Raw genomic sequence first — 115,343 nt, forward strand, 5'->3', positions numbered from 1 at the left:
ACGGCATCATGCACGTCTCCGCGAAGGACCTCGCGACCGGACGGGAACAGAAGATGACCGTCACCGGCGGATCCGCCCTGCCCAAGGACGACATCGACCGCATGATGCGGGAGGCCGAGCAGTACGCGGAGGAGGACCGGCAGCGCAAGGAGGCCGCCGAGACCCGCAACCAGGCCGAGCAACTCGTCTACCAGACCGAGAAGTTCATCCGCGACAACGAGGACCGCGTGCCCGCCGACACCCGCACCGAGGTCGAGGCGGCGGCCACCGAGCTGAAGACCCTGCTGGAGCAGAACGCCGACACCGCCGCCCTGCGCGCGGGAGTCGAGAAGCTCGCCACGGTCAGCCAGAAGATGGGGCAGGCCATGTACAGCCAGGCCCAGCCCTCGGCCTCCGGCGCCCCGGCCGGGGAACAGAGCGCGCCGCCGGAAGAGGAGGGAGTGGTGGACGCGGAGATCGTCGACGAGGACCGGGACCAGAAGGGCGGCGCAGCTTGACCGCCCGGCCTAACCGCCCAGCCGCTCCCAGCCCCGCCGCTCCGGCCGCGGCCCGAGCTGCCTCGGATCCCGTGTCCGGTAGACGACGTACGGCCGGAACAGGTGCTGCACCGGCACGCCCTCCATCAGGCGGGTCTTCGGCTGGAGCGTGAACAGGCTGCGCGCCCAGGGGGCGATCGTCTCGCGGTAGTCGTAGCCGTCGCCGGAGGTGTGCGAGCTTGGCGACCATGCCCAGGACGATCGTCCCGAGGCCGGCGACCAGCAGGGCGAAGGCGGTGTAGGGCAGGGCGCCCCACAGGAGCGTGGTCAGGAGCGCACTCCGGTGTGTGCGGTCGGCAGCGCGGCGCACACGGCGTCCAGGACGGCCGCGTACGGTGTGCCGTGGTCGGTCAGCCGGGACCGCAGCTGTTCCAGGGCGTCACGGTGTCCGGTCAGCAGATCGGTGTCGCCGGTGCGGGCGGTGAACTCCAGCACCGCCGGCAGGAAGTCCGGCAGCTCTTCGCCGCTGAACTCCAGTCCGTGCTGCCGGTAGACGTCCTTGAAGCGGACCAGGGACATGCCCCGCCGCCGGGTGTCGCCGTCCCGCCACCAGCTCAGGTACAGGCTGTGCCGGTTTTCGAAGTCGAAGACCTGCACATAGTGCGCGGCCAGCTCTTGCGGCTCGCTGACGGCCGCGTGGTCGGTGAACGCGCGCAGCTGCGGGGCGGCTTCGCGCAGCAGTGGCAGCCGGGCGAAGAAGTCGTCGTCCGGGTAGGTCAGGCAGAGCGCCGCAGCCTGGTACAGCACCGCGTCCGAGGGCATCAGGGCCTCCTAGGCGTCGTCCGCGTGGTCGGAGGTCTGCCGCCCCCGCAGCGGATGGAAGGTCTCGACGGACACCAGCGGCAGCCGTCTGCGGCCGGAGTCCTGACCGAAGGGGCCGTCGCCGCCCATGGCCGCGGTAGCGGGCCTCCGCCATCCAGTGCGCGTCCGCGGTCCGCGTCACCGGCACGTTCGAGCCCCACATCATCAGATAGGCGGCGTCCCACCAGTCGCCCGACTCCGGCACGTCCGTCTGGTCGCCGAAGACCTGCGGGGACGCCACCGGAAGGTCCGCGTACCAGTCGTAGAACGACAGCATCGACGCGCCGATCAGCGAGTGGTAGCGGGCGCCGGCCGCGTGCGACACCATCGACATCGCCGGGATCGGCGAGAACCCGGCGATGCGGTCGGGGCCGTACGTCTTGATGGTGTGCACCTGGGCGGCCGCGACGATCTCCACGGCCTCGTCCCAACTCGCCCGCACCAGACCGCCCTTGCCGCGCGCCCGCTGGTAGCGGCCGCGCCGCTCGGGGTCGCTCTGCAGGTCCGCCCACGCCAGCACCGGGTCGCCGAGCCGCTGCTTCGCCTCCCGGTACAGCTCCAGCAGCACGCCCCGGACGTACGGGTAGCGCACCCGGGTGGGGGAGTAGGTGTACCAGGAGAACGCGGCACCGCGCGGGCAGCCGCGCGGCTCGTACTCGGGGCGGTCCGGGCCCACCGACGGGTAGTCCGTCTCCTGGGTCTCCCAGGTGATGATCCCGTCCTTGACGTACACCTTCCACCGGCAGGAACCGGTGCAGTTCACCCCCTGCGTGGAGTGCACCACCCTGTCGTGGCTCCACCGGTCCCGGTAGCAGGCGTCCGCCTCCCGGCCGCCGGTGAGCGTCACGCTGTGCAGGTCGGGCGCGGGCGTGCCCGGCCGGAAGAACCGCCCGGCGCTCAGCAGTGCCGCGCCGGGCTCCCCCGGTGGTGTCCGCGTGTCCGTCACGTACGCTCCCTAGCTCACCCCATGGTTCAGAACCTAGGGGCGGGCAGGGACACCCACCTGTTCAGACCGCCGTACGGGTCACCCGGCACGGGCGGTCACCCGTCCGGTTCAGGGCTTGCGCGCCACCCCCGCGTACACCGGCACCACGCCCTCCGCCTGCGCCGCCACGTCCTCCGGCTCCGGGCGCCACCCGTGCACGGGGATCACCCCCGGACCGAGGAGTTCCAGGCCGTCGAAGAACCGCCGGAACTCGGGCAGCGTACGCGGGTGGAAGGGCGTGCCGCTCCTGCGGAACAGCTCGGCGGCCCGGGCCACCCCGTCCGGGCTGAGGTCCTGCGTGACCTGGGACAGGATCAGGAAGCTGCCCGGCGCGAGCCGCGCGACATAACGCTCGACCAGGCCGTACACGTCGTCGTCGGCATCATCGAGATAGTGGGTCAGCGCGACCAGGGACAGCGCCACCGGCCGGTCGAGGTCGAGGCTCTCCCCGGCCCGCCGCAGGATCGTCTCGGGGTCCCGGACGTCGGCGTGGACGTACTCCGTGCCGCCCTCGGCGGAGCCGTGCAACAGCGCCTCGGCGTGCCGCAGCACGATCGGGTCGTTGTCCGCGTACACCACCCGGGACTCCGGGGCCGCGCCCTGCGCCACCTGGTGCAGGTTGGGCTCGGTGGGGATGCCGGTGCCGATGTCCAGGAACTGCCGGATCCCGGCCTCGGCCGCCGCCCGCACGGCACGGTGCATGAACCGGCGGTTGGCGCGCGCCCCGCGCACCGCCGTGCCGTCCGCGGCCAGGATCTTCCGGGCCAGCTCCTCGTCCACCGGGTAGTTGTCCTTGCCGCCCAGCCACCAGTCGTACACCCGCGCCGGGTGCGGCCTGCTGGTGTCGATCACGGTGGGTGGCGCGGCGTCCGGTCCGGTCATGCGGTGTGTGCTCCTTGGCTGGTCGCAGGGGTGTCGGAGGTTTGTTTCGCAGGGGAGTCAGAAGGTCTCGCGGTACTCCCGGAGCAGCTTCATCGTGCGCTGCGCGGAGGCGGCCCGAGCCGTCATGTGGTCCAGCACCTCCAGATGCGCCGAGACCTCCCGGCGCGAGTCCAAATACAGGGCTCCGGTCAGGTACTCGGTGAACACCATGTCCGGCAGCTCCGGCTCGGCGAACCGGAACAGCGTGAACGGGGCGTACGTCCCCGGGTGCGGGCCGGCCGCGAACTCGGCGATCTGCAGGGTGACCCGGTCCCGCTCGGCGTACTCCAGCAGCCGGTCCAGCTGGTCGCGCATCACCTCGGGCCGGGTGCTCACCGGACGCCGCAGCACCGTCTCGTCCATGATCACCCACAGGTGGGGCGGATCGTCCCGCTCCAGCAGCCGCTGCCGCTCCATGCGCAGCGACACATGCCGCTCGACCGTGTCCGGGCCGGTCTGCCCTATCGTCCCGGCCTCCATCACCTCGCGCGCGTACTCCTCGGTCTGCAGCAGGCCGGGCACGAAGTGCGGCTCGTAGGAGCGGATGATCCGGGCGGCGCCCTCCAGGCTCACATACAGGCTGAACCAGTCGGGCAGCACGTCGTGGAACCGCTGCCACCAGCCGGGCTGGTTCGCCTCCTCGGCCAGCCGCACGAACGTGGCCGACTCCTCCTCGGGCACCCCGTAGGTGGTCAGCAGCACCTGCACGTACGGGATCTTCAGCGCGACGTCGGCCATCTCCATCCGCCGTACGGTCGCCGACGCCACCCGGAGCACCCTGGCGGCCTCCTCGCGGCTGAGGCCGGCCGCCTCCCGCAGCTCCTGCAACCGCTTGCCGAGCACCACCTGGCCCACGGTGGGCGCAGCCCGCCGCTCACTCACGCCACGCCCTCCCCTACGCGCCGAAGTACGCGGGCAGTCTGTCATGCGCCGCCGTTTCGCACACGCGGTCGAGGGGAGTCGGCTCGGGAGAGATCGTCAACCGGCCAGGGTGTGCAGGTACTTGGTGGTCGCCGGGTCCGCGGGCAGGAACGTCTCGATGGCGAGTTCGGCGACCGTGACGTCCATGGGCGTGTTGAAGGTGGAGATCGACGACACGAATGACAGGATCCGGCCGTCGTGCTCGATCTGCATCGGCAGCGCGAAGTACGGCACAGGCTCGGCCGGTTCGTCGCCGGGCGCTTCCTCGGGCACCGGGTAGGCGGCCACCTCCTCGTACAGGGCGCGCAGTTGGTCCGAGCGGTGCAGGGCGATCTCCCGCTCCATCTGCGCCAGCAGATGCCCGCGCCACTCGCGCAGGTTGCGGATGCGCGGCGCGAGCCCCTCCGGGTGCAGGGTCAGCCGCATCGCGTTCGGGGCGGGCATCAGCAGCTTCTCGGGGACGCCCTCCAGCAGCATCGTGATGCCCCGGTTGGCGGCCACCACGGTGTACCCGGCGTCGACCACCAGCGCCGGATACGGCTCGTACCCCTGGATGAGGCGCTCCATGCCGTCGCGCAGCGCGTCCAGCGCCGGGTCGTCCAGCGGGGTCTCCGGGTAGTGCGGGGCGTAACCGGCCGCCAGGAGCAGGGCGTTGCGCTCACGCACCGGCACGTCCAGGTGCTCGGCCAGCCGCAGCACCATCTCCTCGCTGGGCCGGGAGCGGCCGGTCTCGATGAAACTGATGTGCCGGGCGGAGGAGTCGGCGCGCAGCGCCAGCTCCAGTTGCGAGACCCTGCGCCGCTCCCGCCAGGCGCGCAGCAGCGGGCCGATGCCCTTGTCGGCCTTCTCGGCCTTGTCTGTCTTGTCGGCGGGGGTGGCGGCGGATGCGTTCGGGCCGGTCGCGACAATGGTCATACGGACGACCGTAGTCGAGGAGCCCGCCCGGCGACCGCAACCGGGCACCGGAGTTGAGGAGCACCCGCATGAACCAGCCGTGGAAGCCGTCCTGGGAGGCCGCGGCGGTGTACCGGTCCAGGGTCCGCGGCTGTCTGCTCGGCGGAGCCGTCGGTGACGCCCTCGGCTACCCCGTCGAGTTCGCCTCCCTCGACCGGATCCGCGTCTCCCACGGCGAGCACGGGGTGACCGGCCTCGTCCCCGGTGCGTACGGGGTGGTCGGCCGGATCAGCGACGACACGCAGATGACCCTGTTCACCGTCGAGGCCCTTGTCCAGGCCCATGTTCGGGAGCGGGAGAAGGGGATCGGCGGCGGCTGGGCCCTGCTGCTGCGCCAGGCGTACGAGCGGTGGCTGCAGACCCAGTCGAAGCCGGGCCCCGAGGAGGCCGAACCGCAGCCCGCCGGCGGCCTGCTCGCCGAGCCCTGGCTGTACGCCCGCCGCGCCCCCGGCAACGCCTGCCTGTCCGGGGTCGCCCAGATGTACGCGCCCGACCCCCAGCTCCCGCTCGACGGCAGGCCCGGGCAGGTCAACCCGGACTCCAAGGGCTGCGGCGCGGTGATGCGCTCGGCCCCCTTCGGCCTCGTCAACCCCGCCGACGCGGCCTTCGCCATGGCCGCCCGCGGCGCCCAGATCACCCACGGCCACCCCACCGGCTACTACGCGGCGGGTGCCCTGGCCGCGATCGTGGCCCACCTCGTCGCCGGGGACTCCCTGGAGGGCGCGGTGCTGCGCACCCTGCGGCTGCTGGAGCGCCACCCCGGCCACGAGGAGACCTCGGCCGCCCTGCGCGAGGCCCTCGACCTGGCCGCGGACGGGTCGCCGACCGCGGAGAAGGTCGAGTCCCTCGGGGCGGGCTGGGTCGCCGAGGAGGCCCTCGCCCTCGGCGTGTACTCCGCCCTGGCGAAGCCCCGCGTCAAGGACGCCCTGCTGCTGTCCGTCAACCACTCGGGTGACAGCGACTCCACCGGTTCGATCTGCGGCAACCTGCTCGGCGCGCGGCACGGCGACGTCGGCCTGCCCCACGCCTGGGTCGAGCGGATCGAGGGCCGCGCCCGCATCGCCGCACTGGCGGACGACCTCGCGGCGGAGCGCGTACGGGGCTGAGCGTGGCAGGCTGAACGCGTACCAGCCCGCCCTGAAGGGAGACCGCTCGTGGCCGTCGAACCGCTGTCGCAGAAGGAGATCGAGGACCGGCTGGCCGAGCTGCCCGGCTGGTCGGTCGAGGGCGACCGGCTCACCCGCACCTACCGGCTCGGCTCGCACTTCGCCGCCACGGCGCTGGTCGTGCACATCGCCCGGATCCAGGACGAGCTGGACCACCACTCCGACCTGACCCTCGGCTACAACACCGTCTCCCTCAGCGTGAACACCCACAGCGCGGGCGGCGTCGTCACCGGGAAGGACTTCGAACTCGCCCACAGAGTGGAGGACATCGCCCCAGGCCACGGGTCACACTGAGCGGTGTGCTGGACTACGACAAGGAAGCCGACGCCTACGACGAGTCCCGCGGCGGCGAGCCGCGCGCCGAGGCCGCCGCACACGCCGTCCTCGGCCTGATCCCCGACCGGCCGGGCCGTCTCCTCGACGTCGCCTGCGGCACTGGCATCGTCACCCGGCGCCTGGCCGCCTCCCGCCCAGGCCTGCGGGTGACCGGCGCGGACCTCGCCCCCGCCATGGCCCGCATGGCAGCGGCCCGCCTGCCTGGCGCGGTCCTGCTGACCGACTCCCGCCGGCTGCCCTTCGCCGACGCCACCTTCGACGCGGTCACCAGCATCTGGCTGCTGCACCTGCTGTCCGACCCCGCCGACGTCCGCGCCGTCGTCGCCGAGTGCGCCCGTGTGCTGCGGCCCGGCGGGGTCTACGTCACCACCGTCGACAAGGCCGCCGCGCACGACGTCGGCAGCGACATCGACACCGTCCTCGCCCCGCGCCCCCGCCGCCCCGCCCAGGACGCCGCCGAAGTCCTCACCGCCCACGCGGCCGAGCACGGGCTGCAGCCGGCCGGACAGGCCACCTTCCCCGGCCTCGGGCAGGGCCGCAGCCCCCGCTCCACCATCGCCGACCTGCGCCGCGGCTGGTTCACCGTGCTGCCGCCCGGCGACCCCCGCGCCGACGGGTTCGCCGAGCGACTGGCGGCCCTGCCCGACCAGGACCGCCGCCGGGCCGACCCACGGTTCAGCGTGCGCTCGTACCGGAAGCAGGCGGCAACTCCCGGGCAGGCGGCGGCAACTGACACGTGACCCCGTCCGTCCTCCCGGGAGGTACGGCACGTGAAGCACCCGCACCCCCACCGCAGAAGCCGCAGGGCCGCCCTCGCGGCGGCCGCCACGGCGGCGCTGATCGGCGCCGGCCTGGCGACCCTGTCGACCGGCTCCGCCGAAGCCGCCACCGCCCGGCAGGTCGAGAAGCTCGACCGGGGCCTGGTCAGCGTCCACACCGACAGCGGCAACCTGGTCGGCCGGCGCCGGCTCGGCACCGACCCCGACGACGTCTCCTTCAACGTCTACCGCGCCGGCACGAAGGTCAACCCGGCCCCGATCACCGGCTCCACGACCTTCTTCCACGCCGGCGCCCCCGCCCAGGCCGACTACACGGTCCGCGCGATCGTCGGCGGGGTCGAACAGCCCGACTCCGAGCACGCGATCCAGTTCCGCAGCGGCTACAAGGACGTACCGATCAGCCCACCCACGAGCGGCCCGGGCCCGACGGGGTGTCGTACACCTACGAGGCCAACGACGCCTCCGTCGGCGACCTCGACGGCGACGGGCAGCTGGACTTCGTCCTCAAGTGGCAGCCGACCAACGCCAAGGACAACTCCCACCGAGAGGTGATCGACGCTCGTTTCTGGGAATCGCGCTGTGTCGGGGGTTCAGCGCGCCGAGGCCGGCGCCCGGGTGCGGAGTTCCCTGATGCCCCCCAGTTGGCGCTGTCGAATCGTCAGGGTCGGACTGGGAGGTTGGCCTCCCATCCGTCGAGAAGTCGTTCGAGTCCCAGTTCGAAACCGCGCTCGGCGCGGTCGGCCGCGTGGGGAAGTTCGGCATCACGAATGACGCGGGCGAGGAGTGGATGGCGCCCGGCCTTGACGACTTTGTCGAGGTAGGGCGCGTGGGCGTCCATCCATTCCTGGTTGCTGACTCCGGAGCGTCGGACGGCTTCCTGTTGGGCGAGTTCGCCTATGGCGTAGCCGCGAACGAAGGCATGCAGCGTATTGACGACGGTGATCATGACGTCGATGTCGAAGCCAAGGGGATCGAGGGCGGCGAGTGCGTGTTCGGTGGCATCGAGGGAGTTCGGTCCAAGTGATGGGCGCCCTGCCGCGAGGGAGGTCATCCAGGGATGCCGGTGGATGGTGGCCCGGGAGCGATAGGCCAGTGTCCGCAAGTCGCCGCGCCAGTCGCCGGTGGGGGCAGGCGGGCCGCCGTCTTCGGCCGCTACGGCGTCGAGCATGAGATCGAGCAGGTCGTCTTTGGACGCCAGGTAGCGGTAGAGCGAGGCTGTGCCCGTTCCCAGTTCCTTGGCGACGCGCCGCATGGACAGTGCGTCGATGCCCTCGGCGTCGGCGATCGCGATGGCGGCTGCGGTGATCTCCGCCCGGGTGCGTGAGGGTGCGGGGCCTTTCGCGGCCCGCTCAGGCCGGTTCCAGACCACCGTGTGAGCGTCGTCCATTGGGTTTCCCTTCACGCTACTGCGCTCACCGTTCGCAGTAGTGCTATCGTGGCGCCATTACTGCGAACACTGTACCCGAGTAGAGCGTGTCCAGCCGAAAGGGAAACCGCCATGAACACTCACGTCACCATCATCGGCGCCGGGCTCGGCGGCCTGACCCTCGCCCGGGTCCTGCACCTGCACGGCATCCCCGCGACCATCTACGAAGCCGAGACATCGGCGGACACCCGCACGCAGGGCGGCCAGCTCGACATCCACGAGTACAACGGGCAGCTCGCCCTCGAAGCGGCCGGCCTCACCGACGAGTTCCGCGCGATCATCCACGAAGGCGGCGAGGCCGTGCGCGTGCTCGACCAGCATGGCGCGGTCCTGCTTGACCAGCCCGACGACGGCACGGGCGGGCGCCCCGAGGTGCTCCGCGGAGACCTGCGTCGGATCCTGATCAACTCGCTGCCCGGCGAGATGATCCAGTGGGGACACAAGGTCACCGGTGTCCGCCCCCTCGGAGACGGAAGGCACGAGCTGACGTTCGCCGACGGGCCGACCGTGACGACCAGCCTCCTCGTGGGCGCGGACGGCGCCTGGTCGAGGGTCCGGCCGCTGCTGTCCGACGCGAAGCCCGAGTACGTCGGCACGTCGTTCATCGAGACCTACCTGTACGACGCCGACCAACGCCACCCCGCAGCGGCCAAGGCCACCGGCGACGGTTCCCTGTTCGCCGTCACGGCCGGCAAGGGGATCCTCGGCCATCGAGAGGCCCACGCCGTTCTTCACACCTACGTCGCGCTCAACAAGCCGCAGGACTGGATCGCCGCCATCCTCGCCAGTCCCGAAACGGCGGCGGCCCAGCTCGCGGCCGAATTCACCGGATGGGCGCCTGAACTCACCGCACTCATCACTGACGGGGAAACCGTCCTCGCCCCGCGCCCGATCAGCGCCCTGCCGATCGGCCACCGGTGGGACCGCGTTCCTGGAGTGACGCTGCTGGGCGACGCCGCCCACCTCATGTCACCGTTCGCCGGGGAGGGCGCCAACCTCGCCATGTTCGACGGCGCCGAACTCGGCAAAGCCATCGCCGCACACCCCGACGACATCGAAGCCGCCCTTGCGGAGTACGAGCAGGCCCTTTTCCCCCGCAGTGCCCGGTTCGCCGCCGAATCCGACAAGAACCACCAGCTCATCTTCGGCGACAACGCCCCCGCCGGCTTGCTCAACCTGCTCACCGGCCAGGAGCCGACCGAGTGAGCAGGGCCCACAGATCCGCGATCGTGAGCCGCAGGCGTCGGTCTGGCCGCCCCCATGGCCGGCATCCGCACGGACAAGCCGCTGCTGACGTTGAAGCAGATCGCCGCCGCGTTCGGCGACGTGCCGAGCGACCGCGCCGACGTTGGGGCGTACCGCTCCAGGGAGCGGACGGAGGCGTGGTGGGAGCGGGCCAGCAGCATTGGGGGTGGAGGCAGCCAGGAGACCGTCAAGACGTTGGTCGCGTGGGCGTATGGGTGAAGCGGCCGGACGGCGCCGACTACGACGCTCCGCACATGGCCAGCGCGGTTCGCGCCAGCCCGCGCAGCCAGGTGTGGGCGTGGTCGGTGTCGTAGCGCTGATGCCACGACAGGTATATCGGTGCCGACGGCAGTTCGAGCGGGAGGGGGAGCACGACCAGGCCGAGGTCGGCGACCGCTGACCGTGTGGTGGCTTCGGGGACGCTGATCAGGAGATCGGAGCCGCGCGCGAACTCCAGCGCGGCCGCTTCCGTGGGCGCGGTCGCCACCACGCGGCGGGTGAGGCCGAGCCGCGTGAGGGCGTCGTCGAGGGCATTGTTGAGGTTGCCACGTCGAGAGACGGTGACGTGCTCAGCGGCGGCGTACCGCTTTGCGGTGACGGTCCTGACGCGGGTGAGGGGGTGCCCCTGCCTCACGACGATGACGAGGCGGGTCTCGCCCACCTTCTCGGCTCGGATGTCCGGTGCGCTCGGGCGGTTGGCGTTCGCCTCCAGGTCGACCTCGCCGCGCCGCAACTCGGGGGTGTCGATGCTCGATTCCGCGACGAAGCGCAGTCGCACGCCCGGCGCCTGTCCGCGCACGGCCGCGAGCAGTGCGGGGCCGCTCAGGGCGACCAGTGAATCGTGCCAGCGCAGTGTGAACGTGCGCTCCAACGTTGCCAGATCGAGTTCACGGCTCGGTGCCAGCACCCCTTGGACCTGGTGCAGCAGCTCGTGCACCTGCTCCCGGACGGCGATCGCGTACGGCGTCGGGGTCATCGTGCGGCCGGTGCGCACCAGGATCTGATCCCCGGTCGTGCGCCGAATCCGGCCCAGACTCCGGCTCATCGCGGGGGCGGTGACGTGCAGGCGCGCCGCCGCCCCGGCCACACTGCCCTCCTCCAGCAGCGCGTCGAGCGCGGCGAGCAGATTCAAATCCAATTGCATGTGAGTAATCCTAACCGTGCTTGACATGCATTTGAAGTTAATCAAAGGGCTGCATACCGTTGAGACGAAAGCGCAAGAAGTAACGCGCAGTTCGGCCCTCGACCGGCCTCATCACCCCCTCCTCACACGGGAGTACCACCATGTCCGAAACGCTTCAGACCACCGATGTCGCCGCCTCCGACGCCGACCTGCTCGCCCAGACCGCGATCGCCGTGCGCGCGGCCGGTTCGGCGCTGCGCGAGCGATTCGGCGAGGTGGTCCGCTACCAGAGCCGCGAAGAGCTGATGAGCGCGCTCGCCGCCAACGACGAGATGGCCCTCGACATCCTGCGCCCCCGCCTCACGCGGCTGCGTCCGGACGCCGGCTGGGTGGAGGACGAGCTGGACGGCGGGGCGCTGCCGCCCGGCGAATGGTGGGTCGTGGATCCGGCCGAAGGCAACGTCAACCACCTGCACGCCCTGCCGGAGTGGGCGGTGACCGCGACCCTCGTGCGTGAGAACCAGCCGGTGCTCACCGCGGTCCACCTGCCATTGACCGGCGAGACCTACACCGCGCTTACCGGCGAGGGCGCCTACCTCGACGGCCGGCCGCTGCACGTCTCCCGGACCGCGGACCTCGGCCTGAGCATCGTGGCCACCAGCCAGGCCCGGCCGGACGAGGACGAGAAGGTCGTGCGGCGCGTCGGCTCCTCGATCACCGCCATGCTCTTCGACGCGCTCGTCGTCCGCACCGCCGTGCCCGCGACCCTGCACCTGCTGAACGTGGCCGCCGGCCGGATCGACGCCTTCTGGCAGTTCGCCGGCGCCCGCGCGGACCTGCTGCCCGGGGCGCTGCTCGTCACCGAGGCCGGCGGACAGATCTCCGACGCCGAGGGCCGCCCCTGGACCCCGCAGAGCGAGAGCTTCCTGGCCGCCGCGCCCGGCGTCCATGCCGAGGCCGTCGCCACGCTCTCACGCTGACCGCGCACCACAACCTGCACGCACGGAAGGACCAGATCATCATGACCACGATCGCAGTTCTCGGAAACGGCCGTGTCGGCGGCAACCTGGCCACAGCCCTCACCCGGGCCGGGCATGAGGTGACCGTGGCGGACCGCGCGCCGGGCGCCGCCGCCGACGCTGCCCGGACAGCCCAGATCGTCATCAACGCCACCCCGGGCGCCGGCTCGCTGGACCGGCTCGTCGCTCTGCGCGAGGAACTGCGCGACAAGATCCTCGTCGACGTCTCCAACGCCACCGTCGACGGACCGGACGGACTGCCCGCCGACCTGATCTACCCCGGTTCAAGCCTCGCTGAGCAACTCCAAGACGCGCTCCCCGAAACGCGCGTCGTCAAGACGCTCAACACGATGCTCTACACGGTGATGACCGCGCCCGCCGCGCTTACCCAGCCGCCGACCGCCTTCCTCTCCGGCCAGGACCCGCAGGCCAAGCAGGTCGCCCGCGGACTGCTCGCGGACCTCGGCTGGCACCAGGAGTGGATCACGGACCTGGGTGGGATCGAGACCGCGCGGGCTGCTGAGGCCGCGATCCTGTTCGTGCCGCACGTGATCCGATCCAGCGGATTCGCGCCCTTCGCAATCTCGATCGCTCGCTGACAGCCGGACCCGCCTCTTCATGACACATGACCGTAAGACGTGGCGAGTTGGTGGGTCCGGCCAACTACGTCACACGGCCCTCTTCTCGTCCTCGCAGGCCGGGTCAGTCGCTCGGATGGGAGGCCGCCCAGCCGTGTTCGAGCAGTGCGAAGGCCTCGTCGGCGGCTCGGCGCGGTTCGGCATGTCGCAGGATGAGGCTGCGGGCCTCGAGGGAAAAACGGGCCAGGGCGGCGCAGCTGACGTCGTCCTCGGGGGCGCCGACGGCCTCGGCGATGGCCCTCGTCAGGGCCGCTTCGTGGCGCGTCCACATGCGCTGGGCGTAGTCGCGCAGCGCAGGAGTTTCCTGTACCAGGCGTGTGAAGTCGGCGAAGCGCGGGTCCGTGGCGTGGACGGCGAATTGGGTCTGTTTCAGTAGGAGATGCTCGCGCAGCGCCTGCGGGATCGACTGGTCCGGGGGGCGCTCACACACGGCGGCGACGAGTGCTGCTTCCAGGTCGTCGTCTTGGTCGAAGACCAGGGCTTCCTTGCAGGAGAAGTGTTTGAAGAGGGTGGTCACCGAGACGTCGGCGTAGTCGGCGACGTCTTTGACGCCGACCTGGTCGTACCCGCGTTCGAGGAAGAGCTCAAGTGCGGCGTCGGCCAGGGACTGGCGGGTCTGGGCCTTCTTGCGCTCGCGGCGCCCGGTTGGTTCGGTCACTCGCACACCGTATCTCGACGTGCATCCGCTATGAAAGTGTAGTGATTGCACTTATTGAGTGAGTGTGCTTTCTTGGTGATGCCTGGCCTCCCGGCGGCTCATCCACCTCCCGAGGGACACTCCCATGAACTCTGCTCGTGATCCCCGCATCGCGATTGTCGGCGCCGGCCTCGGCGGCCTCACCTGCGCCCGAGTCCTGCAGCAACTCGGCCGCTCTGTCACCGTCTTCGAACGCGAGGCCTCCGCCGACGCCCGCCCGCAGGGCGGCACCCTCGACATGCATCCCGACACCGGCCAGGCCGCCTTGAGTGCGGCGGGGCTCCTCGACCGATTCCACGCCCTCGCTCGCCCAGAAGGAGATGAGTGGCGCGTGCTCGACTTCGCCACCGCCGCCCTCCTGGCGCAGCAGGGGCCGTCCGCCGACGGCGGAAGGCCGGAGATCGACCGAGGCCAGCTGCGCGGTCTGCTCCTGGACTCGCTCGCTGACGGCACGGTGAGGTGGGACCGCGCCGTCAGCGGGGTCACCCCGCTGGCGGACGGCACCTGCCGGCTGCTCTTCGGTGACGGCACCGCCGAGGACTTCGATCTGGTGGTCGGTGCCGACGGCGCCTGGTCACGCGTCCGCCCGGCTCTGTCGCACGCCGCGCCCGGCTACACCGGCGTCACCTTCGTCGAGACCGGATTCGACCACTGCGACTCCCGCCATCGCGACCTCGCGCGGCTGGTCGGCAACGGATCGATGCTGGCCAAGGGCGCCGGCAGGTCCTTGGTCGCTCAGCGCAACAGCAACGGCCACATCCGCGCCTACATCGCGTTCCGCGCGCCGCAGGACTGGCACGTGGCCGCCGGTATCGACCTCGGCGACCAGCGGGCCGTGCGGACGCACCTGCTGAGGATGTTCGACGGCTGGGACGACAGCCTGCGCTACATCCTGCGGAACAGCGACAACGGGTTCATCAACCGGTCCCTGTTCGTCCTGCCCGCCCCGCACACCTGGGACCACGTTCCCGGCGTCACGCTGCTCGGCGATGCCGCGCACCTGATGCCCCCGGTTGGGCTGGGCGCCAATCTCTCCATGCTCGACGGCTCCGACCTCGCCCACGCCCTCGTCACCGAATCCAGCGTCGACGACGCCGTCCGCGCCTACGAGAGCATCATGCTGCCACGCTCGATCGTGGCCACGACGGGCAGTGCGCAGGGACTCGACCACCTCGTTCCCGCGACGGCCTCCTGAGCCGACTCCACCGCCCCCGGTCCCTCGGCCGCGCCCGCGTCGAAGGTCGCCGCGCACTGAAGGGAGGCGCTGAACCAGTTCTCGCTGTTCTTCGAGGGGCGGCTCAGCATCCAATGACCCCACGGCACTTACACAAGGTCACTGACACGCCCAACCGGCACGTCCAGTGGCCGGGGAACGGCGGCAGCCCGAGCCCACCGGCCCGGGCCGACCGGCAGCCAGGTGTGGAACGAACCATTGGATCGAGCTGCCGACGGTTCGCGGGTCGCCCGTGATCGCCGCGCCCGTCCAACCCCACTGGTGGGCGTCGTCGTTGATGCGCGTCCAGGTCGCGCCCTTGTCCGTGGAGCGGAAGATGCCGCGTAGGCCGCCGATCTTCGCGCTGGTGTAGAGGGTCTGGTACGAGGCTCCCGTCGCCGCCTTGCCGAAGCCGATGGTGTCGGCCTGGTCGACGTTCGACAGCTTGGTGAAGCTCGCCCCGCCGTCCGTGGAGTGCCACAGGCCGTACGCGCCGTCCGTCGCCCCGCCCGCCAGCCACACGTCACCCTTGGTCCCGGGCAGCGCCTTGAAGCGCACGTTGTCGCCGCTGGGGAGACCGGTCGCCAAGGAGGCGGTGAAGGTGGGGCCGCCGTCCGTACTCACGTAGAACTTCCCGGACTTGAAGCCGTAGAAGGTCTTCGGGGCGACCCGGTCCGACTCGACGATCGCCCGGGCCGGGATGCCGCTCGACGCCGACCAGGACGAGCCGAAGCCGGTCGTGTACTGCACGCCCGTACCCGCCGGACTCCACACGAACCGGCTGCCGTCCGACGCGGCCGCGACCGCGCCGCCACCGCTCACTCCCGAAGGGTCCGTCCCCGCGAACCAGTTGGCGCCGTCGTCGGTCGAGAACGCGATGTGGGCCCGAGTCCAGGTTGCCCACGCGGACCACCGTGTTCGGGTTCGTCTCGGCGAATCTCGGAGCGGTTGAACACGATCCCGGGGACGAAGCCGCCGCCGTCGATCCGGGCGTTCTTCCAGGTGTACGTGTCGGCGGCGAGCGTGACCTGCGCGGTGCCGTCGGCGACAAGTGCGGGCGGGCTGCCCGCGAGCAATCCGGCCGCGAGGGCAAGCACGGCGGTGAGGATGCGGGTTCTTCGCACGGTGGGGGTCCTTCCACGAGGTGAACGTGCGACGACCGGGCGACCCCCTGTGCGGGTGGGGGCCGCCCGGCCCGGTCGACCCCGTCGCCCTGTGACGGGGTCGTGCACGCGGAGCGTCAGCGGGGCTTATTCGAGAAGCTCCGCGTACGAGCCCATGGCCAGGGCGATGTCCGCCTCGGCCCAGAAGCGGTGGTACGTGAAGACGGGCGCGGCGCCGCCCTTGAGGTAGGCCTCGATCTTCGACCAGGCCGGGTCGTTCTTGTAGAAGGACCGGATCGAGGAGAACGTCGAGGAGGAGTTGATCGCGTCGCCGTTCGGCATCTTGCCGCTCCAGCCGCTCGGCACGTACACGCTGTCGCCGAACCTGCTGTAGTCGCTGCGGGTCTCGGGGACCGCGATGCCGAGGCTGTCCTGGTAGTTGGCCCACATGCCGTCCAGCAGCGCCTTCGCCGTCGACTTCGCCGTCGTGTCACCGGACTTGGCGGCGTAGTAGGTGAGCGTCTTGGCGTAGGCGGCCGTCACGCCGACGTCGTTCGTGTAGTCGGCGACGGTGACGTGAAGTCCGCTGTTGCTGCCCGGGCTCGACGCGTTCCAGGTGTCGGGCCGGCCCGACCACTGGAGGGTGGAGGGGATCCGGTAGGTGCCGTCCGGGTTGATCGTGGTCTTGGACAGCGCCCACTTCACCCACTTGTCGAGGACTGCCTTGGCGGTGGCGTTCCCGGTCTGCTGGTAGTACTCGGCGACCCGCTCCATCGACCAGGCCTGGAACCCGAACCACTGGTTCGAGGGCGGGTCGTGGTAGACGGGCTGCCAGTCGTAGTACATGCCGTAGAACGTCGACGTGCCCGCCGGCGGGGTGGCGTACCGGCCCTGCCAGCTGTTGGTCGCGCCGCCCGCGATCGCGCCCTCGGACGACTGCAGCCACTGGTAGAACTCCAGCTGTCGCTGCAGCGACTTGCCCCAGTCGGCCGCGCCGGTCGCCGACTTCGGCTTCAGGTCGGCGTACGAGCTGAGCGCGTAGGCCGCGAGCGGGTTCTGGTAGCCGCCGTGGACATGGCTGGAGCCGATTCGCCAGGCCCAGCCCGCGCTGGTGTCGGTGGCGCCGCCCCAGGCGTAGTACCAGGACAGCAGGTAGTGCGAGGCGTCCTTGCCGGTGCCGGCCGGGCAGGACGAGGCGCCCACACAGTTGCCGATCTTCTTGAAGTACTTGTCGTACATCGCGTACCGCAGGTAGTCGCCCATCTTCGCCGCCTTGCCGACGGTGGCCGACACGTCTGCGCCCTTGCCCTGCGCCTTCGCCCATACGTCGGCCCAGTACGCGGCCTGCACCGCACGCGCGTCGGCGTCCGGGGCGTCCGTGTACTTCCACTGCCTGGCGTAGGAGGAGTCGCCGGTGAACAGGTCCAGATAGCCGTTGGTGCCGCCGTACTTGAAGGCGTCGCAGGTCGGCTGCGGGACGGTCTCCCAGACCGACTCCTGCGCACCGCGCTGGAAGGTGTTGATGTACGACGGCCCGGTGGCCGTCGGTCCCGCCTCGCACTTGCCGGGCTCGTTGCCGTAGCCGTAGACGTTGTCCACGTCCTGGATCCAGTGCATGCCGTAGACGTCGTCCGTGCCGTAGGCCGACTTCAGCTCGCCGGCGATCGGGTCCGGGCCGACCGACACCGAGGTGTCCAGCTTCGCCGGATACTCGTTCGGTGTGTCCAGCTCCGGGGCGTACGTCGCCGGCTTCGAGGCGTTGTAGAAGGAGCTCGTCGGCTGGTCGGCGTGGGTGGGGATCATGTACTTCTCCATGAGGTCCCACGCGCCGTTGAACTTCGACCAGTCACCGGTGACCTTGCCGTACATGGCCTGCAGCCAGAGAAGGTAACTGTAGGCCTCCGACGTGGTCTCGTGGCCCTGGTCCGGGGCCTCCACGATCAGCGTCTCCACCGAGTGGTAGGGGATGCCCTCGGGGGAGAAGTAGCCGTTCGCCGGGCTGGTGATCTTCCCGTACAGGTCCAGGAAGCGGGCGTCGTACGCCTTGGTCGCGGCCAGCTCGGTCACCGTGACCGTCGCCTTGGTGTGGCCGGTCGCCGAGGCCGTGAAGGTGGCGCTCCCGGTGCCGGAGGCGTCGGCCGTGATCGTCACCGGCTGCGCGGTGCTCCAGTTCGACGGGGTGAAGGTCAGCGAGGAGCCGGCGGTGACGGACAGCCCCGTGTTGCCGTCCGTGCGGGCCACGCTCACCGTCACGTTCGCACTCGGCTGCGTCGACAGCTTCACCGAGAACGATCCCGTCTTGCCCTGCTGGATGCCCAGCTGGGTCGGCGAGACCACGACGGCGGGTCCCGAGGCGACCGTGATACCGACCGGCGTGGAATCGGCGGAGGCCCCGAGACTGTCGTACGCCTTCGCCACCAGCGAATGACTGCCCACGGTCAAACTGGAGACCGAGAGCGAGTACGGCGCGCTCGTGTCGGTGCCGAGCAGCGTGGTGTCGTCGTAGAACTCCACCTTGCTGATCGTCGCGTTGTCGGCCGCCGCCGCGGTCGCCGCGAGCGGCACCGCGTCCCCCTGTGTGTAGACCGCACCCGCGCCGGGGCTGGTCAGCACGGTGACCGGCGGCTGGTGCGCACCGGCGCAGGTGGTGCCGTTGACCGCGAAGGAGGTGGGGGCGGCGTTGGTGCCGCTGTAGGTGAACTGCGCCCCCGTGGAGACCGCGGCTCCGGCGGCGATCGTGCCGTTGTACGAGGCGTTCTGCACGGTCATCGTCTGGCCGGACTGGGACCAGGTGCCGTTCCAGCCGTTCGCCAGCTTCTGGTTGCCCGTGTAGCCGTAGGTCAGGGTCCAGCCGTCGATCGCGGCCGTGCCGCGGTTGGTGATCGTGAGGTCGGCGGTGAAGCCGGAACCCCAGTCGTTCGTCTTGTAGTCGACGCTGCACTGGACGGTCGCCGCGTGCGCGGCCGTCGTACCGGTGGCGAGCATCGTCAGGGGCAGGGTGAGCGCGGCCAGTGCGGCGGTCCACCACCGCCGCGCGGCTCTGCGTCTGCGTCCGGGATCCATGTGCTGGTTCCTCCTTGCGGCTTGCGGCTCGGAAAGAAGTCAAGGCTTGAACCAGTGGGAGCGCTCCCATAGTGAGGATGGGGGTGAGCGCGGTCAAGGTGCTTGAAGAGTCGAAAAGATTCGACGTGCTCCGTTGAGGAAAAGTCAGGCAACTCCCCTGGGCAACCAAGCCACTTGGCGCTACCTTCCTCCGCACCAGTGGGAGCGGTTCCATTCAGTCGACGCGTCCGTCACGGCGCGCCAAGCTGCAAGGAGTCGCTCATGCGACACCCCCCGCGTTCAGTACTTTTAGCCGTCGCCGGTGCGGTCGCGCTGCTCACAAGCGTGGTCGTCCCGGTGGTCACGGCTGAGGGAGCCACGCCCGCCTGCACGGTGGAGTACGCCGTCACCAGCCAGTGGGACACCGGCTTCCAGGGCTCCGTGAAGATCACCAACAACCGTTCCGCACTGACCGGTTGGCAGCTCGGCTTCGACTTCGCGAGCGGTCAGAAGGTCACCCAGGGCTGGAACGCCAAGTGGTCCCAGTCCGGCACCACCGTGACCGCCGCCAACGAGAGCTGGAACGGCGCCCTCGGCACCGGCGCGAGCGTCAGCGCCGGGTTCCTCGGCTCCTGGTCGGGGAGCAATGCCGTTCCGACCGCGTTCAAGCTCAACGGCACGACATGCAACGTGGATTCCGACCCGACGACACCCCCGCCGACCGATCCGCCCCCGTCCACCGGCACCGCGCCCGCCCTGCACGTCTCGGGCACCAAGCTCGTGGACGCAGCCGGCAAGTCCCGTCGTCTGCTTGGCGTGAACCGCTCCGGCGGCGAGTTCATGTGCGTGCAGGGCTACGGCATCTGGGACGGCCCGGTGGACGACGCGGCGATCAAGGCGATCGCCGACTGGAAGGCGAACGCCGTCCGCATCCCGCTCAACGAGGAGTGCTGGCTGGGCCTCTCCCACATCAAGCCCGAGTACGGCGGCACGAACTACATCAACGCCGTCAAGGACCTGGTGGCCCGCGTCGAGGCGCACGGCCTGACCCCGATCCTCGACATGCACTGGTCCTACGGCCAGTACACCGGCAACTCCGCCGGCTGCTCCGACGTACACGCCACCTGCCAGAAGCCGATGCCCGACATGCAGTACGCACCGTCCTTCTGGGCGTCGGTCGCCGGCACCTTCAAGGACGACCAGGCGGCCGTGTTCGACCTGTTCAACGAGCCCTACCCGGACCGGGCGACCGCCGGCACGACGGACGCCTGGAAGTGCTGGCGGGACGGCGGCACCTGCCCCGGGATCTCCTACGAGGTCGCCGGTGTGCAGGATCTCGTCGACAGCATCCGCGGTGCCGGCGCGAAGAACGTCATCATGGCCGGCGGGCTCGCGTACTCGAACGACCTGAGCCAGTGGCTGACGTACAGGCCCACGGATCCGACCGGCAATCTCGCCGCCGCCTACCACGTCTACAACTTCAACACCTGCGCGAGCGAGAGCTGCTGGAACTCCACGCTGGCCCCGGTCGCGGCCCAGGTGCCGCTGGTCGCCGGCGAGATCGGCGAGAACACCTGCTCGCACGGCTTCGTCGACCAGGTCATGAAGTGGTTCGACGACCGCGACCTGTCCTACCTCGGCTGGACCTGGAACACCTGGGACTGCTCCTCGGGCCCGTCCCTGATCAGCGCCTACGACGGGACACCCACCGCGTTCGGCATCGGGCTGCGTGACCATCTGCGCGCCCTCAACCCGTAAGCGCCGGGCAAGACTCACGGAAGAAGGAAACCCGCACTCATGAGTCGTACCAGAACGTCACTGCTCGCCGCCCTCGCACTGGTCGCCGGGGCCTTCGGGACGGCGCTCACCGCCGCGCCGGCCGGCGCCGCCACCACCTCCGTCCCCTGCACCGTCGACTACAAGGTGCAGAACCAGTGGGACACCGGCTTCACCGCCGCCGTCACCGTCACCAACAACGCGGCCGCGAAGTCGAGTTGGTCGGTGAAGTGGTCGTACGCCGGAAACCAGCAGGTGACCAGCGGCTGGAACGCCAAGATCACCCAGAGCGGCACGGCCGTCACCGCGAACAACGAGTCCTACAACGGCACGCTGGCCACGGGCGGTTCGGTCAGCTTCGGCTTCAACGGCTCCTACAGCGGTACCAACGCCGTACCCACCACGCTCACCCTCGACGGCGTCACCTGCAACGTCGACGACGGCGGCAGCGGGGGCGGTGGAGGAGGCGGCGGGAACGGCGGCGGCACCGGCACCCGCGTCGACAACCCCTACGCCGGCGCCAAGGTGTACGTGAACCCGGAGTGGTCGGCGAAGGCCGCCGCCGAACCGGGCGGCAGCCGCGTCTCCAACCAGCCCACCGGCGTCTGGCTCGACCGCATCGCCGCGATCAACGGAGTGGGCGGGAGCATGGGGCTGCGCGCCCACCTGGACGCGGCCCTCGCCCAGAAGGGCAGCAACGAAGAGGTCGTCCAGCTGGTCGTCTACGACCTGCCGGGCCGGGACTGCTCGGCACTGGCCTCCAACGGCGAACTCGGCCCCACCGAGATCGACAAGTACAAGACACAGTTCATCGACCCGATCGCGGCGATCCTGTCCGACCCCAAGTACGCCTCCCTCAGGATCGTCACCACCATCGAGATCGACTCGCTGCCCAACCTCGTCACCAACACCGGCAGCCGTGCCACCGCCACCCCGGCCTGCGACACCATGCTCGCCAACGGCAACTACGTGAAGGGCGTCGGCTACGCCCTCGCCAAGCTCGGCGCCATCCCCAACGTCTACAACTACCTCGACGCCGGCCACCACGGCTGGATCGGCTGGGACGACAACTTCGGCGCGGCCGCAGGCGTGTTCAAGCAGGCCGCCACCAGCGAGGGCGCGACGGTGGACGACGTCCAGGGCTTCATCACCAACACCGCGAACTACAGCGCCCTGAAGGAGAACAACTTCACCGTCGACGACAGCGTCAACGGCACCTCGGTGCGCCAGTCGAAGTGGGTCGACTGGAACCGCTACGTCGACGAGCAGTCCTTCGCCCAGGCCTTCCGCAACCAGCTGGTGTCGGTCGGCTTCAACTCCGGCATCGGCATGCTGATCGACACCTCCCGCAACGGCTGGGGCGGTACCGCCCGCCCGACCGGACCCGGCCCGAAGACCAGCGTGGACACCTACGTCGACGGCGGCCGCTACGACCGCCGTATCGACGTCGGCAACTGGTGCAACCAGTCCGGCGCCGGCCTCGGCGAGCGTCCGCAGGCCGGCCCGGCCGCCGGGATCGACGCCTACGTGTGGATGAAGCCCCCGGGCGAGTCCGACGGCTCCAGCAGCGCGATCGCGAACGACGAGGGCAAGGGCTTCGACCGCATGTGCGACCCGACGTACACGGGCAACGCCCGCAACGGCAACAGCATGTCGGGCGCCCTGGCGAACGCACCGCTGTCCGGACACTGGTTCTCCGCCCAGTTCCAGCAGCTGATGCAGAACGCCTACCCGCCGCTGTCCTGACCGGATGAGCCCGCCGGGGCCGGTCCTCCAGCGACCGGCCCCGGCGGGCGCCAGCCTGCTTTTGCCGGACCCGCAACACCGCTGGCCCGCGGCCGGTGCGCCGTCGCACGCTGACTGCATACCGACGAGAGGCTGGGCACCATGGCGCACGACCACCACCACGAGCACGACCAAGATCACCGCCACGGGCACGGGCACGGGCACGGCACCGACATCGACTGGGCCGAGATGGCACCGCACCTGGAGACCCAGGCGGAGCTGTTCACCCCCGTCTACGAGCGGGCCATGGCCTGGCTGGCGAAGGAGGTGACCGAGCCGGGGCTGATCGTCGACGCGGGCAGCGGCCCCGGCGTCGTCGCCTGCCTGTTCGCCGAGGCCTTCCCCGGAGCGCGGATCGTGGCCGTCGACAGCACCGAGCCGCTGCTGGAGCGCGCCCGCGAGCGCGCCGTACGACAGGGCGTGGCGGACCGCTTCGACACCCTCGCCGGTGAGCTGCCGGGTGTGCTGGACGAGTTGGAGTACCCGGCCGATCTGCTGTGGGCCAGCCGCAGCCTGCACCACCTCGGCGACCAGCGGGCCGCGCTCGCCGCGTTCGCCGCCCGGGTCGCCCCCGGCGGCACCATCGCCCTCCTCGAAGGCGGCCTCCCCTCCCGCTTCCTGCCCCGTGACATCGGCATCGGACGCCCCGGACTCCAGGAGCGGCTGGACGTGGTGGAGGCGGAGTGGTTCGCGCGGATGCGGGCCGACCTGCCCGGCTCGGTCGCGGTGACCGAGGACTGGCCGGCTCTGCTGACCTCGGTCGGTCTGAAGCACACCCGCACCCGCAGCTTCCTGCTCGACCTGCCGGCCCCGGCGACCGACCGGGCCCGCGCCCATGTGGCCGCCTCCCTGACCCGGGTGAGTGAAGCGGCCGCCGAGAGCCTGGACGCCGAGGACCTGGCCACCCTGGACCGTCTGCTCGACCCGGCCGACCCGGCGAGCGTGCACCGCAGGCCGGACGTGTTCGTCCTGGGCGCGTACACGGTCCACACGGCGGTACGGCCGGTCTGAGCACCCGCCGCCACCTCCCCTCGGTGCCGTACTGCCGTACCTGTGACGGGACTTGACTTGGAGAACGCTCGAAGTGATGGACTGCGGGCGTTCACCGACACACAGGGGGAAACCATGAACGACGCTCCGGTCGCGCTCATCACCGGTGGCGGCAGCGGTATCGGCGCCGCCGTCGCCCGGCAGCTGCTCGACGCCGGGTACCGGGTGACGGTCACCGGGCGCGGGGAGCAGCGGCTGCGGGACTTCGCCGACAGCCTGGGCAATCCCGACGAGCTGCTGACGGTCACCGGCAGCGCGTCGGCCTACGAGGACGTACAGGACGCGGTCGACCGCACGCTCAAGGCGTACGGCCGACTGGACACCGTCGTCGCCAACGCCGGCTTCGCCACGCACGACACCGTCGCCGACGGCGACCCGTCCGGCTGGACCGAGATGGTCCTCACCAACGTACTCGGCCCCGCCCTGCTCGTCCGGGCCTCCGTCGACGCGCTGAAGGAGACCGGCGGCCGGATCGTCCTCATAGGCAGCGTCGCCGGGTTCGTGCACGGGCCGGGCAACCTCTACGGCGCCACCAAGTGGGCGGTCACCGGGCTCGCCGAGAACACCCGGCGCCAGGTCACGGAGTTCGGGATCGGCGTCACGCTGGTCGCCCCCGGCCGGGTGGAGACCCCGTTCTGGGACGGGCTCGGCAGCCTGCCCCCGGGGCATCTCCTGACCGCGGACCAGATCGCCGACTCGGTGGTCTGGGCGATCCGGCAGCCGGCCGGGGTCGACGTCAACACCGTGGTCGTACGTCCGCTGGGGCAGCCCAACTGACGTACGCACGGCATCAGTTGTTCGCCAGGAACTGCTTGGCCAGCTGGTCCCCGAGGGAGACGGCCGCGCTGTGGCTCTCGATGGGGGAGACCTTGGAGTTCTTGAACAGGATGTACGTCACGCCGGAGTCGGCCCCGCCGGTGGCCGGGTCGGGGTCGATACCGAGCGCCTTGGCGGTGGCGTACGAGGCCTCGCCGATGATCTTCGTGGGGCCGGTGTCGCCGACGACGGCGTACTCGACCTTGTTGTTGTAGATGACGGCGACGACACCGCCGCCCTTGATGCCCGCGCCGGAGTAGTTCCAGATGCTGCTGGAGCTGGGCACCACGACGTACGGCAGGGACTCCGCCTTCAGCGGCTTGCCGTCGGACTGGTGGAAGGCGGTGTCGTCCTGGTACCAGGGGTCGCGGTTCTCGTTGCAGTTGGTGGTGCGCTGGCCGTCGCAGTCGATGTCCATGTCGGCCTTCCAGAACACCGCGCCGTTCTTGCCGCACACGGGGACCGTGGCCGAGGTCTCGTCGTCGGTCTTGTACTTGCCGTGGGAGATCTGCGAACAGGACGTCACCTTGGCCAGCAGGTCGGCCGCGCTCACCGAGCCCTCCTGGGCGGAGGCGGGTGCGGGGTCGCCCGAGGCGTTGGCGGGCAGCACTCCGGCGGCGAGGAGGGCGGCCCCGGAGGCCGCGGCGAGGGTCAGTGTTCGAAGACGCACTGTGGAGGACCCTTCTGTTAGGAAAGTTTCCTTACCGGGTGCCGTACAAGGTGGCCCCTGCCGCATGTCCTCGTCAAGTCCCTGCGGGGAAGTCGCGCAGGCTGGGCCGTTTGCGGCGACTTCGCCACCGGATGCAGTGAATTGCCCCCCGGGGAACACTGGTCATGTCGAACCGGGAGGTGAATCGTCATGTTCGTACGCACCGTCTATGTGACCGGCGACCCCGCGAAGATCGACACGGCCATCAGAGCCCTCAACACGGAAGGGCGCGAGCTGCTCCAGGAGCGTCCGGGATACTGCGGAGCCGGGGTCTTCGTGGACCGGGACCTCGGCAAGCTGCTGGGCGTGAGCTGGTGGGACACGGCCGAGGCACGGCACAACAGCGACGAGGTCATGCAGCTGCGCAGGCAGGCCATGCTCGGGCCGTTCGCCGGCACGCTGACGGTGGAGAACTTCGAGGCGGTGGTGTACCACCCCCTCCAGCCACCACGCATGGGCGGCGGACTGCGCGTCACGCGGGTGGAGTTCGACCCCGCGGACATCGATCTGGTCGTCGAGACGTTCCGGTCGACCGTGGCTCCGCGCCTGGAGACGCTGCCGGGCCTGGCCACGATCGGCCTGCTCGTCGACCGGGAGCGCGGTACGGGCCAGGCCTACGCGCTCTTCGTCGACCGCGACTCGATGGTGGTCTCGCGGGCCGGCCAGGCGGCCGCCCGGCACGAAGGTGTGGCCAAGGCGCAGGTGAACGTCGTCGGCCTGGAGGAGTTCGAGGTCGTGCACACGGACGTGCACGCCGGCTGACCGGGCCCGCGCCGGTGTCCGGACAGTCCCCGCCGGCGCGGAAGTTCAGGAGAACGGCCGTCCGCCCTGCTGCTCAAGCAGGGTGAACGGCCGTTCGCGGGGCGGGTGTCAGCCCATGTCGAAGGTGGCCGGGTCCGGACCGAGACGGCGGTCCTCGTTGAGGGCGCTGATCGCCGCCAGGTCCTCGTCGTCCAGGCTGAAGTCGAACACCTCGATGTTCTCCTTGATCCGCGACGGCGTCACGGACTTCGGGATCACGACATTGCCCAACTGGAGGTGCCAGCGCAGCACGACCTGGGCCGGGGTGCGGTTGTGCTTCTGGCCGATGGCGACGATGGCCGGCACCTCCAGCAGGCCCTTGCCCTGGCCGAGCGGCGACCAGGCCTCGGTCCTGATGCCCTGCTCCGAGTGGAACGAGCGCGCCGCGCGCTGCTGCAGGTGCGGGTGCAGCTCGATCTGGTTGACCGCCGGGATGACCGAGGTCTCCGCGATCAGCCGCTGCAGGTGCTCGGGCAGGAAGTTGGAGACACCGATCGCCTTGACGCGGCCTTCGGCGTAGAGCTTCTCGAACGCCTTGTACGTGTCGAGGTACTTGTCCCGGGACGGCAGCGGCCAGTGGATCAGGTACAGGTCCAGATAGTCGAGACCCAGCTTCTCCAGCGACGCGTCGAACGCGCGCAGCGTGGAGTCGTACCCCTGGTCGCTGTTCCAGAGCTTGGTGGTGACGAAGACGTCCGCACGGGGCAGGCCGGAGGCGGCGATGGCCTTGCCGGTGCCCTCTTCGTTGCCGTAGATCGCGGCTGTGTCGATGCTGCGGTACCCGGCCTCGAGCGCCGTGGCGACGGCCCGCTCGGCCTCGTCGTCCGGCACCTGCCAGACGCCGAAGCCCAGCTGGGGCATCTCGACGCCGTTGTTGAGGATGATCGGGGGGACCTTGCTGCTCACGAGCTTCTTGATCCTTCGGTTGTCGACAGGTGGTACTCCCATCGTCAACGATCACGCGCCGACCTGCATTCCTGACCGCGGAATCCGTGCCGACTGACCGGCGAGTCAGTTCCCGGAACCTCAGATTGGCCGGAAACGCATCCGACGTTATCGGTCCGGACCATTGACCGCGGCCCTTCATCCCGGGACTCTGTATCGCGCCACCGGACGTGTCGATGAACTCGGTGCATGCATGTGAACGGCCTCTGACCATGGCCGTTGTCTGCCCTCTGAGATCCCCCACCCTCAGGAAAGCGGGTACGCACACATGAACAAAACCCTGTCCACAACCCCCCGTACGGCCCTACAGGACCCGAAGACATCGGATGAAAAGGCCTGGCGGAGCCCGGGCTACCAGATCGTGGAAACCGCACTCGAAGTGACCGCCTACGCGCTCGCCGACCGCCGCGCCCCCGAGCCGCCGCAGGCCTCATGAGCACGACCGTTCCGCCCGTCCGGGACGCCTCGACCGTCCCCCGTACCGACGTCCCCGTCACCGTCCCGCCCACCGGCGCCGCCTGGCCGGCCGTCGAGTTCACCGAGCGGCTGCGCGCCGTCACCGCGGCCCGCTACCACGACCGGCACCCCTTCAACCTGCGGATGCACCGCGGCGAGCTGACCCCCGCCGAACTGCGCCGCTGGATCGCCGCACGCTTCCACTACCAGCGGCACATCCCCGTCAAGGACGCCCTGATCCTCGCCGGGCTCGACCGGCCCGAGCAGCGCCGCCTCTGGCTGCGCCGCATCCGTGACCACGACGGCACGGGGGACGGCGGCCCGGGGAGTGAGGGCGGCATCGAGCGCTGGCTGAGGCTCGGCGAGGCGGCCGGCCTCGGCCGCGAGGAGCTGTGGGACGCCTCCCGGGTGCCGCCCGGGGTGCGGTTCGCGGTCGAGGCCTACGTCACCTTCTGCCGGCTGCGCCCCACGCTGGACGCCGTCGCCGCCTCCCTGACCGAGCTGTCCGCACCGGACCTGATGCGCACCCGTATCGCCGCCTTCGAACGCCACTACCCGTGGATCGACCCGGCCGGTCTCGCCTACTTCCGCACCCGTGTCACCCAGGGCGCCCGCGACGGGGAGGAGGCCCTCGCCCTGGTCCTCGCCACCGCCCGCACCCGTGCGCAGCAGGAACGGGCGGTGGCCGCGCTCACCTTCAAGTGCGAGGTGCTGTGGGCGCTGCTGGACGCGGTGGACGGGAGCACCTCGTGAACTCCTCGCGTCCCGCGGCGCGCCCGTCGCCTCCCACAGCCCGCCAGCCGCTTCCCGCAGCTCGCCGGAACCCGACCGCCTGGCGTCCCGCCCTCGCCCGTGGCGTCCTGCTGCGGCACGACCGGGTGCGGGACACGGACATGTTGCTGCTGCCGGAACGCGTTGTCGTCCTGCACGGCAGCGCGGGCGCCGTCCTCGGACGGTGCGACGGCAGCCGGACCGTGGCCGGCATCGTCGCCGAACTGTCCGCGCAGTACCCCGGCGCACCCGTCGCCGTCGAAGTCCCGGACTTCCTGGCCGGGTTGCGCAAGGAGGGCTGGCTGACATGACGACCGTCGCTCCGCCCTGGGCCCTGCTCGCCGAACTCACCCACGCCTGCCCACTGCGGTGCGGCTATTGTTCGAACCCCGTCGAACTGGTCAGTCGGTCAGTAGAGTTGACCACAGAGCAGTGGGCCGGGGTGTTCCGGCAGGCGGGTGACCTCGGGGTCGTCCACACCCATCTGTCCGGCGGCGAGCCACTGCTGCGCCGAGATCTGCCCGAGCTGGTGGCGGCCGCGGATGCGGCGGGCCTGTACACCCAGCTCGTCACCAGCGGGGTGGGCCTCGGCGAGCGACGGCTGGCCGGGCTGGTCGAGTCCGGGCTGCGCAGTGTGCAGCTGTCCGTGCAGCACGCGGACCCGGATGTCGCCGAACGCATCGCGGGCGTACGGTCGTTCGCGGCGAAGGAGCGCGCGGCCCGGCTGGTCCGCGAGGCGGGACTGCCTCTCGGGATCAACGCCGTGCTGCACCGCGGCAACCTCGACGCCCTGGACGAGCTGATCCGGCTCGCCGCGGACTGGGGCGCGGACCGGCTCGAACTGGCCCACACCCAGTACCACGGCTGGGCGCTGCGCAACCGTGCCGCCCTGCTGCCCACACCCGGCCAGGTCGAACGGGCCCGCTCGGCCGTCGCCCACTGGCGCGAACGACTGGGCGACACCCTGGAGTTGGTGTGGGTGGCCCCAGATCTGCTGGACGCCACCCCGAAACCGTGCATGGGCGGCTGGGGTCGCATCTCGCTCACCGTCACCCCCGACGGCACGGTCCTGCCCTGCCCGGCCGCGAACGGCCTGCCGGGTCTGGACCCGCCGAACGTCCGGGAGCACCGACTGGACCGGATCTGGCGGGAGTCGAAGGCCTTCAACGCCTTCAGGGGCGAGTCCTGGATGCCCGAGCCCTGCCGTGGCTGCGCCCTGCGCACCACCGACCACGGGGGCTGCCGCTGCCAGGCCTACGCCCTCACCGGCGACCCCGCCCGCACCGACCCGGCCTGCCGGCACGCCCCTGACCACTCCCTCGTACGCGACCTCGTGGGCGCGCCCCGGCGGCTCGCGTACGCCTACCGAGAAGCAGTGAGTGAAGCCCCGCGAGAAGTCCCGAGAAAAGCCCAGTGACAAGCCCTCGCGACAAGTTCGGCGAGAGGCCCCGCGACAAGTCCAGCCAGAAGTTCAGCGAGAGGAAGGAACATGAGACGCCGACGCCTGCGCGCGGCCCTGACGGCACTCGCGCTCACCACCGGCCTGGTAGCGCTCCCCCCGGCCGCAGCCGCCCCCGCTCCCGCCCTGCCCCGGCCTGCCGCCGCCCCCGACTGGTCCACGGCCGTGGTCGACTCCACCATGGCCCGCTACACGCCCGCCGGCATCGGCGGCTGGTCCTACCCGGTCGGCCTCTACCTCTACGGCCAGTACCTCACCTACCGGCGCACCCACGAAGCGCGCTACCTCACCTACATCAAGAACTACGTCGACCGCTTCGTGAAGAGCGACGGCTCCATCGGCCAGTCCTCCAACAACCTGGACAGCATGCAGGCCGGCCGCCTCCTGGTGATCCTGCACCACGAGACCGGCCAGGACCGCTACCGCAAGGCGGCGAAGAAGATCCGCGACCGCCTCGCCACTTACCCACGCACGGCCGACGGCGGCTTCTGGCACGCGGACAACAGCAGCCGCGCCCACCAGCTCTGGGCGGACGGCGTCTACATGGTGAACCCGTTCCTCGTCGAGTACGGCAGGGAGTTCGGCGACAGCGCGTACACGAACGACGAGGCGGCCAGGCAGCTCGACGTCTACGGCAGCCATCTCCAGGTCGCAGGCGGCCTGTTGAAGCACGCCTACGACGAGTCGAGGAGCGCGAGCTGGGCCGACCCGCAGACCGGGCTCGCCCCCGAGCACTGGTGCCGCGCGGTCGGCTGGTACTCGATGGCGATCGTCGGCGTCCTCGACGCGATCCCGGCGAACCACTCCCGGCGGCCCCAACTCCTCGGCATCTTCCGGCGGCTGGCGGCAGGCCTGGAGCGGTACCAGGACCCGGCCAGTGGCCGTTGGTTCCAGGTCATGGACAAGGGGAGCAGAAGCGACGACTGGACCGAGACGTCCTGCTCCAGCATGTTCGCCTACGCCCTCTCGCGCGGTGTGCAGCAGGACTATCTCGACCCGCACTACGCGGCCGTCGCCCGGCGTGGCTACCAGGGCGTGCTGGCGAAGATCTCGGTCGGTGCCGACGGCCGCACCAACCTCGCCGACATCTCCGTCGGCACCAACGTCGGCGACTACGCGTACTACGCCGCCCGTACCCGGGCCGTCAACGACTTCCACGGCCTGGGCGCCTTCCTGATCATGAACGAGCAACTACGAGGAGACTGATGTCATGAGCACGTCCAGAAGGGCGGTGCTCGGCGCCGCGCTGGGCGGCGCGGCCGGAGCCGCCGTCGGCCTGCCGAACCCGGCCCGGGCCGCGTCCTGGCAGCTCAAGTGGTCCCCGTCCGCGAGCGCCGACGGACTGGGCGCCTTCGAGACCGTCGAGGACGACCGCGCCGACTCGCACCCCGCGGGGCACCCGCACATCCACGCCACGGGCGACAACTGGCGCTTCACCATGCACACGGTCGACCGCGACACCTCGACCGACCGCCAGCGCCAGGAGGTCACCGGCCTGCGCACGAGCGGCAGCAGCTACCTCAAGTGGACCGAGGGCCAGACCTGGCGGATCACGTACTCGATGTACATCCCCAGCTCGCTGAAGGCGACCGCCACCTTCACGCACATCATGCAGATGAAGCAGCCCGGCAACGGTACGTCGCCGATCGTCGTCCAGTCCCTGCGCCGGGTGAACGGCAAGCAGACCATCGAGCTGCGGCTCGCGATCGACGACGTCCTGGTCGGCCGCACCGACCTCGATCCGCTGCACGACAAGTGGACCGACGTCGACTTCCAGATCAAGGTCGGCAACGGTTCGGCAGGTTCGGTCCGCTGGATCCTCAGGAGCGGCTCGACGACCGTGATCGACAAGGCGAGGACCGGCGTCGACACCTTCCTCGCCGACCGCGTCCGCCCGAAGTGGGGCATCTACCGCTCCCTCGGCGACACCTCCGGCTCCCTGCAGAACACCTATCTCCTGCTCACCAACCTCCGCGGCTACCAACTCGTCTGAGGAGCCGTCCCATGCCTTCCAGCCCCCCGCACGGCAGAGGTGCGGCGGCGATCGTCCTGTTCGTCGTCGCCGTCGTCCTCGGCCTCACCCACCCCGCCGCCCTCGCGGCCCCCGAGCCCGCGCCCCGCGCCGCCGCCGTCTTCGACGTGCGCGACTACGGCGCCAAGGGCGACGGTTCCACCAACGACACCCCCGCCGTCAACAAGGCCATCACCGCGGCGAGTTCGGCTGGCGGCGGCACCGTCCGCTTCCCGGCCGGCACCTACAAGTCCAAGAACACCATCCACATGAAGAGCGACGTGACGCTCCAGGTCGACACGGGCGCCACGATCCAGGGCTCCTCCGCGGACACCTACGACCCGCCGGAGTCCAACCCCTACGACAAGTACCAGGACTACGGGCACAGCCACTTCCACAACGCGATGATCTCCGGCGACCGGCTCACGAACATCGGCTTCGTCGGCGGCGGGGTCATCGACGGCGGCGGCAACCTGATCACCGGCAACCCGAAACCGGGCGAGGCCGACAAGATCCTCTCGCTGACCCGCTGCGACGGACTGCGGATCGGCGACGGCCTCACCCTGCGCCGAGGCGGCCACTTCGCCGCCCTCGTCAACGGCTGCAAGATCGTGACGTCGGACCACCTGACCATCGACACCGCGAGCGACCGCGACGGCTGGAACATCATCTCCACGACCGACGTCACGGTCACCAACGCGCACATCAGGGCCAACGACGACGCGCTCGTCTTCAAGAGCGACTACGCCCTCGGCGCCAAGCTCCCCAACGGCCATGTCCGGGTGAGCGATTCATACCTCTCGGCGCGGTGCTGCAACGCCCTGATGTTCGGCTCCGAGACCTGCGGCGACTTCTCGGACTACCAGTTCGAGAGGATCCGTATCGAGGGCGCCGACAAGTCCGGCCTCGGCATGGTGTCCATGGACGGCGCGAAGATCTCCGACGTCCACTACCGCGACATCACCATGAGGAACGTCCACTCGCCGATCATGCAGAAGATCGGCACACGCAAGCGCTGCGGCAACAGCCCGGGTGTCGGCTCGATCAGCGACGTGACGTACGACGACGTCACGGCCACCGGCAACAGCCCGTCCTTCAGCCCGACCCTGTGGGGCGAGAGGGGCCACCGGATCAGCGGCATCACCTTCCACCACGTCGACATCACCGTGCCCGGCGGCAACGGCACCATGTCCACCGCGGTGCCCAGCAACGACCCGAACGACTACAACCCCAAGAGCATCGGCACCCGGCCGGCCTACGGCTGGTACCTGCACAACGCCGACCATGTGCGGTTCACCGACAGCTCCGTGAAGTCCGGCGACGACGACGGCCGTCCGGCGGTCATCGCCAACGCGGCGAGCGACATCCGCTTCACCCGCTTCACCGCCCAGCGCGGCGCCGGCTCCCCGCACGACGCCGGCTTCCAAGACGTCACCGGCTACTGCCTGACGGACAGCCGCACCACCTCGGGCGGCGGCCTGCGGATCTCGTCCACCGGGTCCACCGAAAACTGCGGGACGGCGGCCAGGCCCCTCGATCTGGAGAACTCCCGCCAGGACTTCCTCCGGGCCTCGGTCGGCGGCCTCTTCCTGCACTGGGGCCTGCGCACCGCCCCCGCCCACACCAGCTGCGGCGCCTGGGAGAACGACGTCACCAGCGGCGGCTGGACCCCGGACTACTGGGTGAACGAAGCCCGCAAACTGCACACGCAGTACCTCGTCCTGGCCACGTTCCACAGCCGACTGGGCTACGCCCGCCCCTGGCCGTCCAAGATCCCCGGTTCCTGCTCCACCAAGCGGGACTTCCTCGGCGAGCTGATCACGGCCGCCAAGGCCAAGGGCATGAAGGTCATCCTCTACATGACCGACGACCCCCAGTGGCACGCCGAGGGCGGCCACGAGTGGCTCGACTCGGCCGCCTACTCCGCCCACAAGGGCAAGAACGTCGACCTGACCACCCGCGAGGGCTTCGGGCAGTTCAGTTACGACAACTTCTTCGAGGTCATGGACCGCTACCCCGACCTCGGCGGCTTCTGGATCGACAACGACAACGCGTACTGGGAGAGCCACAACCTCTACGCGCAGATCTACCAGAAGCGCCCGAACTACACGCTCAGCAACAACAACGAAGACACGCCGATCATGGACATGATCAGCAATGAGCAGAAGACGGGGATGACGCCCGCCTACGACTACCCCCAGGCCGTGTACACGGCCCAACCCCGGCTGACCGAAGCGGACTTCAAGCTGCCCTCGACCGGCGCCTGGTGGTACGACGGCTCGAACCCGTCGGTCGACCGAGCGCTCACCCTGGGCCGCCTCGTCACCAACGCCGGCTCCTCGGTCAAAGCCCTGATGGCCGAGACCGCCCAGGTCAACGGCAAGTTCCCGGCCAACCAGGCCGCCTTCAACACCTTCGCCGACAGCTACCTCGACCCCATCTGGGAGTCCCTGCACGGCACCGAGGGCGGCGGCTACCTGTACGGCGGCCTCAAACCGGGCTTCTGGAACGACGGCGCCCATGGCGTGACCACGATCAGCAGGACGGACCCGAACCGCCAGTACATCCACGTCCTGACCCCGCCCAGCACCAGCACTCTGCGCATCCGCGACAACGGGTACCGCATCGCGTCCGTCACCAACCTCCGTACGGGCAAGGTGGTTTCCTGGTCGCAGTCCGGCGGTGTGCTGACGCTGACCGGGCTCGGCTCCTGGGACCCGTACGACACCGTCTTCAAGGTCACCAGCGCCGGCCGCCAGGGCATCCTCACCGGCGTCAAGGTGACCGCGAGCACCTCGGCGAGCGGTCACACCGGCTCCGCGGCCGGCGACGGCGACCACCTCACCTACTGGGACAACGACAAGACCCTGCCGGTCAGCCTCACCTTCGACCTCGGCGCGGCGAAGAAGGTGCAGTACATCGGCCTCAACCAGCGCGAGGACTCCGTCGCCTACGCCCGCTCGGACACCGAGCAGTCGGCGCGGATCAAGGACTACAAGGTGTACCTCAGCAATGACGGCTCGACCTGGGGGAGCGCGGTGAAGACCGGGCAGCTCCCGAGTCGGCGCGGCATCCAGGGCCTCGACCTCACCGCCGCGAACGCCCGCTACGTACGCCTGGAGGTGGACTCCACCTGGGCCGCGTCGACCGATACCACCCGCTACAAGCGGCTGCGGATCGACGAGGCGTGGATCGGCACCTCGTACGCGACACCATCGGCGTTCACCACCAGGTCGGACAACGGCCAGTCCCTGCGTCCCGCCATGGGCTGGAGCAGCTGGAGTTTCGTGCGCCGCCTGCCGACCGAGGCGAAGATCAGGGCCCAGGCCGACGCGCTGGCGTCGAGCGGCCTGAAGGACCACGGCTTCGTGCACGTCAACCTCGACGACTTCTGGCAGAAGTGCGACTCGAACGGCTTCGTCGTCGACTCCTACGGCCGCTGGGCCGTCGACACCGACAAGTTCCCCGGCGGTATCAAGGCGCTCGCCGACTACGTCCACTCCAGGGGCCTGAAGTTCGGTTTCTACGTCACTCCCGGCATCGCGAAGAACGCCGTCACCAGGAACACCCCGATCGAGGGCACGTCGTACCACGCGAAGGACATCGCGGACACCTCGAAGACGGAGAAGAACTACAACTGCAAGAACATGTACTACATCGACTACTCCAAGCCGGGCGCGCAGGAGTTCGTGAACTCGTGGGCCAAGCAGTTCGCGTCCTGGGGAGTCGACTACCTGAAGATCGACGGCGTGGGCAGCCAGGACGTCCCCGACGTCCAGGCCTGGGACAAGGCGCTGCGCGCCACCGGACGGCCCATCACCTTCGCCCTCTCCAACAACCTGCCGATCGCGAACGCCTCGACCTGGCGGCAGCTGGCGAACAGCTGGCGCACCCAGGGCGACGTCGAGTGCTACTGCGGACCCGGTTCGCACGGCAGCGGCTATCCGCTCACCGACTGGTCCCACGTCTTTGCCCGTTTCACCTCGGCCGCCGACTGGCAGCCGTACGCAGGACCCGGCGGCTGGAACGACCTGGACTCCCTGGAGATCGGCAACGGCGACCAGGTGGGGCTCACCGCCGACCAGCGGCGCTCGCACTTCACCCTGTGGGCGATGGCGGGCGCGCCCCTGCTGCTCGGCACCGACCTCACCCACCTCGACCCCGTCGACAAGGCGATGCTGACCAACGACCGGCTGATCGGCGTCGACCAGGACGGCGTGGCCGCGAAGCGCCTCGTGAACAGTGGTGTCAAGCAGGTCTGGAGCAAACGCGAGAACAGCGGCGACCATGTGGTGGCGCTGTTCAACACCGGAACCTCCGGCAACGCCACGGTCAGTGTGAACTGGTCCCAGGTCGGCTTCACCGGTTCCGGCGACGTCACCGACCTCTGGTCCGGCTCCCACAAGGGTGTGGTCGCCGGCTCCTACAGCGCGACCCTGCGCCCCGGCGAGACCCGGCTGATCCGGGTGATGCCGGTCGACTCCACGAAGGCCGCGGCGTCCCCGGGCTCGCGACCGCTGACCGGCGGCACCGACCAGTCGAGCGGCGTGACACAGCAGCCGTACGACTACCTGAAGGTCTTCGCCCAGTACACGGGCTGAGGGGAACACCCATGAATCTCAAGAGAGTTCTGCCGTACGGCCTGGCCGCGGCCCTTGTGCTGCCCCTGGCCGGTCTGAGTCAGGGCACCGCCCTCGCCGCCACCGACTACCAGGCCGAGGACGCCCGGATCTCCCAGGGCACCGTCGCCACCAACCACACCGGCTACACGGGCACCGGCTTCGTCGACTACACCAACGTCAAGGGCTCCTACGTGGAGTTCACGGTGAACGCGGCCGCCGCCGGCACCGCAGCGGTCACCCTCCGCTACGCCAACGGCACCTCCACCGACCGCCTGATGGACATCTCCGTCGGCGGCACGGTCGCCGCGCCCGCGGTCTCCTTCCCGGCCACCGCCGACTGGAACACCTGGGCCACCCGAACCGTCAACGTGCCGCTCGCCGCCGGGTCCAACACGATCCGCGCGACCGCCACCACCGCCGACGGCGGCCCCAACCTGGACCGCATCGGCGTCGCCGCGGCGACCGACACCCAGGCCCCGACCCGACCCGGGCAGCCCGGCTGCTCCGACATCGGCGAGAGCGGCCTCACCCTCGGTTGGGGTGCCTCCACCGACAACGTGGGCGTGGCGGCGTACGACATCTACGAGCACGGCAACAAGATCAGCGAGGCGCCCGGGAGCGCGACCGGCAAGGCACTGACCGGGCTCACCCCCAACACCACCTACAACCTGACCGTCATCGCCCGGGACGCGGCCGGCAACACCTCCCCGGCCAGCCCCGTCGTCGACTGCACGACGAAGCCCAGCTCCGACAGCACACCGCCGACCGCACCCGGCACCCTGTCCGCGGCCGGCATCACGGCGAACACGGCCGACCTCAGCTGGGGCGCGTCGACGGACGACCGCGCCGTCGTCGCCTACGACGTACGCAGCGACACCACCGTCTACAAGACCGTCACCGGCGGTACGTCGACCACCCTCACCGGTCTCGCCTGCAACAGCCCGTACTCGCTGAACGTCGTCGCCCGGGACGCGGCCGGGAACGTCTCGCAGCCGAGCAACACCGTCACCTTCACCACCAAGGCCTGCGCCACCGACGGCGGTGTCCCGTCCTCCGTGGCCACGCTGTCGACGGGCTGGACGATCCCGTGGGGCACCTACTGGATGCCCGACGGCAAGACCGCGCTGGTCACCGAGCGCGACGACTTCCGGGTCTGGAAGGTCACCAAGGACGGCACGAAGACCCAGGTGGGCACCGTCCCGAACGCCGTCACCACCAACGGCGAGGGCGGGCTGCTCGGGGTCGCCGTCGACCCCAGGTGGGACACCGACCACTACGTCTACTTCATGCACACCGCGTCCGAGGGCAACCGCGTCGTCCGCATGACCTACGACGGCACCCAACTCACCGACTACAAGGTGCTGCTCCAGGGCATCAAGAAGAACCGCTACCACAACGGCGGCCGCCTCGCCTTCGGCCCCGACGGCTATCTGTACGTCTCCACCGGCGAGGCCCAGACACCCGAACTCGCGCAGGACAAGAACTCCCTCAACGGCAAGATCCTGCGCATGACGACCGACGGCAAGCCGGCCCCCGGCAACCCCTTCGGCAACTACGTCTACTCCCTGGGCCACCGCAATCCGCAGGGCCTCGCCTTCGACCGCAACGGGCGCCTGTGGGAGGCCGAGTTCGGCAACAGCTCCAAGGACGAGCTGAACCTCATCAAGCCCGGCGCCAACTACGGCTGGCCGACCTGCGAAGGCAACTGCTCCGTCGCCGGCATGACCAACCCCAAGGCCACCTGGAACGTCTCCGAGGCCTCGCCCAGCGGTATCGCCATCGTCCGCAACGTCGTCTACATGGCGTCCCTGCGCGGCGAGCGGCTGTGGCGCATCCCGATCAGCGGGGACACCGAGAAGGTCGGCACCCCGACCGCCTACTACGTCGGGACCTACGGCCGGCTGCGCACCGTCACCAAGGTGCCCGGCGCCGACCAGCTGTGGCTGTCCACCACCAACTGCGACAACAACGGAGGAGCGGCGGACGGATCCGACAAGATCTTCAAGGTGACGATCAGCTGACGGGGGTCAGGCCTGGTAGAGAGCCTCGACCTCGGCCTCGTACGCCTTCTCGATCGCCTTCCGCTTCAGCTTCAACGACGGTGTCAGCAGGCCGTGTTCCTCGGTGAACGGCTGCGCCAGGATGCGGAAGGTACGGATGGACTCGGCCTGCGAGACGAGGGTGTTGGCGGCGACCACCGCCCGCCGCACCTCCGCCTCCAGGTCCGGGTCCCGTACCAGCGCCGCGGGCGTCAGCTTCGGCTTGCCGCGCATCTGCAGCCAGTGCTCCACGGCCTCCTGCTCCAGGGTGACCAGGGCGGCGATGTAGGGGCGGTCGTTGCCGACGACGATGCACTGGTTGACCAGCGGATGGTCGCGGACCCGCTCCTCCAGGACACCGGGGGAGACGCTCTTGCCGCCGGAGGTCACCAGGATCTCCTTCTTGCGGCCGGTGATGGTCAGATAGCCGTCCTCGTCGAGGGAGCCGAGGTCGCCGGTGGCGAGCCAGCCGTCGTGCAGGGTCGCGTCGGTGGCCTTCTGGTTGTTGAGGTAGCCCTGGAAGACGTTGCCGCCGTGCAGCCAGATCTCCCCGTCGTCCGCGATGTGCACGGTGACGCCCGGGATGGCCTGGCCGACGGTGCCGTAGCGGGTGCGGTCGGGCGGGTTCGCGGTCGCCGCCGCCGTCGACTCGGTCAGGCCGTAGCCCTCGTAGATCTGCACGCCCGCGCCCGCGAAGAACAGCCCCAGCCGGCGGTCCATCGCCGAGCCGCCGGACATCGCGTTCCGGATCCGCCCGCCCATCGCCGCGCGGACCTTCGCGTACACGAGCTTGTCGAACAGCTGGTGCTGCATCCTGAGGGCCGCCGACGGGCCCGGCCCTGTGCCCCAGGCCTTGGCCTCGATGGCGTCGGCGTACTTCACGGCGATCTCGACCGCCTTCTCGAACGGCCCCGACTTGCCGTCCTTCTCCGCCTTGCGCCGGGCTGCGTTGAACACCTTCTCGAAGATGTACGGCACCGCGAGGATGAACGTCGGCCGGAACGCGGCCAGGTCCGGCAGCAGCGCGGCCGCGTGCAGCTGCGGCTGGTGCCCGAAGCGGACCCGGCCACGGATCGCGGCGACCTCCACCATCCGCCCGAAGACGTGCGCCAGCGGCAGGAACAGCAGCGTGGAGGCCTCGTCACCCTTCTTGGAGTGGAACACCGGCTCCCACCGCTCGATGACCGTGTCCGCCTCGTACATGAAGTTCCCGTGCGAGAGCACACAGCCCTTGGGGCGGCCGGTCGTGCCCGAGGTGTAGATGATCGTGGCGACCGAGTCCGGGGTGACCGCCTGCCGGTGCCGGTGCACCACCTCGTCGTCCAGATGCGCGCCGGCGTCGTACAGCTCCCGCACACAGCCGGCGTCCAGCTGCCACAGCTCGCGCAGCTGCGGCAGCCGGTCGATGACCGTGGCGATGGTCATCGCGTGGTCCTCGTGCTCCACGATCGCCGCCGACACCTCGGCGTCGTACAGCATCCAGAAGCACTGCTCGGCCGAGGACGTCGGGTAGATCGGGACCACCTGGGCGCCGATCGTCCACAGCGCGAAGTCGAACAGGGTCCACTCGTAGCGGGTCCGGGACATGATCGCGACCCGGTCGCCGAACCGGACGCCACGGGCGAGGAGCCCCTTGGCCAGGGCGAGGACCTCGTCGCGGAACTCGGCGGAGGTCACGTCCCGCCACTGGCCCGACTCGTCCTTGCGGCCCAGCGCGATGTGCAGGGGGTCCGTCCGGGCATGCTCGAAGACGACGTCGGCCAGGCCGCCCACCGGCGGCGCCGACGCCAACGGAGGGGTGGTGAACTCGCGCAAACCCTCGCTCCCCGTTCCTATGACGCTCCGCACAGCGCCGTGAAAGCTACCCCACCCACAGTCGGGGCGGGAGGGGGTGCGAAATCGACCAATGCTCACCAACGGCGTGGGCGGTGCCCGGAAAATACACTCACATGCGGAAGGGTCGGACAGAATACTTACGGTTCAGTAAGTTTCGGCGGAGTAATCTCCACCGAATCTGTACGACCCGATTACGGCCCACCGCCGCCCCCGGAGGACTCAGGTGCGGGGCACCCTCGTCCTCTCCTTCAGCGCCGCAGGAGCGGATTCCGTCACTCCGGTCCGCTCCGCACCCGGTGTCCTGACCAGGACCAGGACCAGCGCACCCGCCGCGATCCCGGCCAGGCCCGCGACCACCAGTGTGCCGTTCAGGCCGGAGGCGAACGCGGCACGCAGTGTGTGCTCCGGGACGCTGCCGCGCAGAGCGGCCGCGCCGCCGCCGGCCAGCGTGTGGGCCGCGCCGTGCGGGAGCGCACCGGTCATCCGGGAGGTCAGGACGGTGCCGAACACCGCGACCCCCAGCGCGAACCCCAGCTGCCGGACGGTGTTCACCGCACCGCCCGCCATCCCGGACCGCTCCGGCGGCACCGACGCCAGCGCCGCCCCGGCCACGGTCGGCGACACGAACCCGGTGCCGACGCCCACAAGCACGAACCCCGGCACCAGCGCCGGCCAGCTGGAATCCGCGTCGAGCACCGCCTGGCAGATGTCGCCCGCGCCGATCAGCAGCAGCCCGCCGCCTATGGTCAGCCGGGCCGGCACACCGTGCAGCAGCTTCCCCACCAGCACGGCGACGATCATCGCCGCGACCGTCAGCGGCAGCAGCGTCAGCCCGCCCCGCACCGGACTCATGCCCAGCAGCGTCTGCATCCAGATCGACACGTACGGCGTCACCCCGAACGCCACCCCGTTGAAGGCGAACGCCCCCGCCATCACGCCCACGAACGCGGGCTTGCGCAGCAGCCCGAGGTCCAGCAGCGGATGCGCCGACCGCCGCTCCACCAGCACGAAGACCATCAGCGCCAGCGCCGCGCAGCCGAACGCCGTGAGCGCCGCCGGCGCCGTCCAGCCGTCCTCACCGGCCCGCACCACCGCGTACGTCACCCCGCCCGCGAAACCGGCGAAGGCCGCCGTACCCGCCCAGTCCACCTGCATCCCGCGCGGCCCCCGGGACTCCGGCACCACGCGCAGCGTCAGCCACACGGCGGCGACGCTCACCGGCAGGTTCACGAAGAAGATCCACCGCCAGCCCGGCCCCTCGGTGAGCAGACCGCCCAGCACCGGGCCGACCGCCGCGGCCCCGCCGCTCACCGCGCCCCACACCCCGAGCGCCACCGACCGCCGCTGCCCCTGGTAGACCGAGCCCAGCAGCGGCAGCGTCGTCGCGAACATCGCCGCCGCACCGACACCCTGCAGCGCCCGTGCGGCCACCAGCAGACCCGGCCCCGACGCCAGCCCGCACAGCAGCGACGCCACCGCGAACAGCACCACGCCCGCCACATGCACCCGGCGCCGCCCCAGCACGTCGGCGGCCGCGCCCACGCCCAGCAGCAGCGCCGCCAGCGCCAGCGCGTACCCGTCGACCACCCACTGCAGATCGCTCAGCGACGTGTGCAGCGCACCGGCCATGTCCGGCAGCGCCACCACCACGATCGTCACGTCCAGCAGCAGCATGAACGTGCCCAGGCACACGGCCGTGAGCGTCCCCCATGTACGCATGTCCTCAACTCCCTTTACGACGGCTGCGTATCGCTCCGTACGATGCGCACAGCGCGGCCGATCAACCCGGAACAGGCCGCTGCAGCGACGAAATCCGACGGGGGAGCGCATGCTGACGATGGAATCCGACACCTTCGACCAGCTCGACCTCCAGCTGCTGTCCGCCCTGGAGGTCGACGGCCGGGCCTCCTTCAGCCGGATCGGGCAGGTGCTCGGCGTCTCCGACCAGACGATCGCGCGCCGCTTTCGCCGGCTGTCCGCCGAGGGCGGCCTCAGGGTCGTCGCCCTGCGCGACGCAGAAGCCCTCCGCCAGGACCAGTGGATGCTCCGCCTGCGCTGCGCCCCCGACGGCGCCTCCGTCATCGCCGACGCGCTCGCCAAACGCCCCGACACCGCCTGGATCGGCCTGGCCGCCGGCGGTACCGAGGTCGTCTGCATGACCCGGCCGCGCAGCCCCGGCGACCACGACGACCTCCTCCTCGGCAAGCTGCCGCGCACCCCGAGCGTGGTGGAGATCCGCGCCCAGCAGCTCCTGCACCGCTTCTACGGCGGACCCACCGGCTGGCTGCGCAAGTTCCGGGCACTCGACGACGACCAGATCGCCGCCCTGCGCCCCGAGCCCCAGGCCCCGGCCGGACCGGCCCGCATCGACCCCGAGGACGAGCCGCTCCTCGCCGTCCTGCAACAGGACGGCCGGGCCGGCTACCCCGAACTGCAGCGCGCCACCGGCCGCTCCGAGTCCGCCGTCAAGCGCCGCCTCGCAGCTCTGCTCGCCTCCGGAGCGGTGTACATCGACGTCGAGTACAACTCGGAGATCCTCGGCCACGCCCGGGCCGCCGCCCTGTGGATCACCACCGCCCCCGCCGCCCTGCACACCGTCGGCGAGGCCCTCGCGACCCACGACGAGATCGCCTTCGCCTCCGCCACCGCCGGCCCCTCCCACATCGTCGTCACCGCGGTCGTCCGTGACACGAGCAGCCTGTACGCCTACCTCAGCGGACCGCTCGGCCGGCTGGAGGGCGTCCAGCACGTGGAGACCACGCCGTTCCTGCGCCGGGTCAAGCAGCTGACGTATCAGCGCCCGCCGCGCTGACCGCGGTGCAGCCGGTCCCCGCCCGCCAGGACCGCCGCCGCCAGCGCGTTCGCCGCGGCGTCGGCCGTGCCTCGCCGCCGGCCGTGCACGAGGACGAAGTCCACCTTGCCCAGCTCCGGCAGGCCCGAACGGTCCGGTACCCGGAACAGCCCCGGCGGGATCAGCCGCCGCGAGTGGGCCATGACACCGAGCCCCGCGCGGGCGGCGGCGATCAGTCCGTTGAGGCTGCCGCTGGTGCACGCGATCCGCCAGTGGCGCCCCTGCTCCTCCAGCGCCTCCAGGGCGCGGGCGCGGGTGATGCCGGGCGGGGGATAGACGATCAGCGGGACCGGCCGGTCGGGCTCCAGACGGACGTGCTCGGAGCCGATCCACACCAGGTCGTCGCGCCACACCAGCTCGCCGCGCGGATCCTGCGGGCGCCGCTTGGCGAGCACCAGGTCGAGCTTCCCGGCCGCCAGCTGCTCGTGCAGGGTGCCGGACAGCTCCACCGTCAGCTCCAGGTCGACCTCCGGGTGGTCGTGGCGGAAGCCCTCCAGGATCTCCGGCAGCCGGGTGAGGACGAAGTCCTCCGAGGCACCGAAGCGCAGCCGGCCCCGCACCCGGGTGCCGGTGAAGAACGCCGTCGCCTGCTCGTGCACCTCCAGCAGCCGGCGGGCGAAGCCCAGCATCGCCTCGCCGTCCTCGGTCAGCTCCACGGAGTGGGTGTCCCGGGAGAACAGCTGACGGCCGGTGGCCTCCTCCAGTCGGCGCACATGCTGGCTGACCGTGGACTGGCGCAGCCCGAGCCGCCGTGCGGCCTGCGTGAAGCTGAGCGTCTGCGCCACCGCCAGGAACGTGCGCAGCTGGGTGGGGTCGTACACGACGCCAGCCTATCGCCGGTCATCACGGAACACGATGACAGTCAGAGTGGTATGTGGGATTCCCGATCGGTGCCGGGGAGAGGACCATGGAGAGGGGCCCTCCGGGCTCCTGCACGTACGTGACGAACTGCAAGTGGAGCACCGTGAAACGCCTGCGCTGGCCGAGCTGGATGCCGATCGACCCGTACATCGTGCTGTTGCTCGGCACGGTGGGCCTCGCGGCGCTCCTCCCGGCCCGGGGTACGGGCGCCGACGTGGCCTCCGGGGCGTCCACGGCCGCGATCGCCTTCCTGTTCTTCCTCTACGGCGTCCGGCTCTCCACCCGTGAGGCGCTGGACGGCCTGAGGCACTGGCGGCTCCACGTCACCGTCCTGGCCTGCACCTTCGTCATCTTCCCGGTGCTCGGCGTCGCCGCCCGCGGCCTGGTGCCGGTGGTGCTGACCCAGCCGCTGTACCAGGGGCTGCTGTTCCTCACCCTGGTGCCGTCCACGATCCAGTCGTCGATCGCGTTCACGTCGATCGCCCGCGGAAACGTGCCTGCCGCCATCTGCGCGGGCTCGTTCTCCTCGCTGGTCGGCATCCTCGTCACCCCGCTGCTGGCGGCCGGGCTGCTGGGCAACGACGGCGGCGGGTTCTCCGCGGACTCCGTGGTGAAGATCGTGCTCCAGCTGCTGGTGCCGTTCCTGGCCGGGCAGGTGCTGCGTCCGTGGATCGGCGGCTTCGTCGCCCGGCACAAGAAGGTCCTCGGCCTGGTCGACCGCGGCTCGATCCTGCTGGTCGTCTACACCGCGTTCAGCGAGGGCATGACCCGGGGCATCTGGCACCGGGTCAGCCCCGTCCGGCTGGCCGCACTGCTCGGCGTCGAGGCCGTCCTGCTGGCCGTCATGCTGGTCCTGACCTGGTACGGCGGCCGGGCGCTCGGCTTCGGCCGGGAGGACCGGATCGCCATCCAGTTCGCCGGGTCGAAGAAGTCCCTCGCCTCCGGACTGCCGATGGCGAGCGTTCTGTTCGGCGCCCACGCCTCCCTGGCCGTGCTGCCGCTGATGCTCTTCCACCAGATGCAGCTGATGGTGTGCGCGGTCATCGCCAAGCGGCGCTCCCACGACCTGGACGAGTCCGCCCTGGGGTCAGGAGTCTCCTCCGCTCACGCGATCGAGGGGCAGCCACAGGACCGTGTCCTTCGGTGACCGCTGGACCTTCGGGTCGGACAGCTCCTCGTCGGTCAGGGCACGGTCCCAGACGTGGACCTCGTCGATCGCTCCGGTGAAGAAAGCCCGGCTGTCCATGCGCTGGCCGAGGTGCACTCCGAAGGGCGAGTTGCGGCTGACCGAACCCGGCACGTCGGCGACGGCGGACTGCGTACCGTCGACGGACAGCGACAGCAGGCCTCCGCCGCGCCTGAGGACGGCGTGGTGCCACTGACCGTCGTTGTACGCGGTGTCCGTGCGTACGAAGGCGGTCTGCGGAGCCGCCGCACCGTTCCGTACGGTGATCAGCCCCTGCACACGGTGGTTCGCCGGCTCGCCGCGCACCCACACCTGCGGCTGGGTGGTGCCGATGCCCCCCATCCAGAGCAGCGGCTGCTCGCCGGTCGTGGCCGCGTACCGGAACCACAGGGAAGCGGTGAAGTCCCCGGAGCCGAGCGGAAGCCCGGGGCGGTACGGCAGGCGCACGGCGTCGTCGGTGCCGTCGAACTCCAGCGCCCCGTCGAACACGCCGTCGGTCTCCTCGGTGTCGCCGAGCACCGTGGCCGGTCGGGCGTGCGGGGCGAGGTCGGCGGTGTGCGGGTCGGGGCCGCGGCGCGGGGCGAGCCAGTCCTCGGTGAAGCGGGCGAAGCGGATCTCGTCGCGCGCGTCGACCGCGCCGCCCTCGTACATCAGGCCCACCGTGTCGTGGTCGACGCGCACCAGGTCGGAGTAGCCGGACCAGTCCGTGGTGACGACCGTGCCGCGGTCCACGCTGTCCCAGGTGCGGCCGCCGTCGTAGGAGGAGCGGATCATCATCGTGCGGCGCCGGTCGGGGTCGGCGGGGCAGGCCAGCAGGATGCGGTCGCCGACGCGCAGCATCGAGCCCTGCACCTGCGGGGTGTAGAGGTCCGGCAGGTCGCGGAAGGGCGCGGCGAAGCTGCCGCCGCCGTCCCGGCTGACGGCCTGCGTGCGGTGGCCGAGGTCGGTGCCGTCCTGCTCCCGGCCGCTGACCAGGACCGAGCCGTCCGTGCGTTCGGCGAGGGTGAGTTCGGAGGGCTTCTGCCGGAAGGTGCCGTCGGCGCCGATCGGCCAGGTGTCGGTGGCGCCGATCCGCCAGTGGCCGCCGTGGTCGTCGCTGACGATCAGCGCGGCGTGGTTGGCGCTGACCCGGCTGCCGTCCCACGTCTCGGTGTTGACGCCGAAGACCAGCCGGCCGGCGTAGCGGCCGTGGGTGAGCTGGATGCCGTGCACGGGACCGGTCGCATACCAGGAGTTCCAGTCGGCGGGCAGGATCTCGGGGCTCAGATCGCGCGGCTCGGACCAGGTCACCCCGTCGTCGTCGCTGTACTGCAGATGCGGGCTGCGGTCGCAGGGCACCGAGCAACTGGCGCCGTCCTTGCGGCCGGTGTTGTACGTCTGAGCGAGCCAGATCCGGCCGGTCTCGCGGTCCACGACCGGCGCCGGGTTGCCGTGGGTGTCGCCCGCGCCCTCGTTGACCACCTGCAGCGGGCCCCAGGTGCGGCCGCCGTCGGTGGAGCGCTTGACCACGAGGTCGATGTCGGCCGCATCCCCGCAGTTGAGGACCCGGCCCTCGGCGAACGCCAGCAGCGTGCCGTCGGTCGTCCGCACGATCGCCGGTATCCGGAAGCAGGCGTAGCCGGGGTCCTGCGACGCCTTGAAGAGGACCTGCTGCTCGAACTCGGGGGGATCGGCGGCGGGTTGGGCGTGTGCCGGGTGCGGCAGTACAAGCAGAGCGGCCGCCGTGAGGGCGGCGGCCAGGCAGTTTCTCAGCCGGGTGCGGATTCCTGACGGCATGGCGCGACCTGCCCTTCATGCGTCGAGACATGTGGACATCCGGACATCCGACGTCCAACATGCGCGTATCAGACGGTAGTTGGGGCCTCCGGTGCCTCACAAGAAGCGTGCAGCTACTTCAGCGGGCTCACGGGCGCAGCACCACCTTGCCGAGGTTGCTCCGCGACTCGATCGCCTCGTGCGCCTTCGCCGCGTCCTCCAGAGCGAACTCGCCGTGCACGGCGGGCTTCAGGACGCCGTCGGCGAACAGCTGCCACAGCTCCTGCCGCCACTTCTCGTACAGCTCCGGCCGGCCGCGGGCGATCAGCGCCATCTGGAAGCCGATCACCGACTTGGCACCGACCAGCAGGTCGTACGCCTGGATCGTGCCGCCGCCCGAGCTGTAGGCGACCAACCGGCCGTGCGGGGCGAGTGCGGCGAGCGCGGGGGTGAGCAGATCACCGCCGACCGCGTCCAGGACACAGTCGACCGGCTCGCCCCAGCTGTCGTCGGCGTACCGGACACAGTCGTCCGCGCCCAGCGAGCGGACGAAGTCCGCCTTGGCCGGATCGGACACGGCGCCCACCACCCGGCCCGCGCCCCGTGCGCGCGCCAGCTGCACCGCGAGCTGCCCGGCCCCGCTGGCCGCGGCCGTGACCAGGACCGCCTCTCCCCGGACGAGGCGCGCGGACTCCAGCGCGCCGAGCGCCACCAGTCCGCCGCGCACCAGCGCGACCGCGTCGACGCAGGTGGCGCCGTCGGGTACGGGGGAGGCCATGGCCTCGTGCAGCAGGGCGAAGTCGGCGTACCCGTGGCCGAAGCACAGCCCGGTGACCCGCTCGCCCGGGCGGAAACGGGTCACGCCCTCGCCCACGGCCACCACCTCACCGGCGATCTCGCCGCCCAGCGGGATCGGTTCGGCGGCCTCGGTGACCTTGCGGACGACGGGCAGGGTGACACCGACCGCCTCGCAGCGCACCAGTAGTTCCCCGGGGCCGGGCTCGGGGACGGGTGCCTCCTCCAGGAACAGGGGGCCGCCGGTGGACTCGTACCGGACGCGGCGCATCGCAACCTCCAGGAGCGGGGTGGTCGTTGGGTCGTTGGGAACACCCATGAATTCGTTGGGAGGCCCAACGGTAGCGGGGGATCGTTGGGAAGTCCAATGATTCTTCGGTAGGGTGCACATATGGCCGAAGCACCCCTCCCCGCGATCCGCGCCCTGCCCAGCTGGCTCCTCGGCCGGGCCGCCGCCCGCGGCCGCTCCCTGGTCGCCGACGCGCTCGCGGCCGAGGGCATGAAGATGTGGCACCACGTGGTGCTCTCCGCCGTCCGTGACCTCGCCCCCGTCGCCCAGGCCGACCTCGGCCGCGGCGTGGGCCTCGACCCCAAGGACCTGGTCGGCGTCCTCAACGACCTGCAGTCCGCCGGCCTCGTCGTGCGCGCCCCCGACCCCAAGGACCGGCGCAAGAACGCCGTGTCCCTCACCGGCGACGGCGCCCGCCTGCTCACCCGCTGCGAGAAGGCCGCCCGCGAGGCCAACGACGAACTGCTCGCCCCGCTGTCGACGGCAGAACGCGATCAGTTCATGGGCCTGTTGATCCGGATTTCCGGCACGGACGGCTGATGACGGCTAACGTTCCGTCATGACCGCAGCTCCCGTGCTCGATCCGCAGCGCACCGCCCTCGTCCTCGTCGATCTGATGGACCGCATCGTCGCGCTGCCCCTGGAACCCCGCAAAGGCACCGAAGTGCTCGCCACCGCCGAGGAGTTGGCGGCCGCCTTCCGCGCCGCCGGCGCACTCGTCGTCCTGATCAGGGTCGAACGCCCCGCCGTCGCCGAACAGCCGCCCGGCAGCGGGCTGGCGGCGGGGCTGGCCAGGGACGGCGACCTGGAGATCGTCAAGCGCACCATCGGCGGCTTCCAGGGCACGGGCCTGGACGAGCGGCTGCGCGAACGCGGCATCCGCACCCTGCTGTTCGGCGGCATCGCCACCAACCTCGGTGTCGAGTCCACCGCCCGCGCCGCCGCCGACCTCGGCTACGACCTCGTCTTCGTCGAGGACGCCATGGCCGCGTTCACGGCAGCTGAGCACGAGGCGTCGGTCCGGCTGGACTTCCCGAGGCTGGGCACGGTGACGAGAGCTCGGGAGCTGAGCTTCACCAACGGCTGACCCCTGCCAACGGCAAGGGCCCACCAACTCCCGCTGTGCCGACGCGTCGGCCGCGAAGAGAACCGTAGGGGGCGCGCCGGTGTCGAGACGGCGAACGCGCGGAGGCGCGAAGCGCTGAGCACGATCGCCGTCTCGACACCGGCTGAGGCGCCCCCGGAGGTGAACGGAGCCAAAGGACACAGCGGGACCCCGAAGGCGCAGGGGGCGCTCCCCGCCGGTCGGGGCCCCGCCGCCGTGCCGCGGGGACCGGTCAGCCCTGGGCGGCCGCGGCACGCAGGGCGACGCGGTCCGCACCCGCGTACACGTTCATCGAGCCGCCCCGCAGGAAACCCACCAGGGTCAGGCCCGTCTCGGCGGCCAGGTCCACCGCCAGCGAGGAGGGCGCCGACACCGCCGCCAGCACCGGGATCCCCCCCATCACCGCCTTCTGCGCCAGTTCGAACGAGGCCCGGCCGGAGACCAGCAGAATCGTCCGGGACAGCGGCAGACCGTCGTTCTGCAGCGCCCGCCCGACCAGCTTGTCGACCGCGTTGTGCCGGCCCACGTCCTCCCGTATGTCCAGCAGCTCCCCGTCCTCGGTGAACAGGGCGGCCGCGTGCAGCCCCCCGGTCCGGTCGAACACCCGCTGGGCCGCCCGCAGCCGGTCGGGGAGGCTCGCCAGCAGTTCGGGGGTGACCCGGACCGGGGGAGTGTCGGCGATCGGCCAGCGCGCGGTGGTGCGTACGGCGTCCAGGCTGGCCTTGCCGCACAACCCGCACGAGGACGAGGTGTAGACGTTCCGTTCCAGGGTGAAGTCGGGCAGGACGACGTCCGGGGCGGTCCGCACGTCGACCACGTTGTACGTGTTCGAACCGTCCACCGTCGCCCCGGCGCAGTACACGATGTTCTGCAGATCGGACGCGGTGGCCAGCACACCCTCGCTCACCAGGAACCCCGCCGCCAGCGCGAAGTCGTCACCCGGCGTGCGCATGGTGATCGCGAGCGGCTTGCCGTTCAGCCGGATCTCCAGGGGTTCCTCGGCGACGAGCGTATCCGGCCGGGTCGAGACAACCCCGTCCCGGATGCGGAGGACCTTGCGTCGTTCCGTGACTCGTCCCATGTCCTGATCAGCCCCGGTTCTGTACGTGCTGGTAGCCGAAACGGCCCTTGATGCAGAGATTGCCGTGGTCACCGGACTGTCGCGCGGTGAGGTGACCTTCACGATCTCATTGTCCTGCACATGGAGCGTGAGGTTGCAGCCCACTCCGCAGTACGCGCACACCGTGGTCGTCTCCGACTGCTTCGACTCGTCCCAGGTACCCGCCGCCCGCATGTCGAACTCCGACCTGAACGACAGCGCCCCCGTCGGGCACACCTCGATGCAGTTCCCGCAGTACACACAGGCCGAGTCGGTCAGCGGCGCCTCGTGCTCGACGGCGATCCGGGCGTCGAAGCGGTCCGGCTTCGCCTCGTACTCCTTGATCCACTCGGCGGCCCGCGGAGTGGTCGACAAGTCGACCGAGGAGGCGAGCAGCCCCGACCCGGCAGCCCAGCGCCTCGGCCACGGCCAGGGTCTCGCGCATCATCGTCTCGATGACCTGGCGGGTGCCGCCGTGCAGGCACATCTGCCCCATCGTGGCGCGGGCCAGCGCGCTGATCGGGTTGAAGGAGATGTTGCCGAGCAGCTTGACCCAGATGTCGCCGCGCAGGTCCTGCTCCACCGGGCACTTCAGGCTGCCGGCCTGTATCGCCTCGCTGAAGTCCAGGCAGCGTGCCGAGATGCTGCGGTCGGGCTCGTCGACGGAGAACCGGGTGCCCTCCAAGTGCCGTACGACGCCCGGCGACTGGAGTTCGGTCGCGGCGTGGCCGACGCAGCCGACGGCCCGTTCGGGCGCGAGGACGGCGCTGACGGCGCCGCCCGGGTCGACGCTCTCGACGCGGTGGCCGTCGTAGGGGCCGCCGTGCCGGTGGAAGTACCACCACGGGATGCCGTTCTGGGCGGCCACCACCGCCGTGCGCTCGTGCAGCAGCGGAGTGTCAGCGGCCCGCACACCGCGTACGCGTTGGCCTTCAGGCCCAGGAGGACGAAGTCGGCCGGGCCGACCTCCGCCGGGTCGTCGGTGGCGTGGGAGTGCGCGGTGAAGTCGCCGCGCGGGCTGAGCACCCGTACTCCGTACTGCCTCGTGGCCGCGAGATGCGGTCCACGGGCGATGAGGTGCACGTCGGCGCCCGCGCGGTGGAGCGCGGCACCGACGTAGGCGCCGATCGCACCGGCGCCGAGGACTGCGACTTTCACGGGAGCACTCCGTTCGGTTTGAGGGATACCGCGGAGGTGGGGGGACAAGGATCCGGAGCCTGACGGACTGTCGGGGACTTGGGGAGAGGATGAGGAAACGACGACTGAATCCTGTCGACGAAATATTGTCTACAGTATGGAGGAGATTGCGGCAAGGGTTCGGGCGACGGCCTGGAGCGTTTCCGCTGAGGGAAGCCGACAACTGGCGCGCCCGATTCCTGTGGCTTCACCTGCCGTCGTACTCGTGAGTCACTGATCAGACTGGTGGATCCCGCTACCCAAGGCAACGAGGGGAACCCCCACATGCACGGCTCGCGCATCGCCGCCATCGGTCACTATCAGCCCGCGAAGGTACTCACCAACGAGGACCTCGCGGGCATGGTCGACACCAGTGACGAGTGGATCCGCAGCCGGGTGGGCATCCGGACCCGGCACATCGCGGGCCCGGACGAGCCGGTCGACGAACTCGCCGCGCACGCCGCCGCCAAGGCCCTGGCCGCAGCCGGGCTCACGGCCCAGGACATCGACCTGGTGCTGGTGGCCACGTCCACCGCGATCGACCGCTCCCCGAACACCGCCGCCCGGGTGGCCGCCCGGCTCGGTATCCCGCAGCCGGCCGCGATGGACGTCAACGTCGTCTGCGCCGGCTTCACCCACGCGCTGGCCACCGCCGACCACACGGTACGAGCGGGCGCCGCGACCCGGGCGCTGGTGATCGGCGCCGACAAGATGTCCGAGATCACCGACTGGAGCGACCGCACCACCTGCGTCCTGGTCGGCGACGGGGCCGGGGCGGCCGTGGTCGAGGCGTGCGCGCCGGGTCAGGAGCCGGGGATCGGGCCGGTGCTGTGGGGATCGGTGCCGGAGATGGGCAACGCGGTGCGGATCGAGGGCACGCCGCCGCGGTTCGCGCAGGAGGGGCAGAGTGTCTACCGCTGGGCCACCACCCAGCTGCCGCCCATCGCCCGGCGCGCCTGCGAGAAGGCCGGCGTCGCACCCGCCGATCTCGCCGCGGTCGTGCTGCACCAGGCCAATCTGCGCATCATCGAGCCGCTCGCGGAGAAGCTCGGCGCCGTCAACGCCGTGGTCGCGCGCGACGTCACCGAATCGGGTAACACGTCCGCGGCCAGCATCCCGCTCGCCCTGTCCAAGCTGCTGGAGCAGGGCGCCGTCCGCAGCGGCGACCCGGCCCTGCTGTTCGGCTTCGGCGGCAACCTGTCGTACGCGGGGCAGGTCGTACGGTGCCCGTGACGCCGCCCGCGGGGGCGCACGGGGTGGTGTGACGCGCCCAACTGCCACTTCGTCTGGCTTTTGTGCACCGTAGACTGTAGACGAAAGACAATCCATAGTGGGCAGTCCACCGTGTACTGGAAACAGCCTGGAGGGGACCCCGATGTTGTCGACCGGACTGCCGCAGGGAGCCGTACCCAAGCTGGAACGGCCCGGCCCGTTGCGCGACCGTGTCTACGAGGCACTGCTGGAGCTGATCACCACGCGCACGCTGCGGCCCGGCCAGCACCTCGTGGAGAGCGAACTCGCCGGACACCTGGGCGTCTCCCGCCAGCCGGTCCGCGAGGCGCTGCAGCGGCTCAACACCGAAGGCTGGGTCGACCTGCGTCCCGCACAGGGCGCGTTCGTCCACTCGCCCACCCAGGAAGAGGCCGACCAACTCCTGACGGTCCGCACCCTCCTGGAGGCGGAGGCGGCCCGACTGGCCGCCCAGAACGCCGACAAGCCGGGCATCGACGCCCTGGAGGAGATGTGCGCCGAGGGTGAGAAGGCGGTCGCGGCCGAGGACGTGGACCGCGCGGTCGCCCTCAACGCGGCCTTCCACGCCAAGGTGATGGAACTGGCGGGCAACACGGTCCTCGCCGAACTGGCCGGGCAGGTCGACCGCCGGGTCCGCTGGTACTACACCCCGGTGGCCCGACAGCGCGGAAAGCAGTCCTGGACCGAACACCGCGAGCTGATAACAGCGATCACCGCCCGCGACGAACAGCGCGCCACCCACCTGATGCGCGAACACACGGAACACACCCGCCGCTCGTACCACGAACAGAACGCGTCCTGAGCGCAGTCGGCGTCGCGTGCGAGAATGAGCGCTGCTCAGTCCTTGGACTTGAGCTCCTCCAGGCCGGCTGCCACCAGCAGCGGCGTGAACTCCACCACGTGATGCTCCGCAACGCCGTTGACCAGGTACGGGTCGGTGGCCAGTAGCCGATCGATCTCCTCGGCCTGCATCCCAGGGGCGACATAGACACCGCCGACCCACTGCGGCCGACGGCCGGCCATGAGGAGCAACCGCCGCGCGATGAGGTCATTCAGCCACTCACCGTGGGCCGGTCTCCACCGATTCACCTCGTCGAGCGGTGCTGTGTAGGTCACGGTGACAACGAACATCCTCGGACCATAGTGGAGCTTCGTGCCGCACGACGACCGGATTCTGCGGTCGGGGAGACAAACCGCGCGATCCGAACTCGTCCATGACCAGGCGATGCGGACACGGCCTAGGCGTCCGCCGGTTGCGCGGCTCCGGGAGTTGGCGTGCTCCGGCGTGACTCCACCGCCAGCATCCCCGTCAACACCGCTACCAGGAGCAGCAGTCCGGCATAGGCCGGGAGGTGGGTGGCCGGTAGGGAGGTCAGTAGGGCGAGGGGGGACGCGGTGGCGCGGTAGCGGATCGGGTGGAGGTTCAGGGTGGCGCGGAAGGCCGCGTCGCCGGCCAGGAACAGGGCCACGCCGCCCGCCAGGGCCAGTGCCGGGCCCCAGTGCGGGTGTTCGGTGAGGTGGCCGAGGGTCTTCTTGACGCCGGCCGCGAGGAAGGCGATGCCCAGCAGCATGGGCAGGAAGGCGTAGTAGTACGCGTTCATCGCCAGCCGCCACCGCTGCGGTGCCGGTGTCGCGCGGAACGCCGCTTCCGCGCCCTCCTCGTCGCGTACGAAGTACGTCCACCACAGCGCGACGGCGAGCGCCAGCGCCAGGAACGCGCCGCCGAACAGGCCCGGCGTGAGCGGCAGATCGCCGATGCCGACGCCGATGGAGATCACGGACTCGCCGAAGGCGATGATCAGCAGCAGCCCGTGCCGCTCCACGAAGTGTGCCGGGTCGAGGGTGCCCAGTTGCACCCGGAGCGTCGCCGCGCTGCGTCCGTCCCTGCGGCCCGGCCCGTGCTCGGCGACGAACGGGGTCACGAACTGCAGGGCGATCGCCAGCAGCCAGAGACCGTCCGCCGTGAGGCCGTCGCTGCCGCCCGCAGCCGTCACGGAGAGGGCGGCCAGCGCGTTCGGGACGCCGTACCAGATGGAGTCCCAGCCGTGGCTGCGTGTGTACAGCGCCGTGTGCACGATCACCACCAGCAGGAAGCCCAGTCCGAAGACCACGCCGGTGTCGTCGAAGACCCGGGGGATCGCCAGCGCGCAGATCAGGAACGCGCCCATGCCCAGCATCAGCAGCAGGCGCCGCGACGGGCGGTCGGGCGGCACCTGGTTGGTGAGGTAGGCGTAGGCGCCGTACATCCAGAACAGCACGACCAGGATCAGCGCCACGCGGGCGGCCGTGGCGAACGACAGGTCGTGTGCCAGCAGCACGGTGAGCTGGGTCAGTGTGAAGACGAAGACCAGGTCGAAGAAGAGTTCCAGGCTGGTGACCCGGTGTCCTGGTTCCTCGGTGCCTCCGGGCGCGGGCGTGGTGTCCGTGTCCGTGTCCGTGCCTGTGCCTGTGTCCGTGTCCGTGTTCATGGTGCGGTGTTCCCCCTCCGATGATCGGTGAGCAGATCGTAGAGGGGGAACACCGGGTGAGCGGGGAGGAGTTAGCCGTCAGGAGGCTGCTGCCGAGACTGTCGTGCCGCCGGTCCCGCCCGGCTGCCGGAGCAGCAGCCCGGCCGGAGAGGAGGGCGAAGAACAGGAACAGCCACTCGCTCTTGATGTCACCGGCCCAGATCACGCCGAACAGGGCGAGGCTCAGGATCACGACCACGAAGACCAGGGTGGACTTGCGGCCGTAACGGTCGGAGAGCCAGCCCACGGTGGGACGGCCGAAGCCGTTGATGACGGCCATGACACCCATCGAGGGGGCCGCCACCAGTGGCCCGAAGCCCAGGTCCTTGGCGTAGTCGACCTGGAAGGAGATCCCGAAGATCGAGACGCCCGCGGTCACGGCTGCCCGGAACTTCCCCGACTATCAGCTCATGCCCTGACCACCGCGTTCATCCGCTCCGTGTGCGCGCACTCACTCCGCGTACATCCCGTCGGCCGGGGCGCACACTCGCGCCCCGGCCACCGCTCACCGCACGGATACGCAGGTGAAACGCGCTCCGAAACCTTGGTATTGTTGTCCATGTCGCCGCGGGGAACAGCCCCCGCAAGGCGGCAGACACCTAGTCCGGGTGGCGGAATGGCAGACGCGCTAGCTTGAGGTGCTAGTGCCCTTTATCGGGCGTGGGGGTTCAAGTCCCCCCTCGGACACCAGCTGAGACCCCTGTTGATCAGGGGTTTTCTGCTTTTCAGGACTGTGGCGTGACCTGCGCGGACAGCAGCTGGGCCATGCGATGTCGTCAACGGCGAGAAACGGCTCGCCAGCAACGGTCGCGGGGGTTGCCCCGGTGAACGCCATGACGTCCCGATGCAGGTGGGACTGGTCGGCGTAGCCAGTGTCGGCCGCGACTTCGGCCGCGCTTTCACCCGCGACCAGGCGGTGGGCGGCATGGTCGAAGCGGACCAGCTTCACGGCGCGTTTGGGCGGCAGGCCGAGCTGCGACCGGAACCGGGACCACAGCCGCTTACGGCTCCACCCGACCTCAGCCGCGAGTCCGTCGACCCGGGTCAGGCCACGGCTGACGACGATCCGGTGCCAGGCCCAGGCCACCTCCGGGTCCACCGGCGGCCCCGCCTCATGCCGGCGGGCGAGCAGTGCGTCTGTCAACGCGAAGCGATCCTGCCAGGACAAGACATCGCCGAGTTGCTCGCGGATCCGGGACGCCTCCCGGCCCCACAGGTCGCCCAGCGGCACGACGGCGCCGTCGAGGTCAGCGGGGGCGACACCCAGAATCGCACGTGCGATCACCGGGGACAGGCGCACCTGCACGCACTCGACGTTCTCTCCCCGCGCCCGGACCGCGCCTCCGGACCCGAGCCCGGGCCCGGCGACGATGCTTCCCCGCTGCTGCTGCCCCGGGGCACAGTCAAGGACGGGCGAGCCGGCGCCGAACTCCAGGACCAGCGTCACGGCAGGGTGCGGGACCATCCGAAGCGCGTCCAGTTCACGGACACGGAATCCGGCCATGGTGACACCGGCCACCCGGCTGGGCCGCTGCGGGCATGCGACGTCCCACACAGCCGCACCGTGCATGAACGTTTGCACCATCCCATGCTACGTCAGCCAACCGAGGGGAACATTCGTCCAATCCGCCGACGGGGACCAGCGGCGACAGTGGGCCCATGACTGCTTCTGACGGCGATCCGCACGTGAACGGCGGCGCCACCACCGAGAGTTCAACCCTGTCGCTGGACGACGGCGACATCTACGTGTGCCAGGACGGCCCCCGCGACGCCCCCGCACTCCTGCTCATCCACGGGTCAGCATCCTCGACCCGCTCGTGGGACCCGCTGGTTCCGCTGCTGACGGGATCTCACCGCGCCATCCGGACCGATCTGCTCGGGCACGGCCGGTCGGCGAAACCGGCCGACCGCAGCTACGCGATCCCGGACCAGGCACGACGGGCCGGAGCGGTACTGGACCGGCTCGGCGTCGAGCACGCCGTGGCCGTCGGTCATTCCAGCGGCGGCGTCGTCGCCACCGCCCTCGCCGAACAGCGACCCGACCTGGTGACCGCGCTCGCGCTCATCAACACCGGACCCAGCCTGGACGCCTTCATCGCAACGGAGTCCGCCGCAATCGGCCTCTCGCAGTGGCCGCCGACCGACGAGCAGCTCCGGCGATTCTCGAGCACGGGTTTCAGCCGCGCGGGCTACAAGATCCCAGAAGAGCTCCTGGACGACGTGCGCGGTATGACCCGTCACTCGCTCACCATGTCGATGCGGGCCACCCGCTCCTACCTGGAGCAGCGGGCGCTGCCGGATCGGCTGACGGTCCTGGGCAAGCCGCTGCTGGTGATCTTCGGCGAGGACGACCGCAGATGGCGATCCTCATCCGCCTCCGACTACCGCGCCGTTCCGGGCGCAAGGGTCGAGCTGCTGCCCGGTCTCGGGCACTCACCCCTGCTCGAGGATCCGCCGCGGACCGCCACCTCCCTGCTGGCCTTCACCGCGATCCACGCCGTACGGGTGGACTGAATGACAAGGAGGGGTGCCATGCGGATTCTCGTCTCCGGCGCCAGCGTCGCCGGACCGGTGCTGGCCTACTGGCTCACCAGACACGGCTTCTCCGTCACCGTCGTCGAGCGCGCGCCGGCGCTGCGCAAGACCGGCGGCCACGCGGTCGACCTGTTCCGGCCCGCGATGAACGTCTCGGAAAAGATGGGCGTGCTGCCGCGCATCGAGGAGCGGGCCACCGGCACCAACCGAATGACTGTCCACCGGGAGGGCTCACGGCGTCCCGTCCGGGCGGACCTCTCCAAGATCTTCGGCGCCAGCTCCGACCGGCACGTCGAGATCATGCGCGACGACCTGAGCGAGATCTACTACGACGCCGCACGCGACGACGTCGAGTACGTCTTCGGCGACTCGATCACCGCGATCTCGCCCGATGGCGAGGTGCGGTTCGAGAACGCCGCGCCGCGCCGCTTCGACCTCGTCGTCGGTGCGGACGGGCTGCACTCCAACGTGCGCCGCCTCATCTTCGACGAGGAGTCCCGTTTCACCGCCTTCATCGGGGCCTACCTCGGGGTACTGACCCTGTCGAACGTCTCCGACCTCGACGGCGAGCTGCTCATCCACGTCGGCGTCGGCCGCACCGCCGGCATGTACGGCGCGCGGCACCTCGGCGACGCGCGGGCGTTGTTCCTGTTCCGGAGCGAGCGCGAACTCGACTACCACCACCGCGATGTGCCCCGGCAGAAGGAACTGCTGCGCGGTGCGTTCGCCGGCATGCACCCTGACGTGGACCGTTGGCTGGACGAACTCGACCGCACCCCGGCGTTCTACTTCGACTCGATCACCCAGCTCCACATGGACACCTGGTCGCAGGGAAAAGTGACGCTCGTCGGCGACGCGGGCTACTGCCCCGGTCCGGCCGTCGGCGGCAGCACCACCCTGGCCGTCGTCGGTGCGTACGTCCTCGCCGGAGAACTGGCACGGGCGGGCGGCGACCACGAGCGTGCCTTCCCCGCCTACGAGCGCGTGATGGCGGCGCACGTGCACGGCAGCCGCGCGGTCGCGCTGAGTGCAGCGAAGACCCTGATCCCCACGTCCCGCCTCGGCGTGTGGGGACTGGCCCAGGGCGCCCGCCTCATCTCCGCCCTGCCCACGGGCCCCAGCCGCGCCCTCGTTCGCCTCACCACCAAGAGCGCACGCCTCTACAACTCCGTGACCGTCGACGACTACCCGCCGTCGCCCGCCGCATCAGGAGGCCGGGGCGGTCCCGGAGACGACCTCGGGGCGGAGTGAGGAGTGCTCGCCGGGTGCACGCGGACACACTGGACGCTGCCGCCGCCCTCACGCAGCCCAGCCAGGTCGAGCTGTACGCCCGAGCCTTTGAGCAGCCTTCGCAGGGGGTCGCGCGGGGAGCTGCGGCACGTTCCCTGAGCCTGACGCCGCAGGCGGCGGCCTACATGGTGTCGGCCGCCGCCTGGCGGAAGGGATTCAGGTTCAGCTGCGTGGAGGGGCGTGACGTCAGCCGGTCGCGCTGCCCGAGACCCACTCGGCCCACGGCATGTTCCAGTCGCTGAGGCCGTTGCCCGGGGCCAGCGCGGTCTTGTCGTCGGAGTTCTTGACGATCACGACGTCACCGATCATCGAGTTGTCGAAGAACCACGCGGCGGGCAGCCTGTCGTTGCCGCCGCCCCTGACGTCCTTCAGGCCCACGCAGCCGTGGCTGGTGTTGACCTTGCCGAAGACCGAGTCGGCACCCCAGTAGTTGCCGTGGATGAACGTGCCAGAGTCGGTCAGGCGCATGGCGTGCGGCACGGCCTTGATGTCGTACGAGGGCTTGCCGTCCTTCTCCGTGAGGCCGACGGTCGCACCGTTCATGTGGATGTGCCGGAACTTCTCGGAGATGACCATCTGACCGTTGTACGTCGGGTGCTCGGGGCTGCCGGACGAGATCGGGATGGTCTTGATCGTCTTGCCGTCCCGTACGACGGTCATCTCCTTCGTCTTGGCGTCGACGGTGCTGATCTGGCTCCGGCCGATCTTGAACATGACCGTCTTCTGGATGCCCTGACGGGTGAGCTTGACGGTGACGGTGGAGCCGGGCTTCCAGTAGTTCTGGGGGCGGAAGTCCAGGCGGTTGTCGTTGAACCAGTGACCGACGACCCGCTGCCCGCTGCTGGAGCTGACCTGGATCTCCGACTCCACAGCGGCCTTGTCGCTGATCGCCTTGTCGAAGCGGACCGTCACCGGCATGCCCACGCCGACGGTCGAGCCGTTCTCGGGGGAGAGATGCCCGATGAAGTCGTTGGCCGCGGAGACCGTGGAGATCGCGGCGTACCCGGTGACGGAGCGGCCCTTGGCGTCCACGGCCTCTGCGGCGACCTGATAGCGGGTGGCCCGCTCCAGTTGGCCGTTCGGCTTCCAGGACGTGCCGTCCGCGGACATGGTGCCCGGAATCTCGGCACCGGTCGCGACGGCGGTCATGGTCACCTTGGTGAGCTTCCCGTCGCTGACGGTGACCTTGACGGGGCCGTTGATCCCGACGTTGTAAGCACCTGCCCCGGACGTGATCATTATTCGGGCGTCGGAAGCGTCCTGGGCGTCCTGGGCGGCCTTCTGATCTGCCTGCGTCTGCGGTTTCGGAGGGTTCCCGGGGTCGTTGTCACTGGTGGCAGCGTTGCTGGTACCGCCCATCGCCGTGAGTGCGAGCACGCCGCCGAATACGCCGGCCGTAGCCATCAGCCCGATGCGTCGCTTACGTACCGTGATCAAACGCTTCTCCCATGCCACTGATCGTTGAATCCCTGGAGCTGGTTACCGGAGGAGTGCAACCGGCATCAAAGAACTACTTTTACGCATTCATCCCTCCTTAAGGGAGTGAATTGTGGCGAATTCCACGCGGCGTGGGTGCTCTCAGTGCGCTCGGTGCTCGTGGTGCTCTCCTCACCCCCCGCTGTCAGTGGCGGACGCTACGGTCTGCCCCGTGAACGGGGAGCGAGACGAAGAGTCGGTGAGCCGGCGTGCGGCTCTGGATCATGTGCTGGGTCTGATCGCGGACGCTCCCTGGAGCGGAAGCCTGGTCCTGCGCGGAAGCATGGTCATGCCGGCCTGGGTGGGAGCCGCGGCGCGCGAGCCCGCCGATCTCGACTGGGTGGTCCTGGAGCACGCCGCCGGGGTCGATGCGCTGGACCCGTATCCGTACGTCGACGCCCTCGACACGGTGCAGCAGTGGCCGGAGGCCGCCGACGGCGCGGCTCGGTACGAGATGTGGACGTACGAGGAGTTCGACACCGCCGGACAGCGGCCCGTCCTCCCACCCGAGGGCCTGCGCTGGCTGTCCGACGAGGACGTGGTGGAATCCGGCCCCCCGTACCTGGACCTGCTCGAACGCGTGGCGCAGCGGCCGTGGGCGGCCCCGGGTGTGTTCCTCGACGCGGCGAAGGCGCGCGTGGACGGCACGTGGACGTACACGGAGTACGACACACCAGGGGTACGGCTGCTCATTCCCTGGCAGAGAGAAGGGGTGCCCGCCGGCGAGGTACGGCTGGACTTCGCCCGCGACGAACTGCTTCCCGAGCCCCCGGTGTGGACCCTGATACCGCGCGGCGACGGGGGAGCGCCCACCGCGGTGCGGACCGCCGGCCGGGAGCTGTCCCTCGCCTGGAAGTTGCTGTGGCTGCACACCGACAGCCGGGACGAAGGCCGGGCGCAGGGCAAGGATCTGTACGACGCGGTGCTTCTCGCCGAGGGGGAGGGGGCGTCCCTGACGCCGCGCCTGCTGAGGTCGGTCTTCCGTCGTGCGGCGTGCCGGGAGGCGGACGCTCTCCGCCCGGCCGCGGTGGTGCGGTGGGATGTGGACTGGGCCGGGTTCCAGGAGAAGCACCCGTGGGTGCGGGGCACGGCGCAGGAGTGGCTGTGGCGGCTCGCCCGGGCCCTGGGATCGATCGGCGCGTGAAAAATCGGTACTCGGTTCCTGACCGGTTTCCCTAGACTCACCCTGCATCGCGCGGCGTTGACACATCTCGGCCGCGTGTTTCGTGACCACTGACACCGAGGGGAGCCGGGCCGTGCGTGACCGTACCGCCGTCGTCGTCCCCCCGTCGCGGTCCGAGGTGATCCTGGTGTCCTCGTCCGTCCGGTGCCCGCTGCGCGGCCGGCACCGGATGCCCGTGACGACGCTCTGACCCGGTTCACCACCAGCTCACACGGCACAGCCCACGCACGCCCGGTGGCGGGTGGCCGGGCCGGGTCCGTCTGCTCCTGAGCACGGGAAATCGAGCACGGGAAATCGCGCTGCCCCTTTTTCCTGATCCTCAGAAAGGCCATGGGCCGTGCGTACCAACCTCAACACCCTCGCCACCGTCCGCAACCTCGGCATCCTCGCCCACGTCGACGCCGGCAAGACCACCGTCACCGAGCGCTTCCTGTACGCGACGGGAACCACGCACAAGCGCGGCGAGGTCCACGACGGCACCACCGTCACCGACTTCGACCCGCAGGAACGCGACCGTGGCATCACCATCTTCGCCGCCGCCGTCAGCTGCGGCTGGGACGGCCACCGCATCAACCTCATCGACACCCCGGGCCACGTCGACTTCGCCGACGAGGTCGAACGTTCGCTGCGCGTCCTCGACGGGGCGATCGCCGTCTTCGACGCCGTCGCCGGCGTCGAGCCGCAGAGCGAGTCGGTGTGGCGGCAGGCCGACCGGCACGGTGTGCCGAGAATCGCCTTCGTCAACAAGCTGGACCGCGCGGGCGCCGACCTCGACCGGGCCGTCGACTCGATCCGGGAGCGGCTGCATCCTGCCCCGCTCGTCGTCCAGTTGCCGATCGGGGCCGAGGGCGGCTTCACCGGCGTGGTCGACTTGGTGCGCATGCGCTCCCTGGTCTGGGACGGCGGTGGCGGTACGGCGGCGGAGGGGCCGGTTCCCGAGACGCTGGCGGAGGAGGCTCTGCGGCGGCGTCGGGTGCTGGAGGAGGCGGTGGCCGAGGTGCATCCGGCCGCGCTGGAGGAGTTCTGCGCAGAGTCCGCTCTGTCCGAGCCGACCCTGGCCGCCGCCCTCCGGGACCTCACCCGCACCGGCGACGGTGTCGTCGTACTGTGCGGCTCCGCCTACCGCAACCGCGGCATCGAACCGCTGCTGGACGCGGTGGTGGCCTACCTGCCCTCGCCGCTGGACGTGCCCGCCGTACGCGGTGTCCACGGCGACACCGAACAGCGGCGGCCCGCCGACCCAGAAGCACCGTTCGCTGCCCTCGCGTTCAAGGTGAACGCGGCCGGCATCGGGCGCCTGACCTGCGTGCGCGTCTACTCGGGCACGATCGAGAGGGGAGACACCGTGTGGGACCCCGGCACCGGGCGCACCGAGCGGGTGGCGCGGATCCTGCGGGTCATGGCGGACCGGCACGTCCAGCTGGACCGGGCGGTCGCCGGTGACATCGTCGCGCTCGCGGGCCTGAAGTCGGCGCGGGCCGGTTCGACCCTCTGCGATCCCGGCGCCCCGCTGCTCCTGGAGGCGCCCGTGGTCGCCGAGCCCGTGGTGTCCGTCGCCGTCGAGGCGCGCCGCAGCACCGACACCGGACGGCTGGCGACCGCGCTCGCGCGGCTGGCGGAGGAGGACCCCTCGCTGGTGGTGCGCACCGACGACGAGACCGGGCAGACCGTACTGTCCGGGATGGGCGAGCTGCATCTGGAGGTCGCGGTGGAGAAGATCCGCCGTTCCGAAGGACCGGAGGTCGTCGTGGGGCGTCCGCGGGTCGCGCATCGGGAGACTGTCGTGCGCGGGGTGAGCGGGCTGGTCTACCGGCATGTCAAACAGGACGGCGGTGCCGGGCAGTTCGCGCATGTCGTCCTCGACGTCGAGCCGCTCGGGGCCGAAGTCGGGGCCACCGGCTTCGAGTTCCGGTCCGTCGTGGTCGGCGGGCGGGTGCCGCAGGAGTATGTGCGGGCCGTGGAGGCCGGCTGCCGGGACGCCCTGGCCGAGGGGCCGCTCGGTGGGCATCCGGTGACCGGGCTGCGGGTCACGCTGACCGACGGCTCCACCCATGTGAAGGACTCCTCCGAGATGGCCTTCCGGACCGCCGGCCGGCTGGGACTGCGCGAGGCGCTGCGTGCCTGCGCGGTGGCCCTGCTGGAACCGGTGGCCGAGGTTACGGTCACCGTGCCGGAGGACGCGGTCGGCGGAGTGCTCGGTGACCTGGCCGCTCGGCGCGGGCGGGTCAACGGGTCCGAGAGCCGGGGTGGCTCGGCGGTGCTGACCGCCACTGTGCCGCTGGCCGAACTGTTCGGCTATGCGACTCGGTTGCGCAGCCGGACCCAGGGGCGGGGCACGTTCACCACCCGGCCGGCGGGTTACGCGCCGGCGCAGCAGCCGGCACCGGCTCGGTAGTCGGCAGGCTCGCTGCGGATCGACAGGTCGCCGGATCGACAGGTCGCCCGGGGACCGAGGCAGCCAGTGAGGGCTCCTCGGTCCCCGGGCCGCCCTCGGCCGGCCGGGAAATCACCCGCGCCGGGCGATGCGCTCACCCCGGGAGCCGGATGAGGTGGAAGACGGACAGGAAACCGCTGGTCCACGGACAGGAAACCGCTGGTCCGTGGCCCGGAAGGCGTGAGGTGACATGACCGAGGACAGCATGACCGAGGTCGGAAGGGGCGCGAGTGGCGTGGCCGCTCGGGACCCCGTACGGGGGGCGTGAGCCATGTGCCGTTGGCTTGCCTACTCGGGTACGCCCCTCGTACTCGACGAGGTCCTGTACCGCCCGCAACACTCGCTGATCGACCAGAGCCTGCACGCACGCATGGGCGTCGAGACGACCAACGGCGACGGCTTCGGCATCGGCTGGTACGAGGATCACACCCCCACCCCGGCCGTGATCCACGACATCGGACCGGCCTGGAACAACCGCAATCTCCACGAGATCGCGGAGCATGTCCGCTCACCCCTGTTCTTCGCCCACATCCGAGCCTCCACCGGTACCGCGGTACAGCAGACCAACTGCCACCCGTTCCGCCACGGTCGCTGGATGTGGATGCACAACGGCTCGATCGCCGGATTCCACGAACTCCGCCGGGATCTCGTGCTCGCCGTCGACCCGGCGCTCTTCCCTTCGATCGAGGGCACCACGGACTCCGAGGTGATGTTCTATCTGGCGCTGACGTTCGGGCTGGACGAAGATCCGGTGGGGGGCGTCGCCCGTATGACCGGCTTCGTCGAGCGAGTCGGACGGGAGCACGGGGTGCCGTCCCCCATGCAGATGACGGTCGCGGTGGCCGACGGGGAGCGGGTCCTGGCCTTCCGGTACGCCAGCGAGGGCACGCCGAGATCGCTGTACTACAGCAGCAGGGTGGACGACCTGCGGGCGCTGCACCCCGACGCCACTTTCCTGCGGGACGTCTCGGACGAGACCCGCCTGGTGGTGTCGGAACCACTGGGTGATCTGCCCGGCGCCTGGAACGAGGTACCGGCCGACACCTATGGCATCGTCCAGCCGGGCGAAGATGTGCTGCAGGACTTCCGGCCCGAGGTTCCCTGACGGATGCCCCCGGCGTGCAGACCGAGCCGGGCGGAGAGCTTGCGGGCAACAGGCTCATGCTCGGCGCCATCAGCCGTCACCGACGGGCTCCGTACCGCTGCCGACCGGGGGCGCCACCTGTCCGGCCGGCACCGGTACGGAGCCCGGACCAGCGACTGCCCAGGCAGGTGCCGGATCGGACGTGCGTCGGCTCGGACAAGCGTCGGCTCGGACATGCGCCGCCGGACCCCTCACGCCAGCCGTCCATCCACCGCCGCCCGCCAAGCCGGTGCCTTCACCGGCCGCTCCGCGGGCCGCGGCCGTTGCCCGCCCCGGGCGAAGAACGCCGCCAGCGGAAGCACCGCCGCCCCCACGGTGACCGCGTCCGGTCCGAGCCGGCCCAGTTCGATGCCGACCCGGCCCGCGGGGAAGCGGAGTGCCTGCGCGAGGGCGTGGGCGCGGACCTCGTCCAGGAAGGCGCCGCCGAGTTGGAGGCCCGCCCAGCCGCCGATCAGGACGCGTTCGGGCTGGAAGAGGTTGATCAGGTCGGACAGGCCGGCGCCCAGGTACTCGGCCGTCTCGGCCAGGACGGCCGCCGCCACCGGGTCGGGCGTGCTGTCGTTCGAGGGGCGGGCGGCGGCGAGCAGTTCGGTCAGGGCCCTCTCTTCGCCTGCCCCGGGCGACGGTTGCCCGCCTGCCTCCTGCCAGCGTGCGACCAGCGCCTCCGCGCCCGCGTACGCCTCCAGGCAGCCCCCGGCACCGCACCGGCACCGGCGCCCGCCGACCCGTACCGTCAGATGTCCCCACTCCACCGCCCGTCCCTGGGCTGCCTCCTCGGTGACCACGCAGGCGCCGACTCCGGAGCCGAAAAGGACGACCACGGCGTTGCGGGCGCCGCGGCCCGCGCCGAACCACATCTCGGCCTGGCCCAGGGTCTTGGCGCCGTTGTCGATGAAGTAGGGGATGTGAGAGGGGAGTTGGCCGGTCAGGCGGAGTCGTCGCTCCAGTGGGACCGCGTCCCAGCCGATCGTCTGGCCGTGGACGACGGCGCCCTGCTCGCCCGCGTCCTCGATGATGCCGGGCACGCCGATGCCGACGCCAAGGAGGTCGTCGGGGGTGAGCGCGGCCGTACGGAACACCTCGGCCATGCCCTCGTGCACATGGCCGACGACGGCGTCGACGTCGTATCCGCGTGGGCCCAACGGGCGTTCCGCGCGGGCGAGTTCGCGTAGTCCGAGGTCGAACAGCTCCACACGTACCCGGGTCTCGCCGACGTCGACCCCGATGAGCCGGCCGCTGTCCGGTCGTATCCGCAGCAGTCGGCGCGGGCGGCCGGCGTCGGAGTCGACGATGCCCGCCTCCTCCACCAGGCCGTCGGCGAGGAGTTCGGCCACGACGTTGCTGACGGAGCCCGAACTGAGCCCGGTCGCCGGGCCGAGCGCGTGCCGGCTCATCGGGCCGTCGAAATACAACCGTTGCAGAACGGCGCTCCGGCTCTCCCGCCGCAGGTCACGCACCGTACGGCCGCCCAGCCCTGCCACCCGACCTCCCTGGTTCGCGCAAATTTGTGGCCCGCCGGAGCGGATGCCGTTGCCGGATCCCTTGACGAGCGATTCTCTTGAGGTTTAACTCACATCCTAAATTAAGCCATGAGGGGCTGGCTGGCTTCGAGGGTCGAACGGGTATCGGCCTCCGCGAGCCCCTCGGGGTTCTCGACTCCCGGAAAGGGACACCTGGAGCCATGCGCAGCATCCGAGCCGCGGCCGTAGGCGCCGTCACCATGTCTCTCGCTCTCGCGGCCACGGCCTGCGGAGGCGGTTCGTCCAGCGGCAGCGGGTCCGACGACTCGCCGAAGACGCTGACCTACTGGGCCTCCAACCAGGGCGCCAGTATCGCCGTCGACAAGAAGGTCCTCCAGCCCGAACTCGACAAGTTCGAGAAGCAGACCGGGATCAAGGTGAAGCTGGAGGTCGTGCCCTGGTCCGATCTGCTCAACCGGATTCTGACGGCGACCACGTCCGGTCAGGGCCCGGACGTGCTGAACATCGGCAACACCTGGAGCGCCTCCCTGCAGGCGACCGGCGCGCTGCTGCCGTGGGACGCCAAGAACTTCGACAAGATCGGCGGCAAGGACCGGTTCGTCGAGTCCGCGCTCGGATCCACGGGCGCCCAGGGCAAGGACCCGGCCGCCGTACCGCTGTACTCGATGGCGTACGCGCTCTACTACAACAAGCAGATCTTCGCCGATGCCGGCATCTCCAAGCCCCCGGCCACCTGGGACGAGCTGATCGCCGACGGCAAGAAGATCAAGGCGAAGGGCAGGTCGGTCCTCGGTGCCGAGGGCTCGAACGTGTCGGAGAACATCCACCACACCTTCGTCTTCGCCAAGCAGCACGGCGCCGACTTCTTCACCGCCGACGGCAAGCCGGACTTCACCAACCCCAAGGTGGTCGACGCGGTCAAGCAGTACGTCGACCTGATGGCCAAGGACAAGGTCATCCCGACCGGCGACGCCGAGTACGCGCAGAACCAGTCCGTCAGCGACTTCGCCAAGGGCAAGCAGGCCATCCTGCTGTGGCAGTCCGCCTCCGCCAACCTCAAGTCCCAGGGCATGAGCGAGGACGCCTACGGCATCGCCCCCGTGCCCGTGCAGTCCGGCACCCCCGGCGCCGGCGCCCAGACCAACTCGATGGTCGCCGGCATCAACATCGCGGTCTTCAAGAACAGCCACAACCTCGACGGCGCCACGAAGTTCGTGAAGTTCATGACCAGCGACGACGAGCAGAAGACCCTCAACACGGCCTACAGCTCGATCCCGCCGGTGAAGGCCGCCCAGGAGGACGCCGCGTTCAACTCCCCGTCCAACGCCGTGCTGAAGAACACCCTCGCCACCAGCGCGGCCGCGCTGCCGCAGGTCCCCGCCGAGTCGCAGTTCGAGACGACGGTCGGCACGGCCGTCAAGGAGCTGTTCGCCGACGCCGCCGCCGGACGCGCGGTGACCACCGACTCCGTCAAGGCCAAGCTGGAGAAGGCCCAGCAGCAGATGCCGGCGGCCTGAGCACGATGACCACCACCGCTCTGAAAGAGCCGGTGCACGAGACCTCACCCGGCGCGGCGCGCGAACACCGCCGCCGCGCCGGGCGGATCCGCCGCATCGGACTGCCCTACCTGCTGCTCCTGCCCGCCCTGCTCCTCGAACTCCTCGTCCACCTGGTGCCGATGGTCATCGGCATCGTGATGAGCTTCAAGGAACTCACCCAGTTCTACATCCGCGACTGGGGGACCGCCCCCTGGTCCGGCCTCGGCAACTACAAGCTGTCGGTGGACTTCGACGCACCCGTGGGCGAGGCGCTGCTGCACTCGTTCCTCGTCACCGTCGGCTTCACCCTGCTGTCGGTCGGCCTGTGCTGGCTGATCGGCACCGCCGCCGCGATCTTCATGCAGGACACCTTCCGCGGCCGCGGTCTGCTGCGCGCCCTGTTCCTGGTGCCGTACGCGCTGCCCGTCTACGCGGCCGTCATCACCTGGGTGTTCATGTTCCAGCACGACAACGGCCTGGTGAACCACGTTCTGCACGACCAGCTGCACCTCACCGACAAGCCCTCCTTCTGGCTGATCGGCGACAACAGCTTCTACGCCCTGCTGACCGTGTCCGTGTGGAAGGGCTGGCCGTTCGCCTTCCTCATCGTGATGGCCGGGCTGCAGAACATCCCGCGCGAGCTGTACGAGGCGGCCGCACTGGACGGCGCCGGGATGTGGCAGCAGATCCGCCGCATCACCCTGCCGTCCCTGCGCCCGGTCAACCAGGTGCTGATCCTGGTCCTGTTCCTCTGGACGTTCAACGACTTCAACACGCCGTACGTGATGTTCGGCAAGGCCGCCCCCGAGGCCGCCGACCTCATCTCGGTGCACATCTACCAGGCGTCCTTCGTCACCTGGAACTTCGGCACCGGCTCCGCCATGTCCGTCCTGCTCCTGCTGTTCCTGCTGGTCGTGACGGGCCTGTACCTCCTGTTCACCTCGCGCGGACGGAGGGCCGCCGATGTCTGACTCCCCGATGTCCGACTCCCCGATGGCGCCGCCCCGTTCGTTCCTGTGGTCCCGGCGGATCTTCCTCACCCTGCTCACCGGCTTCGTGCTGCTGCCGGTGTACGTGATGGTCTCCAGCTCGCTGAAGCCGCTCGCGGACGTCACGGGCAAGTTCCGCTGGCTGCCCAGCGGGCTGACCGTCCGGCCGTACATCGACATCTGGTCGACGATCCCGCTCGCCAAGTACTTCGTGAACTCGCTGATCGTGGCGGGCGCGGCGACCATCTGCTCGGTTGTCATCGCCGTGTTCGCCGCCTACGCCGTCAGCCGCTACGAATTCCGCGGCAAGCGGGTCTTCACGGTGACGGTCCTGTCGACGCAGATGTTCCCGGGAATCCTCTTCCTCCTCCCTCTCTTCCTGATCTACGTCAACATCGGCAACGCCACCGGCATCGCCCTGTTCGGCTCCCGCGGCGGCCTGATCCTGACGTACCTCACCTTCTCGCTCCCGTTCTCGATCTGGATGTTGATCGGCTACTTCGACTCGGTGCCGCGCGACCTGGACGAGGCGGCGCTGGTGGACGGCTGCGGCCCGCTCGGCGCGCTGCTCAGGATCGTCGTGCCGGCCGCGATCCCCGGCATCGTCGCGGTCGCCGTGTACGCCTTCATGACCGCGTGGGGAGAGGTGCTCTTCGCGTCCGTCATGACCAACGACACCACCCGCACCCTCGCCGTCGGCCTCCAGGGCTACTCGACCCTCAACAACGTGTACTGGAACCAGATCATGGCCGCATCGCTGGTCGTCAGCGTGCCGGTGGTGGCCGGCTTCCTCCTCCTCCAGCGCTATCTCGTCGCCGGTCTGACGGCAGGCGCCGTCAAGTGACCAACACCTTGCACTCCGAAGGGACTTCCGTGTCCGAACGCATCGACCTCGCCGCACTCCCGAACGACTTCCTGTGGGGCACGGCCACAGCGGCGTACCAGATCGAGGGGGCCGTCGCCGAGGACGGCCGTACACCGTCGATCTGGGACACCTTCTCGCACACCCCGGGGAAGATCGCGAACGACGACAACGGCGACGTCGCGTGCGACCATTACCACCGCTGGCGCGAGGACCTCGACCTGATGCGGCAACTCGGCACCAACGCCTACCGGTTGTCCGTCGCCTGGCCACGTGTGATCCCCGGCGGCGACGGCCCCGTCAACCCCAAGGGCCTGGCCTTCTACGACGAGTTGGTGGACGCCCTGCTGGAGGCGGGCATCACCCCCTCCGTCACCCTCTACCACTGGGACCTGCCGCAGGTGCTCCAGGACCGCGGCGGCTGGCCGGAGCGGGAGACGGCCTTCGCGTTCGCGGAGTACGCCTCCACGGTCGCAGAACGCCTCGGCGACCGCGTCAAGCTCTGGGCGACCCTCAACGAGCCGAGCTGCTCGGCGTGGATCGGTCACCTGGAAGGCACGATGGCCCCCGGCTGGACGGACCTGACCGCAGCCGTACGCGCCTCCTACCACCTGCTCCTCGGCCACGGCCTCGCCACCCAGGCCGTCCGTGCCGCAGCCCCCGACACCCGGATCGGCATCGTCAACAACCTCTCCACCGTGCACCCGGCCACCGACCGCCCCGAGGACCACGCCGCCGCCCGCCGCCACGACGGCCACGTCAACCGCTGGTGGCTCGACCCGGTCCACGGCCGCGGCTTCCCGACCGACATGGTCGAGACGTACGGCGTCGAACTGCCCATCGCCGCCGGTGATCTGGAGACGATCGCGGCCCCGCTGGACTGGCTCGGCCTGAACTACTACTTCCCGGCGTACGTCGCCGACGACCCCGACGGCCCCGCCCCCCGCGTCCGCTCCGTGCGCCGCCCGGACGTCCCGCGCACCGGCATGGACTGGGAGATAGACGCGAGCGGCATCGAGACACTGCTGCTGCGCCTCACCGAGGAGTACGGCGCACGGAAGATCTACGTCACCGAGAACGGCTCGGCCTTCCCGGACGTGGTCCGCCCCTACGGCACCGTCGACGACCCCGAGCGCCAGGACTACCTGGAGCAACACCTCGCCGCCTGCGCCTCGGCAACCCGCAAGGGTGCCCCGCTGGCCGGCTACTTCGCCTGGTCGCTGCTGGACAACTTCGAGTGGGCGTACGGCTACGACAAGCGCTTCGGCCTCGTCCACGTCGACTACCCCACCCAGACCCGCACCATCAAGGGCAGCGGCCACCGGTACGCGGACATCATCCGCATCCACCGAGGCCAAGGAATCCGGGCCGCCTGAGCCCGGCCCGGACGGCTGGGGGCACGGGAGCGGGAGCCTGTGCCCCTGGCGCGATTAAGGGCGACCTCTTCTTGGTGCGGACTTATTGACGCTGCATACCGGCGATGATTCACTCCGCGGCCGAGAGCGCTCTCTCGCGTTTCGGGGACCAGCCGCGGTCCCGTTTACCCACCACGTTTTAGGAGAGCCGTGTCCGTGATTCCCTCTCGTCGCGCCCTGCTCCGCGGAGCGGCGGCCGCCGCCGCAGCGGTGCCGCTGGCCGGCGCAACCGCAGGATCCGCCTTCGCGTCGTCCCCCGCCTCCGCCGTCGGCTCGGGCGACCACGGCGCTGCCGGCCATGGGACGGCCGGTCTGGGGCCGAACGTCCTGGTCTTCGACACCTCCATGGGCGACGCGGCGATACAGGCGCAGATAGACGCTGTGTTCGCCGTCCAGGAGTCCAACCAGTTCGGCACCGAGCGGTACGCCCTGGCGTTCAAGCCGGGCACGTACAACGTCGAGATCAACGTCGGCTTCTACACCCACGTGCTGGGGCTCGGCGCCAGCCCCGAGGACGTCGTGATCAACGGTCATGTGACCGTCGACGCCCAGTGGTTCGGCGGCAACGGCACCCAGGACTTCTGGCGGGCCGCCGAGAACCTGACCGTCGTGCCGCCGGACGGGCTGGATCGTTGGGCCGTTGCCCAGGCCGCGCCGATGCGCCGCGTCCACGTCAAGGGCGACATGATCCTCATGCCGAGCCCGCCCGGCAACGGGTGGTCCAGTGGCGGCTTCCTGGCCGACAGCGTCGTGGACGGCCAGATCAACTCGGGCTCGCAGCAGCAGTGGCTGTCGCGCAACGACACCATCGGCAGCTGGACCGACGCCAACTGGAACATGGTCTTCGTCGGCGTCGAGGGCGCACCCGCCACGTCCTTCCCGACCCCGCCCTACACGACCGTGGATCGCACCCCGGTGGTCCGGGAGAAGCCCTTCCTGACCGTGGACCGCCACGGGGCGTACCACGTCTTCGTGCCCGCGCTGCGCCGCAACAGCAGCGGCACCTCCTGGGCCGACGGGCCGGTCGCCGGCCACAGCATCCCGCTGACCGAGTTCCACGTCGCGCGGCCGGGCGACTCCGCCGCGAGCATCAACGCGGCCCTCGCGCGCGGCAAGCACCTCCTGCTCACCCCGGGCATCTACGCGCTGTCCGCGCCGCTGCGAATCTCCCGGCCCGGCACCGTCGTTCTCGGCCTTGGCCTGGCCACCCTTCAGGCCGTCAAGAGCAACTCGCTCATCGACGTCGCCGATATCGGCGACGTCTCCGTGGCCGGCGTGATCCTCGAGGCCGCCTCCGCCCGCTCCCGCGTGCTGCTGCGCGTCGGCGACGGCCACACCCGAAGAAGCCACGCGCACCAGCCCACCGCGCTCTTCGACGTCTTCCCACGCATCGGCGGCGCCGTCCCTGGCGGCACCGAGGTCGGCATCCAGATCGACAGCAACGACGTGATCGTCGACCACGTCTGGGCCTGGCGTGCCGACCACGGCCTCGACGGCACGGTCGGCTGGGCGGTCAACCCCGCGGGCGTCGGCTTTCTCGTCAACGGCGACCGGGTCACCGCCTACGGCCTCTTCGTCGAGCACCACCAGAACTACGAGGTGCTCTGGAACGGCAACCACGGACGCACCTACTTCTTCCAGAACGAGCACCCCTACGACGTCTGCACGCAGTCGGCCTGGAAGCACGGCAGCACCAACGGCTTCGCCGCCTACAAGGTCGGCGACCACGTCACCGACCACCACGCGTGGGGCCTGGGCAGCTACGCCTACTTCAACCTCAACGCGAACATCTACACCGACCGCGCCTACGAGGTCCCCGACACCCCAGGCGTCGTCTTCACCTCGCTGATGACCGTCTGCCTCAACGGTCCGGGCGGCGGCGGCATCCTGCACTGCATCAACAACACGGGCGACCCCGTCGAAAACGGCTTCGGAACCTACTACATGAAGTCGTACTCGAACGGCGTCGGGGTGGTCTGACCTCACCCGCAGGCGCTGCGGCTCCCACGGCACACTCCGCCCACACCGTCTTGCCGGGCCCACCGTCGGCGCGGAGACTCCACCCCCAGCGGTCGGTCAGGGCCCCGGCCAGGAGGAGACCGCGCGCGCCGTCGCGCGGGTCGTCCTCCGAGGTGTGGGCGGGCAGGTGGGGAAGGCGAACGGCCCCGGCTACTCGGCCGAGGGCAACATCGGCACCCGCCAGACGTATCCCAACGGCGGCACGGCGGATGGGGGGTGAGGTGGATTGCGTTCGGGTGGAGCAGAAGAGCTGAGGAGCCGACATCGCACGAAGGCCGATCACCGCCCCCACCAGAGGGTAGCCAGGTATTCTTGATCACATCGTCATAGCGGCCCGACGGGCTTCCGCTCTACCTCGGTGGAGTCTCGAAGGACATGCCCCCACCCGCACGAGCTACTTCGTGCTGCCTGGGGGAAGTTCTTGCTGTTCCGCGCGTCCGCGAAAACGGTCGCCATCATGGCGCTCGACGGTTCGCTGTTCCTTCACCTCACCGACCAGTTCGTCCACATGCACGGCTACCGGCCCGGCCCCTCGGAGGCGCGCTCCTGGGAGCGCAGTATTCCCGTCCTGGCCGCCGCGCTCAACGACGCGGGACTGGGCGACGTCGAGGTGATGCTGGAGTACGCCCTCCCGCTGAACAGCAAGCGCGCCGACGTGGTCCTCGCAGGCGTGCACCCCTCCACCGGGGAACCGTCGTACGTCGTGGTGGAACTGAAGCAGTGGAGCGAGGTCCTGCCCCACGAGGACGATCCCACGCTGTGCCACGTAGAGCGCTACACCCACCCCGTCCTCAACCCCATCGAGCAAGTGCGCCGCTACTGCGACTACCTGGTCAACTTCAACGGCGCGGTGGCCGGACACGGACACCGGGTCAGCGGAGTGGCCTTCCTGCACAACGCCACGGAGTTCGACGTGGCCGGCCTGCGGGAGATCGAGTGTGACGGCCGCGGACTTCTGTTCACGGGACAGCGCCGCGGCGAATTCCTCGACCATCTCCGTTCGAAGCTGAGCGACAGGCATTCCGGCGCCCGAGCGGCGGATGAACTGCTCTCGGGTGCCACGGTGCCGTCGAAGCAGCTCATGTCCGTGGCCGCCGAGGAGGTGCGTGAACGCCAGCAGTTCGTGCTCCTCGACGAGCAGCAGGTCGCCTACCGAATGGTGCTCAACGCGGTGGAGAAGGCCAAACGTGCCGACCGCAAGGAGATCGTCGTCGTGACCGGCGGCCCCGGCACCGGCAAGAGCGTGATCGCTCTCCAACTGCTCGGCGAGCTGTACCGACGGGGGATGCCGGCCCTGCACGCCACCGGCTCCCAGTCGTTCACCAAGACGATGAGGAAGGTCGCCGGATCCCGCAAGCGGGAGGTCCAGGACCTGTTCAAGTACTTCAACAGCTTCATGACAGCCGAGAAGAACAGCCTCGATGTCCTGATCTGCGACGAGGCTCACCGCATCCGGGAGACGTCGGCCAACCGCTACACGCGTGCCGAGCACCGCACCGGCAGGGCGCAGATCGATGAACTCATCGACGTCGCGCATGTACCCGTTTTTCTCCTCGACGAGCATCAGGTCGTGCGGCCGGGCGAGACGGGCACCGTGGCCGACATCAAAGCGGCAGCCGCCAAGCGGGACATCCCCTGCCATGTCGTCCCGCTGGACAGCCAGTTCCGCTGCGGCGGCAGCGACGCCTACCTGCGCTGGGTCGTCCGGCTCCTCGGCCTCGAACCCGGCGGGCCGGTCGTCTGGGAACCCGACGATCGCATGCAACTGCTGGTCGCCGAGAGCCCGCAGGAGATGGAGGCGTTCCTCGAAGCCCGCCGTGCCCAGGGCTACGGCGCCCGCATGTCCGCCGGCTACTGCTGGCGCTGGTCCCCGGAGCCCAAGCCCGGCACCCCGCTCGCGCTCGATGTCGTCATCGGCGACTGGGCACGCCCCTGGAACCTGCGAGGGGATCGCTCGGTCTCAGGCGCACCCCCGGCCGCGCTGTGGGCCACCGACCCGGCCGGATTCGGCCAGGTCGGCTGTGTCTACACCGCCCAGGGCTTCGAGTACGACTGGTCCGGCGTCATCATCGGCCCCGATCTGGTGTGGCGCGGCGACCGTTGGATCACGGACCGCACCGCATCCAAGGACCCGGTGTTCAAGAAGTCCGCCCCGGACGCCGACGTGGACCGCCTGATCCGCAACACCTACAAGGTGCTGCTGACACGAGGCATGGTCGGCACGATCGTCTACTCGACGGACCCGGAGACGCGGGAGAAGTTGCGTCAACTCGTGGGAGGTTCGAAGCGGGACCTGGCTTTGGCCTGACCTCTCCCACCTACAGGGCTGGCTCCTCCGGACATGACGTGATCAAGCCGCGCGGTTTGCCTGAACAGGCCGATTTCTGTTCCTCGTTGCCGGGCCGAGCCAGTGCGTGCCTAAGATCCTCGATACCGGTTGCGGCCCGACGGGCTTCCTGCATGGACACGCCCCCACCCGCACGAGTCACTCGTGCTCTGGGGGATTCTCCTCGTGTCCATGCTCCTGCTGCGATTGGCGGCACGGGACCTGCTCGCTCTTAACGCACGGCGCCGCCTGGTGCCCCACCTCGCGGCCCGCTGGGTGCACTTCCAACGAGGCGAGTCCTCCGACGGTGAGCGCTCGGCGTGGGCGCGCAGCCTCGTCTCGCTGGCGGAAGACCTGGTCGCTGCCGGACGCGGCAACGTCGAGATGATCGTCGAGTGTTCGCCCACCGTGGACTCGGCCGAAGGGGCAGCGGCAACACACGGTCAGATCGATGTGGTCCTCGTGGGCAGGCACCCCGCGGAAGGAACCCTCTCCGTGCAGCTCGTCGAGCTGAAGCAATGGTCGTCGGTGACGAGGGTGGAGGCCGCGACGGCTGATCTCGTCTACGTGCCGGGGATCGAGGAGCCCGTCCCCCATCCTGCCGTCCAGCTCGGTGAGTACCACGCGCTGTTCACCGGCCCTGCCGGCCCGCTCAACGGATTACAGTTCGAATGCGGTGGATTCGCCTACCTGCACAACGCGACGGACGAGTCCGTCCGGCCACTGCTCGGCGTCGACGCACCCACGGGGCCTTACGCCCGCACGTACACGAGCGACACCCGGGCCAGGCTTCTCAAGGATCTGCGGTGCCACTTCACCGATGAGGACGACTACTCGGCGGCCGAGTACATCCTGCACCGGATGAACCTCCGGAACACGCCGCTGCTCGACGCCATGGTCAAGTCGAATGGTGAGGACACGGTCTTCACCCTGAGAGGTCGGCAGAAGAAGGTCGCCGACGATGTGCTCGAGGCTTCGGAACTGATCCTGGACGCCCCGGACCAGGAGGCGCTCGTCCCTCGTCCGCAGCGTGCGGTCTTCCTGGTCACCGGTGGAGCCGGCACCGGCAAGAGCGCGATCGGACTGCAACTGCGAGCGGACCTCGAAGCCGCCGGCCGAACGGTGAAGTACGCGAGCGGATCGCGGGCCTTCAACGCCGCGATCAAGGAGAACGTCGGATACACCGAAACCGAGTTCCGGCAGCGCTTCGCGTACTTCAGCAACTTCGTGAACCCACCGGAGTCACCGCTGGACGTGCTGATCTGCGACGAGGCGCACCGGCTGCGGGACAGGACCGCGCACTGGCGGCTGCCCGCGGAGAAGCGTGGTACCAAGCCGCAAGTGGACGAACTCATCGAGGCGTCCCGCCTGACCGTGTTCTTCCTCGACGGGGCTCAGACCGTGCGCCCGTACGAGGTGGGCACGGCAGAACTCATCGAGGACGCCGCGCGACGGCATGATGCCGTCTTCCGCCACTACCGTCTGGTGGAGCAGTACAGGTGCGGAGGCAGTGACGCCTACATCCGCTGGGTCCGTGCACTGCTTGGTGTCTCACCGCGGGAGGCGTACGAGTGGGTCCCGGACGGACTCATGCACATTGAGGTCGTCGACACGCCCGACCAGATGGAGCACATCGTCCGCACCGAGTTCGAGGCCGGTGCGACCGCCCGGATGGTGGCGGGATACTGCTGGCCCTGGAGCAAACCGGACAAGGGCAAGAACCTCGAGAACGACGTGCGCATAGGTGACTGGCACCGCCCGTGGAACGCTTCGAGCGAGTCCTTCTGCGCCAACGGCGAGCCGCCGTCGAGGATCTGGCCCGTGCATGACGCCGGTATCGGACAGATCGGCTGTGTCTACACCGCGCAGGGGCTCGAGTGGGACTGGTGCGGGGTGATCATGGGCGACGACATGGTCTGGCGCACCGACCGCTGGGTGTTCCAGAGAGGAAGGCAGCGCAAGGACCCGGACGCCGGGGTGATGCGGGTGGCGAAACCGGGATCGCTCGATCCGAAGGTACGCACGAGCACCCTCGACGACGATGCCTTCGCCCGTTGCGTTCGCCACGCCTACCACGTCCTGCTGACCAGGGCGAGCCGGGCGACCGTGCTCTACTCCACCGACGAGGAGACCCGGCGCCACCTCAGGGAACTGGTCGGGGAGACCGATGTGCACGGGCTCCGACCGACCCAGGAGTCCATCCCGCCCGATCTGAGGATCGTTCGGCACGTCGGGGGTGCGCGGGGCCGCAGGGCGCGGCGGGCGCGGAACAGAGCGAAGCGGAAGAACGAGATGACGTTGTTCTGAGCCCTCGGCTCGCAGCGGAGTGGCGGGCCCCCGGGAGCCCGCCACAGGCCTGCCTCAGAAAAGCAGGTGTGCTGCCGACATCATGGCGGCCACCAACACGTTGGCGACCACATTGATGGCGACGTCCGCCAGGATCTTGCGGAACCGGGCGTAACGCGCAGGCTGGTACTCGACCGGAGCCATGAGTGACCACTCCTCGGTGGTGAGCAGGAATGGTGGGGGGACGGCCCACCGGGCATCCGCTCACACACCGCACGCACGCGTACGGCGATTCACCACCACTGCTCACATGCCGCAGAGAGACACATGAACTCCGCACTCGTACCCCTCCGGGAGGATGCGCAGCACAAGTCACTTTACTTCACGCACAGTTGTACGGTCCTCCGGTCGTGGACATGCACGCGGCCCAGAGCCTATGACCTGGTCCGAACGCTGAGTCAGCCGAAGGCGGCCTCATGACGACCGATCACACCGGAATCCAACTGCGCTATGCCACACTGCGGTCCAGGCTCTGCATTCGAAGGTCTCCGGGCATTGCTGGAGTGGGCGTCCGCACTTCGCCGTGGGCCAGGACGGCTGGGTCTGGTTTGTGACGTTCACGGCCGAGGCCTGACCGGTAGAGCACGGTTCGAACAAGGGAGGGGACCCGTGAAGCTGACATACGTCTGCGTTGAGGGCACGCCGCAGGAGCTCGACGCGTCCGAGGTGATCCGTCAGCTTGTCCAGCCGCAGTCCGGAACGGTCGACACCGTTCGCCGGGCACCTCGGGTGGTCGTCGATCCCGAGAGTGATGACGAAGTCGACTTCGGATGGCTCGTCGAGGGTGACGTGCCGGGGGTTGCGGAGGAGGGCCAGAGCACGGTGAAGGCGCAGCTCGCCTTCAACCCCGCTGCTCAGCAGTTCCTCGACTTCATGACGGAGGCCGCGTCCTGGGAAAGCGTGGGAGTCCACGGCATCAAGCGCAAGACGTGGCAGGAGGGCGATCCGCTGGACTACACGGGTTACCTCCGGCTCCGCCGCAAGGGCAGCCAGTACGGCGGCTTCGTGTACGCCTTCCCGTCGACGGGCGTGATCAATTTCCGTCTGCAGTACAGCGACGAGATCGCGGAGCTGGCGCTGAACTCCTATCCGCTCACCAAGGGAAACTACCAATACAGGGTGAACATCCAAATCCATGATGAAAGCACCCTGAAACAGGCGCTTTCCCTGGCTGAACTGGCTTACAACGCCACCTGACGGGGGCTTTGTCTGCATCTGTCATGGACTGATTAAGCCCTGTCGTCTGTCGCGGCGTGATGCGGTACGGGGCCTTCTTGTCGTGCGGGCCGTATGTCCTATAGTCCCGTCCTTCACGGACTCTTCTCATGGCACATACAGCCACTAAGATCTGCCTGCAGGGTCTGACCACGGGTGACGGTGGCCCTGGAGCGACACGAGGAGCGGGGAAGAGGCATGCGGGAAGGCCGGTGGGTCACGGTCACCGAGTCCGAGTTCGAGCACGAACGCCGCGGCCTGGAGGCGATCCGTCAGAAGCTGCCGGACTCCGACCCCTGGCGTGCCTGGTCGAACTTCACCTTCACCGCGAACACCGGCCACGTCCGCGAGGTCGACCTGCTGGTCGTCGCCCCCGGCGGCCTCTGCATGATCGAGCTCAAGGACTGGCACGGCTCGGTCACCTCCGAGAACGGGACCTGGGTACAGACCACGCCCAGTGGCCACCGCCGCACGCACGGCAACCCGCTGCACCTGGTCAACCGCAAGGCCAAGGAGCTGGCCGGCCTGCTCGCCCAGACCGGCGCCAAGCGCGTCTGGGTCGCCGAGGCCGTCTGCTTCACCGACAACAGCCTCCGTGTGCGACTGCCCGCCCACGACCAGAACGGCGTGTACACCGTCGACGAGCTGGTCGACATGCTCAAGCAGCCCCCGGCTGACGAGCGGCGTCGTATCACAGCGATCGGCTCGCGCGAGATCGCGGCGGCCCTGAAGAGCATCGGCATCCGCAAGAGCGACGCCCAGTACAAGGTCGGCCCGTACGAGCTGGAGCGTAAGTCCTTCGACTCCGGGCCCACCTGGGCGGACTACCTCGCACGCCACAGCGACCTGCCCGAGGCCGCGCGCGTGCGCATCTACCTAAGTGAGCGCGGTTCCGACGCATCCATCCGCCAGTCCGTCGAGAACGCCGCCCGGCGCGAGGCCGCGGTGCTCGGCCGGTTCAAGCACCCCGGAGTCGTCCAGCTCAAGCAGTACTTCCCCTCCGGGCACGCCGCAGGCCCCGCGCTGATCTTCGACTACCACCCGGACACCCTGAAGCTGGACGAGTACCTGGTCCAGTACGGCGAGAAGCTGGACATCCTCGGCCGGATGGCACTGGTACGCCAGCTCGCCGAGACGATGCGCTCCGCGCACGCCAGCCGCATCCACCACCGTGCGCTCGCCGCCCGCTCCGTCCACGTCGTCCCCCGTCCGCGCGGCCGGAAGGGGCAGGCCGTCGGGGAGGAAGCTGCCTGGCTCAGCCCGCAGCTGCAGATCTCCGACTGGCAGATCGCCACGCAGCGCAGCGGCGACTCCTCGCAGGGCCAGGGCATGACACGGTTCGCGCCGACCGCCCTGTCCGCCATGCACTTGAGCGACGACGCCGACGCCTATCTCGCCCCGGAACTCACCGCCCTCCACCCCGACCCGGTCTATCTCGACGTCTACGGGCTAGGCGTCCTCACCTATCTGCTGGTCACCGGCAGGGCCCCGGCGGCCAGCCAGGCCGAGCTGCTGGCCCGTCTGGAGGCGGGGGAGGGCCTGCGCCCCAGCTCCCTGGTGGACGGCCTGTCCGAGGACGTGGACGAGCTGGTGCAGGCCGCCACCGCCTACCGGCCCGGTCAGCGCCTCTCCAGCGTCGACGAGTTCCTGGAGCTGCTGGAGGTCGTCGAGGACTCCCTCACCGCCCCTGCCGCGGCTCTCGACGGGCAGGCCGAGGAGGCGACCGGGGCGAGGGCCGACAAGGACCCGCTGGAGGCCGTCGCCGGCGACGTACTCGCGGGCCGTTGGGAGGTCCGCCGCCGTCTCGGTACCGGCTCCACCAGCCGCGCCTTCCTCGTGCGCGACCTGGAGGCGGAGGCCCGCAAGACCCGTCCGCTGGCCGTGCTGAAGGTCGCCCTCTCCGACAGCCGGGGCGAAATCCTCATCCGCGAGGCCGAGGTCATGGGCCGCCTGCGCCCCGACTCCCGCATCATCCGCCTCGTCGAGCCTGAGCCGCTGCACATCGGCGGCCGCACCGTCCTGGCGCTGGAGTACGTCGGCGACGAGCGCGACGACAGCGGCCAGACCGCCGAGGGCGCGGTCGGCCCGCGCCGCCGCGAGGAGACTGTCGCCCGCCAGCTCCGCGAGCACGGCCGCCTCCAGGTCGACCAGCTGGAGGCGTACGGCGACTACCTCTTCGGCGCCGTCGACTTCCTCGAGGGTGAGGGCGTCTGGCACCGCGACATCAAGCCCGACAACATCGCCGTCCGCATCCGCCCCAACCGCACTCGCGAACTCGTCCTCATCGACTTCTCGCTGGCCGGCTATCCGGCGAAGAACACCGACGCGGGCACCGAGGGCTACCTGGACCCCTTCGTCGACGTCATCACGCGCGGCTCCTACGACTCCCACGCCGAGCGGTACGCAGTCGCCGTCACCCTGCACCAGATGGCCTCAGGCGAGCTGCCCAAGTGGGGCGACGGCAGCGTCCTGCCGCGCATGACCGACCCCAAGGAGTGGCCGTACCCGACCATCGCGGCCGAGGCCTTCGACCCGGCCGTGCGGGACGGGCTCGTCGCCTTCTTCCAGAAGGCCCTGCACCGCGACGCGAGCAAGCGGTTCCCCGAGCTCAAGCCGATGCGGGACGCCTGGCGCAAGGTCTTCCTCGACGCCTCGCAGACCGTCCCCTCCAGCCACCGCACCCGCCAGGCGGCCCCCGCCGACGGGACCGCACCCGCCGAAGGCGCCGCCGCGGCCATCGCGGACGCCGAGCCGGAGACCGCCGAGCAGCAGCGGGACCGCCTCGCCGCCGAGGTCACCCGCGACACCCCGCTGACTGTCTCCGGCCTCACGCCCGCCGCCCAGTCCTTCCTCTACGGCCTGGGCCTCACGACGGTCGGTGAACTCCTCGACTACAGCCGCCGCAAGCTCGTCAACGCCCCCGGCCTCGGCGCCAAGACCCGCAACGAGGTCCAGCAGCGGCAGAGGGAATGGGGTGAGCGGCTGCGCGAGATCCCCGTCTCGCCGCTCACGCCGAAGGGTCGGGCGGAGGCGAAGGAGGAGCTGGAGCAGCTCACCGCCGCCGAGTCGGCCCTTGTCGGAAAGCTCGCGACGGGCGAGTCGGCGGGCGCGCTGTCCGCCCGCACCCTGCGCTCGGTCAGCCTCGACACCCTCGCCACCGTCTTCGTGCCGGCCGTCAACAACAACGGTTCCAACCGCAACAAGGCGGAGATGGTGCGGCTGCTGCTGCGCCTGCCCGACGAGCACGGCGTCCTGCCGGGCATCGGCGTCTGGCCGAAGCAGAAGGACGTCGCCGACGCGCTCGGCCTCAGCCACGGCCGCATCCCGCAGATGCTCAAGGAGGAGCGCAAGCGCTGGAACGCGGAGCCCGCCGTCCAGGCACTGCGGGACGAGATCATCGACCTGCTTGTGAGCATGGGGCGCGTGGCCTCCGCCGTGGAGATCGCGGACGCCCTCGCGGTCCGGCGCGGCACGCACCTGGCCGGACGCGAGCAGCGGCGCGCGATGGCCCTCGCGGCGGTGCGAGCCGTCGTCGAGGTCGAGCAACTGGTGCCGCAGGAAGCCGAGTTCCAGCACCAGCCCAACCGCAAGGCGACCGACGAGTCGCTGGGCGCCGGCCTGCTCGCCCTCGACGTGCGCGAGAATGACGCCCCGGACACCCCCACCGCACCCGGCCTGCTCGACTACGCGACCCGGCTCGGCAAGACGGCCGACCGGCTCGCCAGGCTGGACACCCTGCCGACAGCCGCGACCGTCCTGGCCGAACTGGGCGCCCTGACGGTTCCGCCCGGCACCGTCGACTGGGACGAGCGCCGCATGGTGGAGCTGGCCGCTGCCGCGTCGGTGAACGCCGCCGCCACTCCGCGCCTGGAGATCTACCCGCGCGACCTGTCGCTCGTCCGGGCGCTGCGCCTCACCCAGGCCGGCCTCGTCCGCTGGATCCCGGGCGTTCCGGAGGGCCGGCAGCCCGGCCTGACCGGCGAGGACGTGCACGAGCGGGTCCGCGCCCGCTTCCCCGAGCTGGTCGTCCCGGACGGGCGCGGCGGCACGACGCACGAACTGCCGACCGGCGGCCCGCTCACCAAGGCGCTGCGCGACGCCGGCTTCGAGCTGTCGCTGAGCACGCGCGAGGACACGGGCACCCTGCGCTACCTGCCGACGCGGGTGGACGACGCCTCCAGCTACCTCACGACGGGTGCGTGGCGGCAGTCGACGCGTACGGGTGCGGTGACGCGGTACGCGGACGACCCGCAGCTCGCGGGCGCCGTCCGCGCGGAGGAACGGCTGCTCGCTTCGGCCCGCCGGGACGGGTACCGGGTGCTGACCGTACGGCAGCAGCTCGTGCGCGACGCGGTACGGGAACTGGGCGCCGAACGGCTGGGCGCACAGGCCCTGTCGGTGACCGAGCTGTTCCTTGAGGCCCTGCACGGGCAGGTCACTCCGGGCACCAAGCCGACCTGGGAGACCCTGCTCAAGGCGGACGCCGCCGAGCCGGGCTCGAAGGGCGCGGTGCGGTTCGCGGAGTACGCGCGCACGGCGTGGGGCTCGGTCGAGCCCCGGATCGTGGAGCTGCTGGGCAACGGTGGCGGCGGTGCGGGTCCTGTGCTGCTGACGGAGGCCGGGGTGTTCGCCCGGTACGACGCGATGGGCGTCCTGGACCGGCTGGCGTCGGCGGCCCGGCGGGGCGGGCGGGGGCTGTGGCTCCTGGTCCCGCAGAGCGACCCGTCGCGCGAGCCGAGGCTCGGGCAAGTGGCCGTGCCGTACCAGGCCGGCCTGGGGGAGTGGATCCAGCTTCCGGACACGTGGGTGGGCAACGCCCACCGCGGGTCCGGTCAGGTTGTGGCAAGTAGTGTCGAGGGAGACGCGAAGTGATCGACCGCAAGGCTCTGTTGGACGACCTGAAGCAGCAGGTCAAGGCGGTCGAGGCCGACCTGGGCAAGCAGGTGAAGGCCCTCGGTGAGGTGGGCGTGCGGCTGCGGGCCGAATACGACCAGGCGCGCAAGCTGGGGCGTACGGCGGCGACGTGGAACTCGTGGCTGGACGAGCGGGTCACGCAGGTCGCGGTGGCGTGGGTGCTGGGCACGGTCTTCGTACGGTTCTGTGAGGACAACCGGCTGATCCCGGAGCCGTACCTCACGGGACCGGACGGGGACCGGCGCGAGCTGGCGGAGTCGCGGTACGACGCGTACGTGGAGTCGGACGACAACCCGACGTACCGGGGGTGGCTGGAGAAGGCGTTCGACGAGCTGGGCCAGGGGCAGGCGGGTCGCCTGCTCTTCGACAAGCGGCACAACCCGCTGTATCAGATCCCGCTTTCGCACGACGGTGCGCGCGAACTGGTCGAGTTCTGGCGCCAGCGCGACGAGGCGGGCGTCCTCGTCCACGACTTCACCGACCCGCTGAACGAGGACGGCACGGAGGGCTGGGACACGCGGTTCCTGGGCGACCTGTACCAGGACCTGAGCGAGGCCGCACGGAAGACGTACGCGCTGCTCCAGACGCCGGAGTTCGTGGAGGAGTTCATCCTCGACCGGACGATGAACCCGGCGGTGCGGGAGTTCGGGTACGAAAAACTGAAGATGATCGACCCCACGTGTGGGTCGGGGCACTTTGTGCTGGGGGCGTTTCGGCGGCTCGTGCGGCTGTGGGCTGAGGGGCTGCCGGGTAAGGACGTGCACGAGCGGGTGCGGGAAGCGCTGGACGCGGTGCACGGCGTGGACATCAACCCGTTCGCGGTGGCCATTGCTCGATTCCGGCTCCTGGTTGCGGCCATGGCGGCCAGTGGGGTGCGGACGCTGGCGGAGGCGGCGAAGTACGAGTGGCCGGTTCATTTGGCGGTGGGGGACTCGCTTATCAAGGCTCGGCAGCTTGGTCTCTTCGATGGTCTTGATGGCGAGGACGAGCTGGCGGAGTTCTCCTACACGACGGAGGACGTGCCTGAGCACTCCGGCATCTTGCAGCAAGGTCGCTATCACGTGGTAGTGGGGAACCCGCCATACATCACGGTGAAGGACAAGAACCTCAACGCACTGTACCGGGAGTTGTACGACGCGTGCGCAGGCAAGTACGCACTGTCGGTTCCTTTCGCACAACGGTTCTTCGATCTGGCCAAGCGCGAAGATTCCGAGGAGCCTGGCTGCGGCATGGTCGGGCAGATTACCGCGAACTCCTTCATGAAGAGGGAGTTTGGTACGAGGCTGATCGAGACGTTCTTCGGACACGAGGTTGAGCTGACAGAGGTCGTCGACACCTCGGGGGCTTATATCCCTGGGCATGGCACGCCGACCGTCATCCTCATCGGCAAGCGCCGTGGGGGGAATGCGCGCTCGGAGACGATCCGTACTGTGCGAGGCGTGCAGGGTGAGCCCTCAGCCCCAGGGAGGGGTGAGGACGGGCTGGTCTGGCAAGCGATTCTTGATCAGATCGATAAACCAGGATCCGTTAGTCAGTGGGTTTCCGTCGACGACCTGGATCGTCAGCGCTACTTCGGTAAGCAGCCCTGGATTTTGGCAGATGGGGGCCAGGAGCTGAATAGGATGATCGAAGAGCAGGCGGCCTCGAAGCTTGAATCCCTTCTCTCACGGGACATCGGCTTTGCGAGCTTCCCTGGTCAGGACGAAGCGTTCATTAGCACTCCATCTGCCTTGCGTCGACGGAGGGTTAGCGTGGATGTCACCAGGCCGCTCATCGTTGGTGAGGTCGTCCGTGACTGGGATACACACTGCGTGGAGAGCGCCATCACTCCGTATGATGTGCAACTCAAACCCCTCGCGTATGACGAGAACGATGGATGGGCGCGGCTACTCTGGGCTGTTCGCAGCCATCTGCGATCGACCACCGATTTCGGTGGGCTCACGCAGCAAGATCTTGGCAAACCCTGGTGGGCTTGGTATCGCTGGGTGGCGGATCGTTACCGAACTCCGCTGTCGATCACCTTTCCATTTGTGTCTACTCACAACCACTTCACCTTGGACCGTGGCGGCAAGGTATTTAAGCAGACTGCCCCAGTGATCAAACTCCGAGAGGGGGCAAGCGAGGAAGAGCACCAGCGGCTGCTCGGGGTGCTCAATAGCTCCACGGCTTGCTTCTGGCTTCAGCAGGTCTCTCACAACAAGGGCGAGGGTGGTGGAGCTCGAGTCGACGCAGGATACGCGGCTATGGGAAGCGAGGCTTGGAAGAATTCCTTTGAGTTCGCCAGCACGAAGGTGCAGGCATTCCCCCTCCCAGCTGAATACCCCACGGCGCTCGGTCCAGCGCTGGACAGCTTGGCTCAGCGGCTAGCCGCCACCAGTCCCAGAGCCGTGGGTGTAGAAGTCACACCTGCGGTCGGCGTCATGCGGAAGGCAAAGGCCCGCTGGGAGTCCACCCGTGCCCGCATGATCGCCCTCCAAGAGGAGTTGGACTGGCAGGTTTACTCTCTCTACGGCCTCCACTCCGAAGACCTTCGCGTCTCTGAGGACCCCGAGGATTCCAACATCCCCGAACTCGCCCTCGGTGAGCGTGCGTTCGAGATCGTCCTCGCGCGCCGCGTAGCCGCAGGCGAGGCCAGTGACGAGTGGTTCAAGCGGCACAACTCCACGCCCATCACGGAGATCCCTGTCCACTGGCCCGCCCCGTACCGCGAGATCGTCCAGAAGCGCATCGACGCCATCGAGTCGAACCGCGCCATTGGCATGGTCGAGCGGCCCGAGTACAAGCGTCGCTGGGCCACCGAGGGTTGGGACGCCCTCCAGGAGAAGGCCCTCCGCTCCTGGTTGCTGGACCGCATGGAGAACCGCGACCTCTGGTTCGACGAGAACGGGCAGCCCACCATCCTCACCCTGGCCCGCCTCACCGACGCCCTCTCGCGCGACGAGGACTTCGTCTCTGTCGCCAAGCTTTACGCCCCCCGCAAGGAACTCGCGAAGGTCGTCGCTGAGCTGATCACCGACGAGCACGTGCCGTTCCTCTCCGCCCTGCGCTACAAGCCCTCCGGGCTGAAGAAGCGCGCCGACTGGGAGGAGGTGTGGGACCTCCAGCGCAAGGAGGACGCCGCACCTGACGAGCCGGCCAAGCGGAAGATTCGGGACTCCATCCCCGTGCCGCCGAAGTACACCTCGGCCGACTTCCTCCGCGCCTCCTACTGGAAGGCGCGCGGCAAGCTCGACGTGCCCAAGGAGCGGTTCATCTCCTACGGGCAGACCAACGCGGCCACCCCCGAGCTGTACGGATGGGCCGGCTGGGACCACCGCGAGCAGGCGCAGGCGTTGGCGACGTACTTCACCAACACCGCGCTGTCCACTGAGGAGATCACGCCGTTCCTCGCCGGCCTGCTGGAGCTCCAGCCCTGGCTGTCCCAGTGGCACAACGAGTTCGACATGCTCTACAGCGGCTCCCCGGCGGACTTCTTCGCCGGTTACCGCCAGCAGAAGCAGGGCGAGCACGGACTCACCGACGACGACCTGCGCGCCTGGCGACCCCCGGCCGCGACCCGAGGCCGTCGCGCGGCAGTGAAGAAGTAGCCGGAATCGACTCGGTGTTGTGCTCCTGCGCCGACGCCGAGTCTGCCGGATCAGAGATCCCCGGGTGGGCGTATGCGTGACCGCCGGTCGGTACGCGCAACTGCGCCCATACGGTCTTGCCGGGGGCGGCCGGGCGAGGGGTGACGCCCCAGTCGTCCGCGAGGGAAGCCACGAGGAGCAACCCGCGGCCGGACTCGGACAGGGGGTCCGGGGCCGCGGGAGTGGGCGAGGGTTGCTTCTCGTCGCGGGTGTCGGTCACCTCGATGCGGAAGGTGCCCTCGGCCAGGGTGAGTTGAACGTGAAAGTCCCGGCCGGGGACGTGACCGTGGCGTACGGCGTTGGCGCTGAGTTCGGCCGTGATGAGGGTGAGCGTCTCGTTGACCGGGGTCGTGTAGGGGTGGCCCCAGTCGTTGAGGCGGTGCGAGACGAGTCGGCGGGCGAGGCGGGCGCCGCGCGGCGTTGAGGTGAAGCGCATGGTGAACTCGCGTTCGGGTGCGGGGTGCTGTGGCATATGCCCGTTCGGGGGAGTTGCTGACTTCATGCGGTCAACGGTCGCGGACTCTGCGTAACGTTGACCAGGAGTGACGCGCTGACGGGTGCGGGCTGTACGCACAGGTGACGCGCTTGTCTGTGACGCGCGGCGTGACCGGTTCCTGGGCCGCGCGTTGGGCGGGCGGAGGCCCGTGACTGCGAGGGTCGTACGGGAGGAGCTACGGCGTGGACGACGAGGTTCAGCAGCCGGAGTACGAGGTTGGGGCGGGCATTCTGTGTCTGTTCGGACGGCAGTTGAAGCTGTTCCGGGAGCGGGCGGGGATGGACCGTGCGAGGTTCGGGTCGCTGACCGGATACTCAGCTTCGACGATCGCGTCGTTCGAGCAGGGGAGACGTATTCCGCCGCCGAGGTTCATCGACCAGGCGGACGAAGCGCTCGGGGCAGGTGGGGTGTTGAGCGCGAGCAAGGAGGAGGTGGCTCGGGCTCAGTATCCGGCGTTCTTTCGCGATGCGGCCAGGCTGGAGGCCAAGGCAGCAGCCCTGCATGTGTACGCTACCAAGGCTGTACCAGGGCTTTTGCAGACGGAAGAGTACGCGCGAGCGGTGTTCTCCATGTGGCGTCCGCTGCTGGACGAGGAGACAATCAACCAGCGGGTCGCAGCTCGCCTGGCTCGCCAGGGGATCCTCTCCCGGACCCCGTTGCCCACCATCAGCTTTGTCATCGAGGAGTTCGTTCTGAGGCGACCGCTCGGTGGAGGGGCGGTGATGCGAGGCCAGTTGGAGCAGATCTTGTTGGATGGGCACCGGCGGAACGTGGAAATCCAGGTCATGCCGATCGAGAGGGACGAGCATGCTGGGTTGGAAGGCCCCTTCACCTTGATCGAGACGCACGAGGGCCAGAGGATTGCCTACGTGGAGGCGTACAAGGACAGCCGTCTCTACACGGAGCGGAGGCAGGTACGGGAGATCGAGGAGCAGTACGGCATTCTTCGGGCCCAGGCGCTCACTCCGCGCGAGTCGCTGGCCCTCATCGAGAAGTTGCTTGGAGAGAGATGAACGTCCAACAGCTCATGACGCTGGTACCTGAGTCGGCCTGGATCAAGAGCAGTTACAGCACAGGCTCGGGCGGCGAATGCGTAGAGGTAGCCGCCATCCCCGCCAGGGTCCACGTCCGCGACTCGAAGGACACGACCCGCGCCCCGTTGGCCGTGGACCCCACGACCTGGACCGAGTTCGTCGCCTTCGCGGCACTCTGAACAGACGCGGGGCCCTCGGCAAGCGCACCGCTTGCCGAGGGCCCCGCGCACGTCCGCTCGCGCAACACCTTCAGTAGCCCAGGCGCCCTCCTCGCCGAGTGCCCGCGCCGGCGCAGACCGGTGCGGCCGTCGACGTCGGCCGCAGGCTCGGTGCCGTGCTCGGCTGGGACTGAGGTCAGAACGCCTTCAGATAGACCCTCGCCTGATCGTCCTTGAGCGCTTGGACGTAGATGTCGATCCACTGCACCTTCTTGCGGCGATCGTCCTTCACGCACGGGGGGCAGACACCGGCTGAACGGGCTCCCTTCAGCGTTTGCGGCTCGGCCAGCCCAAGGTGCCGGAACAGCTCGCCATCCGGGGCGAAGTCAACCTTCTTCACCTTCAGCGGTTCTTCGGGACGAAGGTCCGCCGCGATGCCTTCGGCGTTCTTCTCGCTGGTGACGAACGAAAGGAGGTAGATGTCCTCCTGGGGGTTGATCTGCACGGCTCCCTTGACCTCGGTCGCACCCTTGGGCGCCGTCACGTGCATGAACGCCGACGCCTCGGGCGCGCCGGCGTTCTCGTCCCACCGCGAGGTGCTCCCGTCGGTCACACGGCGATCGTCCGTGTCCGGGCCGGAGCAGGCGGAAAGCAGGAAAGTGGCTGCCACTGCCGCGATGAGGAGGGCACCTCGTTTGATCGTCACCGGTTCTCCTCGTCACCGCGTGAGACGTCGCCGCGGGTTCCTTCTCGTCCTTGGTCCGGCGGGTTCACTGTCGGTTTCGCATCGCTGTCCAGGTCGTACGTGTACGTGGAGCTACTGCCTCGCATGTCGAACTCCTGAGCAAGTCCGGTCTTGTGCAACCGTCCCATCTCGGAGTCCGGGATCACCACGCCGCCGGGGAAGGTGGTCGACTTGCCGGCGTCCCAGTTGTACCGGTCCCACACGTTGGCCTGGTATTCGAGCGAAACCTTCGGCTTGCCGTCCGCTCCGGGGGTGACGGTGACCATCCCCGACACGTTCTGCTGGTGGGAGCCGACCGCGTGGAACCACTCGTCGCTTTGGAAGGTGCGACCGACCGCCTTGCTCTCCACCGGCACGACGACCGTCTTGTCACCGCCGGCCTTCTCGAAGGCATCGAGCCCTTGCTGTCGCCACGCGTCCTGGTTCTGGGCGATGTGGACCGAGACATCGTCGCGAAATCCCGGATCATCCTTGAGGATGCGGTCGATGTCCAGGTCCAGTGGCTCACCCGTTGCACTCAGGTAATGCTCCATGTTGCGTGACGCCGCGTTCTCGCCGCTGACGTCGCCGCCGGCCGCGATGGCCTGCGCGCGGGCCAGGTACCACAGATCCTTGGCCGTGGGCTTTTCGGTGTCGAAGGCTCCGGACCCCGCGTCAGCAGCATGCCAGTGGTACAGCGGGCTCATGATCCCCGCCTTCCGCAACTCGTCGCCCTTCTCCTGAAGCAGGATGCCGCGCGTGACCGGATCGAGGCCGCGCCACCACTCGGCGACCGCCTTCTTGCCCTTGGGGACGTGCTGCGCCTTCGCCCTCTCCGCAAGCGACGGGTACGGGTCGGGCCCCGCTTCCCGGTTGAAACCGCCGATCGTGCCGTCCAAGGGGTCGCTGTCCTGCATCACGGAGGCGAGAGCGAGTTTGAACCCCTCGTCCGCGTCGTTCAGGGCCGCCACCGCCGAATCCAGTTGCGCGGCCCACCCGGCAGCAGCCTTGCGGGAGCTCTCCTGGTAGTCAGGATCGTGCACGTAGGCCATGTACTCGCTGTGATCCAGCTTGGACGTGTCGAAGGCGACGGCGCCTTGCTCGGACACCTTCATGCCGGCCTTCACCGCGTCCTCTCGGACGTACTCGATCTTCTTGCGAAGACGGCTGAATTCAGCGTGCGCGTCCCGGAGCAGTTCGGCGACGGCCTTCGCCTCGCTCTGCGCTCCCTGGTACTCCTTCCACGTCACGTCGAAGCGTGCGGAGCCGACGTTGGCACTCAGGCCCACCCATGTGTCACCGAGGGAAATGCCATGCACTTCCTGTTGGTAGGTCCGCGCGAGCTTGTCGAAGTCCTTGGCCATGGCGGCCCAGTCGTCGGCAGCCGTGGTGAGCTTCGACAGGTCGGTGCCCATGATCTCGTAGTACGTCACCATGACTGAACTCCTGTTTCAGCGCCCGCGGTTCGGTCGGACCTGTGCGATCAGAACGAGTCGAGCGCGGAGGACTTGCGGATGCCCAGCTCGATGCCGGTGTCCGTGTTCTGCAGCAGCGTGTTCGTGGCGCGCAACGCGGCCTTCTCCGAGCCGAGGCGGTTCATCAGCGTCGTGAGCTGTTCGCTCCACGTCTTATGCGCGGTCTTCAGAGCAGGTCCGGTGAGCCACCCCTCAAACTCCCGTGCGGCTGCCCCCGTGCTCTCACGCGCCTGGGTGCCGTCCCTGTGGGTGTCAGGTTCCAGGTGCCTCTCGATCGCCTCGGCTGCCTTCTTCTTCTCCGCGGGGCTCGAAGCGAGATCCTTGCCGCCGGACGGCGAGCCTCCACCGCCATCGAGCGGTGCCGCATGGTTCAGGCGCATCCGGGTCGGCGCCGCGCCGCCCGGTGATACGTCGTCTTCGGTCATGATCTCTCCCCCGAGTGTGATCAGATGCCACAACTTTATGTGAGGCACAGTTAGGGCTGCAAAGTGCTGGTGAGCCGGAAACCAGCCTCGCTGACGCGGTACGGACCGCGTCGACGAAGGCGTACCTGACCCTGGACGGCACGCGAATCCTGGGGGCTCCTCCGCGATCTGCGGCGCCCAGCCACCCGGATCGCCAGCCTTGTCCAGGCCGTCTCCATCCTTCATCTCCGGCTCAGAGCGAGGACGGGAAACGGTCAGTGCATGCTGGCCCTTGGAGCGCGGAGCTACTATAAGTTCCTGCCATGAAGCAGGGTAAAGAGGTCGAGAACCCCGAGTCGCGCTTCTTCGCGGTGCTGCTGGCGGCGGCCAAGCTCCCCGGTGTGCGTATCCACCGAGAGGCGTACCTCCGGACGGCGCTGGCGCGCCACTGCACCGAGGAGGAGATCCGCAGAGCGATCGAAGAGACCCCCGCGGCGGCGGGTATCACCGTCGACGTTCTGGAGAAAGCGGCCAACGACTCGATCCGTTACGAGACCGCCAAAGTCAGCGCTCTCTCCGCCGCGGCCGGGATACCCGGCATCCTCGCCCTTCCCGCCACGGTGCCCGCCGACTTGGCACAGTACGTCGGCCACATGCTGCGTATCGCGCAGAAGCTCGCCTATCTCTACAGCTGGCCCGAACTGTTCTCCGACGAGGGCGATGATGTCGATGACGCGACCGTGGAGGTGCTCACGCTGTTCTTCGGCGTGATGTTCGGCGCCCAGTCGGCGAACGCCGCGGTGGGGAAGGTCGCGGGGATGATGTCGGAACAGGTCGCCAAGAAGCTGCCTCAGAAGGCGCTCACCAAGGGCGTCGTCTATCCCATAGTGAAGAAGGTCGCGGCCTACATCGGCGTCAAGATGACGAAGGAGTCGTTCGCGAAGGCCGTCTCGAAGGCCATCCCTCTCGTAGGGGCTGCTGTCTCCGGTGGGCTCACCTTCGCGACCTACCTCCCGATGGCCAAGAGGCTCAAGAAGCACCTCGCCGGCCTGCCGCTGGCGTACCCGTCGCACCGAGTGATGGAGGCGGAAGTCGTGGACGGTGAAGTCGTCGAAGAGCACGAATCCTTCGTCCCGGCACAGGCTGAACCGCACGGCGCGGACTCCGCTGCCGTCAAGCTGGAGGAACCCAGGTCCTGACCCCGCGAGTGGCCTCCTGGCTGCCGAAGGGGCCCGCCTTCCGCCTTCGACGGTGGTGCGGGCCCGGGTTCGTAGCTGCGGGACACCTTCGCCGCTGCCCGGGGGTGACTTCGCGTTCTCGCAGCCTCCGGCCATCCCCGGCGCGTACGGGGCGCAGGGCATGGACAAGGGGACTTCGTCGGTAAGGCGATGTTCACCTACCGCTACAGCCGCCGCCCGGCCGTCTGGGAGCGCCTGCTCACCAGGGCCGGGTTCACCTCGGCCGACGCGCGGGTTCTTCGACGCGCCTCCACCGCGGGCCCATCGGGACGCTCCTCGTCCGTGCGGTCGCGCCATGACGGACCCGGCACCGGGGACGGCGCAGGGTAGGTCGAAGTCCGTCCCCCTGCCCGCCGGGCCCACCCCCGAAGTAGTTCAGTTTTCATGAACATGTAAGTTCACATAACATCCATGCTCTCCACTCCTTCTTCATGTCTCTCGGGGGAACGATCTCCGTGCCTCACCGGAAATACTTCGGCGCACTGGGCGCTGTCGCCATCTCCATGACGCTTGCCGCGTGTGGCCACACCGCCACGCCCACGGCTGCGAAGCCTGCCCCGTCGAACAGCTCCGCCGCGTCCACCCCGGCATCCTCCTCCCCGACGCCACACGCAGTGCTCCTCAGCAAGGGTCAGCTCACGTCAGCTCTGCTGTCGCTGTCGCAAATGCCTGCCGGCTGGTCGACCGAAGAGGACTCCAGCGCGGGTGACAAGACGTTCTGCGACTACCGTCAGCCGCATAAGGCCCGGATTCAGGTCTCCCGCACCTTCCAGAAGGGCGGAGGGCTGACCGCCACGGTTGCGACCGTGGGCATTCGGCAGTACGCGAGCGCGAGCGATGCCGCCGAGTCGTTCACTGCGATGGAGAAGGCACTCGAGACCTGCCACCAGGAGACCTATCAGGGGTCAGTGCTGAAGTACTCGCCGATGAGCGTGGACAAGCTCGGCGACCAGTCCTTGGGTGTACGCATCGACAGCGATGGCACCACGCTGCTCCAGCAGTTCACCCTCGACGGGCCCACTCTGATCAACGCCGGCACCGGCGGCCTCACGAACGCGGAAGCCGACACGGCCACCAAGCTCCTGCGCGACCAGGTCGACCGGTACGAGGCCGCAGCCCACAAGTAGTCCGGGCTGCGAGAGCCGCCTGGCCTGAGAGGCAGGAGCTCGGCCGACCCGCGTGCACCAAGGAAGTCCTCCGCTCGGTCGGTAGGCGTGAGGGCGACATCGTTCGAAACAAGAGGAAACATGGCTAGTTCTGCCAACCGTGATGACGCGACGCAGGGATGCCTTGCACTGGTCGCCATCTGTGCCGTTGTGGTGGTCGGCTGGCTGGTGTGGACCGCCGTGATGTGGACTGTGGCCGAGTGGCGGTGGGCGTGGTTCGTCGGATGCGCGGCTGCGGCTCCGGCTGCCGCGTTCGCGCTCGTGTTCGCGTGGGGTGAGGAGCGTCCGTTCGTGCCGTCTCGCCACCGGGAGGCTTGGATGACGGCGGTCGTCACCGCCGTGGCGGCGGAGGCACCTGCTGTCGTCCTCGTGAAGGGCTGGGGCACCGGTGCGGTCGCGCTGCTTCTCGCGCTTGGAGCCGGGTCTGCCGGTGTGCTCGATCCGTTTGACCGGCGTGGCGTCCGTCATGCCGGCAAGTCCTCCCCTGCGGGCGTCGACGAGAAACAGAGGTCTGCCGACGCTTCGGCGGCGACGGAGTGAGTGAGAGCCGGCAGCCCTTGGTTGCCTGCTGCGCGCCTCATCGGAACGTTTTCTGAGTCAGCGGCCCTGACCCGTCCCGGTCTGTCTGTACTTGTTGGAGTCCCCGTGATCCCCCCGTCCTTCTTGTCCGGGCAGCGTGTTCGTCGCCTGGGAACCCTGCTGGCCGTCCTGTGTGTGAGTGCAGGGGTCATCGCCATCGGTGAGGCGTCCAGCGGCGAGGCCGCAGCGCCGCAGGCCGACCATCGCCGCGCTGCTCCTTCCGCGAGCCCATCTGTCGAGCCTGCACCGACGAAGACCGCGCTCAAGACGTCAGCCCGTCCGGTCCCGCAGGTGAAGTCCGCCCGTTGTACGGGACGGGCCAAGAACATGTTCTTCACGGCGGCGGGGGGTTCGGTCACGGAGCCGTCCTCGCAGCCGCCGGCGTACCTGCGGATCAAGAAAGCCAGTGTGGTGCGTGACAGCAAGGGCGTGACGGTGAGCTACACGCTCGCCGGCAACGCTCCCGAACCCGGTTCGGACGCGGACGCCACCTACTGGACGTGGCTGGGGGATGGTCTGGACGACATGGACGAACCTGCCGTGAGCATGCAGTACCTCGACTCGCGTTGGTTCGTGCACGTATCCGGAACGAACGACGTGGTCGGAGGAGACGTGGAAGCCCGGCCTGAGATACATGGCCACACTGTCTCCGTCCGGCTTCCGCTTCGCGTCTCCACGTCGTCCGGCTATGTGGCGGACCTGTCGAAGTTCACGCATGCCGGTTGGTCCACGGAGGGCAAGGACCCCTCGGGATTCGGCACCTGGATGGATGGCTGCCCGATCAGTGGGGAAGAAGCCGGCAACCCGGGATCGTGGGAAGTGGCACTGCACTGAGCTCGCAGCGGGCGTGCGGCGAGGGCCGTGTCCGCTTGCTGCGCGCTCTCCTGCCCTGCCGATCAGGATGACAGCAGCACAGCGGTGCGACGGTGCACGGGGTATACGGCCTGGGGGTCGGCGGAGTGCCGATGTATGGTGCTATGCGCAGGCCGTATGGGTGACCGTTCAGTACGAGGGGGACATGCAGTGCAAGCGCCGCACCTTCCCTGACTCGGCCGATGCCGTAGACGTCGTCCTCGCCCGGTGGCACGTGGCCGGTCCCTCCTCGCCGCCGGCCAGGACCACCAGCACGTCGCACCGTCCACATGCCGCCCGTGCTTCCGGATCTTCCTCCATGGCCCGGACCGATCACCGGCTTCGGGCAGGAACCGCAGACCCGCACCACATCGAGTACGAGCACTAGCACCGAACACCGTCAGGGAGAGCGAGAACCCGCGATGGCCCAGCAGCCCCTCCTCCGCGATGTCATCGATATCAAGGAGTCCATCTCCACTTCGGACTTCGTGCTGTCCCTCGCCGAGGCGACGACAGACGAGGGCGCCCAGCACGCGCTCAAGGACTACGTCGTCACGGAGCGGCTGCTGGAGAACTTCGACGAGGCGCTGGACCTCATCAAGTCCGCGCTGGACGGTCACCGTTCCAAGGCGGCGTACCTCCACGGCTCGTTCGGTTCTGGTAAGTCACACTTCATGGCGGTTCTCTACGCGCTGCTCAGTGGCAACCCGGCCGCCCGTGCCCGCACCGAGTTCGACCCGGTCCTGACCAAGCACGAGTGGCTGAGCACGGACGGCAAGAAGTTCCTGCTCGTGCCGTACCACATGCTCGGCGCGAAGGCCCTGGAGCAGCGGGTGCTCGGCGGGTACGTGCACCACGTCAAGAAACTGCACCCGGATGCCCCGACCCCGCAGGTGTACCGGACCGACTCCCTCTTCGCCGACATCCGCGCTCTGCGCGCCAGCACGGGCGACGAGGCAGTGATCCGCGGCCTGGGCGGCAGCGACGCGGGCGACGGCGAGGAGGACGAGTGGGGCGAGGGCTTCGCCTGGACCCCGCAGCTCCTGGACATCGCGCTCGCTGCCGAGGAGAACCACGAGGCGGGCGTCCCGCTCAACCTCACCAACCCCTCCACCCCGGCCGAGCTGCGGGCCAAGCTGGTCAACGACGCCGGTACCAACCTGCTCCCCGGCTTCACCAAGAACGCCGCCGAGGACGAGCACGGCTTCATCTCCCTGGATGCCGGTCTGTCCGTCATCGCCGAGCACGCCAAGTCGCTCGGCTACGACGGCCTGATCCTGTTCATGGACGAGCTGATCCTGTGGCTGGCCACCCTCATCCACGACCAGAAGTTCGTGGCACGCGAGGCCAGCAAGATCACGAACTTCGTGGAGGGCGGCGACGCTCGCCGTGCCATCCCCGTCGTGTCGTTCATCGCCCGTCAGCGCGACCTGCGCGAGCTGGTCGGCGAGGAGGTGTCCGGCGCGGCCGAGTCGTCCATCCAGGACACCCTGAACCTGGCCTCCGGCCGGTTCGACAAGATCACTCTGGAGGACCGCAACCTCCCGCAGATCGCCCACGCCCGCCTCCTCAAGCCCAAGGACGCCGAGGCGGCCAAGCTGGTCGACGCGGCCTTCGAGCAGACCAAGCGGGTCGGCCCGCAGGTGTGGGACACCCTGCTCGGCTCGGAGAAGGGCACGACCGGCGCGGACGCGGAGTCGTTCCGCCTGACGTACCCGTTCTCGCCGGCGTTCATGGACACCCTCGTCCACATCTCGTCCGCGCTGCAGCGCTCCCGCACCGGTCTCAAGCTGATGGGCCAGCTCCTCGCCGACCACCGCAACGAGATCCGCCTCGGGCAGCTCGTCCCCGTCGGCGACCTCTACCCGGTGATCACGGCGGGCGGTGACAAGCCGTTCACCGACAGCCTGAAGGTCGTCTTCGAGGCCGCCGACAAGCTCTACAAGACCAAGCTGCGGCCCTACCTGCTCAGCTCGTACGACATCACCGAGGACGACGTCGAGCAGTACCGCAACCGGCCCGAGTCCATCACCGACCAGAAGCGGCTCAACGGCTGCAAGATGTTCGTCGGCGACAACCGGCTCGTGTGCACGCTGCTGCTGTCCGCGCTCGCGCCCAGCGTGCCCGCCCTGTCCGAGCTGACCATCCGGCGGCTCGGCGCGCTCAACCACGGGTCGGTCCTCGCACCCATCCCGGGCGCCGAGGTCGGCATTATCAAGAACAAGGTCGCCGAGTGGGCGGCCCGGTTCCCCGAGATCAAGGAGACCGGCACCGACGCCAACCCCGGCGTCCGCCTCGAACTCTCCGGCGTCGACGTGGACTCCGTCATCGCCAACGCCCAGGTCAACGACAACCCCGGCAACCGGGTCGCGCTCGCCCGCCGCCTGCTCTCCGAGGAACTGGGCGTCGAGCACGGCCAGTTGAGCGACCAGCTCAGCTTCACCTGGCGCGGCACCGCCCGCACCGCCGAGATCGTCTTCGGCAACGTCGCCGACGAGGACGAGCTGCCCGACCACGACCTGATGCCGCAGGAGGAGGGCCGCTGGCGCATCGCCATAGACCTCCCCTTCGACGAAGGGGAGTGGGGCCCGGTCGAGGACGTCAACCGCATCCAGCGGCTGCGCGAACGCCAGCAGGGCGAGCGGTCCCGCACCGTCGCCTGGCTGCCCGCGCACCTGTCCGCGCAGCGCTTCCAAGACTTCCGGCGCCTCGTCGTCATCGACAAGGCCCTCGCCGACGAGCACCGCTTCGACACCCAGTACGCCGGCCACCTCAACGCCGACAACCGCAGCCGCGCCAAGGGCCTGCTCGAAACCCAGCGCGAGGCCCTGCTCAAGCAGGTCAAGGGCGCCTTCAAGCAGGCGTACGGACTCGCCCAGAAGCAGGCCGCCGATGTCGTGCCGGACTTCGACGACCACCTCGTCGCGCTGCCCGACGTCGACAGCCTCACCCTGTCCTTCGGGCAGAGCCTGCACGACGGCATCCGGCACGTCGCGGGCAAGCTGCTCGCCCACCAGTACCCGGCTCACCCCGACCTCGACCCCGACGCCACCGGCACCGCCGTCAAGCCCGCCGACACCAAGAAGGTGTTCGTCCACGTCCGGGCCGCCGCCGAGGCGCGCGACGGGCGGGTGGAGGTACCGGCCGCCGACCGCAAGCTCATGCAGCGGATCGCCGGACCCCTGCGCCTCGGGCAGCAGAAGGAGGCGTACTTCGAGCTGTCCCGCTACTGGGCCGACCACTTCCGGCAGCTCGCCCGCTCCCAGGGCGTCACCGGTGACCTGTCGCTGATCACGCTCACCGACTGGACCGACAAGCCCGACCCGCGCGGCCTGCCCGACTTCCTCGCCCGGCTCGTCGTCGCCGCCTTCGCCGAGATGGACGACCGGGTGTGGGTGCGCGGCGGCACCGTCCTCGACCCCGCGCCCGAACTGTCCGCGATCAAGGACCACGACGCGCTGCGCAGCCAGCCGCTGCCCGCCGAGTCCGACTGGGACACAGCGCGCCAGCGGTTCGAGACGATCTTCGGGGCGAAGCCGCCCGCGCTGCGGCGCGGCCGGATGGTCAACCAGTTCGCCCGTCAGATCATCGAGGCCGCCCGTGCCCACCGGGACCACGCGGCCGATCTGGTGCACCAGTTGGAGGCCCACGCCACTTTCCTCGGCCTTGACCAGACAGCCGACACCGGTCGGCTCGCCCTCGCCCGCCGCTCCCTGGAACTGCTGGACGCGCTCACGGCGGAGGCCGGCAAGGGCGCGGCGGGGGCGAAGAAGACCGTGGAGGCCCTCGCATCCTTCGACCTGGGCGATACCAGCGCCGACCGGTACGGCACCTCCATCAAGAAGGCCCGCGCCGTCGCGGAGGCCGTCGCCTCCGCCCCCTGGAGCACCCTGGAACTCGCCGCCGGACTCGGCCCCGAGGGCGAGGCCCTGCTCGACTCGCTGCGCAACGTGGCCCGCGACGACCAGCGCACCGCCGACCTGCGCGACGCCCTCACCCGCACCCAGCGCGAGGTCGTCGCCCTGATCAAGCGCACCCAGTCGGCCGCCACTCCGCCGCCCGCGCCCGTCGCGCCCCAGCCCTCTTCGGCCGGTGACCTGTCCCTGGACACACCGACCAGCGACCCGCGCATCCCGTACACCCCGTCGCAGGAGACTCCCTCCCCGGCGAGCGGTGGCGGTACGGCGCGGAAGTCCGGACGCCGCAGCACGACCGTGTCCCGGGCCGCCGCCGACCTCCAGGCGGAGCTGGCCGAACTGGCCGCCCGCCACCCGAACGCGACCATCGAGATCACCTGGCAGGTCATCGAATGACGGACACCGCCACCGCCGCACCGGGTGCGGTGCGGCTGAACACCGCGACCGTCACCCAGTACCTGTCCTCCCAGACACATCTCGCCGCTTCCCTGACGGGGGAGGAACAGGGGCGGCGCCGGGTCGTGCTGCTGAGGTCGGCGCCGCAGTGGGACGGCCCCGCCGAACCCGTCTGGGGCGAGGGTCTCGCGGCCGGTGTCGCGGTGGCGCCGTCCCCGCTCGCCGTCCACGAACTTGTCCTCGACCACCTGGCGGTCCGCCGCCCTGGCCCCGCCGTCCTGGTCGTCCTCACCGACCGGGAGCAGCACGAACTGGACCCGGCGATCCTCGCCCGCGTCCACAAGCTGCGCATCGACACGGTCGACAGCTGGGACGTCGTCCGCGAGGCGTTCGGCGCCCGGCAGATAGACCCCCGGCTCAAGGACGTCAACTGGGCCGCCGAGGCTCTGCTGGACGCCACCCCGCCCGGCGGCTGGTCGGCCGTGCCCGGCGGCTGGCTGTCCCGCCAGTACGCCCTCACTTCGCTCGCCCAGCGCCGTCTGCGCCTGGGCCGTTACGACACCGAGGCCGGCACGCGCCGCCCCGGCGACGACCGGCTCGACGCGCAGGCCCTGCTGCACTGGTCGACCCGGCCCGGGGCCCCCGAACGGTTCCTGACCCTGCGCGGCCCCGAACGCGCCGGACTGGCGGCCTTCCTCGGCGAGGAGGACCAGGCGGGCCTAGCCGGACGTGCCCTGCTCGCCCTCGTCGCCGCCGAACGCGGCGCGGACGCCGCCGCCTTCGGCCTGGTGTGCGCGGCGTTGTGGCAGCACGCCGAGCCCGCCCCCGAGACCTACCGGGCCCGGGGGCGCGCCGAACGCTACTTCGGCGACCAGCCCCCGGCGACCGGCGAGCAACTCGACGCCCTGGTGACCGTCTTCGGTCGGGCCGCCGAGGAGTACGTGACCACGCTGCTGGCAACCGGACACCGCACCGGCGGCACCGACGCCGAGCAGGCGCGCGAGGCACGTCGCACCACCGGCATCGTGCTCGACCGGGCGTCCGCGCTGGCCCGCCAGTTCGGCGCGGAGGAGGCCGTGGCGGCGAGCCCGGTCCTGCGCGGTGGACTCGAGGCCCGTTTCACCGCCGTCGGCCGAGCCCTCGCGGCGGGCGACACAGCCGCGGTGACGGACGCCGTACGTGCCCTGGAGGACCACCGGCTGGCAGCCGAGCCCGAGGAGGCCGCCCGCATCGAACGCGCCCGCATGGGCCAGCGCCTCGCCCGCTGGCTGGCCACCGATCCGCCTGCCGACGCTCCCACCGTCGCCGACGCCATACAGCGGCACGTCGCCGAGACCGGCTGGGCGGACCTCGCCCTGGAGCACATCGACGCCGGCGGCGACCCGGACCCGGTCCTCAAGGCCGCCTACGACGCCCTCGGCACACGGGTCAGGGACCGGCGGAGGCAGATCGACGCGGCCTTCGCACGCTCTCTGGCCGTCTGGACGGAGGCCGGCACCCAGCCCGGCACCATGCTCACCGTCGAGACCTTCCTCGACCGTGTGGTCGGACCGGTCGTCCGGCACGGTCAGGAGCGGCGGGTGCTGCTGCTCGTACTCGACGGGATGAGCGCGGCCATAGCGAACGAACTCGGCGAGGAACTGCGTCACTCCTGGGCGGAGTTCGACCCGCTGGCCCAGGACGCCCCGCACCGGCGCGCCATGGCCGCCGCATTGCCCACCCTCACCGCAGTGTCCCGGACATCACTCTTCGCGGGCACCCTGCTGAAGGGCACCCAGTCCGACGAGAAGCGGCTCTTCCCCACGCTGAAGCTGTGGGGTGGGGCCCCGGCCGCTGTGTTCCACAAGGACGACCTGCGCACCGAGACCGCGGGCGACGCCTTCGGCCCGGCCCTCACCGAGGCGCTCGACGACGGACGGACCCATGTCGCCGTCGTGCTCAACGCCATCGACGACCGGCTCGCCAAGGAACAGAAGCTGGGTGACGGGACCTGGCGAGTCGACGATGTGCCTGGTCTGCGCGATCTGTTGCGGGTGGCGGCGGCCCAGGGCATGGCCGTCATCGTCACCAGCGACCACGGCCATGTCGTCGACCGGCACGGAACGAAGGTCGACACCGCCGCCGATCCTGCGTCCGCCCGGCATCGCCTGCCCGGCGGCCCGATCGCCGAACGGGAGATCGCCCTCTCCGGACCGCGCGTGGTGTGGCCCGATCCAGGCGCGTCCATCGTCGCGCTGTGGGATGCCGACTCCCGCTACACCACCCTCAAGGCGGGCTACCACGGTGGAGCCTCCCTGGCCGAGTTCACCATCCCCGTGCTCGCCTTCCTGCCGTTCGGGGCGGAACCGCCAAACGAATGGAGGGAGCTGGGCGACCAGAAGCCCACCTGGTGGGCCCCAGAAGAAGCCGACAGGCCGCTCCCGGACGAGCGGGCGGCTCAGGCGGCCGCCGCGGCTGCGAAGAAGGCGACGACGAAGTCCCGGAAGAAGCAGCCCGATCCCGGCACACTGCCTGACGCGCTCTTCGACGTGGCGCTGACGGCCGGGGGAGGCGACGCCCTGCTTACGCCGACGGTCGTATCGCGGACCGAAACGCTCGTCAGGGCCCTGCTCGACTCGGAGACGTACCAGGCACAACTGGGCGGTCTGGCTCGCAAACCCCAGCAGGAGCAGGTCCACAAGGCACTCGCCGCTCTGCTCGACGCGGGAGGCACTCTGCCCGTGACCGCGCTCGCCCAGCGCGCGGGCATGCCCACCACCCGAGGCGACGGTTTCGCCGCCGTCCTGCGACAGCTCCTCAACTACGACGGCGTACAGGTGCTGGAAATCCTGCCGGACGGACGCACCTTGCGGCTCCACGAGGCGTTGATGCGCGAGCAGTTCGCGCTCACGGCGGGCTGACACGGTTCGGGGTGCCTCCGGGACCATCGTCCTGGAGGCACCCCGAGTGGTGTGTCAGCTACGAGTCGCGCTTGATGTGCTTGAGCACGTTCATACCCGTCGTGAGGACGGCCATGAACGCGCCGCCGCTCGCCGTGAGAGCCGCCAGCGCGCTCGCGTGGAGCGTCATCGTCACGACGGCCGTGCCGAGGGACACCACGCCGGACGCGAGAGTGACGATGGTGATGTCACGCGCGGGGTGGTTACAGGTCTGCTGGGTCGAGTGGATCGACACCGTTCCTCCATGGAAATACTCGCTCGCTGGAAACGGGCATGGCTGACCGAGGTCAGTCCTGCCGCCAGCGGTGCGCGTACGAGCTCTACGGAGCCCGCAACCAGCGGGTTGCTGGTAAGTGCGCGTGCAGCGAGCAAGTCACAGAAGCCTCCGAGGGCGGAGAGATCGGTACGAGCAGAGGATATTCCCCAACTCGCCCGTAAAACAACGCACTTCGTCAGTACGCGGCTGTGCCCGTCACAGGGCCGGTCCGGCGGCACAGCCGCATCCATCCTCACGACACGAACGCCCGCAACACCTTGGCGAAGGTCGTCAGCTCGTCGAGCATCTCCTGCGGAAGCGGCTTCTCGTCGAAGTGGGCGATGCGGTTGCGGATGTCCTTCACCCGCTTCAGACGGCCGATGAACTGCTCGCGGGGCATGTTGGGCCACTTCAGGGCTTCCCAGTTGGCGTCGGCGCGTTCGGCCATCGCCTGTTTGGTCTGGTCGCCGTCCAGGAGCTTCAGGTAGTCGCCGAACATCAGGTCCGACACCTGGCCGGTGCGATGCTCAGGCCTCTTGTTCGTTTGGACCGCCTTGATCGTCTCCTGATCCAGTGCCGCGCCCAGGCAGCGGCGCAGCAGGGACTCGATCTCCCCGACGATGAAGAAGGGCCGCGCCGCGCCCTCGAAGCGGTCAGTGATGTCCGCGGCGGTGACGATGCCCGACAGGCATCCGTCGTCGCCGCGGACCAGGAGGTAGCCGTGCTCACGGATGACCGGAAGGGCCGCGAAGAACTCCTGGCGGGCGTCGGCGAGAGGGAGGGAGTCCTTCTCCATCGCGTTGTCCAGGGTCGGCGGCTTGCCCGCTTCGTACATCTTGGCGACGGAACCCCAGGTGACCACCCCGTGGATCTGGGCCATGCCGGTCGTCACCGGGATCTGCGAGACACCCTCGGTGCGCATGAGGAACGTGGCCTGGGCCAGAGGCGTGCCAGGGCCGACGGACACCAGGCCGCGCCGTGCCGACGGGATGTCGCCGAGCAGGAGACGTTGCGGAAGGGCTTGCGAGGGCAGTCCTTCCTCTTCCTCCTCGTCGTCCGGATCGGCCGGCGTCGCCTGCGCGGGGACGGAGGCGAGGGGCACCACGTCGACGTTGCTGCGCAGTCCGCAGACGGCGAAGTCGGGCAGCGTCGTCAGACCGGCGTCCGTCAGGGCCTGGGAGATCAGGTGCACCGTCCGGTGGTCGCGGACCCTGACCCGGAACAGGTCGAGGATGTCCTGCACAGGCATGGTCCTGCCCTTGAGCGAGGCGAGATCGTGCTCGCTCGGCCTGGTGGTCATCGGGGGTCGCCCTCCGGGAGGTCACGCAGCATGGTCCTCTTGCCCATGGCGTCGTGCACCAGGTCTCGCAACTGCTTGGAACGGTCGTTGTAGAAGCGCTCGTAGTCGTTGTCGCGCAACGTCTCCGGATCGATCAGATGGGTGGCGACCACATCGTCGAACCACTCGGGACGCATGTCGGAGGCGGCGACCATCGTGGACAGGTAGGAGGCCGGCGCTCCCGTCATGTCCATCGCGGCCCGATAGGACAGCGGGGTCTTGTTCACGATCGAGTTCGTGGGCAGGCCCTGGCTGTTGCCCCGCCGGAGCCATGCCTTGTGGAAGATCTGCCGGAGGTCCACGCTGTACTCGTCCAGCCGCCCCGGGCTGAGCGGGGCGTCGGTGAAGTGCCAGTCGACCGCGCCCTGTTTGATCAGCAGGGCGTAGATCCCCTTGTAGGCGGCGCTGTTACGGGTGGTGAGGCTGTCGAGGCGGTCGGCGAAGAAGAACGCGTCCGTGACCGTGTCGGGTGCTCGGTCGTCCTGCCTGATCCAGGGCACGAGTTGTTCGACGTCCCGGGTGAAGCGCGTCTCCGTGGAACCGCCGTACATTTCGCCGAGTACCCCGCACCAGTACCACTGCTCGACCTTCTCCTCGGCCCCGAGGCCGTCCGCAGCGGTGTCGAGAATGGCTCGGACGGCCGCGAGCGGGACGAGCTGCGTCTTGTACGGCAGGTCTCCGGGGCGGACGATGCACTGCCGTTCCAGGAAGTCGCCCACCCACGCGAAGGCGTCGGTGAGCTTCGGTGCCAGGCGAATGAAATCGGCCAGTGGGAGATCCAGCAGGTCCCGCCGTTTGCAGGAGACCGTCGCTCCGACGCCTGCCTGCTTCCGCTCCCACGTGCGCACCAGAGCGATCGCCTGCAGGAAGTCGATGCTGCTGAGCCCGTTCTCGATACCGCTCTCCAGGCGACCGAAGACCGGGTACTTGCTTGCCAGCCCCTGCTTGATCTCGCGCCACACCTCGGGGAGCTGGTAGTAGTCCCCCGTCCGCTCCACGTACTCGCGGTCCCCGGCATAGGTCGCGGTGAGCAGCTCGAAGACGTTCAGGGGAACGCCGCCCGTGTTGACGCGCTCGAACACCGCGCAGACGGCATCCATGGATGTGGAGGCGGCCAGCCGGATCATCGGCACCTGGAAGGCGCGGACCTGCTGCAGGACCATCTCGTCGAATTGGCCCCAGAGGTCCCAGTTTCGGTCCTCGTCCGCCTTGATGTACGCCTTTTTCCACTGGTTCACGCGCTGGGCGTCGAAGACGAGGTGCAGGGGGAAGAGGCCGGCCGCGCACTCTTCTTCCGTGGTGCTCAGGTCCAGCACGACCGTGCGGTTGAAGTCGGTGCGGAGCACCTTGTCCACCGGGACGGAGAGAATTGCCTCGTCGCGGTCGGCGGGCGGGCCGACGGCCTTCGCGATGTCGACGTAGTACCACCGCTCGATGGCCTTGCCCCGGGCGTCTGCCGTCTCCACGGGGGCGTCCATCCACAGGGCTTGGAAGAGGGAGGTGAGGCGCTGCTGCCCGTCCAGCAGCAGGAGGTCCGCGGAAGGATCCCCGTCCGGGCGTGCCCCGGTGAGAGTCCGGGAACGGAACCGAGTGGCGCCGCCGGTCTGGAGCGTCATCACCACGCCGAGGGGATAGTCCAGCGTCACGGTCGCGATGATCGCCCGGATGCGGTCGTCGTCCCACTTCCAGTTCCGCTGGAAATCGGGCAGCTGTAACGCGCCCGAGGCGACGTCGGCCAGTACGTCCTTGAGTTTCACATTGTCGAGCGCCGCCATGCGACTTCAACCCCCACCCTGTCCGCCTTTACGGAGAGTGATTCCAGCAGCGTCGTCCGGTGACCGTCAACCGATTCGCCGAAGTCGGGCGGCGCGGACTCGATCACCCTCCGCCCCGCGACGACTGGATGCTCACCGCTCCTTTCCGGTGGCCTTGGGAGAAATGGAAGACTGGTGCCCGTGAGTACCACCGGATCCCCACGCCTCGCCCAGGTGAGCGCCGCCCGCCGTCGGACCGTCATCGACGCGCTGCGGCGTGGCGCCGTCCCCGAGAGCGGGCTCGACCTGCTGGCCACCGGCCTCGACCGGTTCGAAGCCGCCCTCGACGCGGAACTGGACGCTGTGGCGTCCGGCGGGTCCGTGTTCAAGGCGGTTCGGGGTGAGTACGGGTCCGGCAAGACGTTCTTCACGCGCTGGCTGGGGGAACGGGCCAAGCGCCGGAACTTCGCCGTGGCCGAGATCCAGATTTCGGAGAACGAGACCCCACTGCACAAGCTGGAGACGGTCTACCGGAGGCTGACCGAGCGCCTCACCACCTCCAGCTTCCCACCAAGTGCGCTGCGGCCTGTGGTCGACGCCTGGTTCTACGCGCTGGAAGAGGACGCCCTCGCGGCCGGGGCGACCGAGGACGAGCTGCCCGGCGAAGTGGAGAAGCTGCTCGTCGCGCGGCTCGCCGAGGTGTCCAGGCACGCCCCGTCCTTCGCCACCGCCCTGCGCGGCTACCGGGCCGCCCTCGCGGCCGGCGACGAGGCCACCGCCGCGGCCGTCCTGGCCTGGCTCGGCGGGCAACCGCACGTCGCGGCCTCCGCCCGCAGGTCCGTGGGGGTGCGCGGCGACCTCGACCACTTCGGGGCGCTCGGGTTTCTGCAGGGTCTTCTCACCGTGCTGCGCGACTCCGGACACACCGGGCTCTTCGTCGTCCTCGACGAGGTGGAGACGCTGCAGCGGGTCCGGTCGGACGCGCGTGACAAGGCGCTGAACGCGCTGCGGCAGCTCATCGACGAGGTGCACTCCGGCCGCTTCCCCGGCCTGTACCTGGTCATCACCGGCACGCCTGCCTTCTACGACGGGCAGCAGGGCGTGCAGCGTCTGGCCCCCCTCGCCCAGCGGCTCGCCACCGACTTCACCACCGACCCGCGCTTCGACAACCCCCGCGCCGTGCAGATCAGGCTCCCCGGCTTCGATCAGGAGTCGTTGGTCGGCCTCGGCGTCACCATCCGGGAGCTGTACGCGGAGGCTGCCGCGTCGCCCGAGCGTGTGAAGACGGTGGTCGACGACGCGTACGTCGCCGACCTTGCGCGAGCCGTCGGCGGGGCGCTGGGCGGCAAGGTCGGGGTGGCTCCCCGGCTGTTCCTGAAGAAGCTCGTCGGAGACGTACTCGACCGAGTCGACCAGTTCGAGGACTTCGACCCTCGGAAGCACTACCGGCTGACGGTCGCGAGCAGCGAACTCACCGACGTGGAGCGGAACCTCGCCGCCGCGGTGTCCGGTGGCGGCTCCGCTTCGGCCGACGACATCGACCTGGAGCTCTGATGGCGGACGCAGGGAACCCCGCCGGGACACTGCCGGGAGAGGGCGGAGCCGACGTACTCGACCGGCTCGACCCCGTCGTCCTGCACCACATCGTCAACACTCTTGGCTGGCCCGACCTGCGTCCACTCCAACGGGCGGCAATCACGCCGCTCATGGATGGACAGGACGCCGTGCTGCTGGCGCCGACTGCGGGTGGCAAGACCGAGGCGGCCTGCTTTCCTCTGCTGTCGGCGATGGCCGAGCAGCGGTGGACCGGCACCTCCGTGCTGTATCTGTGTCCACTCAAGGCGCTCCTCAACAACCTGGTCGGCCGGGTCGACACCTACGCCCAGTGGCTGGGACGGCGCGCGGCGCTCTGGCACGGTGACACCAAGGAATCGCAGCGGCAGCGCATCCGCACCGAGGCGCCTGACGTCCTGCTGACCACGCCCGAGTCGCTCGAAGCGATGCTGATCGGCGTCAAGACCGACCACGCGCAGCTGCTGGGAAGCGTACGGGCTGTCGTCGTCGACGAGGTGCACGCCTTCGCAGGCGACGACCGTGGCTGGCACCTGCTCGCCGTGCTCGAACGACTGGAGCGAGTCACCGGCCGGCCCATCCAGCGGATCGGTCTCTCCGCGACCGTGGGCAACCCCGCTCAGCTGCTGCACTGGTTGCAGGGCGCGGGCGCGGGCGCGGGGGACCGTGGCGGGCAGGTGGTCGCCCCGGGAGTACAACTGCCGTCCGTTCCCGCGTCCCACGCAGCCGCACGCTCCGACAGTGCCGCCGCCGACCAAGTCCCCAGGCCGGCCGGCGAGGTGGAACTCGACTACGTGGGCTCCCTGGACAACGCGGCCAAACTCATCGCAGCCCTGCACCGAGGGGAGAAGCGGCTCGTATTCTGTGATTCGCGCCGTCAGGTCGAGGAGCTGGGGGCCGCGCTCCGGGCGCGCGAAGTCACCGTCTTCCTGTCCCACGCTTCCCTCTCCGTCGACGAACGCACCCGTTCCGAGCAGGCATTCGCCGAGGCCCGCGACTGCGTGATCGTCTCCACCTCCACCCTCGAACTCGGCATCGACGTCGGCGACCTGGACCGCGTCATCCAGATCGACTCACCGGCCTCCGTCGCCTCGTTCCTGCAGCGCATCGGCCGCACCGGCCGACGCTCCGGCACTGTACGCAACTGCCTGTTCCTCACCACCCGTAAAGACTCGCTGCTGCAGGCCGCGGGTCTGCTGTTGCTGTGGTCGCGCGGCTGGGTCGAACCGGTGCTGCCGCCGCCCGAGCCGCGCCACCTGGTGGCCCAGCAGTTGCTCGCCGTCACCCTGCAGCAGCACAAGCTCGGCGACCAGCTGTGGGACCGGCAGTGGAACGGCCTCGCCCCCTTCGACAAGTCCGCCGCGCCCATCCTGCGCTTCCTCACCGAAGAGGGCTTCCTCGACAGCGACGGCGGCATGCTGTTCGTCGGACCCGAGGCGGAACGCCGCTTCGGCAAGCGGCACTTCATCGAACTCACCGCCTCCTTCACCGCACCACCGCAGTTCACCGTTCTGTCCGGGCGGACGGAGATCGGACGCACCGACCCGAGCGTGCTCACCGAGGAGCGCCCCGGCCCTAGGCGGCTGCTGCTCGGCGGACGCAGCTGGCAGGTCACTTATATCGACTGGCTGCGCAAACGTGTCTTCGTCGAACCCGCCGACGGCGGCGGTATCGCCAAGTGGATGAACGGCGGCGTCGCCGGCCTGTCGTACGCCCTGACGCGGGCCATGCGCGAGGTTCTGCTGGGCACGGACCCGCCCGTCTCCCTCACCCGCCGCGCCGTGGCGTGCCTGCTCGAGCAGCGCGAGGCCGACGCGCCCGACACCGTGTGGTCGGGCGGCACATTGGTGACGCGCGTCGGCAAGGATGTGCGCTGGTGGACCTGGGCCGGCTATCGCGCCAACGCCACTCTCGCGGCCACCCTCCAGTCGGTGACCGACCCCATGCAACGTCCCACCGACAGCTGGCTGCGTCTGCGCGAGGACCTCACCCCGAGCGACTGGCGCGTGGCCCGCGAGAGCGTCGGCGAGAACCTCGTCCTGCCCGACGTGGACCGCCGGGCCGTTCGAGGCCTGAAGTTCTCCGCCGCCCTCCCGGAACGCCTCGCCATCGCCACGGTCGCGGCCCGCCTGGCGGACTTCGACAGCGCCGGTGCGGTACTGCGTGAACCGGTGCGCTTCCAGCACGGTCACTGACCGGGCGACCGAGCGCTGAGCTCATGTCCGCCGCGAGTGACGGCCCGCTGGCAGACGTCCGCACGAAGAACGTCCGGCCGGAAACCCCGGCCGGACGCGCCGTACCGATCAGTGACTTCCGACAGGACCGTCCACCGGCACCAGCCCCGACGGGCCTTCCTCCACCGCGTTCCTGCCGAGCAGCTCCTCGATGTCCTTGCCGAAGGCCGCCTTGATGTCAGCACCCAGACGCAGCCATCCGAAGAACCGGGCGGTCTCCCTGGCGAGTTCCTCGCGCCGCAGCCCAGGAGACTCGGACAGCACACCCAGCAGGGCCACCTGACGCTCGGCCGGGGGAACGTGCGAAACCTTCTTGCGGTCGAAGTCGGCACTTGGCGTACGGGCGGTCGTCACCTCACGGTTCGGCAGGTCCCACGCCGTTCCCACCCGCACTGCCCGCTTTTTGTTGCCCAGCCGCGTCAGTGCCTTGCGGACACTGGCCTGCACGATCTGCCCCGCCCGGTCGAGGTCCCAGGCTTCCCGCATTCTGCCGATCAGCACCTCCTCCTCGATGGGCCCCTCCACCGAGATGACGTGACGAGCCACCTCCGCCACCAGGCCGAGCGCCTGAGGCTCGCGGAGATCGATGCCGCCGAGTCCCATCTGCATGCCCAGGACGCGCCGCAAGTCGTACAGCTCTGCACGGCGCATGGCACGGTACGGCCGACTCCACGCCGAACGGTCCGACTCCTCGACGGGAACGATCGCGACGCCTGCCGTCACTGGCTCGGCCACTACGGTGGAAACCGGCTCCGGGACCGGTGCGTGAGGATCGACGGCGCAGGCGGCCTCGACCGCCTCGCGCAACCGCCGCTGCGCCTCCTTGCGGTTGCGATACCAGTCCGTTCCCCAAATCCGGTGCAGGTTCCAGCCCAGGCCGCGCAGGATCTCCTCCCGCAACCGGTCCCGGTCGCGAGCCGTGCGCGACGAGTGGTACATCGCCCCGTCGCACTCGATGCCGAGTGCGTACGAGCCGGGAGCCTGGGGATGCCGGATCGCCATGTCGATCCGGAAACCGGCGACGCCCACCTGGGGCTGCACGTCGTAGCCCCAGCCGCGCAGGGTGTCGAGCACGTCCTCCTCGAACGGGCTCTCCGGGGCGGCGCCCGTGTCGGGTGCAGCCGTGGCCAGGGTCGCAGGACCCTGCTCCGCGTACTGCAGATAACGCTTCAGGTGCTGGACGCTCTTGTTCGTGCTGTCCGGGAGTTCCGAGCCGTGGAAGGAGGCCACGACTTCCACTCGGTGCCGAGCCCGGGTCACGGCGACGTTCAGTCGCCGCCAGCCGCCCTCACGGTTGATCGGACCGAACTGGGCCCGCAGCTTGCCCTGCGCGTCGCGGCCGTAACCGACCGACAGGATGATGACGTCGCGTTCGTCGCCCTGAACCGTCTCGAGGTTCTTGACGAAGAAACCGCCCAGGCGGTCCTCCGTGAAATGCTCGTCGAGGTCGGGCCGGGCCTTGCGCGCCCGGGCCACAGCGTCCTCGACCGCTTCGGCCTGTGCCTTGGAGAGCGTGACGATGCCGAGGGTCAGATGAGGTCGGGTCGAGAAGTGGTGGATGACCCGCTCGGCGACCACTTCGGCCTCGCGGACGTTGTCGCGCCGGTTGCTGCGGTCGTACACGCCGTCGGCCTTGTAGAAGGCGACTCCCACGTCGTGGCCGGCGGTGATCGCGCCCGGGAACACGACCATGGAGTTGTCGTAGAACTCGTGGTTGCTGAAGGCGATCAGATTCTCGTGGCGACTGCGGTAGTGCCATCGCAACGACAACTCGCGCAGTACTCCACTGGCCTTGCACGCGTCCAGGATGGACTCGAACGAGTCGGGTACATCCTCGTCCCACTCGTCGTCATCGTCCGAGTCACCACCCGCACTGAAGAAGGACGTGGGCGGAAGCTGCCGCGGGTCGCCCGCCACGATCAGGGCGTCGCCGCGGTAGACCGCGTTGACGGCGTCCTGCGGGAGCACCTGGGATGCCTCGTCGAAGATCACCACGTCGAAGTGGAAGTCCGCGGGGAGATACTGGCTGACCGTCAGCGGGCTCATCATGAAGCAAGGCTTGAGCCGCTGCACGACGTCCCGCGTCTCGTCCAGCAGCCGCCGAACAGGCATGTGTCGTCGCTGCAGCTTCGCCTGGCGGCTCAGAACCGCGGCCTGCCCTGTTGTTGCCCGACGGGGACGCCGCGCGTTGCACGTGGCGATCACCGTCGCATGAGCGGCCTGGACCAGTCCTTGGTCCAGCCGCCGGTACCGCTCCACCAACTGGTCCCGGTCAGTGGCCCGCACCACCGCGAGCCTGCTGTCGACTTCCAGCTGGTGTTCCACCCAGGCGCGCAGCACTGTGCGTTCCACGGCCTCGGGGAACAGGGACGCCGGTACGTCGCGGTCCGCCAACTGCACCGGCAGATCCGCCAGCCCGTAGCTGCTGAGCACGCCGCGGGCCTCGGCGGAACGGATCCAGGCGTCCGGGCCGTACGGATCGGCGAACATACGCTCCAGCAGCGTCTGGGCGGAGGGGAATCCGGTCGCCAGTTCGGCACGTATCTCCGCAGCCCGGGCCGGCTCGAAGCGGCTCGTGAGCACCTCTGCCCGCTCCAGCCAGTCGCGGTGGCGGCGCTCCACCGAGGACTCGGGGCTCGCGTGCAGCAGCAGGCGGGCGGCCTCGATGGTGAGGGGAGCCGCCGCCCCGGTGCCGGAAGCGGTGCGCCTTACGTCGAGAGTCCAGTCCAGGGCGCTGAGGACCGTCTCCCGGGCGGTGTGGGTCCCTTCGTACAGAGCGCCGAGCAGGCGGCGATGTTCCGCCTCAGCCTTCAGGAAATCCTCCTCGGCGGAGCGGGCCGCCACTACCGCCGCCACCGAGGACCGGGCAGCGCCCAGTGACAACCAGGCTGCGCTTCCTGCGGAGGAACCGGTCGCACGAGCCACCGAGTGGATCAAGGATGCCGCCCCGTCCAAGGGGTCGAGGTGGGCACGCAGCCAGGCCATGCCCTGGGGAAGTGAATGGGCTCGCAGGCCGAAGGCGGCAGGGGCGAGAGCGGGAGTCTCGGTGAACTTCTCCCAGTCGACACACTCCGCGCGCAGACGGGCTGCCGTCTCCAGCAGGCCCGGAACGACGGGGCGTCCGGCGCAGAGGGCGCGGACGAGGCCGCCGCGCCGCGCCGGTTCCGCGAGGAGCGGTCCGGCCAGCCGGTGCGCGCCGGACGCGGCGGCGAGCGCCATCGCCAGGGCGGCCGTGCGGGGCCGACCGTCCGGGGCGTACTCACCCAGGAGAGCATTCGCTTCGGGAGTAGTCGCTTCCGCTCCGGTCCCGCCGCGCGCGGCCGACAGCCGTACGGCCCGGCGCAGCAGTTCCTCCTCCACCGTATCGGTGCCGTCGATGGTCGTCCGGGAGTCGAGACGCGTGTCCAGGCCCGCGTACCAGGAGCACAGCAGTACCCGGTCATGGACTTCCTGGGACGCGAAAGCCATGTCCTCCTGCTGCGCCGCATGCGCGGCGACGACCGCGGCGCGTGCCGAGGTGAGAGTGTGTCCTCCGCCCTCGGTGAACTCCCGGCCGCCGACGGACTGCACGGCATCGATATATCGCACGGCGCTTTCCAGAGCCGGCACATGGGCGCGCAGCCATGCGGCGACCGAGGCCGGCCCGAGATGCTCCAGAGCCGTGCTGTGCTCGCGCAGTCGCACCTCCCGCAGCGCCGATGACAAGGTGCTGAGATCGCTCTCGAGCCGCTTGCCCCACTCGAGGAGCGCGGCGTCAGGAGTGGTCCCGTGGGCCAGTTGGGCCGCCAGGCGACGGCGGAGGTCCGGGTCAGCCACCACGGCAGGGGCGAGCCGGCAGGCCTCCTCGGCCTGCCGCAGCGCGCCGTCCAGCGCAGTGAGGTCGGGCAGATCGTCGCCGGCATAGGCACCGAGCAGATCGGCGTGCTCGGTCACCGCGGTCCGCACGGCGTGGTGCGCCTGCCACCAAGCCGCCGCCTTGGGCAGTTCCTCCTGCAGACCGCTGCTCCAGGACCCGCCGGTGCTGATCTGGCCGATGAGCTTCCGGTCGGCTCGGACCTGGGAGGAAAGTCCCGCCGCGAAACGGCGGCCGCTCTCCGAGAGCCGGCGCACCGCGTCGGTCAGGCCTGCCGTTCGAGGCGTGTCGGGACCGAACAGGCCATGGGCTTCCTGCCGGGCCTCGTCAAGGACGTCCATGAGGCGGTGCAGTTCGTCGACCGCACGACGTGCCCGGGGCAGTACCACCGGATCGAACCACGCGTCGGGGGCTCGGTGGATGGTGGTGGCCAGTGCGACCAGTTCCGCCACGGACCGCGTGCCGGACGCGGTGTCCGACGGCTCGTAGCCCAGCAGTTCCGCGGCTTCCACCGCGCATTCGGCGGTGCCCTCGAGCATGTCGGCGAGTTCGCGCCAGCGGGAGGCGAGGGAGTCGGCCTCGTTCCTGCCGAGGACAGTGAGATCGGCGCCGGGCGGCTGCAGGGTGCTCAGCGCGAGTTCCGCGGCCTCCGGCTGCTGGGGCAGGTGAGGAGGTATGTCCGGCCATCCCGGACCCGCCTGCTCCCGCGCGGCCGTCCGCGCCGCGACCGTGCGGTCACGACGGGCCTCGAACGCCCCCACCGCCGCGGCCATGAGCTCGAGGGCCGCCTGCTGCGCGGCGGTCAGGCCCTCCGGAGCGAACCACGCTTCCAACGGGCGATACGGGACACCGGAAAGGTCCGCCAGGTCGCACAACGCCGTCGTCTCGGTCAGCGAGGTCGGTTCGTCGACGCCAAGGATCCGGACGAGTTCGTGGGCTGAGGTGATGGCGTTCCCCAGTAGATCCACGGCCGCTCTTACGTCCCGTGCGAGGTCTTCAGCCTGCAGCTCCGTCAGGCCGGTCAGGTCCAGGCCTCGTGGGTCGAGGGAGACCAGCGCCTGCTCTGTGGCGGGCGGTTCGGGACGAAGTCGCGGAGAGACCTCCTGCCAGCGCTCACCGACCAGGTCTCGGGCGGACTGCTGAGCGTTCCGCACGCGACGCAGCGCATCTAGGAAGGACTCGACCGGATCGGTCACGGCATGCGCGACATCGCTGTCGGTGAGCCACCACTCAGGCACAGGCTGCCGCGCGCCGAGTAGGTCGAGCAGCTGAATGAGCCGATCGACCTGGTCAGATGCCGTGAACGCC

General features: G+C 69.8%; 82 protein-coding genes, 1 tRNA gene and 10 pseudogenes (2 of these 93 cut by a window edge). 57 read left to right on the plus strand and 36 right to left on the minus strand.

Annotated elements, in window-relative coordinates:
• Nucleotides 1-497: the 3' end of a molecular chaperone DnaK gene (gene dnaK / locus ACFYZZ_RS04915; protein ID WP_389171597.1), read on the plus strand. Its footprint begins 1,369 nt before the window's first position; the window shows 497 of its 1,866 coding nt (coding positions 1,370-1,866); its start codon lies off the left edge, out of view; its stop codon occupies nucleotides 495-497.
• Between the two features lie 9 nt (nucleotides 498-506).
• Here the strand turns inward: dnaK and ACFYZZ_RS04920 are convergent.
• The 6 genes and pseudogenes from ACFYZZ_RS04920 to ACFYZZ_RS04945 form a co-directional block, all read right to left on the minus strand.
• Nucleotides 507-747, minus strand: a pseudogene (locus ACFYZZ_RS04920) (respiratory nitrate reductase subunit gamma); the annotation flags it as partial.
• Between the two features lie 56 nt (nucleotides 748-803).
• Entirely contained in the window at nucleotides 804-1,298 is a 495-nt protein-coding gene (gene narJ / locus ACFYZZ_RS04925) for a nitrate reductase molybdenum cofactor assembly chaperone (RefSeq protein WP_389171599.1), read from the minus strand.
• 130 nt (nucleotides 1,299-1,428) lie between these two features.
• A pseudogene (locus ACFYZZ_RS04930) lies at nucleotides 1,429-2,283 on the minus strand (molybdopterin-dependent oxidoreductase); the annotation flags it as partial.
• A 108-nt stretch (nucleotides 2,284-2,391) separates the two neighbouring features.
• Nucleotides 2,392-3,204 carry an SAM-dependent methyltransferase gene (locus ACFYZZ_RS04935; RefSeq protein ID WP_389171601.1) on the minus strand — a complete coding sequence of 271 codons (813 nt, stop codon included), beginning with the start codon at nucleotides 3,202-3,204 and terminating at the stop codon, nucleotides 2,392-2,394.
• A gap of 57 nt (nucleotides 3,205-3,261) precedes the next feature.
• Nucleotides 3,262-4,125 (minus strand): helix-turn-helix domain-containing protein, encoded by an 864-nt coding sequence (locus ACFYZZ_RS04940; protein ID WP_389171603.1) that lies wholly within the window; start codon nucleotides 4,123-4,125, stop codon nucleotides 3,262-3,264.
• Nucleotides 4,126-4,221: 96 nt separating this feature from the next.
• Nucleotides 4,222-5,079 (minus strand): helix-turn-helix domain-containing protein, encoded by an 858-nt coding sequence (locus ACFYZZ_RS04945; protein ID WP_389171606.1) that lies wholly within the window; start codon nucleotides 5,077-5,079, stop codon nucleotides 4,222-4,224.
• 68 nt (nucleotides 5,080-5,147) lie between these two features.
• On the opposite strand from ACFYZZ_RS04945, the gene ACFYZZ_RS04950 reads away from it, so the two are divergent.
• The 4 genes and pseudogenes from ACFYZZ_RS04950 to ACFYZZ_RS04965 form a co-directional block, all read left to right on the plus strand.
• Nucleotides 5,148-6,224, plus strand: a complete 1,077-nt coding sequence (locus tag ACFYZZ_RS04950) for an ADP-ribosylglycohydrolase family protein (RefSeq protein WP_389171608.1) — start codon at nucleotides 5,148-5,150, stop codon at nucleotides 6,222-6,224.
• 48 nt (nucleotides 6,225-6,272) lie between these two features.
• On the plus strand, nucleotides 6,273-6,578 hold the full coding sequence (locus tag ACFYZZ_RS04955; RefSeq protein WP_386576030.1) for a 4a-hydroxytetrahydrobiopterin dehydratase: 306 nt from the start codon (nucleotides 6,273-6,275) through the stop codon (nucleotides 6,576-6,578).
• 5 nt (nucleotides 6,579-6,583) lie between these two features.
• Nucleotides 6,584-7,360, plus strand: a complete 777-nt coding sequence (locus ACFYZZ_RS04960; protein ID WP_389171611.1) for a class I SAM-dependent methyltransferase — start codon at nucleotides 6,584-6,586, stop codon at nucleotides 7,358-7,360.
• Between the two features lie 30 nt (nucleotides 7,361-7,390).
• Nucleotides 7,391-7,938: pseudogene (locus ACFYZZ_RS04965) on the plus strand (rhamnogalacturonan lyase); the annotation flags it as partial.
• A 119-nt stretch (nucleotides 7,939-8,057) separates the two neighbouring features.
• On the opposite strand, the gene ACFYZZ_RS04970 reads toward ACFYZZ_RS04965, so the two are convergent.
• Complete coding sequence (locus tag ACFYZZ_RS04970) at nucleotides 8,058-8,786, minus strand: TetR/AcrR family transcriptional regulator C-terminal domain-containing protein (RefSeq protein WP_389171613.1); 729 nt, start codon at nucleotides 8,784-8,786, stop codon at nucleotides 8,058-8,060.
• Between the two features lie 111 nt (nucleotides 8,787-8,897).
• On the opposite strand from ACFYZZ_RS04970, the gene ACFYZZ_RS04975 reads away from it, so the two are divergent.
• Nucleotides 8,898-10,031, plus strand: coding sequence for an FAD-dependent oxidoreductase (locus tag ACFYZZ_RS04975; RefSeq protein ID WP_389171615.1), 1,134 nt, complete (start codon nucleotides 8,898-8,900; stop codon nucleotides 10,029-10,031).
• Nucleotides 10,032-10,085: 54 nt separating this feature from the next.
• Nucleotides 10,086-10,289 (plus strand): hypothetical protein, encoded by a 204-nt coding sequence (locus tag ACFYZZ_RS04980; protein WP_389171617.1) that lies wholly within the window; start codon nucleotides 10,086-10,088, stop codon nucleotides 10,287-10,289.
• A gap of 19 nt (nucleotides 10,290-10,308) precedes the next feature.
• Here the strand turns inward: ACFYZZ_RS04980 and ACFYZZ_RS04985 are convergent, their stop codons facing one another.
• The gene (locus ACFYZZ_RS04985) at nucleotides 10,309-11,214 is read right to left on the minus strand and encodes a LysR family transcriptional regulator (protein WP_389171620.1); all 906 of its coding nucleotides are present in this window, start codon (nucleotides 11,212-11,214) and stop codon (nucleotides 10,309-10,311) included.
• A gap of 140 nt (nucleotides 11,215-11,354) precedes the next feature.
• Between ACFYZZ_RS04985 and ACFYZZ_RS04990 the strand changes: the two genes are divergently transcribed.
• Nucleotides 11,355-12,173, plus strand: coding sequence for an inositol monophosphatase family protein (locus ACFYZZ_RS04990; RefSeq protein ID WP_389171622.1), 819 nt, complete (start codon nucleotides 11,355-11,357; stop codon nucleotides 12,171-12,173).
• A gap of 41 nt (nucleotides 12,174-12,214) precedes the next feature.
• Nucleotides 12,215-12,811, plus strand: a complete 597-nt coding sequence (locus ACFYZZ_RS04995; RefSeq protein ID WP_389171625.1) for an NADPH-dependent F420 reductase — start codon at nucleotides 12,215-12,217, stop codon at nucleotides 12,809-12,811.
• Nucleotides 12,812-12,914: 103 nt separating this feature from the next.
• Here ACFYZZ_RS04995 and ACFYZZ_RS05000 read toward each other — a convergent pair whose 3' ends face one another.
• Complete coding sequence (locus ACFYZZ_RS05000; protein WP_389171628.1) at nucleotides 12,915-13,508, minus strand: TetR/AcrR family transcriptional regulator; 594 nt, start codon at nucleotides 13,506-13,508, stop codon at nucleotides 12,915-12,917.
• A 124-nt stretch (nucleotides 13,509-13,632) separates the two neighbouring features.
• On the opposite strand from ACFYZZ_RS05000, the gene ACFYZZ_RS05005 reads away from it, so the two are divergent.
• The gene (locus ACFYZZ_RS05005) at nucleotides 13,633-14,742 is read left to right on the plus strand and encodes an FAD-dependent oxidoreductase (RefSeq protein ID WP_389171630.1); all 1,110 of its coding nucleotides are present in this window, start codon (nucleotides 13,633-13,635) and stop codon (nucleotides 14,740-14,742) included.
• A gap of 249 nt (nucleotides 14,743-14,991) precedes the next feature.
• Here the strand turns inward: ACFYZZ_RS05005 and ACFYZZ_RS05010 are convergent.
• A pseudogene (locus ACFYZZ_RS05010) lies at nucleotides 14,992-15,712 on the minus strand (xyloglucanase); the annotation flags it as partial.
• Between the two features lie 298 nt (nucleotides 15,713-16,010).
• Entirely contained in the window at nucleotides 16,011-18,926 is a 2,916-nt protein-coding gene (locus ACFYZZ_RS05015) for a glycoside hydrolase family 48 protein (RefSeq protein ID WP_389171633.1), read from the minus strand.
• A gap of 261 nt (nucleotides 18,927-19,187) precedes the next feature.
• Between ACFYZZ_RS05015 and ACFYZZ_RS05020 the strand changes: the two genes are divergently transcribed.
• From ACFYZZ_RS05020 to ACFYZZ_RS05035, 4 genes are all read left to right on the plus strand, one after another.
• Entirely contained in the window at nucleotides 19,188-20,663 is a 1,476-nt protein-coding gene (locus tag ACFYZZ_RS05020; RefSeq protein WP_389171635.1) for a cellulose binding domain-containing protein, read from the plus strand.
• 39 nt (nucleotides 20,664-20,702) lie between these two features.
• Nucleotides 20,703-22,427: a glycoside hydrolase family 6 protein gene (locus ACFYZZ_RS05025; RefSeq protein WP_389171636.1), complete on the plus strand. Its 1,725-nt coding sequence runs from the start codon at nucleotides 20,703-20,705 to the stop codon at nucleotides 22,425-22,427.
• 141 nt (nucleotides 22,428-22,568) lie between these two features.
• Nucleotides 22,569-23,477, plus strand: coding sequence for a class I SAM-dependent methyltransferase (locus tag ACFYZZ_RS05030; protein ID WP_389171639.1), 909 nt, complete (start codon nucleotides 22,569-22,571; stop codon nucleotides 23,475-23,477).
• 114 nt (nucleotides 23,478-23,591) lie between these two features.
• Nucleotides 23,592-24,293 (plus strand): SDR family oxidoreductase, encoded by a 702-nt coding sequence (locus ACFYZZ_RS05035; protein WP_389171642.1) that lies wholly within the window; start codon nucleotides 23,592-23,594, stop codon nucleotides 24,291-24,293.
• A 13-nt stretch (nucleotides 24,294-24,306) separates the two neighbouring features.
• On the opposite strand, the gene ACFYZZ_RS05040 is transcribed toward ACFYZZ_RS05035, so the two are convergent.
• Nucleotides 24,307-25,002, minus strand: coding sequence for a glycoside hydrolase family 75 protein (locus ACFYZZ_RS05040; RefSeq protein ID WP_386576020.1), 696 nt, complete (start codon nucleotides 25,000-25,002; stop codon nucleotides 24,307-24,309).
• Between the two features lie 189 nt (nucleotides 25,003-25,191).
• Here ACFYZZ_RS05040 and ACFYZZ_RS05045 point away from each other — a divergent pair, with 189 nt between their 5' ends.
• Complete coding sequence (locus tag ACFYZZ_RS05045) at nucleotides 25,192-25,803, plus strand: hypothetical protein (protein ID WP_389171645.1); 612 nt, start codon at nucleotides 25,192-25,194, stop codon at nucleotides 25,801-25,803.
• Nucleotides 25,804-25,911: 108 nt separating this feature from the next.
• On the opposite strand, the gene ACFYZZ_RS05050 is transcribed toward ACFYZZ_RS05045, so the two are convergent.
• On the minus strand, nucleotides 25,912-26,748 hold the full coding sequence (locus ACFYZZ_RS05050; RefSeq protein ID WP_389171648.1) for an aldo/keto reductase: 837 nt from the start codon (nucleotides 26,746-26,748) through the stop codon (nucleotides 25,912-25,914).
• Between the two features lie 307 nt (nucleotides 26,749-27,055).
• On the opposite strand from ACFYZZ_RS05050, the gene pqqA reads away from it, so the two are divergent.
• The 8 genes from pqqA to ACFYZZ_RS05090 all read left to right on the plus strand — a co-directional run bounded on the left by pqqA (nucleotide 27,056) and on the right by ACFYZZ_RS05090 (nucleotide 38,127).
• On the plus strand, nucleotides 27,056-27,223 hold the full coding sequence (gene pqqA / locus ACFYZZ_RS05055) for a pyrroloquinoline quinone precursor peptide PqqA (RefSeq protein WP_389171650.1): 168 nt from the start codon (nucleotides 27,056-27,058) through the stop codon (nucleotides 27,221-27,223).
• Nucleotides 27,220-27,996 carry a pyrroloquinoline-quinone synthase PqqC gene (gene pqqC / locus ACFYZZ_RS05060; RefSeq protein ID WP_389171653.1) on the plus strand — a complete coding sequence of 259 codons (777 nt, stop codon included), beginning with the start codon at nucleotides 27,220-27,222 and terminating at the stop codon, nucleotides 27,994-27,996. The genes pqqA and pqqC overlap by 4 nt, the downstream gene beginning before the upstream one ends.
• A complete protein-coding gene (pqqD, locus tag ACFYZZ_RS05065) occupies nucleotides 27,993-28,325 on the plus strand; it encodes a pyrroloquinoline quinone biosynthesis peptide chaperone PqqD (protein ID WP_389171657.1) in 333 nt (110 codons plus the stop codon). Before pqqC ends, pqqD begins: the two co-directional genes overlap by 4 nt.
• Entirely contained in the window at nucleotides 28,322-29,431 is a 1,110-nt protein-coding gene (gene pqqE, locus ACFYZZ_RS05070; RefSeq protein ID WP_389171660.1) for a pyrroloquinoline quinone biosynthesis protein PqqE, read from the plus strand. The genes pqqD and pqqE overlap by 4 nt, the downstream gene beginning before the upstream one ends.
• A 72-nt stretch (nucleotides 29,432-29,503) precedes the next feature.
• The gene (locus ACFYZZ_RS05075; RefSeq protein ID WP_389171662.1) at nucleotides 29,504-30,679 is read left to right on the plus strand and encodes a glycoside hydrolase family 105 protein; all 1,176 of its coding nucleotides are present in this window, start codon (nucleotides 29,504-29,506) and stop codon (nucleotides 30,677-30,679) included.
• Nucleotides 30,680-30,683: 4 nt separating this feature from the next.
• The gene (locus ACFYZZ_RS05080) at nucleotides 30,684-31,466 is read left to right on the plus strand and encodes a heparin lyase I family protein (protein WP_389171665.1); all 783 of its coding nucleotides are present in this window, start codon (nucleotides 30,684-30,686) and stop codon (nucleotides 31,464-31,466) included.
• 11 nt (nucleotides 31,467-31,477) lie between these two features.
• Nucleotides 31,478-36,085 carry a glycosyl hydrolase family 28 protein gene (locus ACFYZZ_RS05085; protein WP_389171668.1) on the plus strand — a complete coding sequence of 1,536 codons (4,608 nt, stop codon included), beginning with the start codon at nucleotides 31,478-31,480 and terminating at the stop codon, nucleotides 36,083-36,085.
• An 11-nt stretch (nucleotides 36,086-36,096) separates the two neighbouring features.
• Nucleotides 36,097-38,127, plus strand: a complete 2,031-nt coding sequence (locus ACFYZZ_RS05090; RefSeq protein WP_389171671.1) for a PQQ-dependent sugar dehydrogenase — start codon at nucleotides 36,097-36,099, stop codon at nucleotides 38,125-38,127.
• A gap of 6 nt (nucleotides 38,128-38,133) precedes the next feature.
• Here the strand turns inward: ACFYZZ_RS05090 and ACFYZZ_RS05095 are convergent, their stop codons facing one another.
• Both ACFYZZ_RS05095 and ACFYZZ_RS05100 read right to left on the minus strand, forming a co-directional pair.
• On the minus strand, nucleotides 38,134-39,960 hold the full coding sequence (locus tag ACFYZZ_RS05095) for an AMP-dependent synthetase/ligase (RefSeq protein ID WP_389171675.1): 1,827 nt from the start codon (nucleotides 39,958-39,960) through the stop codon (nucleotides 38,134-38,136).
• 240 nt (nucleotides 39,961-40,200) lie between these two features.
• Nucleotides 40,201-41,700: an MFS transporter gene (locus ACFYZZ_RS05100; protein WP_389171678.1), complete on the minus strand. Its 1,500-nt coding sequence runs from the start codon at nucleotides 41,698-41,700 to the stop codon at nucleotides 40,201-40,203.
• A 109-nt stretch (nucleotides 41,701-41,809) separates the two neighbouring features.
• Here ACFYZZ_RS05100 and ACFYZZ_RS05105 point away from each other — a divergent pair, with 109 nt between their 5' ends.
• Nucleotides 41,810-42,793 carry an Lrp/AsnC family transcriptional regulator gene (locus ACFYZZ_RS05105; RefSeq protein WP_389171681.1) on the plus strand — a complete coding sequence of 328 codons (984 nt, stop codon included), beginning with the start codon at nucleotides 41,810-41,812 and terminating at the stop codon, nucleotides 42,791-42,793.
• Here ACFYZZ_RS05105 and ACFYZZ_RS05110 read toward each other — a convergent pair.
• On the minus strand, nucleotides 42,775-43,653 hold the full coding sequence (locus tag ACFYZZ_RS05110; protein WP_389171684.1) for a LysR substrate-binding domain-containing protein: 879 nt from the start codon (nucleotides 43,651-43,653) through the stop codon (nucleotides 42,775-42,777). The genes ACFYZZ_RS05105 and ACFYZZ_RS05110 overlap by 19 nt on opposite strands.
• A 143-nt stretch (nucleotides 43,654-43,796) precedes the next feature.
• On the opposite strand from ACFYZZ_RS05110, the gene ACFYZZ_RS05115 reads away from it, so the two are divergent.
• Nucleotides 43,797-44,840, plus strand: coding sequence for a bile acid:sodium symporter family protein (locus ACFYZZ_RS05115; protein WP_389172038.1), 1,044 nt, complete (start codon nucleotides 43,797-43,799; stop codon nucleotides 44,838-44,840).
• Here the strand turns inward: ACFYZZ_RS05115 and ACFYZZ_RS05120 are convergent.
• Nucleotides 44,781-46,655 carry an exo-alpha-sialidase gene (locus ACFYZZ_RS05120; protein WP_389171687.1) on the minus strand — a complete coding sequence of 625 codons (1,875 nt, stop codon included), beginning with the start codon at nucleotides 46,653-46,655 and terminating at the stop codon, nucleotides 44,781-44,783. The two genes, ACFYZZ_RS05115 and ACFYZZ_RS05120, sit on opposite strands and share 60 nt — an antisense overlap.
• A 127-nt stretch (nucleotides 46,656-46,782) precedes the next feature.
• Nucleotides 46,783-47,700: a zinc-binding alcohol dehydrogenase family protein gene (locus ACFYZZ_RS05125; protein ID WP_389171690.1), complete on the minus strand. Its 918-nt coding sequence runs from the start codon at nucleotides 47,698-47,700 to the stop codon at nucleotides 46,783-46,785.
• Between the two features lie 120 nt (nucleotides 47,701-47,820).
• On the opposite strand from ACFYZZ_RS05125, the gene ACFYZZ_RS05130 reads away from it, so the two are divergent.
• Nucleotides 47,821-48,258 carry a MarR family winged helix-turn-helix transcriptional regulator gene (locus ACFYZZ_RS05130; protein WP_389171692.1) on the plus strand — a complete coding sequence of 146 codons (438 nt, stop codon included), beginning with the start codon at nucleotides 47,821-47,823 and terminating at the stop codon, nucleotides 48,256-48,258.
• Between the two features lie 19 nt (nucleotides 48,259-48,277).
• Nucleotides 48,278-48,805 carry an isochorismatase family protein gene (locus tag ACFYZZ_RS05135; protein ID WP_389171695.1) on the plus strand — a complete coding sequence of 176 codons (528 nt, stop codon included), beginning with the start codon at nucleotides 48,278-48,280 and terminating at the stop codon, nucleotides 48,803-48,805.
• A 250-nt stretch (nucleotides 48,806-49,055) separates the two neighbouring features.
• Here the strand turns inward: ACFYZZ_RS05135 and fdhD are convergent, their stop codons facing one another.
• The 3 genes and pseudogenes from fdhD to ACFYZZ_RS05150 form a co-directional block, all read right to left on the minus strand.
• Nucleotides 49,056-49,904: a formate dehydrogenase accessory sulfurtransferase FdhD gene (gene fdhD, locus ACFYZZ_RS05140; protein ID WP_389171698.1), complete on the minus strand. Its 849-nt coding sequence runs from the start codon at nucleotides 49,902-49,904 to the stop codon at nucleotides 49,056-49,058.
• Nucleotides 49,905-49,911: 7 nt separating this feature from the next.
• Nucleotides 49,912-50,318: pseudogene (locus tag ACFYZZ_RS05145) on the minus strand (4Fe-4S binding protein); the annotation flags it as partial.
• A pseudogene (locus tag ACFYZZ_RS05150) lies at nucleotides 50,287-51,080 on the minus strand (2-dehydropantoate 2-reductase); the annotation flags it as partial. The pseudogenes ACFYZZ_RS05145 and ACFYZZ_RS05150, both read right to left, overlap by 32 nt.
• A gap of 303 nt (nucleotides 51,081-51,383) precedes the next feature.
• Between ACFYZZ_RS05150 and ACFYZZ_RS05155 the strand changes: the two are divergent.
• Both ACFYZZ_RS05155 and ACFYZZ_RS05160 read left to right on the plus strand, forming a co-directional pair.
• Nucleotides 51,384-52,331, plus strand: coding sequence for a beta-ketoacyl-ACP synthase III (locus tag ACFYZZ_RS05155; RefSeq protein WP_389171700.1), 948 nt, complete (start codon nucleotides 51,384-51,386; stop codon nucleotides 52,329-52,331).
• A gap of 142 nt (nucleotides 52,332-52,473) precedes the next feature.
• On the plus strand, nucleotides 52,474-53,151 hold the full coding sequence (locus ACFYZZ_RS05160) for a GntR family transcriptional regulator (RefSeq protein WP_389171703.1): 678 nt from the start codon (nucleotides 52,474-52,476) through the stop codon (nucleotides 53,149-53,151).
• Between the two features lie 35 nt (nucleotides 53,152-53,186).
• Here the strand turns inward: ACFYZZ_RS05160 and ACFYZZ_RS05165 are convergent, their stop codons facing one another.
• The 3 genes and pseudogenes from ACFYZZ_RS05165 to ACFYZZ_RS05175 all read right to left on the minus strand — a co-directional run.
• Nucleotides 53,187-53,480, minus strand: a complete 294-nt coding sequence (locus tag ACFYZZ_RS05165; protein ID WP_389172040.1) for a YciI family protein — start codon at nucleotides 53,478-53,480, stop codon at nucleotides 53,187-53,189.
• A 107-nt stretch (nucleotides 53,481-53,587) separates the two neighbouring features.
• Entirely contained in the window at nucleotides 53,588-54,817 is a 1,230-nt protein-coding gene (locus ACFYZZ_RS05170) for a low temperature requirement protein A (RefSeq protein ID WP_389171706.1), read from the minus strand.
• Nucleotides 54,818-54,959: 142 nt separating this feature from the next.
• Nucleotides 54,960-55,235: pseudogene (locus ACFYZZ_RS05175) on the minus strand (MFS transporter); the annotation flags it as partial.
• A gap of 223 nt (nucleotides 55,236-55,458) precedes the next feature.
• On the opposite strand from ACFYZZ_RS05175, the gene ACFYZZ_RS05180 reads away from it, so the two are divergent.
• Nucleotides 55,459-55,546, plus strand: a tRNA-Leu gene (locus ACFYZZ_RS05180).
• Nucleotides 55,547-55,616: 70 nt separating this feature from the next.
• On the opposite strand, the pseudogene ACFYZZ_RS05185 reads toward ACFYZZ_RS05180, so the two are convergent.
• Nucleotides 55,617-56,438 (minus strand): annotated as a pseudogene (locus ACFYZZ_RS05185) (helix-turn-helix domain-containing protein); the annotation flags it as partial.
• Nucleotides 56,439-56,515: 77 nt separating this feature from the next.
• On the opposite strand from ACFYZZ_RS05185, the gene ACFYZZ_RS05190 reads away from it, so the two are divergent.
• From ACFYZZ_RS05190 to ACFYZZ_RS05200, 3 genes and pseudogenes are all read left to right on the plus strand, one after another.
• The gene (locus tag ACFYZZ_RS05190; protein WP_389171708.1) at nucleotides 56,516-57,370 is read left to right on the plus strand and encodes an alpha/beta fold hydrolase; all 855 of its coding nucleotides are present in this window, start codon (nucleotides 56,516-56,518) and stop codon (nucleotides 57,368-57,370) included.
• An 18-nt stretch (nucleotides 57,371-57,388) separates the two neighbouring features.
• Nucleotides 57,389-58,642 carry an FAD-dependent monooxygenase gene (locus ACFYZZ_RS05195; RefSeq protein ID WP_389171711.1) on the plus strand — a complete coding sequence of 418 codons (1,254 nt, stop codon included), beginning with the start codon at nucleotides 57,389-57,391 and terminating at the stop codon, nucleotides 58,640-58,642.
• Nucleotides 58,643-58,653: 11 nt separating this feature from the next.
• Nucleotides 58,654-58,779 (plus strand): annotated as a pseudogene (locus ACFYZZ_RS05200) (transcriptional regulator); the annotation flags it as partial.
• Nucleotides 58,780-58,867: 88 nt separating this feature from the next.
• Here ACFYZZ_RS05200 and ACFYZZ_RS05205 read toward each other — a convergent pair.
• Nucleotides 58,868-60,085 (minus strand): Ig-like domain-containing protein, encoded by a 1,218-nt coding sequence (locus ACFYZZ_RS05205; RefSeq protein ID WP_389172043.1) that lies wholly within the window; start codon nucleotides 60,083-60,085, stop codon nucleotides 58,868-58,870.
• A gap of 244 nt (nucleotides 60,086-60,329) precedes the next feature.
• Between ACFYZZ_RS05205 and ACFYZZ_RS05210 the strand changes: the two genes are divergently transcribed.
• The 3 genes from ACFYZZ_RS05210 (at nucleotide 60,330) to ACFYZZ_RS05220 (ending at nucleotide 64,879) form a co-directional block, all read left to right on the plus strand.
• On the plus strand, nucleotides 60,330-61,301 hold the full coding sequence (locus ACFYZZ_RS05210) for a nucleotidyl transferase AbiEii/AbiGii toxin family protein (RefSeq protein WP_389171714.1): 972 nt from the start codon (nucleotides 60,330-60,332) through the stop codon (nucleotides 61,299-61,301).
• Between the two features lie 376 nt (nucleotides 61,302-61,677).
• Nucleotides 61,678-63,735 carry an elongation factor G gene (gene fusA, locus ACFYZZ_RS05215; RefSeq protein WP_389171717.1) on the plus strand — a complete coding sequence of 686 codons (2,058 nt, stop codon included), beginning with the start codon at nucleotides 61,678-61,680 and terminating at the stop codon, nucleotides 63,733-63,735.
• Between the two features lie 310 nt (nucleotides 63,736-64,045).
• Nucleotides 64,046-64,879, plus strand: a complete 834-nt coding sequence (locus tag ACFYZZ_RS05220) for a class II glutamine amidotransferase (RefSeq protein ID WP_389171720.1) — start codon at nucleotides 64,046-64,048, stop codon at nucleotides 64,877-64,879.
• Between the two features lie 230 nt (nucleotides 64,880-65,109).
• On the opposite strand, the gene ACFYZZ_RS05225 is transcribed toward ACFYZZ_RS05220, so the two are convergent.
• Entirely contained in the window at nucleotides 65,110-66,399 is a 1,290-nt protein-coding gene (locus ACFYZZ_RS05225) for an ROK family protein (RefSeq protein WP_389171722.1), read from the minus strand.
• A 200-nt stretch (nucleotides 66,400-66,599) separates the two neighbouring features.
• Here ACFYZZ_RS05225 and ACFYZZ_RS05230 point away from each other — a divergent pair, with 200 nt between their 5' ends.
• From ACFYZZ_RS05230 to ACFYZZ_RS05260, 7 genes are all read left to right on the plus strand, one after another.
• A complete protein-coding gene (locus ACFYZZ_RS05230; RefSeq protein WP_389171725.1) occupies nucleotides 66,600-67,916 on the plus strand; it encodes an ABC transporter substrate-binding protein in 1,317 nt (438 codons plus the stop codon).
• Nucleotides 67,917-67,921: 5 nt separating this feature from the next.
• Nucleotides 67,922-68,908 (plus strand): carbohydrate ABC transporter permease, encoded by a 987-nt coding sequence (locus ACFYZZ_RS05235; protein ID WP_386575982.1) that lies wholly within the window; start codon nucleotides 67,922-67,924, stop codon nucleotides 68,906-68,908.
• A 22-nt stretch (nucleotides 68,909-68,930) separates the two neighbouring features.
• Nucleotides 68,931-69,770: a carbohydrate ABC transporter permease gene (locus tag ACFYZZ_RS05240; protein WP_386576343.1), complete on the plus strand. Its 840-nt coding sequence runs from the start codon at nucleotides 68,931-68,933 to the stop codon at nucleotides 69,768-69,770.
• 29 nt (nucleotides 69,771-69,799) lie between these two features.
• A complete protein-coding gene (locus tag ACFYZZ_RS05245) occupies nucleotides 69,800-71,164 on the plus strand; it encodes a GH1 family beta-glucosidase (RefSeq protein ID WP_389171728.1) in 1,365 nt (454 codons plus the stop codon).
• A 195-nt stretch (nucleotides 71,165-71,359) separates the two neighbouring features.
• A complete protein-coding gene (locus tag ACFYZZ_RS05250) occupies nucleotides 71,360-73,183 on the plus strand; it encodes an adenylyl cyclase (RefSeq protein WP_389171731.1) in 1,824 nt (607 codons plus the stop codon).
• Nucleotides 73,184-73,643: 460 nt separating this feature from the next.
• Entirely contained in the window at nucleotides 73,644-75,530 is a 1,887-nt protein-coding gene (locus ACFYZZ_RS05255; RefSeq protein WP_389171734.1) for a DNA/RNA helicase domain-containing protein, read from the plus strand.
• Nucleotides 75,531-75,740: 210 nt separating this feature from the next.
• Complete coding sequence (locus tag ACFYZZ_RS05260; RefSeq protein ID WP_389172047.1) at nucleotides 75,741-77,855, plus strand: DUF2075 domain-containing protein; 2,115 nt, start codon at nucleotides 75,741-75,743, stop codon at nucleotides 77,853-77,855.
• A gap of 54 nt (nucleotides 77,856-77,909) precedes the next feature.
• Here ACFYZZ_RS05260 and ACFYZZ_RS05265 read toward each other — a convergent pair whose 3' ends face one another.
• Complete coding sequence (locus tag ACFYZZ_RS05265) at nucleotides 77,910-78,038, minus strand: DUF6408 family protein (protein ID WP_389171737.1); 129 nt, start codon at nucleotides 78,036-78,038, stop codon at nucleotides 77,910-77,912.
• A 465-nt stretch (nucleotides 78,039-78,503) separates the two neighbouring features.
• On the opposite strand from ACFYZZ_RS05265, the gene ACFYZZ_RS05270 reads away from it, so the two are divergent.
• From ACFYZZ_RS05270 to pglX, 3 genes are all read left to right on the plus strand, one after another.
• On the plus strand, nucleotides 78,504-79,091 hold the full coding sequence (locus tag ACFYZZ_RS05270) for a hypothetical protein (RefSeq protein ID WP_389171739.1): 588 nt from the start codon (nucleotides 78,504-78,506) through the stop codon (nucleotides 79,089-79,091).
• 216 nt (nucleotides 79,092-79,307) lie between these two features.
• On the plus strand, nucleotides 79,308-83,981 hold the full coding sequence (gene pglW / locus ACFYZZ_RS05275) for a BREX system serine/threonine kinase PglW (protein WP_389171742.1): 4,674 nt from the start codon (nucleotides 79,308-79,310) through the stop codon (nucleotides 83,979-83,981).
• On the plus strand, nucleotides 83,978-87,610 hold the full coding sequence (pglX, locus tag ACFYZZ_RS05280; RefSeq protein WP_389171745.1) for a BREX-2 system adenine-specific DNA-methyltransferase PglX: 3,633 nt from the start codon (nucleotides 83,978-83,980) through the stop codon (nucleotides 87,608-87,610). The genes pglW and pglX overlap by 4 nt, the downstream gene beginning before the upstream one ends.
• On the opposite strand, the gene ACFYZZ_RS05285 is transcribed toward pglX, so the two are convergent.
• The gene (locus ACFYZZ_RS05285; protein ID WP_389172049.1) at nucleotides 87,537-88,121 is read right to left on the minus strand and encodes an ATP-binding protein; all 585 of its coding nucleotides are present in this window, start codon (nucleotides 88,119-88,121) and stop codon (nucleotides 87,537-87,539) included. The two genes, pglX and ACFYZZ_RS05285, sit on opposite strands and share 74 nt — an antisense overlap.
• A 206-nt stretch (nucleotides 88,122-88,327) precedes the next feature.
• On the opposite strand from ACFYZZ_RS05285, the gene ACFYZZ_RS05290 reads away from it, so the two are divergent.
• Complete coding sequence (locus ACFYZZ_RS05290; protein ID WP_389171748.1) at nucleotides 88,328-89,158, plus strand: helix-turn-helix domain-containing protein; 831 nt, start codon at nucleotides 88,328-88,330, stop codon at nucleotides 89,156-89,158.
• Between the two features lie 14 nt (nucleotides 89,159-89,172).
• Nucleotides 89,173-89,358 carry a DUF397 domain-containing protein gene (locus ACFYZZ_RS05295; RefSeq protein ID WP_389171751.1) on the plus strand — a complete coding sequence of 62 codons (186 nt, stop codon included), beginning with the start codon at nucleotides 89,173-89,175 and terminating at the stop codon, nucleotides 89,356-89,358.
• A 175-nt stretch (nucleotides 89,359-89,533) separates the two neighbouring features.
• Here the strand turns inward: ACFYZZ_RS05295 and ACFYZZ_RS05300 are convergent, their stop codons facing one another.
• From ACFYZZ_RS05300 to ACFYZZ_RS05310, 3 genes are read right to left on the minus strand one after another with little or no spacing between them, the layout of a single operon-like run.
• Nucleotides 89,534-90,043 (minus strand): hypothetical protein, encoded by a 510-nt coding sequence (locus ACFYZZ_RS05300; protein WP_389171753.1) that lies wholly within the window; start codon nucleotides 90,041-90,043, stop codon nucleotides 89,534-89,536.
• Complete coding sequence (locus ACFYZZ_RS05305; protein ID WP_389171756.1) at nucleotides 90,040-91,497, minus strand: hypothetical protein; 1,458 nt, start codon at nucleotides 91,495-91,497, stop codon at nucleotides 90,040-90,042. Before ACFYZZ_RS05305 ends, ACFYZZ_RS05300 begins: the two co-directional genes overlap by 4 nt.
• Nucleotides 91,498-91,544: 47 nt before the next feature.
• Nucleotides 91,545-91,961 carry a hypothetical protein gene (locus ACFYZZ_RS05310; protein ID WP_389171758.1) on the minus strand — a complete coding sequence of 139 codons (417 nt, stop codon included), beginning with the start codon at nucleotides 91,959-91,961 and terminating at the stop codon, nucleotides 91,545-91,547.
• A 302-nt stretch (nucleotides 91,962-92,263) separates the two neighbouring features.
• Between ACFYZZ_RS05310 and ACFYZZ_RS05315 the strand changes: the two genes are divergently transcribed.
• The 7 genes and pseudogenes from ACFYZZ_RS05315 (at nucleotide 92,264) to pglZ (ending at nucleotide 102,988) form a co-directional block, all read left to right on the plus strand.
• Entirely contained in the window at nucleotides 92,264-93,139 is an 876-nt protein-coding gene (locus tag ACFYZZ_RS05315; protein ID WP_389171761.1) for a hypothetical protein, read from the plus strand.
• Between the two features lie 52 nt (nucleotides 93,140-93,191).
• Nucleotides 93,192-93,477, plus strand: a pseudogene (locus tag ACFYZZ_RS05320) (SAM-dependent methyltransferase); the annotation flags it as partial.
• Between the two features lie 315 nt (nucleotides 93,478-93,792).
• Nucleotides 93,793-94,305 (plus strand): hypothetical protein, encoded by a 513-nt coding sequence (locus ACFYZZ_RS05325; protein WP_389171763.1) that lies wholly within the window; start codon nucleotides 93,793-93,795, stop codon nucleotides 94,303-94,305.
• A gap of 120 nt (nucleotides 94,306-94,425) precedes the next feature.
• Entirely contained in the window at nucleotides 94,426-94,884 is a 459-nt protein-coding gene (locus tag ACFYZZ_RS05330) for a hypothetical protein (RefSeq protein ID WP_389171765.1), read from the plus strand.
• Between the two features lie 105 nt (nucleotides 94,885-94,989).
• A complete protein-coding gene (locus ACFYZZ_RS05335) occupies nucleotides 94,990-95,757 on the plus strand; it encodes a hypothetical protein (protein WP_389171768.1) in 768 nt (255 codons plus the stop codon).
• 440 nt (nucleotides 95,758-96,197) lie between these two features.
• Nucleotides 96,198-100,088 carry a phage resistance protein gene (locus ACFYZZ_RS05340; RefSeq protein WP_389171771.1) on the plus strand — a complete coding sequence of 1,297 codons (3,891 nt, stop codon included), beginning with the start codon at nucleotides 96,198-96,200 and terminating at the stop codon, nucleotides 100,086-100,088.
• Nucleotides 100,085-102,988 (plus strand): BREX-2 system phosphatase PglZ, encoded by a 2,904-nt coding sequence (gene pglZ / locus ACFYZZ_RS05345; protein ID WP_389171774.1) that lies wholly within the window; start codon nucleotides 100,085-100,087, stop codon nucleotides 102,986-102,988. The genes ACFYZZ_RS05340 and pglZ overlap by 4 nt, the downstream gene beginning before the upstream one ends.
• Nucleotides 102,989-103,046: 58 nt before the next feature.
• On the opposite strand, the gene ACFYZZ_RS05350 is transcribed toward pglZ, so the two are convergent.
• From ACFYZZ_RS05350 to ACFYZZ_RS05360, 3 genes are all read right to left on the minus strand, one after another.
• Nucleotides 103,047-103,262, minus strand: a complete 216-nt coding sequence (locus ACFYZZ_RS05350) for a hypothetical protein (RefSeq protein WP_385167667.1) — start codon at nucleotides 103,260-103,262, stop codon at nucleotides 103,047-103,049.
• A 274-nt stretch (nucleotides 103,263-103,536) separates the two neighbouring features.
• Nucleotides 103,537-104,583, minus strand: a complete 1,047-nt coding sequence (locus ACFYZZ_RS05355; protein ID WP_389171777.1) for a CBS domain-containing protein — start codon at nucleotides 104,581-104,583, stop codon at nucleotides 103,537-103,539.
• Nucleotides 104,580-106,397 carry a DUF262 domain-containing protein gene (locus ACFYZZ_RS05360; RefSeq protein WP_385167671.1) on the minus strand — a complete coding sequence of 606 codons (1,818 nt, stop codon included), beginning with the start codon at nucleotides 106,395-106,397 and terminating at the stop codon, nucleotides 104,580-104,582. Before ACFYZZ_RS05360 ends, ACFYZZ_RS05355 begins: the two co-directional genes overlap by 4 nt.
• Nucleotides 106,398-106,577: 180 nt before the next feature.
• Between ACFYZZ_RS05360 and brxD the strand changes: the two genes are divergently transcribed.
• Nucleotides 106,578-107,930 (plus strand): BREX system ATP-binding protein BrxD, encoded by a 1,353-nt coding sequence (brxD, locus tag ACFYZZ_RS05365; RefSeq protein WP_385167673.1) that lies wholly within the window; start codon nucleotides 106,578-106,580, stop codon nucleotides 107,928-107,930.
• Complete coding sequence (locus ACFYZZ_RS05370; protein ID WP_389171781.1) at nucleotides 107,930-110,143, plus strand: DEAD/DEAH box helicase; 2,214 nt, start codon at nucleotides 107,930-107,932, stop codon at nucleotides 110,141-110,143. Before brxD ends, ACFYZZ_RS05370 begins: the two co-directional genes overlap by 1 nt.
• A gap of 108 nt (nucleotides 110,144-110,251) precedes the next feature.
• Here ACFYZZ_RS05370 and ACFYZZ_RS05375 read toward each other — a convergent pair whose 3' ends face one another.
• Nucleotides 110,252-115,343, minus strand: the 3' portion of a protein-coding gene (locus ACFYZZ_RS05375; RefSeq protein ID WP_389171784.1) for a DUF3320 domain-containing protein. 1,607 nt of this gene lie beyond the right edge of the window; only the last 5,092 of its 6,699 coding nucleotides appear in the window; its start codon lies off the right edge, out of view; its stop codon occupies nucleotides 110,252-110,254.

The sequence above is a fragment of the Streptomyces sp. NPDC001816 genome (assembly GCF_042892235.1).
Classification (GTDB): domain Bacteria; phylum Actinomycetota; class Actinomycetes; order Streptomycetales; family Streptomycetaceae; genus Streptomyces.

What these genes read in the sequence shown, in the direction of transcription:
- ACFYZZ_RS05235 (WP_386575982.1), top strand. Translation starts at nt 67,922, where the DNA reads ATGACCACCACCGCTCTGAAAGAGCCGGTGCACGAGACCTCACCCGGC.
- ACFYZZ_RS05125 (WP_389171690.1), bottom strand. Translation starts at nt 47,700, where the DNA reads ATGCGCCGCGTCCGGTACGAGTCCACCGGCGGCCCCCTGTTCCTGGAG.
- ACFYZZ_RS04950 (WP_389171608.1), top strand. Translation starts at nt 5,148, where the DNA reads ATGAACCAGCCGTGGAAGCCGTCCTGGGAGGCCGCGGCGGTGTACCGG.
- ACFYZZ_RS05240 (WP_386576343.1), top strand. Translation starts at nt 68,931, where the DNA reads ATGGCGCCGCCCCGTTCGTTCCTGTGGTCCCGGCGGATCTTCCTCACC.
- ACFYZZ_RS05355 (WP_389171777.1), bottom strand. Translation starts at nt 104,583, where the DNA reads ATGACCACCAGGCCGAGCGAGCACGATCTCGCCTCGCTCAAGGGCAGG.
- ACFYZZ_RS04985 (WP_389171620.1), bottom strand. Translation starts at nt 11,214, where the DNA reads ATGCAATTGGATTTGAATCTGCTCGCCGCGCTCGACGCGCTGCTGGAG.
- ACFYZZ_RS05310 (WP_389171758.1), bottom strand. Translation starts at nt 91,961, where the DNA reads ATGACCGAAGACGACGTATCACCGGGCGGCGCGGCGCCGACCCGGATG.
- ACFYZZ_RS05035 (WP_389171642.1), top strand. Translation starts at nt 23,592, where the DNA reads ATGAACGACGCTCCGGTCGCGCTCATCACCGGTGGCGGCAGCGGTATC.
- ACFYZZ_RS04975 (WP_389171615.1), top strand. Translation starts at nt 8,898, where the DNA reads ATGAACACTCACGTCACCATCATCGGCGCCGGGCTCGGCGGCCTGACC.
- ACFYZZ_RS05195 (WP_389171711.1), top strand. Translation starts at nt 57,389, where the DNA reads ATGCGGATTCTCGTCTCCGGCGCCAGCGTCGCCGGACCGGTGCTGGCC.
- ACFYZZ_RS05005 (WP_389171630.1), top strand. Translation starts at nt 13,633, where the DNA reads ATGAACTCTGCTCGTGATCCCCGCATCGCGATTGTCGGCGCCGGCCTC.
- ACFYZZ_RS05165 (WP_389172040.1), bottom strand. Translation starts at nt 53,480, where the DNA reads ATGTTCGTTGTCACCGTGACCTACACAGCACCGCTCGACGAGGTGAAT.
- ACFYZZ_RS05265 (WP_389171737.1), bottom strand. Translation starts at nt 78,038, where the DNA reads ATGGCTCCGGTCGAGTACCAGCCTGCGCGTTACGCCCGGTTCCGCAAG.
- ACFYZZ_RS05340 (WP_389171771.1), top strand. Translation starts at nt 96,198, where the DNA reads ATGGCCCAGCAGCCCCTCCTCCGCGATGTCATCGATATCAAGGAGTCC.
- pqqE (WP_389171660.1), top strand. Translation starts at nt 28,322, where the DNA reads ATGACGACCGTCGCTCCGCCCTGGGCCCTGCTCGCCGAACTCACCCAC.
- ACFYZZ_RS05205 (WP_389172043.1), bottom strand. Translation starts at nt 60,085, where the DNA reads ATGGCTACGGCCGGCGTATTCGGCGGCGTGCTCGCACTCACGGCGATG.
- ACFYZZ_RS05015 (WP_389171633.1), bottom strand. Translation starts at nt 18,926, where the DNA reads ATGGATCCCGGACGCAGACGCAGAGCCGCGCGGCGGTGGTGGACCGCC.
- ACFYZZ_RS05085 (WP_389171668.1), top strand. Translation starts at nt 31,478, where the DNA reads ATGCCTTCCAGCCCCCCGCACGGCAGAGGTGCGGCGGCGATCGTCCTG.
- ACFYZZ_RS05295 (WP_389171751.1), top strand. Translation starts at nt 89,173, where the DNA reads ATGACGCTGGTACCTGAGTCGGCCTGGATCAAGAGCAGTTACAGCACA.
- ACFYZZ_RS04980 (WP_389171617.1), top strand. Translation starts at nt 10,086, where the DNA reads ATGGCCGGCATCCGCACGGACAAGCCGCTGCTGACGTTGAAGCAGATC.
- pglW (WP_389171742.1), top strand. Translation starts at nt 79,308, where the DNA reads ATGCGGGAAGGCCGGTGGGTCACGGTCACCGAGTCCGAGTTCGAGCAC.
- ACFYZZ_RS05090 (WP_389171671.1), top strand. Translation starts at nt 36,097, where the DNA reads ATGAATCTCAAGAGAGTTCTGCCGTACGGCCTGGCCGCGGCCCTTGTG.
- ACFYZZ_RS05305 (WP_389171756.1), bottom strand. Translation starts at nt 91,497, where the DNA reads ATGGTGACGTACTACGAGATCATGGGCACCGACCTGTCGAAGCTCACC.
- ACFYZZ_RS05170 (WP_389171706.1), bottom strand. Translation starts at nt 54,817, where the DNA reads ATGAACACGGACACGGACACAGGCACAGGCACGGACACGGACACGGAC.
- ACFYZZ_RS05105 (WP_389171681.1), top strand. Translation starts at nt 41,810, where the DNA reads ATGCTGACGATGGAATCCGACACCTTCGACCAGCTCGACCTCCAGCTG.
- pglZ (WP_389171774.1), top strand. Translation starts at nt 100,085, where the DNA reads ATGACGGACACCGCCACCGCCGCACCGGGTGCGGTGCGGCTGAACACC.
- ACFYZZ_RS05100 (WP_389171678.1), bottom strand. Translation starts at nt 41,700, where the DNA reads ATGCGTACATGGGGGACGCTCACGGCCGTGTGCCTGGGCACGTTCATG.
- pqqA (WP_389171650.1), top strand. Translation starts at nt 27,056, where the DNA reads ATGAACAAAACCCTGTCCACAACCCCCCGTACGGCCCTACAGGACCCG.
- ACFYZZ_RS05190 (WP_389171708.1), top strand. Translation starts at nt 56,516, where the DNA reads ATGACTGCTTCTGACGGCGATCCGCACGTGAACGGCGGCGCCACCACC.
- ACFYZZ_RS05155 (WP_389171700.1), top strand. Translation starts at nt 51,384, where the DNA reads ATGCACGGCTCGCGCATCGCCGCCATCGGTCACTATCAGCCCGCGAAG.
- ACFYZZ_RS05160 (WP_389171703.1), top strand. Translation starts at nt 52,474, where the DNA reads ATGTTGTCGACCGGACTGCCGCAGGGAGCCGTACCCAAGCTGGAACGG.
- ACFYZZ_RS05135 (WP_389171695.1), top strand. Translation starts at nt 48,278, where the DNA reads ATGACCGCAGCTCCCGTGCTCGATCCGCAGCGCACCGCCCTCGTCCTC.
- ACFYZZ_RS05020 (WP_389171635.1), top strand. Translation starts at nt 19,188, where the DNA reads ATGCGACACCCCCCGCGTTCAGTACTTTTAGCCGTCGCCGGTGCGGTC.
- ACFYZZ_RS05130 (WP_389171692.1), top strand. Translation starts at nt 47,821, where the DNA reads ATGGCCGAAGCACCCCTCCCCGCGATCCGCGCCCTGCCCAGCTGGCTC.
- ACFYZZ_RS05075 (WP_389171662.1), top strand. Translation starts at nt 29,504, where the DNA reads ATGAGACGCCGACGCCTGCGCGCGGCCCTGACGGCACTCGCGCTCACC.
- ACFYZZ_RS05230 (WP_389171725.1), top strand. Translation starts at nt 66,600, where the DNA reads ATGCGCAGCATCCGAGCCGCGGCCGTAGGCGCCGTCACCATGTCTCTC.
- ACFYZZ_RS05220 (WP_389171720.1), top strand. Translation starts at nt 64,046, where the DNA reads ATGTGCCGTTGGCTTGCCTACTCGGGTACGCCCCTCGTACTCGACGAG.
- ACFYZZ_RS05025 (WP_389171636.1), top strand. Translation starts at nt 20,703, where the DNA reads ATGAGTCGTACCAGAACGTCACTGCTCGCCGCCCTCGCACTGGTCGCC.
- ACFYZZ_RS05285 (WP_389172049.1), bottom strand. Translation starts at nt 88,121, where the DNA reads ATGCCACAGCACCCCGCACCCGAACGCGAGTTCACCATGCGCTTCACC.
- ACFYZZ_RS04935 (WP_389171601.1), bottom strand. Translation starts at nt 3,204, where the DNA reads ATGACCGGACCGGACGCCGCGCCACCCACCGTGATCGACACCAGCAGG.
- ACFYZZ_RS04970 (WP_389171613.1), bottom strand. Translation starts at nt 8,786, where the DNA reads ATGGACGACGCTCACACGGTGGTCTGGAACCGGCCTGAGCGGGCCGCG.
- ACFYZZ_RS05120 (WP_389171687.1), bottom strand. Translation starts at nt 46,655, where the DNA reads ATGCCGTCAGGAATCCGCACCCGGCTGAGAAACTGCCTGGCCGCCGCC.
- pqqC (WP_389171653.1), top strand. Translation starts at nt 27,220, where the DNA reads ATGAGCACGACCGTTCCGCCCGTCCGGGACGCCTCGACCGTCCCCCGT.
- ACFYZZ_RS04945 (WP_389171606.1), bottom strand. Translation starts at nt 5,079, where the DNA reads ATGACCATTGTCGCGACCGGCCCGAACGCATCCGCCGCCACCCCCGCC.
- ACFYZZ_RS05080 (WP_389171665.1), top strand. Translation starts at nt 30,684, where the DNA reads ATGAGCACGTCCAGAAGGGCGGTGCTCGGCGCCGCGCTGGGCGGCGCG.
- ACFYZZ_RS05370 (WP_389171781.1), top strand. Translation starts at nt 107,930, where the DNA reads ATGGCGGACGCAGGGAACCCCGCCGGGACACTGCCGGGAGAGGGCGGA.
- ACFYZZ_RS05360 (WP_385167671.1), bottom strand. Translation starts at nt 106,397, where the DNA reads ATGGCGGCGCTCGACAATGTGAAACTCAAGGACGTACTGGCCGACGTC.
- ACFYZZ_RS05030 (WP_389171639.1), top strand. Translation starts at nt 22,569, where the DNA reads ATGGCGCACGACCACCACCACGAGCACGACCAAGATCACCGCCACGGG.
- ACFYZZ_RS05045 (WP_389171645.1), top strand. Translation starts at nt 25,192, where the DNA reads ATGTTCGTACGCACCGTCTATGTGACCGGCGACCCCGCGAAGATCGAC.
- ACFYZZ_RS04990 (WP_389171622.1), top strand. Translation starts at nt 11,355, where the DNA reads ATGTCCGAAACGCTTCAGACCACCGATGTCGCCGCCTCCGACGCCGAC.
- fdhD (WP_389171698.1), bottom strand. Translation starts at nt 49,904, where the DNA reads ATGGGACGAGTCACGGAACGACGCAAGGTCCTCCGCATCCGGGACGGG.
- ACFYZZ_RS05260 (WP_389172047.1), top strand. Translation starts at nt 75,741, where the DNA reads ATGCTCCTGCTGCGATTGGCGGCACGGGACCTGCTCGCTCTTAACGCA.
- ACFYZZ_RS05315 (WP_389171761.1), top strand. Translation starts at nt 92,264, where the DNA reads ATGAAGCAGGGTAAAGAGGTCGAGAACCCCGAGTCGCGCTTCTTCGCG.
- ACFYZZ_RS05330 (WP_389171765.1), top strand. Translation starts at nt 94,426, where the DNA reads ATGGCTAGTTCTGCCAACCGTGATGACGCGACGCAGGGATGCCTTGCA.
- ACFYZZ_RS04995 (WP_389171625.1), top strand. Translation starts at nt 12,215, where the DNA reads ATGACCACGATCGCAGTTCTCGGAAACGGCCGTGTCGGCGGCAACCTG.
- narJ (WP_389171599.1), bottom strand. Translation starts at nt 1,298, where the DNA reads ATGCCCTCGGACGCGGTGCTGTACCAGGCTGCGGCGCTCTGCCTGACC.